Source organism: Streptomyces sp. NPDC044064 (assembly GCF_056434245.1).
Genome location: NZ_JBWKFN010000002.1, coordinates 113981 through 222027, shown reverse-complemented (window position 1 = coordinate 222027; position 108047 = coordinate 113981). Strand labels below are relative to the sequence as shown.

Below are 108047 nucleotides of genomic sequence, written 5' to 3'. Positions count from 1 at the left end.
CGCCCCCCCCCCCCCCCCCCCCCCCCCCCCCCCCCCCCCCCCCCCCCCCCCGCCCCCACCCCCCCCCCCCCCCCCCCCCCCCCCCCCCCCCCCCCCCGGTCCCCGGGCCGCCACGGCCGCCGGCGCCCACTGCACGGCGCAGGCGGCGAGGACGGCGGTGGCGGTGGTGAGGGCGGCTGCGCCCGGGCGGACACGGTGCGCTGAATGCGCCAAGCGTGACATTCTGTTCCCTTTTCTGGCGAGGTGTAGGGAAATGACCATTGGAGTATCGAAGGCCCGCGGACAGGCGGGCCACCTGAACTCCCCCAACCGGAGGCCACTCGTTCCCCGCACGGACGACAGGCGCCAGCCCCCCCGCCGTGCACCTCCAGAAGTCCCGAATCAGTGGTGTCGGGGTCGGGTCGGCCATGCCCACCTGGGTCAGGAGCAGCGTGAACGTGCCGGTGGCGGGGACGAGGTGGGCCGTGGTCCCGGTGCCGCCGACGCAGCCGTAGCGGCCGGGCACGGTCCCGTCGTCCACGTACCGGCGCACGGTGTCGTGCAGTGCGGTCATGGCCCTCGGACCTCCGGTCAGCCGTCGTCGTCCGTACGACTCCTGTCACCGCCGGAAGTCATCGCCCGTGCCGGCCGTCAGCGGGACGGCTGCCCGCTGCCCGCCGGGTCCACCGTCGCCTGATGGGCCTCGGCCAGATGCTCCTCCGCCTTCAGCCAGGGCAGGAACTGGACGCTCCTGCGCCAGCCGCAGGTGTCGCATCTGATCGTGCGCTGCACACCCGTGCGCCACACCCGGACCACGTGTTCCCTGCCGTGCTGGTCCCAGCGGCTCACCTTGCTCGTGCTGTTGTCCTGCGGCATGACGCCTCCCCGCGTCCGGCACACCTCGACGGCAGGAGTGTGCAGCAGGACCAACATCGACAGGGAGACGTTCGCGGCGAGTTGGCCAAGCCGTGTCCCGGCTCAGCCGACCGTGCGGGGCAGCCGCAGGCTGAGCAGACCGGTCAGGACGATCCCGGCCAGCTGCACCAGCAGGGTGATGACCAGCGCGTCCCGCATGCCCTGGTGTGGCACGAGGGTGAGGAAGAGGGTGCCGAGGGTGGCCACGCCCAGGGCGAGCGCGGACTGCTGGGTGGTCACCATCACACCGCTGCCGACACCCGCCCGGTCCGGCGGCATCTCGGACATCACGATCCGCATCAGGTTGGGAAGTTGGAGCGCCTGCCCGGTTCCGGCGACGGCCGCGCCCGGCAGCAGCGAGCCGAAGTCCAGGTGCGGCCAGTCGCGCCAGGCGGCCAGGACGATAAGCAGCACGCCCACGCCCTGCACGCCGGCGCCGACGGTGACCACCCGGGTGCCGAACCGGGCGATGAGACGCGGCCCGGCGAGCGAGACGAACAGGAACACCACGGCCATCGGCACGAGCGCGAGCCCCGCCTGCACCGGCCCGAGCCCGGCCCCCTGCTGCAGCGCCAGCGCGATCACGAACATGAACCCGCTGAACCCGATCGAGAACGGCAGCATCAGCACCAGCCCCCGCCGCAGCGACGCATGCGCGAACAGGCTCGGCGGCACCAGCGGCGTCCGCCCGCGCCGGTCCGCCCGCCGCTCCACCGCGTAGAACGCGGCCGCGGCGAGCGGGAACGCGGCCAACGACAGCCACGTCCACAGCGGCCAGCCCGTCGCCCGACCCTCGGTGAGCGGAGCCAGCAGCGTCAGCAGGGACACCGCGAGCAGGACGGTGCCGGGCCCGTCGACGGGCTCCGGGCGCTGTGACCGGGTCTCCGGTACGAACCGCACGGCCAGCACCAGCCCCAGCAGCACCACCGGCACATTGACGAGGAAGATCGACCGCCACCCGCTCCCGGCGATGTCCGCGGCGACCAGCACACCACCGAGGATCTGCCCCGCCACCATCGACAGCCCGGCCGTGGCGCCGTACAGACTCATGGCCCTGGCCCGCCGGCCGCCGCTCGTCGCGGCCTGGATGGTGGCGAGCACCTGCGGCAGCATGGCCGCCGCCGACGCGCCCTGCGCGACCCGCGCCGCGACCAGGCTCCAGGCCCCCGGGGCCAGCCCGCACGCCAGCGAGGTCAGCCCGAAGGCGGCCATACCGCCGAGGAACAGGCGCCGCCGCCCGAACAGGTCCCCGAGCCGCCCGCCGAGCACGAGCAGCACGGCGTACGCGACCCCGTACCCGGCCACGACCAGTTCGAGCACGGCCTCACCCGCGGCCAGATCGGCACCGATGGCGGGCAGGGCGACATTGACGATGAAGAAGTCGACCAGCGGCAGCGCCGCGGCCAGCAGAACGGTGAACAGTCCCGGCCCGCTCAGCACGGGGGATTGCGCCCGGGTACGGACGGCGGTGGTCGTGACGGTCTCTGTCATGCCTCCGAGCCTGCGCGCGGCCTCAGACTGGTACCAGAGTCTTCTTGTCCTGGTACAAGAACCACCTGGAAACAGTATCCGCGCGACGGCACCCTGGAGGTATGACCACGATGGCTCAGGAGACCGCCGCCCCGGTGACACGGGGTTCGGAGATCCGCCGGCACGAGCTCGCCGCCTTTCTGCGCAGCAGGCGCGAGCGCATCCCGCCCGAGCAGGTCGGGCTGCCCCGCGGCACCCGGCGCCGCACCCCCGGTCTGCGCCGGGAGGAGGTCGCCCAGCTCTCCGCGGTCGGCGTCACCTGGTACACCTGGCTGGAGCAGGCCCGCGACATCCAGGTCTCCGTGCAGGTACTGGACGCCCTGGCGCGCTCCCTGATGCTGGACGCCAGCGAGCGCGCCCACCTCTTCCAGCTGGCCGGCGCCACCGACCCGACCCCCGCCGCGAGCTGCCCCAGCGTCACCCCGGCCCTGCGCGAGGTGCTCCGCACCCTGGAGCCGATCCCGGCCTGCGTCCAGAACAGCCGCTACGACATCCTCGCCTACAACCGCACCTACGCCCGTCTCCTGGGCGACCTGGACGCGATCCCGCCCGAGGACCGCAACTGCATGCTCCTCGTGCACACCAACAGCGACTGGCGCGCGGCCATCGTGCACCTGGAGGACACCCAGCGCCTGATGGCCGCCCGGCTGCGCGCCGGCATGGCCGGCCATCTCGGCGAGCCCGCCTGGAAGATGCTCCTCAAACGCCTGAAGACGGTGTCACCCGAGTTCCGCGAGAACTGGGAGCGCTACGAGGTGGTGGGCACCCGCACCAAGACCAAGGAGTTCCTCAACCCGTACGTGGGCCTCCTGACCGTGGAACACACGGATCTGTGGCTCGGGCCGGAGGCAGGGGCCCGGATGGTGACGTACAGCCCGAAGAACGAGGAGACCCGCGAGCGCTTGGAGAAGCTGCACGAAATGGCAAAGGGGAGCGGACCCGGCTGAGAGCGCGGCGGGTCAGTCCCGGTCGAGGTCTCCGGGCGTGGGCGCGAGTGCCCAGTCGAGGGCGAGGTCGGCGACGTCCTCCCAGCCCTTCTCGCCGCAGGTGTAGTGGCTGCGGCCGGGGAACAGCTTGTATGCCGTGATCGCCCTGGAGCGCTTGGCGTTCTTCTCGTAGTTCTCGCGTTGCACGGCCGGCGGCAGGATGTGGTCGTTGCCGCCGGCGATGAACAGCAGCGGTGCCCGGCCGTCGTCGGCGAAGTCGTAGGTCGTCGCTGCGCGCGGGGTGAAGTTCGCGAAACCGCCCTGGAACAGCATTCGGCCCGAGACCGGGATGCTGTAGCGGTCATGGACGGCCTTTGATTCCTCGACGCTCAGGTTGTTCGTGAACGCGTAGTGGAAGTCCTTCTCGGTGATCGGCACGGCGCGGTTCCGGTTGGCCGGGTTGCGCAGGACCGGGAACGTGGCCTTGATCTCGCTGAACGGAAGCGTCAGCACGCCCTTCACGGCCGCCCCGTCGATGGACACGCCGGCCCTGCCGAAGCCGGCGTCGAGGAGGAGCTGCACGAAGGCCCCGCCGAACGAGTGCCCCATGATGACCGGCTTCGTGTCGAGCGCGGCGACGACCTCGGCCAGGTGGTCGAAGACCTCGCGCACGCCAAGCCCCGCCAGGGGCGACGGGTCCCTTCGGAGCGCCTCGACACCGGCCGTGCCCGGCTTGATCCCCGGGTAGCCGGGCGTGATCACCTTCAGGCCCCGCTGCTCGTAGCGGGTGACCCAGTGTTCCCAGGACAGCGGTGTCATCCACAGACCGTGGATGAGCACGACCGTGTCCGCAGCTGCTTCTCGTTCCATCTGTCCGATCCGAATCTCTGCGTACGGCGACTTGCCGGCACCACCGAGGCTATGGAGACGATCGGGAAAGCGACATGATCGATTCGCTGTCGTTCTGTGCTCAAACGCTCGCTGCCTACCCCTTCCGAGCCGCTCGCCAAGCTCTCGGAGCGGTGCCGTACTCGCGGACGAAGGCCCGGGAGAACGCCGCTTCGGAGGCGTATCCCACGGCCTTGCCGATCGATCCGACGGATTCGGACGTGGTCGCGAGCCGGTCGGCTGCGCGCGCGAGGCGCAGCCGGGCCAGATGGCGGCCGGGCGGCTCGCCGACCAGACGGACGAAACGCGCGGAGAACGCCGCGCGGGACAGCGAGGCGAGACCGGCCAGCTCCGCTACGGACCAGGGCTTCTCCGGATGCCGGTGGATCGCCCGTACGGCAGGCCCGAGCGGCCGGTCGAGCGCCGCGGTCAGCCAGCCCGGGTCGAGCGTTCCGTCGAGGGCCGACCAGGCACGCAGGGCATGGATGAACAGAAGGTCCAGGATCCTGGACACCATCACCTTCGACCCGGCGCTGGGGTCGGCGATCTCGGCCGCGAGGAGCTGCGCGACGAGGGGCATCCAGTCGAGCCCCGCCTCGGGGTCGCGGATGACGATGGCCGGCGGCAGCACCGCGAGCAGCGGCACGGCCTCCTTCTCCTCGACGAGGAACCTGCCGCTCAGCCAAGCCCCGCCATGGGCCGACCGGAGCCGGTGCGCGGTGCCCCTCGCAAGCAGTGCCAGGTCAGCGTGTTCGAGCCGGATCCGCTCTCCGCCGGTGATCTCCAGTTCGACCGGACCCTGCTCGACGACGTGGAGCATCCTGGCACCGGCTCGATGGCGTACGTCCTTCCCGCCTTCGGCGCGGACCGCACTCAGCTCTCCGCCCCGCAGGTGGATCAGCTCGAGCACGTCGGACAGCGCATCGACGGATGCGTCGAGCGGAGCGGCATGGTCTGCGAGCGGATCGGTCACGGTTCTTCGCCCTCACGTCTGACCTCGGTCGGTGGACCCTACCTCCGGTCGCACTCGCCGCCGGCCATCTGCCGCGGCCAGGGCCTGTTGCGAAAGTCCCGCCTGCCCCGCGACAGGCCCTAGGCCCGCTCCGAAGCCCCCACGACCTGCCGCACCTCGGCCGACTCCAGCATCTCGGCCGTACGCTCGGCGGTCCGCCGGGCCCACCGCCCGCTGCTGACCAGACCGAGCACCAGCACGGCCGCCCCGCACGCCGTCAGGATCCACCAGCCGGGCTGGGCCGCGGACACGAACATGTCCTTGTACGACGACGAGCCGACCCCCGCGGCGAGGACCGCGCCCACTATCGCCACGCCCAGCGTCTGCCCCAGCTGCCTGCTGGTGGAGGCGACGGCGGCCGCGACCCCCGCCTGAGCCCGGGGCATGCCGGACACCGCCGTGTTCGTGATCGGCGCGTTCACGAACCCGAACCCGATCCCGAACAGCACGTACCCGGCGAACAGCGTGGCATCGGAGGTCTCCGCCTCGAACGCGGCGAACAGCAGCCCGCTCGCGGTCATCGCGGCGCCGGCCACCAGCAACGGCAACCGCGGCCCGCGGCTGCCCACCAGCCGTCCGGACAGCGGTGCGCACAGGAACGTCGGCCCGGCCAGCGGCAGCATCCACAGACCCGCGTGCAGGGCGTCGAGGCCGCGCACGTTCTGCAGGTACAGCGTGGACAGGAACAGGAAGCCGCCCAGCGCGGCGAAGGCGCTGATCGCGATCACGGTGGCCCCGCTGAACGGAGCGGAGCGGAAGAAGCGCAGGTCGATGAGGGGTTCGGCGCGCCGTGGCTCGTACCAGAGCAGTGCCAGCAGCGCGGCCGAGGCCACCGCGGCGAACGGGAGGACCGTGCCGGGCCCGGAGTCCGGAGCCTCGATGATCGCGTACGTCAGCGAGCCGAACAGGGCGATCACCAGCACCTGGCCGACCGGGTCGGGGCGGCGGGCCCTGGGCGCGCGGGACTCGGGGACGAAGCGCAGGGTGAGCAGCAGGGCCGCGAGGCCGACCGGGAGGTTGACCCAGAAGATCGAGCGCCAGCCGACCGACTCCACCAGCAGACCGCCGGCGATGGGGCCGGCCGCCATGGAGATTCCGACCACGCCACCCCAGACGCCGATCGCGCGGGCGCGTTCGCGTGCGTCGGTGAAGGTGTTGGTGATGATCGACATGGCGACCGGGTTGAGCATCGAGCCGCCGACCGCCTGGACCATGCGGAAGGCGACCAGCAGCTCCAGGCTCGGCGCGAGCGAGCACAGCAGGGAGCCGATCGAGAAGACGACCAGGCCCGCCGTGAACACCTTCCGGCGGCCGATCCGGTCGGCCGTGGAGCCCGCGAGCATCAGCAGCGAGGCCAGCACCAGCGTGTAGGCGTCGATCGTCCACTGCAGACCGGAGGTGGGGGCGTCCAGGTCCCGCTGCAGCGACGGCAGCGCCACGTTCAGGACGGTGTTGTCGAGGCTCACGATCAGCAGGCTCATGCAGCAGATCGCGAGTACGAGCAGGCGTCGGCGGTGGCTGAGCTCGGGCATGGGTCTCATCGTACGCCGATTTCGATAGTGCGGTTAACTAATGAGTGGTACATGATCATTGCCGATACGCGACAATGGGGCAATGCCCACTTCCGAGTCCCCCTTGCAGATCGGCCCGCACGCCGTCGTGCCGCCCGTCGTGCTCGCCCCCATGGCGGGGATCACCAACGCGCCCTTCCGCACGCTGTGCCGGGAGTTCAGCGGTGGCAAGGGGCTGTTCGTCAGCGAGATGATCACGACCCGGGCGCTGGTCGAGCGCAACGAGAAGACCATGCAGCTGATCCACTTCGACGCGACCGAGACGCCGCGCTCGATCCAGCTGTACGGCGTCGACCCGGCGACCGTCGGCAAGGCCGTCCGCATGATCGCGGAGGAGGACCTCGCCGACCACATCGACCTGAACTTCGGCTGCCCGGTCCCCAAGGTGACGCGCAAGGGCGGCGGCTCGGCCCTCCCCTACAAGCGCAACCTGCTGCGCGCGATCCTGCGCGAGGCGGTCTCCGGCGCGGGCGACCTCCCGGTCACGATGAAGATGCGCAAGGGCATCGACGACGACCACATCACCTTCCTCGACGCCGGCCGCATCGCCGTCGAGGAGGGGGTCACGGCGATCGCGCTGCACGGCCGTACGGCTGCCCAGCACTACGGCGGCACGGCCGACTGGGACGCCATCGCCCGCCTGAAGGAGCACGTCCCGGAGATCCCGGTGCTCGGCAACGGCGACATCTGGTCGGCGCAGGACGCGCTGCGGATGGTGCGGGAGACCGGCTGCGACGGCGTGGTCGTCGGGCGGGGCTGCCTCGGCCGGCCGTGGCTGTTCGCGGACCTGGTGGCGGCCTTCGAGGGCCGTACGGAGAACATCGCGCGGCCGACGCTCCGCGAGGTGGCCGACATCATGGTCCGGCACGCCACCCTCCTCGGCGAGTGGATCGGCGACGAGTCGAAGGGCGTCGTCGACTTCCGCAAGCACGTGGCCTGGTACCTGAAGGGCTTCGCGGTCGGCTCCGAGATGCGCAAGCGTCTCGCGATCACGTCCTCGCTGGAGGAGCTGCGCGCGGGACTGGACGAGCTGGACCTCGACCAGCCCTGGCCGGCCGGCGCGGACGGCCCCCGTGGCCGCACGTCCGGCAACAACCGAGTGGTGCTGCCGGACGGCTGGCTGAAGGACCCGTACGACTGCGCGGGCATCAGCGAGGACGCGGAGCTGGACACCTCCGGAGGCTGACCCCGGGGGCCGGTCTCAGCCCTTCTTCGGATGCGGGGTCGAGCCGTATGCCGTCAGGAAGCGGTCGCGGAACGCGCTCATCTTCCAGACCGGGGCGCTGTGCGCGGGGCGCAGACCGTCCGTCCAGCCCCAGCCGGCGATCTTGTCCAGGACCTTCGGGTCCTTGGCCACGATCGAGACCGGCACGTCACGGCTGGCGTGGTTGCCGCTGACCCGGGCGATCGGCTGGTGGTCGCCGAGGAAGACGAGCACGGTGTCGTCGGAGCCGTAGCGCTCCAGCCACTGGGTCAGCGCGGTCACCGAGTACTGGACCGACTTGCCGTACTCCTCGCGGGACTTGGTGGTGTCGGCGATGACGTCCGCCGGCTTGTTGCCCGCCGCCTGGATGCCCTTGAAGATCGAGCCGTCACCCAGCTGGTCCCAGCCGACCATCTTCGGGATCGGCGCCCACGGCTGGTGGCTGGAGGTCAGGATGAGCAGCGACATCCGCGACTTGCCGGCGGCGGCCTTCTTGCTGTGCACCCGCTCCTGGTACTGCTGGAGCGCGTACTGGTCCGGCATGGTCGACCAGCTGAACTTCGGGCCCTTGTAGCCCAGCTGGAAGGCGTTGTAGACCTTGTCGAGGCCGTACCACTTCTGCTCCGGCCAGCCCTTCTGCACGCCCGGCATCACACCGACCGTGTCGAACGCGCCGGTCTTCTTGAAGGCGTCGGTGAGGCTCATGTGGTCGCTGGCCATGACGGTGCGGTAGCGCTGCTGGTTGCTGATCCACAGGCCCGACATGGTGGTGGAGTGGCCGAGCCAGCTGCTGCCGCCGTACGTCGCCGAGGTCAGCCAGCCGCTCTTGGCGTGGAAGCCGGCCTTGGCCAGGGCCTTGGTCCGCACGTCCAGCGTCTTGTCGACGCCGGGCGCCATGATCGGGTCCTCGATGGCGCTGCGGCCGTAGCTCTCGATGAACGTGAAGATCATGTCCTTGCCGCGCAGGTCGGGCACGAGCTGGGAGCCGGGGGTGTTGCCGAAGGCGTCCACCTTGGCCACCTTCTGGAACTCCGCCTCGTCCCGCAGGGTGTCCGCCACCCGGTGGGCCTGGATCTTCACACCGGCGGCGGTGCGGTCCGAGGCGATCGGCACGCCGGAGATCTGCAGGCCGAGCGAGGAGCAGGTGATCCAGACGACGCCCGCGACCAGCGTGCCGCGGGTCGCGGTGCCGGTGTGCCGGGCGAGCAGGTTGCTCAGCCGGACCGTGGACAGCGCCAGCAGCACGAACAGCAGCAGGATCACCGCGATCAGACCGGCGGTGGCGGCGAGCGTGGCCGTGCGGCCCAGCGAGTCCTCCAGGTACGACTGCGCGTCGCCGAGCAGGCTCCAGTCGAGGACGAGGTTGAAGCTGCGGCCGAGGTACTGGTTGAACCCCATGTCGAGCAGGTTCAGCACGGTCATCGCGGCGAGCGCGACCCCGGACACGGCGGCCAGCACGATCCGGGGCCGGCGCGGCAGAGCGAGCATCAGCGCGGCGCCGATGACGGCCTCTCCGGGTATCCGCAGGAACTTCTCGGGCCCGAGGTGGACCACGCTGTTGGGCATCACGAGCGCGGCGACGACGAGGAGCGTGGCCAGCACGTTGACGCTCACGGAGAGGACCTGGGCGCCGGTCGGGTGCGCCTCCCGCCAGCGCCGCGTCCGCGAGGACCAGAAGGCCCGGTTGCGGCGGGCCGGGCGGGGGGTGACTTCCTCGGCGGGCTGCTCGGGGGCGTCCTTCCGGGCGTCCTCACGGGATTCCTCGGCGGTTTCCGCGACGGTTCCCTCGTGCGCATCCGAACCCGGTTCCGCCAGGGCCGCCGCGGCGGGCTTCTCGGCGGCTTCCTCGGGCGCTTCCGTGGAGGTTTCGGGGGTGGCTTCAGCGGGCGCTGCCGCGCCGGTTTTCGTCGGGGTTGCCGCGGCGGGCTTCTCGGCGGCTTCCTCGGGCGCTTCCGTGGAGGTTTCCGGGGTGGCTTCAGCGGGCGCTGCCGCGCCGGTTTCCGTCAGGGGTTCCGCGGCGGGCTTCTCGGCGGCTTCCTCGGGCGCTTCCGTGGAGGTTTCCGGGGTGGCTCCAGCGGGCGCTGCCGCTGTGGGTTCCACCAGGGTTTCCGCTGGGGGTTCTTCGATGATCTGCCCGGTGGCTTCCCGGGGTGCTTCCCCGGGCGCTTCCTCGGCTATGGAGTCCGCGACCGCGGCTGCCGGTGCGGCCTCTTCACGGAGGTCTTCCGCGGCCTGCGTGGAGCCGGCGGCTTTCGCCGCCGGCGTTCGCTCCTCGTCCCGTTCGTCGTCCCGTTCGTCGAGGACAGCCTCGGCTCCCCCTGCCGTACTCGATGACTGGCGCGTGCTCGTGTGCTGAGGCAACCCGGAGGTCCTTCCGTGCGAGACCCGTGACGGAGTCGGCGGGCCACGCTGGGGAGGCTGGACAGGGCCGGCTGAACCCCGGCCCGCCTGGCCCGCCGTCATCCGGTACGGCCCGCCCGAGTCCGCTGTTCACGGCCCTCGGCAAACACCGGGCAAACGCCCGGTCAAAGTCCCTTCTCCCGCCGCGACTAGGCTCCGCCGACCGCCGTGAGCAGCGCGAGCGGCGCCGCCGCCGAACGGGATTCGCGGATGCACGCGTGCGGATAGGGGACGGGCTCGGGATGGGTGTCGCGGCCGTAGCCCGCCAGCACCTCGGGCAGCCGGTGTCCGGCGGCCGTCGCCGCGTCGACCAGGGCGTGCGCCACCGTACGGGCCTCGTCGTGCAGGCCGTAGCGGGCCAGGCCCAGCGTGATCAGCGCGTTGTCGTGCGGCCAGACCGAACCCCGGTGGTAGGAGAGCGGGTGGTACGCCTGCTGGCCGGAGGCGAGGGTGCGGACGCCCCAGCCGGAGAAGAAGTCCGGTTCCAGCAGCCGCCGGCCGACGACCTCGCCGTACTCCTTGTCCAGCAGCCCCGACCAGAGCAGATGCCCCGCGTCCGAGGCCAGCGCGTCGACCTGGTGGCCCTCCCCGTCCAGCGCGAGCGCAGGGAAGGAGCGCTCCTCCATCCAGAAGTCCCGCTGGAAGCGATCCCGGAGGTCGGCCGCCGCCTGCTCCAGCAGGGCGGCGTACGTCTCGTCGGCCCACACCGTGCGCGCCACCCACGCCGTGCGGCGCAGCGCGTCGTACGCGTAGCCCTGGGCGCCCGCCGCCATCACCGCTCCGCTGGGCCGGGTGCCGTCGGACCAGCAGATCGCGCCGGGGGAGTCCTTCCAGTTCTGGTTGGCGAGGCCGCCCTCGTCGGCGCGGTAGACGAGATAGCCGCGCGAGGTCAGCCCGCCGTGGTCCAGCATCCAGCCGATCGCCGCGCGGGCGTGCGGTTCGAGGCGGCGGGCCAGGACGGCGTCGCCGGTCTGTTCGACGTACGCCCCGAGCAGGATCAGGAACAGCGGGGTCGCGTCGACCGAGCCGTAGTACCGCCCGAACGGCACCTGCCCGAAGTGCGCCAGCTCGCCGTGCCGCACCTCGTGCACGATCTTGCCGGGCTGGGCGACCCGGGACACCGCGGTCCCGGTCGCCTGGGTGGCGGCCAGCGCGGGCAGGGTGGCCGCGGCCAGCTGAGGGCGGTACTGCAGGGCGAACAGGGCGGTGAGCAGGGCGTCCCGGCCGAGCAGGGTGAGGAACCAGGGGGCGCCCGCCGCCGGGACGCGCAGTTCCTCGCCGTCCGGCCCGGTCGCCGGGACCTGCAGCGCGGCCAGGTCGGACAGGCCCCGGGCGCAGGCCGCCGCCAGCTCCGGCCAGCCGGTCGGGAAGGCCACGCCCTCCACGAACCTCTCCTCCAGCGCGAGGACCTGCTCGTTCACGGAGGCGGGGGAGCGCGGCACGCGCAGGGCGCGCCTGTCGCCGTGCGGGCGGGCCATCACGCGCAGCACCAGCTCGGTGGTGCCGTGGGGTTCCAGTTCCAGGGTCCACACCAGGCGGCGCGCACCGGTCCCGGTCTCCTCGACGGCTTCGGGCGCGGGGTCGGCCGTGATGGTCGTACAGGACCGCCACTCGGCCCGGCGGTAGGCGAACTCGATGCCGTCGTCGAGGACGTGGCGGGAGCGTACGGCACCGGCCTTGACGTAGGTGCGGTGGTCGGCGCGCAGCTCGAACTGGTCGGTGAAGTCGGCGTCGGCGGTGATGGCGAGCCGGACGGTGGTGGGCGCGGGACGGTTGCTGGTCACTCGCAGGGACTCGACGAACGAACTGTCGCCGACGGCCTGTTCACGGAAGAGGGTGTGTGCGGGCGGCTCCTGCCGGCCGCCGCGCGGCACCAGCACGCACCGGGTCGTGTCGCCGTCCGTGACCGGCGTGAGCACCTCGGGCACCGCGCCGTCGACGGTGAGCTGCCAGCGGCTGAGGTGCCGGGCGTCCCGTACGAATAACCCGTCCGGGGAGCCGCCGCCCCGCACCCCGCTGATGTCGCCCCGGTCGCCCACGGCGGCGAACGTCGCCCCGTGCACGAGCAGATGATGCCGGTCCGTCATGCCCGGTCCCCTCCCTTGTCACTTCTGTCGAACGTGCCGGGGCCCGTGGGGGACACGTCGTGTCCCACGGGCCGGTGGAGCAGGTCGAGCGTGAGTGCGGCGGTCCAGCCGAAGCCGGTCGCGCCGCATGCCTCGCCGGTGTACGGGTCGACGTACTCGGCGAAGCCGGTGGCCCCGGCGAGGCTCAGCACCGCCTCCCGCAGCGCGTCGGCCCGCTCCCGCTCGCCGTGCGTGCGCAGCCCGCGCTCCAGCAGCCAGCTCGTGTTGAACCAGGCCGGGCCCCGCCAGTACCGGTGCGGGTCGAAGGCCTCACCGAGGAGGTCGTAGCTCGGCACCAGCCTGGTGTCGCTGCCGAGCCCGAAGTGCGGGCCGCCGAGCGTACGGACGAGAGCCGCGACCAGCTCGCGCGGAAGGCCGGGGAGGAGGAGCGGGACGAGGCCGGAGACGCTGCGCTCGGGAACCAGTCCGCCGCCCAGCAGGTCCCGGCACAGGAACATCCCGCCGGCCGGGTCCCACAGCCGTTCGGCCAGGGCCGCCGTCAGCCGTTCGGCGCGCGCGTGGCGGGCGGTGCCGGGCGCGCCCAGTTCCCCGGCGATCCGCGCCAGCGCGTGCTCGGAGGCGATGAGGAGGGCGTTGAACGCCGGGTCCTCGACGGCGAACCCGGCGTCCCCGTCGGCGTACCCGGCGTCCCGGTAGTCCGAGGCCAGCCGTACGTACCGCCCGTAGTCCAGATCCGTCGGCCGGTCCTCGGCGGCGCCGTGGTCGAGGTCGGCGCGCCGGAAGGAGCGGGCCGGGGCCGGGGTCACGCGGGCCAGCGGGGCGTCCCAGCAGGGGCTGTTGTCCATACCCTGTTCCCAGGGGTGCACGACCGACACCAGACCGCCCCCGCCCAGGTCCCGCCGGTGCAGCAGATACCGGTGCCAGGCGGCCAGCCGCGGATACACCCCAGCGAGGAAGCCGCGCGCCCGCGACAGACCGGGATCGGCGCAGTGCACCAGCCAGGCCGCCAGCGCGTGCACCGGTGGCTGCACGATGCCGGAGGTCTGTACGGTGCGCGGGGCGCCCGCAGCACGCCCCGCGGTCGAGGAGCGCCAGAAGTCGGGGCTCGGGAAGTACGCGTCGAGGGGCACGGAGGGGTTGAAGACGATGTGCGGGACGCGCCCGTCGCCCCACTGGGCCGCCAGCAGCGTCTCCAGCTCAGTCTGCGCCCGCAGCGGCGAGAGGTGCCTGAGGCCGATCGCGATGAACGCCGAGTCCCACGACCACTGGTGCGGATACAGGCTCCGGGAGGGCACGGTCGAGCTGCCCGTCCAGTTCGCCTCCAGCACCTCGGCCGCCCTGACGTGCAGGGATGTGTACGCGGTCGGCGGATCGTATGCGATCTCGCGCTCCGTGACACGGGCAGTGAGCTGGGCAGTGCGATCCACTCGGGGCTCCCCGAAGACATCCGGCCGACCGGGTTTGGTTGTGGCTACCGCAGGGTTACGTCTATTTAACACGCAAAACTCAATATGTAAGGCAAACTTGAGAAACACAAGGGGGTGTGCATGACCGGACGGCCCGGCAGAACCGGCAAGGCCACGAAGGGCAGCAGTCAGGCCAGCGCCGGCGATCTGCTCGAACTGGTGCGCAGCGGGCGAGCCGTGACCCGCGGCGCGCTCCAGCAGGCCACCGGACTCTCCCGTGCCACCGTCGGCCAGCGCCTCGACCGGCTGTTCCGGGCCGGCTGGCTGCGCGAGGGCGCCGGCGGCCCGGTCGACTCGCCGCTCGGCGGGCGCCCCTCGATCACCCTGGAGTTCGACGACGCCCACGCGGTCGTGCTCGCCGCCGACCTCGACACCCGGCACGCCCGGGCGGCCGTCCTCACCCTGACCGGCGAGATCCTCGCCGAACACTCCGGCACCCTGGTCGTCGAGGACGGACCCGAGGCCGTCCTGGGCGAACTCGGCCGCTGGTTCGGTGAGCTGCTGATCAAGACGGGGCACCGGGCGGAAGAGGTGTGCGGCATCGGGCTCGCGGTGCCCGGGCCGGTGGACAGCGAGACCGGCCGGGTGGTGCAGCCGCCGATCATGCCCGGCTGGGACGGCTACGACATACGGGGCCGTCTCTCCCGCGCCTTCACCGAGCACACCGGCGCCCCCGCGGTCCCGGTGCTGGTGGACAACGATGCCAACCTCATGGCCTTCGGCGAACAGCGCACCGGACACCCCGACTGCTCGGCGTTCGTGCTGGTCAAGGTGTCCACGGGTATCGGCGCCGGAGTCGTGGTCGACGGCTCGATCTTCCGGGGCGTCGACGGCGGGGCGGGCGACATCGGGCACATCCGGGTGGGCGCCGAGGCGCCGTGCCGGTGCGGTTCGTACGGCTGTCTCGCCGCCGTCGCCAGCGGCGGCGCCGTGGCCCGGCGGCTGGCCGAGTCCGGGGTGCCGGCCGCGTCCGGCTCGGACGTGCGGGACCTGCTGGCCGCCGGGCACCCGGAGGCGGCCGCGCTGGCCCGGGAGGCCGGGCGCCGGGTGGGGGACGTGCTGGCGACGGTCGTGACCCTGCTCAACCCCGGCGTCCTGATGATCGCCGGTGATCTGGCCGGAACCCCCTTCCTCACCGGCGTCCGGGAGCTGCTCTACCAGCGGGCGCTGCCCCGCTCCACCGCCCACCTGGACGTCGTGACGTCCCGGCTGGGTGAGCGGGCCGGGCTGCTGGGCGCCGGGGCGCTGGTCGTGGAGCATCTGTACGCGCCGGAGCGGGTGGAGGCGCGACTCCTCGCACTGGGCATGTGACGTGTGCGTTTCCATCTGTTTCCGGTCTCAGATGCCGTCCGCATGGTGAAATCCGGCCCGCTGTGGCAGCGTGATTCTCGCCACCCTTGATAAGGGTTGCGCTCAGATGAGCGGATCATGGGCGACTGCACTTCTCCAAGGGGTGGCACTCGGTGCCACCCCTTGATCGTTCATCGATCGAAATCAGATGTGCTGTAGGTGCGCTCACTTGAGCGGAAAAGCGGCCCTGCGGGCCTCGCTGTCTTCAAGAAGTGAAAACATCAGACGCGCTCAGCTTGTCAAGCTTTGACTTTCGATCCGCTGGCGGACGACTGGTTACAGGCCCATGACGCACAAGTGGACGTACCCAGACGCCTTCGATCTGGGTATGTTCCTCGCCGTCAGGGCAGCCACCGCGGCCTCAAGGAGTCGAGACCCGTGTCGGAAAACAAAGAACCCCACGTAGCGAAGTTCGTTTACGACTTCACCGAGGGCAACAAGGACCTCAAGGACCTCCTCGGCGGCAAGGGTGCCAACCTCGCCGAGATGACCAACCTGGGTCTTCCGGTCCCTCCCGGCTTCACCATCACCACGGAGGCCTGCAAGGTCTACCTGGAGAGCGGTGAGGAGCCCGCGGCACTGCGTGACGAGGTGAGTGCGCACCTCGACGCCCTCGAGCAGAACATGGGCAAGAAGCTCGGCCAGGCCGACGACCCGCTGCTGGTCTCCGTCCGCTCCGGCGCGAAGTTCTCCATGCCCGGCATGATGGACACCGTCCTGAACATCGGCCTCTCCGACAAGTCGGTCCAGGGCCTGGCCAAGCAGGCCGGCGACGACCGGTTCGCGTGGGACTCCTACCGCCGTCTCATCCAGATGTTCGGCAAGACCGTCCTCGGCGTCGACGGCGAGCTCTTCGAGGAGGCCCTCGAGGCGGCCAAGGCGGCCAAGAAGGTCACCGTGGACACGGACCTCGAAGCGGCCGACCTGAAGAAGCTGGTCACCAAGTTCAAGAAGATCGTCAAGACCGAGGCCGGCCGGGACTTCCCGCAGGACCCGCGCGAGCAGATGGACCTCGCCATCGAGGCGGTCTTCAACTCGTGGAACACCGACCGCGCCAAGCTCTACCGCCGCCAGGAGCGCATCCCCGGTGACCTGGGCACCGCGGTGAACGTCTGCTCCATGGTCTTCGGCAACCTCGGCCCCGACTCCGGCACCGGCGTCGCCTTCACCCGCGACCCCGCCTCGGGCCACCAGGGCGTCTACGGCGACTACCTCCAGAACGCCCAGGGCGAGGACGTGGTCGCGGGCATCCGCAACACGGTCCCGCTCGCGGAGCTGGAGTCGATCGACAAGAAGTCGTACGACCAGCTCATGCAGATCATGGAGACCCTGGAGAACCACTACAAGGATCTCTGCGACATCGAGTTCACCATCGAGCGCGGCCAGCTCTGGATGCTCCAGACCCGAGTCGGCAAGCGCACCGCCGGTGCCGCCTTCCGCATCGCCACCCAGCTGGTGGACCAGGGCCTGATCGACGAGACCGAGGCGCTGCAGCGCGTCACCGGCGCCCAGCTGGCGCAGCTGATGTTCCCGCGCTTCGACGAGGACGCGAAGGTCGAGCGGGTCGGCCGGGGCATCGCGGCCTCGCCGGGCGCAGCGGTCGGCAAGGCGGTCTTCGACTCGTACACCGCCGTGAAGTGGTCCCGCTCGGGCGAGAAGGTCATCCTGGTCCGCCGGGAGACCAACCCCGACGACCTCGACGGCATGATCGCGGCCGAGGGCATCCTGACCTCCCGCGGCGGCAAGACCTCCCACGCGGCCGTCGTCGCGCGCGGCATGGGCAAGACCTGTGTCTGCGGCGCCGAGGAGCTGGAGGTCGACACCAAGCGCCGCCGGATGACGGTCCCCGGCGGTCACGTCGTCGAGGAAGGCGACCTGATCTCCATCGACGGGTCGAGCGGCAAGGTGTACCTCGGTGAGGTCCCGGTGGTCCCGTCCCCCGTGGTGGAGTACTTCGAGGGCCGGATGCACCCGGGCGCCGACGACGCCGACGAGCTGGTCGAGGCCGTGCACCGCATGATGGCCTTCGCCGACCGCAAGCGCCGCCTGCGGGTGCGCGCCAACGCGGACAACGCCGAGGACGCGCTGCGCGCCCGTCGCTTCGGCGCGCAGGGCATCGGCCTGTGCCGTACCGAGCACATGTTCCTCGGCGAGCGCCGCGAGATGGTCGAGAAGCTGATCCTCGCGGACACCGAGGAGGTGCGCGAGGCCGCCCTGCGGGAGCTGCTACCCCTGCAGAAGAAGGACTTCGTCGAGCTGTTCGAGGCGATGGACGGCCTGCCCGTGACCATCCGCCTCCTCGACCCGCCGCTGCACGAGTTCCTGCCCGACATCACGGAGCTGTCGGTCCGCGTCGCCCTGGCCGAGTCCCGCCAGGAGCCGCACGAGAACGAGCTGCGGCTGCTCCAGGCGGTCCACCGCCTGCACGAGCAGAACCCGATGCTGGGCCTGCGCGGCGTCCGCCTCGGCCTGGTCATCCCCGGCCTGTTCACGATGCAGGTCCGCGCCATCGCCGAGGCCGCGGCCGCGCGCAAGAACGGCAAGGGTGACCCGCGCGCCGAGATCATGATCCCGCTCGTCGGCACGGTCCAGGAGCTGGAGATCGTCCGCGAGGAGGCGGACCAGGTCATCGCCGAGGTCGAGGCGGCCACCGGCACCCGGCTGAAGCTGGCGATCGGCACCATGATCGAGCTGCCGCGAGCGGCCCTCACGGCCGGCCAGATCGCGGAGGCGGCGGAGTTCTTCTCCTTCGGCACGAACGACCTGACCCAGACGGTGTGGGGCTTCAGCCGGGACGACGTGGAGGCCTCGTTCTTCACGGCCTACCTGGAGAAGGGCATCTTCGGCGTCAGCCCCTTCGAGACGATCGACAAGGACGGCGTCGGCTCCCTGGTGAAGGCGGCGGCGAAGGCGGGCCGCGAGACCCGTCCCGACCTGAAGCTCGGCGTCTGCGGCGAGCACGGCGGTGACCCCGAGTCGGTCCACTTCTTCCACGAGGTCGGCCTGGACTACGTCTCCTGCTCCCCGTTCCGCATCCCGGTCGCCCGCCTCGAAGCAGGCCGCGCGGCCACCCAGTCGGAGGGCAGCGACCACCGCTGACCCCTGCCGGAGGCCCGGCCCCTGAGCCCGGCCTCCCCCGACCCCGGAGCCGCCGTCGGTCCCCGACCCTCAGACCGATCGGCGGCGGCTCCGGCGCACGAGAAGGAGGGGCGCCACCCTGTGCGGGGGTGGCGCCCTTCCGTGCATCGTCTGCGGAGACGGTCAAGCTACGTCGCTGACCAGGCTAGATGGCGGTTGCTGGTGTTGGTTGCCGTTGATCCCGCGTGACGTCGTTGTGCCCTGGTTGTGCCCTCCAGGAGCCGGCCCGGTCCCGCCCGCCGACCGTCGGCAGCCGTGCCCTCATGGCCGTTGGCGGGCGCTGTTGGTCGCCCTCGGACAGCCGGGAAGGGCCCAGCCGGCGGGGCCGGCAGATTTACAGCGGGCTAAGTCCGCTATCTGTGACCTGCAGGTTTTCCTCTGCGTGCTGCTGTTGGGGGATGCCTGGGCGAATCGGCGTCTGTTCCAGGTTTGCTCTGTCGCCCGGTCACGGGCAAGGAAATCCACCACCACTACGGAGCCCGTGCGGCCCACGGCCGCGTGGCCGCATCAGGTAGTTGGGGTGGGCAAGACCCAGCTGGCCGTCGACCACGTTCGCACCGCCTGGCAGGCCGATGAACTGCACGTGCTGGTGTGGATCACCGCGAGCAACGCCACCGCGGCCGCCTCCGGGTGTACGCAGGCAGCCGTGGAGATCCTGGGCGCCGGCCCCGCGGACCCGGGAAGCGGCCGCGCGCGTTTTTGGCCTGACTGGAGCCCAAGGCGAACGCGACGCCGTGCCGGTGGCTGGTCGTCCTCGACGTCATCGCCGACCCGGCCGACCTGAACGGGCTGCAGCCGCCGGCCCGCACGGCCGGACCCTGGCACCGGCCCCGCGCCGTGCTGTTCCCGGTCACGAGCACGGGGGTGTGCGATGACGTGCAGGGGGACCCTGTCCAGACCGCTCATTCTCCGGCGACAACGAGGGTGTGCACACGGTCAGGGCGGCCGATTGACGTCCAGGACACCCCGGAACCGTCGTATTGGAAAACGGTCCCGTTAGCGCCCACTCTGTATACCGTGTCGTCGGTGACCGCGCACGAGATACTGAAGTCGCCTATGCGTTCCCAGTTGCCAGGGGAACCGCGATATCGGAATAGTCCATTCGATGCAAATGACGTGCCGATGAGCCCGAACCCTCCTGCAGTGAGAGTTTCGGTACCACCATGGGGGCTCCCTATGTCGGTCCAGGAAGTTCCGAAGCCGTCATATTGGAAGACCGTGTTGCCGTGAGGTTCCGTTCTGTACACAGTGTCGGATGAGACTGCGTACGCACCGCCCTTTTCCCCTATATGTTCCCATTTGTCTGGAGTTCCAGTATAGAGGAATGTGTGACCGTCGATAGAGTTCGGCATCTGAGCCATCAGCCCAAATCTGCCACCAATGAGGTCGAAGGAAGAATCACCGATCTTGCTCCACAGCGGACTTCCATCGTCTTCGAAGCCATCGAACTGGAGCACCGCACTTCCGTCGGCGGACCTTTTGTACACCGTGTCGTCGGTGACAGCGTACGACGCACCACTGCGACTCAGGAATTGCCAGTCGAACGGGCTGCCGTTGTAACTGAACTCCTGATCTGCTGTGGCTCCGTCAGCACTCCCGACGACTAGCCCCCACCCGCCTCCAAAAGTACCGGTGCTGGTGACCGGGCCTTGGATTTTAGTCCACGAGGTTCCAAATCCATCGTACCGGTAGACGGCGTTGACGCGACCTTGGTCGTCGATAGTTACCGCATTAATAGTAAGGGCCACGGATTCCTCCTGTGAGAATGAGCGGGACGGCCTGACGACGGCCCCGCAGGCGTGGGTGCATTTCGGCGGTCGTACCACTGAAGTTCTTCCGCCTCGGGAGGGGCACCTGACCTCCATCCCGTGCTACCAGTGGGCCGCATGCGGAGTGCTCCGGTCACGTCACGGGATCTCGGATCTTGACAACGAATCCGTGCTGTGGGTGACGAGCGCTGTTTCAGACGATCTGATCACCCGCGCACTCGACGAGGGGCACGCGCCCTGATCTTGGCCCACAGAAAACCAGCCATGGGATAGGGACGTTGGCCCAGAGATGGCCCGCGGCTCGGACGGTGGACACTCATGAGGCTGACGCCGGGGGGTCATCGCCCCGGGGGCATGGTTCCCGGCATTTGTCAGTGCTCGCTGGTCGCGATGTAGGTGCCGTGCCAGGTGTGGTCCCACACGGTGCCGGTGGAGGCGTTGACCGACAGCATGCCGTTGGTCTTCCCGGAGCGCACGGTGTGCAGGGTGTAGTAGCCCGGGAACGCCTCGGCCTCGCCGGCGGTCAGGCCGCTGCCCCGGTCGCGCAGCCACTGCTGAGCGCGGTCCTGGGCCTGCTCGCGGGAGATCCGGGGCTGGGTCTGGCCGCGGGGGTGCATGCCGTAGTCGGTGTTCCACATCATCGCCGGGCCGTACTCGATCCCGGTGTCACCGTCGGCCGGGTCGACGAGGATCTCGGTGGCCGGCTTGCCGGAGGGGGTCTCCAGTTCGGCGTAGAAGTTCTTCGAGAACTGCATGACCTCGCCGACGCGCAGGTTGAGCAAGCCGGCGAAGGCGTCGGCGTGCTGTCGGGCCTGGTCCATGGTCTTCACCGGGGTGCCGTTGCCGCGCTGCCAGTAGTGACCGCCCATCATGCCGGGACCCCACGAGCAGTCGTTGCCCATCATGCCCGGCCCCATGCCGGGCCCCCACGAATCCCAGTCGTCCCAGTTGTCGCCCGATGTGCCCGACCTCCAGCAATCGCTGCCGGAGAGGCTCGGCGCGGCGGCCGGGCGGAGGGAGGCGCCCCTGGAGGCGCTGTCGCCTGCCGCGCATCCGGCGGCCAGCGTGCCGGCCAGCGCGAGGGCCGCGAGCGCGGCAGCGGTCCGTCTGCTCGTACCAGGCATGATCATCACCCCTCCGGGCTGTCCCTGCCGCGACCGCCCGACCCGGCGGACGCGGGTCTGTTGCCTTCAGCCTCCCGCCAGGCGCGGGAACCGCCCAGGGGCCGTCCGGGCCCACCGGTGCACCGACCGGCCTACGCATGCAGCGAGATGGACGACATCGCCTCCGTCGGACCTGTGAGGCCCCACCGGGCCTACAGATCCGGCAGGGCGAGCTGTTCGGGCTGGAGGGCGAAGAGCCTGCCGGGACTGTGACGGTTGAACAATCTTCGGCACGTCTACGCCTCAGCGCTGATCAAGAACGGCCCGTCGGGGCGGCACCCTGTGTGCGGGTGGCGCGCCCCTCCGTGCATCATCTGCGGAGACGGTCAAGCTACTTCGCTGACCAGGCAGAATGGCGCTTGTTGGCGTTGGCTGTAAGCGCTCAGGGGTTGCACTGGGTTGCGTTCACGCCGGTTGCCGGGCGGGCGCAGGCGTCGATGCCGGGACCGCCGTCGTTGGTGTTGGTGCCGGGGCCGCCGTCGAGTGCGTCGTTGCCCGCCTGGCCCTGGAGCGCGTCGTTGCCGTTGCCGCCCTGGAGCACGTCGTTGCCGTCGCCGCCTTCGAGACGGTCGTCGCCGTCGCCTCCGGTCAGGACATCGCTGCCGTCCCCGCCGCAGAGCAGGTCGTTGCCGCCGCGGCCGTTGATGATGTCGCTCCCGCCCAGACCGAAGATCGCATCGGGTCCGGACGTGCCGTTGAGGACATCGGCACGGTCGGTGCCGGTGATGATGTTGTAGCCCTGTGGGTTGGCCGGTGTGACGGTCGCACACGAAGGCGGGGCCGTGGAGTAGGAGATGATCACCTGAGGATCGCTGCCGCTGGGCGCGGGCGCCGCGGTACGGGCGGTGGCCTGAGGGGTGACGAACGAAGAACCCGCACCGCCGCCTCCGAACCCGGCGCCGCCGCTACCGCCGCCGCCGCCGAAGTAGCCGCCACCGCCGCCACCGCCGCCTCCCGGAGCGCCGGCGCCGCCGGTGCCGAGCGTGCCCGGACCGGCTGTCGCTCCGCCGCCTCCGCCGCCTCCGGTGTTGCCGCCTCCGCCGCCCCCGCCGTCACCCGGCACGGAATCGGAACTCCCGCCGCCGCCTCCTCCTCCCGCGCCTCCGGCGACATTCGCCGCAGCGGTTCCACCGGCGCCGCCCGGAAAGCCCGGTGTGGCGTCGGCCGACGAGCCGCCGTCTCCTCCCTTGCCTCCAGCGGCACCGAACGCCCCTCCGCTCCCCCCGGTGACACCATTTGCGCCCCCGCTGTTGCCCGTGCCGCCTGCTCCGCCGGTACCGGCCGCGGTGCCACCGCCCCCGCCGCCACCGAGGCTCAGGCGTCCGCCTCCGCCGCCTCCACCGGCGACGACCAGGCGGGTATCGGGCGTGAGACCGGTGCTCATGGCAGCGGTACGGACATCGCTGGCGCCGCCGCCGCCAGGGCCACCGGGGGTGTTCCCGCCACCGTTGAAGCCGCCGGAGCCAACGGCCCCGTTGCCGCCGACTTCGACGTACAGCGTGCTGCTCGGGGTGACCGGAACCCCTGTCGCGGTCACTCGCGCTCCGCTCCCACCGGCACCGCTGTTGAACGTGGCGCCCGCGCCCCCGACCGCGGTCACCGAAACGGCACTGACCCCGGCAGGCACGGCGAACGTCTGCTCAGCGCCCGTGAAGTCGAACGTGCACGTCGTGGTGGTACCGGTGGTGGTGCAGGTGCCCTGCGCATGAGCGGCTCCGGCCACTGTCACCGGAGCCGCGCCGGCGGCACACAGCACACCGACCGCGACACCGAGGGTCCGTGCGCGACGGCCTTTCGAACCGGCGCAACCTCCGCGCACACGCGAGTACGCCCGGCCGGACCGGTCGATGCCGACTGGCAGCGAAAAGACCACAATCACTCCTAACGAGAAGAGGGCAAGAGGAGGCGTGGAAGAACCGTGAGTGAGATTTCCCGGGCCACGGTCGGTTGCTGACCGCTATGGCGCCAGATCCACCCAAAAGGCCTTGCCCCGATCCAGCCGACGGGCAGGCGGGTTCCCGTTCTGCGGGTGTCCGAGTCAGTCAGGCTTTCCGTCGGGAGGGCCGGATGACGGTGAAGTTCGCGTACGAGAACCTGGGGGCGCAGGACCTGCAACGGCGTGGCCTGCGTCCCGAGACGGCGCCCACGGCAGTGCTCCTCGTGGACATCGAAGCCGACCTGACCATCCTGGACGAGGACCGTGTGGTGCTGGCGGAGGAATTCTTCCCGGTGGCCGAGCTGGCGCGAGCCCTGGTGGGCTGGCTGCGGCGGCCGGCCGGTGAGCGCGGAGATTTCGAGTTCGACTCGATGTCCTACGCGGACGTGGGCGAGGTGCGGATCCTGGGAACTTCCGAGGGATGGCGGGTCGGCTCCGTCTCGGAGCCGGACTCCTGGACCTCACGCGTCGGCTGGGAGGTCCTCGGCGCGGAGATCGAACGGTTCGTGACCGCCGTCCGCAAGGACGTCGTGGCGCTGGGCGCCGAGCCCGGCCTGATCCCCGAACTCTGAGAAACGGCCCGCTCTGCGACACGGCCCGTCGGGGCGGCACCCTGTGCGGGGTGCCGCCCTCTGGTGTTTCTCGACGGCACTGTCAGATGGTGCCGTCGTTGTTGACCGGGCCGACCTGGAAGGTTCCGGAGCATATGGTCCAGCGCGCCGGGACGAGAACCGCGGTGTGCGACGCCGGCGGGTAGATCCGCAGGTAGGTGCCGGTGCGCAGACAGGGTCCGCCGACGGGGCCGTTGGTGGTGCGGATGACCGCGGCGGTGGAGTGGGCGGGCGAGACCGTCACCGTCGAGTAGGACGCGCCGGTGCGGGTGGCGGCGGGTCCGATCTGCCGGTGTGCGGTGTCCAGGGCGCTGACGCCCGGGTAGCCGCGCAGCGCGCACTTGGTGGTGCTGGTGTTGGTGAACTGGATGGTCCAGTAGAGAGAACCGGCCGCACCCTCCTTGCGGCCCATGGAGAGGTAGAGATCGCTCGCGGAACAGGTACGGACCCCGGCCGACGCCTGCGCCGCCGCCGAGGTCACGCCCCAGGCGGCCCCGCCGGCCGTGAGCCCGGCGAGCGCCGCGGTCAGCAGGGCGACCGTGCCGCGACGGGACAAGTGGTGAGAGAACAGAGACATGGCGAATCCTCCTCCATCGGGCGAATGGGTGAATGAAGGTCATGGTGTTGGATGCACCTTCGCCCGGAAAAGTTGTGCCGTTCACCGGGAAAAAGTCCGGCACGGCCGGTGCTCACCACCCCTCCACGCCGGACGCAAGACGCCGGTGCCACCACGGTTCTGTTCGTGGTGCCAGCGGGTCGGGGAGTGTGAGGCGCAGGTAGCGGTGGTCCAGGGGTGTCAGTGTGCGTTGCAGTTCGGCTCGTGCGCGGGGTGGCAGCAGGGGCAGGATGTCGGCCAGGGCGTCCCGGGCCTGGCGTACGTCGTCGAGGGCGCAGCCCGGGCAGGCGGCGCAGTAGGACTCGCGGGGGTAGCGAGGTCGGCGTCCTGGTGGGTGGAGAAACGTGCGGTAGCGCCGCAGGGCGGTTTCGGTCGCGCCGCGTGAGAACCAGCGGCCGGGGGAGAGGCGCTCTGCGCGGTGGATGGCGAGGCTGGTGCGGTCGGACAGACCGGGTATGCGGGCCGGAGGGGGCTCTTCCCAGATGCGGGGGCCCGGGGTGGTGCGGTGGGCGCCGCGCAGGGCGCCGGGCCGGTTACGCGGCATCGGCCTTTCGGGGTGCGGTCATGAACTCCATGATGCCTCAAGGGCCTTCGTGACGGCATGCCGGGTTTTTGCGGGTGGTTCGGGGCGGGGGTGTTGCCGCAGAGTGCCGCGGCCGGCGCACGGACTCCGGCGACTGCCGGGTGGAGGCGGCACGGCGTCGGGGCAACCGTGGTTCTCGCGCCTACGCTGGACCCCTCAGCCCAGGGCCGAGCTGTCGGTCCGTCCGACGAGTGCCGCCTGGAGGAGCCCCATGGGCTGGACCGCGCAGGACATCCCCGCCCAGACCGGCCGCCTGGCCGTCGTCACCGGCGCCAACAGCGGCCTCGGTTACGTCACCGCGCGGGAGCTGGCCCGCAAGGGAGCCCGGGTGGTGCTCGCGTGCCGGAGTGAGGCGCGCGGGCTTGACGCCGGGGAGCGGATCGTGGCGGAGGTGCCGGGAGCCGAGGTCGAGGTGGAGCGGCTGGACCTCGGGGACCTGGCGTCCGTGCGGGACTTCGCGGACCGGGTGCCGTACGAGCGGATCGACCTGCTCGTCAACAACGCGGGCGTGATGGCGCCGCCGTACGGGACGACCGCCGACGGGTTCGAGACGCAGTTCGGGGTCAATCACCTGGGGCACTTCGCCCTCACCGGGCTGCTGCTGCCCGCCCTGCTCGCCACCCCGGGCGCCCGCGTCGTGACCGTCTCCAGCATGATGCACGCCCTCGCCAACATCGACATCCACGACCTCAACAGCGAGCGCCGGTACCGGCGTTGGATCGCCTACGCCCGCTCCAAGACCGCAAACCTCCTGTTCACGCACGAGTTGTCGTGGCGGCTGACCAGGCACCACGCCGACCTCGTCGCGGTCACCGCCCATCCGGGGTACGCCGCCACCAACCTCCAGACCGCCGGGCCGCGCGCCGAGGGGCGCAGGGGTGCCGAGCGGGCCATGGAGATCGGCAACCGGATCCTCGCCCAGCCGGCGGAGGCGGGCGCGCTGCCCACGCTGTACGCGGCGACCGCGCCCGACGTACGACCTGACGCCTTCGTCGGGCCCTCGTTCGCGAATTGGCGGGGTGCGCCCGCGCCGTCCTGGCGTGCGCCCTGGACGCTCAACGACGAGGTGGCGAGCATGCTCTGGGACGCCTCGGTGCAGCTGACAGGCGTGGAATTCGGCGCTCTCAAGGTGTGACGCGCCGCCGCAACGCCCCCGTTCGTAATCCCGGCGCATGGTCGGTCGTTGGGCCGTGCAACGACGACCGATGTCAGGGGGCCCACGATGAGGAGCATCAGCCGCAGGACGCTGCTGGCGGCAGGCGCGGGCGCCGGACTGCTCACGGCGTGCGGGGCCGACAACGGGCGCGGGGGCGGCTCGGGTCCGGCGCTGTCGCAGTGGTACCACCAGTACGGCGAGGCCGGCACCCAGCAGGCCGTGCAACGGTACGCCGCGGCGTACGAGAAGGCCGACGTCGCCGTGCAGTGGCGGCCGGGCGACTACGACCAGCAGACCGCCGCCGCCCTGCTCACCGACTCCGGGCCGGACGTCTTCGAGGGCAGCCCCACGCTCGACCAGATCCAGGGCGGCCAGGTCGCCGACCTCACCGATCTCCTCGACGGCGTCGAGGACGACTTCAACCCGGCCGTCCTCACGCCCAAGACCCACGGCGGGAGGATCTGGGGCGTTCCCCAGGTCATCGACACACAGCTGCTCTACTACCGCAGGAGCCTGCTCGCGGACGCGGGAGTCGAGCCGCCCACCACCCTGGACGCCCTCGTCGACGCCGCGAGGAGACTCACCGGCAGGACGGTCAAGGGACTCTTCCTCGGCAACGACGGGGGAGCGGGGGCGCTCGGCGCAACCCCTCTGTACGCGGCGGGACTTAGGCTCGTCACCGACGACGGCAGGGCCGGCTTCGACGACCCCTCCGCCGCCCGCACCCTCGGCAAGCTCCGCCGGCTCTACGCCGACAGGTCCCTCCTCCTCGGCGCACCCGCCGACTGGTCCGACCCCTCCGCCTTCCTCCAGGGCCTGACCGCCATGCAGTGGTCCGGGCTGTGGGCGCTGCCCCAGGTGCGGAAGGCCTTCGGCGACGACTTCGGGGTGCTGCCCTTCCCGATGGACGGCGGCGCCGGCCGGCCCGCCGTTCCCGTCGGTGCGTACGGTGCCGTCGTCAGCGCGCGCAGCAGGCGGCAGGAGGCCGCCAAGGCGTACGTGAAGTGGCTGTGGGTCGAACGCACCGACTTCCAGGAGGACTTCGCCCTCTCCTACGGCTTCCACATCCCCGCCCGGCTCTCCCTCGCCAGGAAGGCCACCAGGCTGAAGTCGGGCGCGGCCGCGGACGCCGTCCGCTTCACCACCGAGCACGGCTACGCCCAGCCCCTGCTGTGGACCCCGGCCTGCCAGACCGCCTACCAGGACGCGCTCAGCCGGATCATCAAGGGCGGTGCCGGTCCGGAGAGCGAGCTGCGGGCCGTCGTACGGAAGGTGTCGGCCGAGCTCGACCGGGTGAAGAAGAACGCGAAGAAGGCGTCGTGAGCCGGCGCAACGGCCTGTGGTTCTGGGTCTTCGTCGGCCCCTTCGCCCTCGGCCTCGCCCTCTTCACTTACGTTCCGCTGCTCTGGAGCGTGGCGCTCAGCTTCTTCGACGCGCACAACACCGTCACGCCGACGCACTTCGTCGGGCTGGACAACTACACGGCGATGATGGGGGACGACGCGTTCGTCGACAGCCTGCGGACCTTCCTCGTCTTCACCGCGTTCATCGTGCCCGTCACGTACGTGTTCTCCCTCTCCCTCGCGCTGATGGTCAACCGGCTCACCCGCGCCCGGGCCTTCTTCCGGTCCGTGTTCTTCCTGCCCGCCGCGTGCAGTTATGTCGTCGCTGCGCTCGTATGGAAGATGTCCCTGTTCAACGGGGTGCGCTTCGGGCTCGCGAACACCGTGCTGGGGTGGTTCGGCGGTGATCCCGTCGCCTGGCTCTCCACCACCGAGCCGCCCTGGTACTGGCTGGTCGTCGTCACCGTACGACTGTGGCTGCAAGCCGGGTTCTACATGATCCTCTTCCTCGCCGGGCTGCAGCGGATCGACCCCGCGCTGTACGAGGCGGCCGCCGTGGACGGGGCCCGGCCGGGCTGGACCGTGCTGCGGCACATCACGCTGCCCCAGCTGCGGGCCACCTCGGTCGCGGTGCTGCTGCTGCTCGTCGTCAGCGCCTTCCAGGCCTTCGACGAGTTCTACAACCTGCTGTCCGACGCCAGGGGGTACCCGCCGTACGCCCGGCCGCCGCTGGTCTACCTCTACTACACCGCCCTCGGACAGGGGCAGAACCTCGGGCTCGGCAGCGCGGGGGCGGTGATCCTCGCGCTGGTCGTGGCCGTGGTCGCCGTGGGACAGGCGCGGTGGCTGCGGCTGGGGAGGACGGACGCCGATGGATGACGCCCTGGTGCGGGCCGGGCGGGCACTGCGGCTGGTGCTGCTGATCGCGCTCGCCCTGCTCTTCCTGATCCCCTTCTATCTGCTGGTCCGCAACGGCCTGTCGAGCGAGCAGGACATCACCTCGCCCGAATGGACCTTCCTTCCCGGGGAGTTGAGGTGGGGAAACGTCCGGGAGCTGTTCGACGACCCCTCTGTGCCCTTCGCCCGCTCCCTCCTCAACTCCGCGCTGATCGCCGTCGCGACCACGCTCGGCACCCTGCTCCTCGCCTCCCTCGCCGGCTACGGCCTCGCCCGTGTCCCGTACCGGCACGCGAGCAAGGTCTTCCACGCCGTCCTCGGCACCCTCCTGGTCCCGGCCGCCGTGACGTTCGTGCCGAGTTTCGTGCTGGTGTCCTCGCTGGGCTGGATCTCCACGCTCCGCGGACTGGTCGTCCCGACGCTGTTCTCGGCCTTCGCCTGCTTCGTCTTCCGGCAGTATTTCCTCGGTTTTCCCCGGGAGCTGGAGGACGCGGCACAGGTCGACGGGCTCGGGCACTGGCGCACGTACTGGCTGGTGGTCGTGCCGAACGCCCGGCCGGTGTTCGCCGCCGTCGGGACCATCGTCTTCCTCGGCGCGTGGAACTCGTTCCTGTGGCCGCTGGTCATCGGGCAGGACCAGAGTGCCTGGACCGTGCAGGTGGCGCTGTCCTCCTTCGCGACGTCCCAGGTGATCCGGCTGCACGAGCTGTTCGTGGCCGCCGCCGTGTCGATCCTGCCGCTGCTTGCGGTGTTCCTGTGCCTGCAGCGGTGGATCGTGGCAGGGGTCGAGCGGTCGGGGATCGACTAGGGCCCGTATGGTTCCGGGCATGCGTTGCTGGATATGCGGCTCGGACCGGCTGAGTCCGGTCGGCGAACTCGCCTCGGGCGAGCGGTGGGGCGAGCGCCTTCAGCTCAAGTTCCGCCGCCCGGGACTCCTGAGGCCCCGGCCGGTGTTCGACGCCGGGCTCGCCCGGGCCTGCCGGGACTGCGGAGCCCTGTTTCCGTTCCTCGACGAGTACGCCCGGCGGGATCTGGACGCGGTGGCCGACGAGCTGACCGATGTCGAGGGGGCCGGGGCGCACCACGACGGGGAGTCCGAGGGCTCCGGCCCGTGAACCCGCGTGCTCACAGTGAGCCGCCGCTGTCCACCACCAGGTCGGTGCCGACGACCGAGGCCGCGTCGTCGGAGGCCAGGTAGAGGACGGCGGCGGCGACCTCCTCGGTGGTGGAGATCCGGCCGAGCGGGAGGGTGGCCTTCGCGCGCTCGGTGCGGTCGGCGTCCGTCTCGCCGGCGCGCAGCGACATCGAGGTGGCGGTGGCGCCCGGGCTGACCACGTTGATGCGGACGCCGTCGCCGATGTGGTCCAGGGCGGCGCCCCGGCTGAGGGCGGTCACGGCGGCCTTGGTCGCCGAGTAGGCGGCGGCTCCGGCGGAGGTGGCGTGCAGGCCGAACGTGGAGGACACGTTCACGATCGCGCCGCCCGACGGCTGGGTGCGCATCCGGCGGATCTGGGCCTGCAGGGCCAGGTGGACGCCGGTGACGTTGGTCGCGAGCTGGGTGTGCCAGTCCTCCTCCGGCAGTTCGGCGAGAGGCTGCCCGCCCCGGAAGACGCCGGCGTTGTTGACGGCCACGTCCAGCGAGCCGAAGGACTCGACGGCGGCCCGGACCAGCGCCTCCGCGTCGCCGCACCGGGAGACGTCGGCGGTCACCGCGAGAGCCTTGCCGCCCTGCTCCTCGATCAGCCGGACGGTCTCGTCCAGGGGCTCCCGCCTGCGCCCGGCGACGACGACATGCGCCCCCTGCGCGGCGAAAGCGAGGGCGACGGCCCGTCCGATGCCGGAGCCGGCGCCTGTGACGAGGGCGGTCCTGCCGGTGAAACGGGTGGTGGTCATGATCTCCCCTTTTCTTGACCGATCGGTTCAGTTTGAGGACGGGAAAACGGCCCTCTCGAGGAGGGCGGTACATCAGTCCAGCAGGGTCAGCGCCTGCTCCGCCGCGTCCCGCACGCGGGCCGGGTCCGCGGACGCCTTGCCGACCACCCGCAGGCCCTGCATCAGCACCAGCAGTGTGCGGGACAGGGCGAGCGGGTCGCGGTCGGACGGCAGCTCGCCCTGGGCCCGGGCGCGGACCAGCGTGGTGTGCAGGACCGTCTCCAGGTGGTCCCAGTTGCGCTCCACGCGCCGGGCGGCGGCCGGATCGTGCGGGGCCAGCTCGGCCGCCGTGTTGGTGACCAGGCAGCCGCTGCGGCGCAGTTCCCCGTGGGCCGCCTCGTCCGCGTAGCGCCGTACGACCGCTCGGACGGCCGGCAGTGCCGGGCCCGGCTGGGACAGCTCGTGCACGATCCGCGCGAGTCCGGACTGCTCGTACCGGTCGAACGCCTTCAGGTACAGCTCGTGCTTGCTGCCGAACGTCGCGTACAGGCTCGCCCTGCCGATGCCCAGGTGCTCGACCAGGTCGCTCATCGACGTCGCCTCGTAGCCGCGCCGCCAGAACAGCTCGAGGGCCGACTGCAGTGCGGCGTCGGGGTCGAATTCCTTGGTCCTGGCCATGCACCGCAGCCTAGGCATTTCTGGAACGACCGGTCAAGTATTCTGGCCGCTACGACGTTCCTGCGGCGGCCCGGCCCCTGCAGAGGACCACGCGCAGGCGGTCCGGGAGTTCGGGGCCGTGGACGCGGTGGGTGCACAGGGGCAGTGGGCCGGTGCGGCCGTCGCGGCCGGCGGTCGTTCCCGGTGCCGTGTGGCCCGGTGCCGTGTGGCCCGGGGCCGGTTTCGTGGCGCGGCCGGGCAGGGCCTGGACGCGGCCGACGGCGTTGCCGAGCAGTTCCGTGAACCACAGGTGCCGGTCGGGGCCGGCCGCGATCTGGAAGGGAACCTTGTCCACGCCGTCCGCCACCGGGAACTCGGTGATCCGGCCGTCCGGTGTCACCCGGCCGACACCGCTGGACTGTTCGGCGAACCAGAGGTTGCCGTCGGGTCCTTGGGTGATGCCGTCCGGGCCGGCGTCGGCGGACGGCAGCGGGAACTTCGTGATGTGTCCCGCGTGGTCGATCCGCCCCACCGCGTCGGCACCGGGAGCGGTGAACCACATGGCGCCGGGGCCCGCGGTGATGTCGAAGGGGAAGTCGTAGTCGCCCAGTGGGAATTCGGTGACCCGGCCGTCCCTGCCGACCCGGCCGATACTGCCGCTGATCGTCTCGGTGAACCACACGGTGCCGTCCGGCCCGGCGGCGATGCGGTAGGGGTCGCTCTCCGGCGTCGGGATCGGGTACTCGGTCACGGTGCCGTCGGGCGCCCTCCGCCCGATCCTGTTGGTCCCGGATTCGGTGAACCACACCGCGCCGTCCGGGGCGCTGGTGATGCCGGTCGGGGCGCTGTTCGCGGTCGGCAGCGGGAACTCGGTCACCTGGCCCTTCGTGGTGATCCGGCCGATCTTGTTGCCGAAGACCTCGGTGAACCAAAGGGCGCCGTCGCGGCCCCGGGTGATGTCGAAGGGAAAGCTGTCCGGGGTCGGGACCGCGTAGTCGGTGACGGTGCCGCCGGTCGTGATGCGCCCGATCCTGGACACCCCCGACTCGGTGAACCACAGCGCCCCGTCCGCCCCCGCCGTGATGGCGGCGGGGAAGCTGTCGGCGGTGGTGGTGATCGGGTACTCCGTCACATCCCCCGTGTCGGCCCGGGCAGGGGCGGCCACCGCCGTGGCGCCGATCAGGCCGCTGACGAACGCCGTGATCAGCCGGGGCGTACGTCGTCGAGACCTCGGACGGTCGGGCATGGGGGCAACCCTTCTCCAGGAACACCGAATCCGGACATGCGGTCAGGAATCTGACTGTATGTCCGGATTCAGGCTAGAGTTCGCCTCCGGGCCGCACGAGTCGGCTGATCCAAGCGGCTGACGGACGGCGCTCTCAGGTGCTCCGCACAGCGCTCTCAGGTGCTCCGCGCAGCGCTCTCAGGTGCTCCGCACCTGGTAAGCCGTCACCCGCACCGACTCGTCGTCCAGACACTGCCCGGACTCCAGGTCGAAGCGCTGCTTGAGCAGCGGGGACGCCACGAACGGGCGGCCCCGGTGGGTGCCGGTCAGGCCGCGGGAGAGGACCGCCGCGCCGCCGAACGGGTCGCGGTTGTCGATGCCGTACAGCCGGCCGTCACGGTCGCGGAACAGGGCGACCTGGCGGCCGTCCGGCAGCAGCGCGGCCACGCCACGGCCGGGCAGCAGCCGGCTCAGGTCGCAGACCGTGAACCACGCGCCCTCCGGGGAATCCAGCCGGATCTGAACCTTCAGGTCGGTCGTCTCGGGTGCCAGGGTCATCGCTGGGCGCTTCCTTCCAGGGGGCGGTGGCCGATGGTCAGCAGCGGCAGGTCGGGCTTGATCTGGTCGCGCTCGGGCACGAAGCCGACGACCGGGTCGGGGGTGTCCGGCGCGTTGACGAAGGACACGAACCGCGCGAGCTTCTCGGGATCGTTGATGGTGGTCGCCCACTCGTCGGCGTAGTGGGCCACGTGGTCCGCCATCAGGGACTCCAGCTCCTCGCAGATGCCGAGGGAGTCCTCCACGACCACGTCGCGCACATGGTCCAGCCCCCCGGGGATCCGCTCCAGCCAGGTCGAGGTGCGCTCCAGCCGGTCGGCGGTGCGGATGTAGAACATCAGGAACCGGTCGATCAGACGGACCAGCTCGGCGTCCGACAGGTCCTGGGCCAGCAGGTCCGCGTGGCGCGGGGTGGCGCCGCCGTTGCCGCCGACGTACAGGTTCCAGCCGTTGGAGGTGGCGATCACGCCGAAGTCCTTCGACTGGGCCTCCGCGCACTCACGGGCGCAGCCGGAGACCGCCGACTTGAGCTTGTGCGGGGAGCGCAGGCCCCGGTAGCGCAGCTCCAGGTCGATCGCCATGCGGACCGAGTCCTGGACGCCGTAGCGGCACCAGGTCTGCCCGACACAGGACTTCACCGTGCGCAGCGCCTTGCCGTAGGCGTGGCCCGACTCGAAGCCGGCGTCCACCAGACGGGTCCAGATCAGCGGGAGCTGCTCGACCCGGGCGCCGAACATGTCGATCCGCTGACCGCCGGTGATCTTCGTGTAGAGGCCGAAGTCGCGGGCGATCTCACCGATCACGATCAGCCCCTCGGGGGTGATCTCACCGCCGGGGATGCGCGGGACGACCGAGTACGAGCCGTTCTTCTGCAGGTTGGCCAGGAAGTGGTCGTTGCTGTCCTGCAGGGCCGCCTGCTCCCCGTCCAGGACGTAGCCGCTCACGCCGATCGAGGGGGCGAGGGAGGCGATGACCGACCCCACCGCCGGCTTGCAGACCTCACAGCCGCCGCCGCCCCGGGCGTCCTCGCGGCCGTAGCGGTCGAGGAGGTCCTGGTAGGTGCTGATGCGCAGGGCGAGGACGATCTCGTACAGCTCCTCGCGGGTCTGGGAGAAGCAGCCGCACAGGCCCTTGTCGACCTCGACGCCGGAGGCCTCCAGTTCGGCGGTGACCAGCTGGCCGAGCACCTTGACGCAACTGCCGCAGCCCGTGCCGGCCTTGGTGCACTTCTTCACCTCGGGCACGGTCGTGCAGCTGTGCTCGGTGACCGCGCCGCGGATCGTGCCCTTGGAGACGTTGTGGCAGGAGCAGATGATGGCCTCGTCCGGCAGTGCGGACGGGCCGAGCTGGGCCCCCGAGCCCGCTCCGGCGGGCAGGACGAGCGACTCGGGGGAGATGGGCGGGACGGTGCCGGTCAGGGCGCGCAGGGTGCCGTAGGCGTCCGCGTCGCCGACCAGGATGCCGCCCAGCAGCGTGCCGTCCCGGCCGATGACCAGCTTCTTGTAGAGGCCTGCGCGGGAGTCGGAGTAGACGACGTCCAGGCAGTCCTCGGTGGTGCCGTGCGCGTCACCGAAGGAGGCCACGTCCACACCGAGCAGCTTCAGCTTGGTGGACAGGTCGGCGCCGGTGAACGTCGGCTGATCGGTCTCGTCGGCGGCGATGGTGGCCGCCGCGGTCTCCGCCTGCTCGTAGCCGGGCGCGACCAGGCCGTACACCCGGCCGTCCGCGGCCAGCGCGCACTCGCCGATCGCGAACACGTGCGGGTCGGAGACGGTACGGCACTGCTCGTCGACCGTGATGCCGCCGCGCTCGCCCACGGTCAGGCCGCAGTCGCGGGCCAGCTGGTCGCGGGGGCGGACACCGGCGCTGAACACCACCAGGTCGGTGGCCAGCTCGGAGCCGTCGGACAGCTTCATGCCGGTGACGACACCGGCTTCGTCGACCACGATCTCCTGGGTGCCCACGCCCGTGTGGACGGTCAGGCCCATGTCCTCGATGGTGCGCAGCAGAGCCGCGCCACCGCCCTCGTCGACCTGCACCGGCATCAGGCGCGGTGCGAACTCCACGATGTGGGAGGTGAGCCCGAGACCCTTCAGCGCGCCGGCCGCCTCGAGCCCCAGCAGACCGCCGCCCACCACGGCGCCCACCTGGGCCTTGGCCATCGCGTACGCCTCGATCGCGAGCAGGTCCTCGATCGTGCGGTAGACGAAGCAGCCCTCGGCGTCCTTGCCCGGGACCGGCGGCACGAAGGGGTAGGAGCCGGTGGCGAGTACGAGGGTGTCGTACTCGAAGACCTGGCCGGACCTCGCCGTGACCTTCCGCGCCGCGCGGTCGATCGTCTCCGCGGGGTCGCCGACGTACAGCTCGATGCCGTGCGTCTCGATGAACTCCATGTCGGTCATGGAGAGTTCCTCGGGTGTCCTGCCCGAGAAGTACGAGGTGAGGGCGACGCGGTCGTATGCGGGACGCGGTTCCTCGCACAGCACGACCACGCGGTGCGTGGCGGTCAGGCCGCGCTCGCCGAGTGCTTCGAGGAAGCGCTGGCCGACCATGCCGTGGCCGACGAGCACGATCGTGGGGGTGGCCCCCGGGGTGGCGGTCATTCAGGAGCCTCCATCGTTGGTGAGCAGGTGGAGCAGAGGGCCTTCGTCGGGGAGCGGCTCTGCTCCCTCCCAGGCGCGGGCGAGTGCGCCGACGGTGCCGAGTTCGCCGACGAGCACCCCGCCGACCAGGCGGTCGTCGCGGACGACGACCTTGCGGTAGGTGCCCCGGGTGGCGTCGGCCAGCTGCACGACGTCGTCGCCGGGGCGGGGCTCGGTCTCGCCGAACGCGGCGAGGTCGAAGGGGGAGTCGCGGCCGGTGAGGGTCAGCCGGGTCAGCGCGCGGGTGCCGGTGTACCGGGCGTGCGGGGCGCCCGCGAGCAGTTCGGCGAGCAGCTCGGCCTGTTCGAGGGCCGGGGCGGCGAGGCCGTAGACCGTGCCGTCGTGTTCGGCGCAGTCGCCGATGGCGTGGATGTGCGGGTCGGAGGTGCGCAGCTCGTCGTCGACGAGGACGCCCCTGCGGACGGCGAGGCCCGCCTGCTCCGCCAGACCGGCGCGCGGCCGCACCCCGCAGGCGAGGACCACGAGGTCGGCGTCGAGGGCGTACCCGTCGGCCATCTCCACCGAGCGGACCGCGCCGCCGACGCAGCGCACGTCCCGCACCCGGCACTCGGTGTGCACCTCGACGCCCAGGTCCAGCAGGTGCCGCAGCACCAGCCGGGAGGCGTTCGGGTCGAGCTGGCGTTCCATCAGCCGCTCGGCCTGCTGGGCGAGCACCACCTGCGCGCCGCGCACGGCCAGCGCGCGGGCCGCGGAGACCCCGAGCAGCCCGCCGCCGATGACGACCGCCCGCACGCCCGGGCGTACTGCCTTGGACAGGCCCAGGCAGTCGTCCATCGTGCGGAACGCGTGCACGCCCTCCGGAAGCTGGTGGTCGGCGGTGAACAGGCCGCGCAGCGGCGGCAGCACGGGGTTGGAGCCGGTGGCCAGCACCAGCGAGTCGTATGCGATCGACGAGCCGTCGGCGCAGTGCAGCTGCCGCGCGGTGCGGTCGATGCCGGTGACCCGGGTGCGCACCAGGCCGCCGGGGGCCGGGAGGGAGATCACCTCCGGGGCGTACCGGCCGGCCAGCACCTCGGCGAGCAGCACCCGGTTGTACGGCCGGTGCTCCTCGTCGCCGACGAGCAGCGCGGGCGTGCCCAGCTCGCCGAGCCGCCGGGCGAGCCGTACGCCCGCGAGGCCGGCGCCGATCACCACCACACGCGTATTCGAGGTCATGCAAAGGAGCGTGCGGCCCCGACGTTACCCGGCCGCATCACTCCTGTTTCCCGTGAGGAACGCTGCCCTCAGCGGGGGCGGACCGGCGGTGTGAGGGTCCCGTGCGCGCATCTCGGCGCGCTGTGAGGGTCAGCGGCTCCCCGTCAGATGGGCGAAGACCACCACGTTGCCCTGGTAGCCGGTGGCTCGCGAATAGGCGCCGCCACAGGTGATGACCCGCAGCTCGGGGCGCCTGGCCGCGCCGTACACCTTCTCGTCGGGGAAGTTGCGGGCCGCGTACACCTCCACCGCGTCCACGGTGAACACGGCGGTGCTGCCGTCCTCGCGGTCCACCTCGATGACGGCGCCCCGCTTCAGGCCGCCGAGGTTGTAGAAGACGGCGGGGCCCTCGGTGTTGTCGACGTGGCCCGCGACGATCGCGGTGCCCGTCTCGCCGGGCGTGGTGCCGGCCTCGTACCAGCCGGCGAGGTTCTTCTCCGCTGCGGGCGGTACGTCCAGGCTTCCGGCGCTGGTGAGCGCGAGGCCCATGAGCGGAGCGCTCACCCTGATCGCGGGGATGCGGATCCGGGTGGGCGGGGACGGATCGAGCGCGGGCGCCGTGAGCCGTTCCTCGCCCGGGTCGGGGCGGCCCTCGGCGGCCGTCGGCTGCGGGGGCGCGTGCGTCGCGGATCCCGTGCCGAGCAGCCACACCGCCGAGCCGAGGGCCACGACGGTGACCGCGGCTATCGCGGTGTCCCCGATCCTTCGCATACGAAACCCTCTCCCGGAGGCGAACCTCCCGCGAGGCGGGACTTGGGTGGTGTCCTGGAGGGGCCCCGTCAAAGGGACCCCCGTCCCCCTCCGGGCCACGAGGGGCATCGGACCCGGAGGGGGCGGGACTTGCGGTACCGGCGGACGGACAGCGGAGGGTGTCCGTCAGATCCCGTCGCCTCTCGCCCGGCGATGCAGGAGCCAGGTACCGCCCGCGGCGGCGACGGCCAGAGCCGCCACACCCGCCGTGGTATGCACGGGGTCGGTGCCGAGTGCGCCGCCGACCCCCGTCTTCACGCTTCCCCGCGGCTGCACCTGCTCGTGCGCCGCGCCCAACGCCACGACCAGGTCGCCCGTGACCTGCTTGGTGCCCTCCGCGCACTGCGCGACGATCTCGTACGTCCCCGGCTGCGCGCTCGGCGGCACCCGGAACTGTCCGATCGCCTCGCCCTCGTGCGTACTGGGCGCCAGCGTGAAGGTGCCGGCGCCGACCGCGCCCGCGTCACCGACCGCCGTGCCCCGGTCCCCGCAGGCCGCCGTGTTCACGGTGACCTGGCTGCCGGGCATGGTGGTGGACGGGTACACCTGCAGACTGCCGGTCTCGGCGTGGGCCGGTGCCGTGGCGAGTCCTGCCGCGGCGACGGCGAGCGCGGTACCGGTCAGCAGACGGGCGGTGCGTCGCATGGTGCTCCCCAGGGCTGGTCCGACTCGTTGATCCGACTCGTACAGGGGGCGCGGCCCCTGCCCTTTTGAGGAAAGTCGCACTCGGGCCCGGCCGCTTCCTGACGATGTGTCAGAAATGCGGTGAACGGGTGGCGCCCACGGCCCCCGCACGGCCTAGCCGGGATGGATTCCGGCAGGTCATGGAGGTGCACAAGAACAAGTATGAAAAGAACACAAATGGCTCTCCGCTCGAGTGTGAACGGGTGACCCGGCGACCGGTGCACTCCGCCCCACGGAGCGTCAGGCATGCCCAACCGCCCCCGGAGCGGGGGCATCTGACTCCGCGGGACTAGTGCGGCAGGCGCTGGGCCAGTCCGTCGAGGACGACGTCCAGGCCGTAGTCGAACTTGGCCTCGCGCTGCCGTGCGGGGTCGGTGGCGGCGGCATCGGTGGAGGCGTAGGAGGCGGCGAGGTTGCTGTGGTCGGCCGCGGCCTGCTGGGCGGCGGGCAGCAGGCGGGCGACGAACTCGGCCTCGGTCTGCCCCGAGCGGGCGACTGTGGTGAGCCAGGCGGCCTCGGTGGTGCTCATGCCGATCACGTACGCCAGCAGTGCGCTGATCGCTCCCTCGGGGTCGGGGAAGCCGGTCTCGACGAACAGGGCGGCGAGCCGTTCGTTGAGGGCCATCAGGTTGGGGCCCAGGTAGGCGAGTCCCGCCTGGCCCATGACCGTGGACAGCCAGGGGTGTCGCAGGGCGGTGGCGCGGAAGGCGTGCGCGGTCTCGGCGGCGGCCGCCCGCCAGTCGGGGCTGCCGGCGGGCGGGACCCGGATCTCGGCGGCGACCTCGTCCACGGCCAGCTCCATCAGCTCGTCCTTGGTGGCCACGTGCCGGTACAGGGAGGTCGCGCCGGCGTTCAGCCGGGCGCCGAGCTTGCGCATGCTGAGCGCCTCGATGCCGTCGGTGTCCAGCACGGCGATGGCCTCGCGGACGATCGCGTCCCGGCTGAGGGAGGGCTGGTCGGGCTCGCGCCGCGGCCGGGCCCAGACGGAGGGGATCGGGTTCGGCTCGGTCCTTGCGGCCATCGGTGGACTCCTCTGTGTGCGTACGTCGTTCGCATCAAGCGTACAGAGTTCAAGGGTTGCGCACACCGTTCCGGGCTGCGTACAGTGTTCGCATCGAACGGAACAGTGTTCGCAGCATCGGAACGCTGTACGCAGCACGGCGTACGGCGACACAAGGGGGAACTCCCATGGAAACCCGCAACCCACGTCGCTGGTGGATCCTCGTCGTGCTCTGCCTGAGCACGCTGGTCCTGGTGGTCGACAGCATGGCGCTCACCGTCGCGGTGCCCGCGATGACCGAGGACCTCGGCGCGAGCGCCCAGGCCGTCCAGTGGATCCTCGACTCCTACGTCCTGGTCTTCGCCGGCCTGCTGCTCACCTCCGGCAGCCTCGGTGACCGCTTCGGCCGCCGGAAGGTGATGCTGATCGGCCTGCTGCTGTTCGGCGCCGCCTCACTGGCCGGCACGTTCGCCGCCGACCCGGGCCAGGTGATCGCGGTACGCGTGGCGATGGGCGTCGGCGGGGCGCTGATCATGCCGTCCACCCTCTCCATCCTCATCACCGTCTTCGACGAGGAGGAGCGCGGCAGGGCGATGGCGGCGTGGGGTTCGGTGTCGATGCTCGGCCTGGTCGGCAGCCCGGTGCTGGGCGGTGTGCTGGTCGACCACTTCTCCTGGCACTCGATCTTCTTCCTCAACGTCCCCGTGGTCGCGCTGGCCGTCCTCGCCGGCGTGACCCTGATGCCGGAGTCGAAGGCGCCCTGGCAGAAGGCCGATCCGCTGGGTGCGGTGCTGTCCGCGGCCGGGATGACCGCGCTGGTCTGGTGGATCATCGAGATCCCGCAGTACGGTGCCTTCGGCGGCCGCTCGCTGGTCAGCCTGTCGGTCGCGGCCGGCGCGCTCGCCGCCTTCGTGGTCTGGGAGAACGTCACCGAGTCCCCGATGGTCCCGCTGGTCCTCTTCAAGCACCGCAACTTCACCGGTGGTTCGCTCTCCCTGGCCCTGGTCCAGATCGGCAACGGCGGCCTGCTGCTGGTCCTCACCCAGTACCTGCAGTTCGTCCTCGGCTACTCGGCCATCAAGGCGGGCCTGGCCTTCCTGCCGCTGGCCGTGACCGCGATCGTCGGCAACACCGTGGGTGTGAAGGTGGCCGCGAAGATCGGCAACCGCTTGGTGATCCTGACCGGCATGCTGACCATGGTGGCCTGCTTCGCCCTGCTGACCACGGTCGACGCGGGCTCCGGCTTCACCGTCCCGGCGATCGCCCTCGGCCTCCTCGGCCTCGGTGCCGGTGCGGCCATGCCGGCCGCGGTCGGCGCCCTGATGGGCACCATCCCGGCGGACAAGGCAGGCGTCGGCTCGGCCCTCAACGACACCGTCCAGCAGGCCGGTACCGCCCTCGGCATCGCGATCCTCGGCTCGCTGCTCTCCAGCGGCTACACCGACCGGATGCCCGCCGACGCACCCGCCAAGGCCCGCCAGTCCGTCGCCGGCGCCGTCGCCGCGGCCCACCCGGGCCTCCTCGGCGCCGCCCGCGAGGCCTTCACCTCGTCGATGTCCACCACCTTCGCGCTCAGCGCCCTCGGGGTTCTGGCGGCGGCGGTCCTGGCCACCGTGGTGATGCGGGACGCCGAGCCGGAGCAGGCCGTCGAATCCCCCTCCGGGGAGCAGGAGTTGGCGGCCTGACCGGAGCGCACACCAGAAGGCCGGTGCCCGGACGGGCACCGGCCTCGTGGTGTTCCAGGGCTCAGCTCACGTTGACCGCGCTCCAGGCCGCAGCCACCGCGTTGTACTCCGCACTCCCCGCGCCGTAGAGGTCCTTGGCCGCGCTGAGGGTGGCCGTGCGGGCGCCCTTGTAGTTCGTGGAGGACGTCATGTAGACCGTCAGCGCCCGGTACCAGATCTTGCCGACCTTGTCCCGGCCGATGCCGGTGACCGTCGAGCCGTTGTAGGTCGGCGAGTCGTAGCTGACCCCGTTGATGGTCTTCGCGCCGCTGCCCTCCGCGAGCAGGTACGCGAAGTGATTGGCGACGCCCGAGGAGTAGTGGACGTCGAGGTTCCCGACCGACGAGCTCCAGTAGTCGGCGGAGTTCCCGTCCTTGGACGGCTTGTCCATGAAGCGCAGGGCGGGCTTGCCGAAGCCGGGCTTCACGATCTTCTCGCCGATGAGGTAGTCACCGGGGTCGGACGGGTTGGCGGCGTACCACTCGACCATCGTGCCGAGGATGTCGGAGGTGGCCTCGTTGAGTCCGCCGGACTCGCCCGAGTAGGTCAGCCCAGCCGTCTTCGAGGTCACGCCGTGGGACATCTCGTGCCCGGCCACGTCCAGCGCGACCAGGGGCCCGAAGGTGCTGCCGTCACCGTCGCCGTACGTCATGCAGAAGCAGCTGTCGTCCCAGAACGCGTTGTTGTAGTTGTTGCCGTAGTGGACGCGGTTGTACGAGCCCTTGCCGTCGCCCGCGATGCCGTTGCGGCCCTGGACGTTCTTGTAGTAGTCCCAGGTCTCGTTGGTGCCGTACTGGGCGTCGACGGCGGCCGAGGAGCGGTCGGAGTTCACGCCCGTGCCCCAGTGGTTGTCGGCGTCCGTGAACAGGGTCGCGGGCGCCCGGCTGAAGCAGATGCCGAAGAAGCACAGGTCGGTCTTGTTCTCCGCGTCACCGGTGTAGGTGTTGCCGCGGGTCGGGTCCTTCAGCTGGTACGACGACCCGGACTGGGTCGTCTCCAGCGGCACGGTCCCGCCGTACAGCGACTTGCCGTCGCCGGTGGCCGTCTCGATGCTGTCCCAGGCGTCGATCTGGGCGCCGGTGCGGGCGTCGGTCAGCACGGTCCGGGCGACCGGGTTGCCGAGCGAGTCCTGGCCGACGGCGTTGGTGCGCCAGGCGAGCTTCGGCGCGCCGTGCAGGGCGTCGACGATCAGCTCGGGCTTGGCCTTCAGGTTCTTCAGCGCGTCACCGAGGTTGACGGCGCGCAGTGCGTTCACCGCGAGGTCGGCGGCCTTGGGGCCGGACACCCTGGGGACGATCGAGGACAGGGCGATCCGGCTCCGGGTCGCCCTGTCGGCGCTGCGGAAGGCGCCGCTCGGAGCGAGGTGGACCACGAAGTCGCCACCGAGTACCGGGAGTTGGTGGTAGGTGCGCTCGTAGCGGACGTGCTGGGTGCCGTTCCGGTCGACGATCACGTCCCGGACGCTGGTGTCCTGGGCGGAGGTCAGGCCCAGGCTCGCCGCGTGTGCCACGAGGGCCGAGGCCGCGTTCGCGACGGCTCCGGCGCGCGTCGGCCGGACGTCGGCGTGGGCGGCGGGGGAGAGCGCGGCGGCCAGCAGGGTCGCGGTGGTGGCGGCGACGCCGGCGGTGGCGAGACGACGGGCTCCTCGGACGTGCAGACGTATCCGACTCATCTGTCTCCTTGGGGGAGGCGCCTTCGAGGCGTGGGGGTGAGGCGTGGGGGTGGCGCTGAGTTCGACTGCGATTTAAGAGGCCATGACATGTCATGTCCATAGCGGCGTCATGGAGATGTGTGCGGAGTCGAAGGGGGTACAGAATCGTTTCCGTGATCACCCCGGACCCGCGAGACGCGCTCCCCTTCTTCGTCTACGGCACCCTTCGCCCCGGCGAGCCCAACCACGACCTGTTCCTGCGCGGCCGCACGCACACGGAGGAACCGGCGCGTCTCCCGGACGCGGTGCTCTACGACGGCCCCGGCTACCCCTACGCCGTCGAGGCCCCCGGGGAAGCGGTCAGCGGCGAGCTGGTCACCGCGCTCCCGGAGGCCTACGCCCGCCTGCTCGCGGAACTGGACCGGCTGGAGGAGTACGCCCCCGGCGACCCGCGCAACCTGTACGAGCGCGTCGCCCGGGACGTCGTACGCGCCGACGGCACGGCCGCCCGGGCCTGGGTCTACGTGGCCGCGCCGCGCATCGCCGCCCGGCTGCGGGCCCGGGGGCGGCTGATAGCGGGCGGGGACTGGCTCGCCCGCCGCTGACTCAGCCCAGCAGCCGCAGCCCCTCGGGCACGGCGATCCCGAACTCCTCCTCCACCACGCGCCGCGCCTCCGCCTCGTCGGCGAGCTTGCGCTCGGTCACCGTGCCGTCCGCCCGGGTCTCGACCAGCCGGTCGCCGTCGAGGGCGAGGTGCCGTTCGGGAGTCGTCCGCTGCAGATAGGGGCGGTGGGTGAAGGGGGAGCGCGGGTTGGTGCCGACGTGCCAGTTGAACACCTCGAAGTCGGGCGCGACGAACGGCTCCAGGGTGAACGCGTACTGGCTCACCCAGTCCCGCGCTTCCCGGTCGTACGTCTGCAGCGCCCACAGCTCCAGCGGCCCGCCGTGCGGCAGATGCACGAGCCGGTGCCGGCGCCCCGCACCCTCGAACTCCTCGCCGACGGTCAGCGGCACCGGCGCCAGCAGCGCCCCGGCCGCCCCGAACCCGACGTCCGCCAGATACGGCCGCGGCTCACCCGGCACCTCCACCCGCAGCGTCATGTGCGTACGCGGCCGGCTCTCGGGCTCCTCCGCACCGAGGACGACCCGGCCCGCCAGCCCGGTCACGCCGAAGCCGAGCGCCTCCAGGGCCAGCCTGAGCAAGGTGTTGTGCTCGTAGCAGTAGCCACCGCGCCGACCGCGGACGATCTTGGCCATCAGATCGCCCGGGGCGAGGGACGGGGCCTTGCCGGACAGCGGGTCCAGATTCTCGAAGGGCAGGGACAGCGCATGAGCCAGGTGCACGCCCCGCAGGGTCGGGAGATCGGCCCGCCTGCCCCCCTTCCATCCGATGCGCTCCAGGTAGGCGTCGAGGTCGAACTGCTCGGTGTCGGACATACCGCGAACCTACGCGAGCCGTACCCGCCGCCACCGCGTCCCGCGGACGGAACCGCACTACTCCGGTGGACCTAGGGCCTGCGTCACCCGGGCCTGACGGCCTCCACCCGCACCGCGCACGTCTTGAACTCCGGCATCCGCGAAGTCGGGTCCAGGGCCGGGTTGGTGAGGGTGTTGGCACGGCCCTCGCCCGGCCAGTGGAAGGGCATGAAGACGGTGTCCGGGCGGATGGCGGTGGTGATGCGGGCGGGTGCCACGGCCCGGCCGCGCCGGGAGACCACCGCCAGCGGATCGCCCTCGGCCGCCCCGAGCCGGGCCGCCAGACGCGGGTGCAGCTCCACGAACGGGCCGGGCGCGGCCGCGTTCAGCTCCGCGACCCGCCGCGTCTGCGCGCCCGACTGGTACTGCGACACCACCCGGCCGGTCGTCAGCAGCAGCGGATACTCCGCGTCCGGCTCCTCCGCACTCGCCCGGTGCGTCACGGGCACGAACCGCGCCCGGCCGTCCGCGGTGGCGAACCGGTCCAGGAAGAGACGCGGGGTCCCCGGATGCACGGAGGTCTCGGCGTCCTGGGCCGGATCGTCGGGGAGCGCGTCGAGCACCGCGTCCTCGCCGTCCTCGGCAGCCGTGTCCGGCACCGACGGACACGGCCAGAACACCCCGTTCTCCTCCGCCAGCCGCCGGTAGGTGATCCCCGAGTAGTCCGCCGGGCCGCCCGCGCTGGCCCGGCGCAGCTCCTCGAAGACCTCCTCGGGGTCGGTCGGGAAGCCCTTCTGCACGCCCAGCCGGCCGGCCAGCTCGTGCAGGACGTGCAGGTCGCTGCGGACCTCCGGCGGCGGGGCGACCGCCTGCCGGCGCAGCAGCACCCTGCCCTCCAGGCTGGTCGTCGTGCCCGTCTCCTCGGCCCACTGGGTGACCGGCAGCACGACGTCCGCCAGCTCCGCCGTCTCCGACAGCACGACGTCCGCCACGGCGAGGAAGTCCAGCGAACGCAGCCGCTCCTCGACATGGGCCGCCCGCGGCGCCGACACCACCGGGTTGGACCCCATCAGCAGCAGCGTGCGGATGTCCGTGCCGAGCGCGTCCAGCAGCTCGTACGCGCTGCGCCCCGGCCCGGGCAACGAGTCGGGGTCCACGCCCCACACCCCGGCCACGTGCCGCCGCGCCGCCGGGTCGTCCAGCTTGCGGTAGCCGGGCAACTGGTCCGCCTTCTGGCCGTGTTCCCGCCCGCCCTGCCCGTTGCCCTGCCCGGTCAGACAGCCGTACCCGGACAGCGGCCGGCCCGCGCGGCCGGTCGCCAGGCACAGGTTGATCCACGCGCCCACCGTGTCGGTCCCCTTGGCCTGCTGCTCCGGCCCGCGCGCCGTCAGCACCATCGCCGACTCCGGCTCGCAGAACAGCCTTACCGCCTCTCGCAGTTGTGGCACGGACACCCCCGTGATCCGCTCCACGTACTCCGGCCAGTGGGCCATCGCCGCCGCCCGGGCCTCCGCCCAGCCGGACGTGCGCTCCTGGATGTACGCCTCGTCCGTCCGGCCCTCCGCCACCACCAGGTGCAACAGGCCGAGCGCCAGCGCCAGATCCGTGCCCGGACGGGGCGCCAGGTGCAGGTCCGCCTGCTCGGCGGTCCGCGTGCGCCGCGGGTCCACGACGATCAGCGTGCCGCCGTTGTCCCGCAGCTCGCTGAAGAACCGCAGCGACGGCGGCATGGTCTCGGCGAGGTTGGAACCGACGAGGATCACGCACCCGGTCCTCGGGACGTCCTCCAGCGGGAACGGCAGCCCCCGGTCGAGACCGAACGCCTTCGTGCCGGCGGCCGCCGCCGACGACATGCAGAAGCGGCCGTTGTAGTCGATCTGCGATGTGCCCAGCACCACCCGCGCGAACTTGCCGAGCGTGTACGCCTTCTCGTTCGTCAGCCCGCCCCCGCCGAACACCCCCAGCGCGTCGGGGCCGTACCGCTCCCGCGCCGTGCCGAGCCGCTCCGCGATCAGGTCGAGCGCCGCCTCCCAGGAGGCGGGCACCAGCCGGCCGCCGGACCGCACGAGCGGCGAGGTCAGCCGCACCGCCGACGACAGCACCGCCGGAGCCGTACGCCCCTTGCCGCACAGCGCGCCCCGGTTCACCGGGAAGTCCGCGCGCTCGGTCACCTCGACGCCCCCCTGCGGCAGGGGCGTGATGTTCATCCCGCACTGCAGGGCGCAGTACGGGCAGTGGGTGGGCGTCGAGGTGGTCTCCATGGAGACCAGCGTGCTTCGGGCGTGTTACGTCCCGTGACGGCTCCCTGTTACACGGCCGGGAAGCCGGCCTCCCCGCCGGGTCGGGGGCGGCGTGAGGTGCCGGTTTCCGTTCCTACTGCCGGTTCAGGGAGCGGGTGACGCCCGCCGCGATCGTCGTCGCCAGCACCCAGCCGGTGGCGATCAGCAGATACGACAGCCACTGGTACCCGCTGCGCGGCGCGAACGCCCCTTCCTGGCCGAAGTCGATGATCGGCAGCAGCAGGTCGAGGGTGTAGAAGAGCGGGTTGAACGCGGGCGCCTCGGAGGGCTTGAGCGCGTGCGGATGGTGCAGGGCGAAGGCGAGCGTACCGGTGCACAGCAGCAACAGCAGCCAGCCCGCGGCCCGCATCGGGCGGAAACCGTAGCCGACGGCCGCGTCCTGGAGACAGCCCCACAGCCGGGCGTACGGTGGCAGGGTGCGGCGGTGGCGACGGAGCTTGGCCAGCTGGACGGTGCGCGCCGCGACGTCGTCGCCCACCGTGCGGTACGCCGTGGTCAGCTGCTCGTAGGGATGGGGAAGATAACCGTCCAGCTCGCGTTCCAGCAGCGGAAGACGCTGCTCGGCCGGGAGGTGCGGGGTCAGGACGCGGTAGCTGAGCCCGTCGGTCTGGACCTGCTGGGGCCACACCTCGGGCGGCACGTGCAACAGGTCGAGCTGGGCACGGCGCAGATTGACGGATCCCTCGATCGGCGCGGCCTCCCGCAGCCACAGCTCGCCGACGACACTGCTGCTGGCGCGCAGGGCCTGGCCGCCCGGGTTGGACAGACGGGCGTGGGCCAGGTTGAGCTGGCGAGGAATCCGGGCACCGCCCAGATTGACCCGGCCACGGGTCCGCAGCCGCATGGCGTGCAGGTCGGTGCCGACCGTCAGCACCTCGGCGTGCAACGCGGTTCTCCCGGGGGCGTTCAGCTCCGCGTCGTTGAGGTTCACCTGACCACGGACGACCGCCCCGTTCACGTGGACCGCGCCGTGCGCGACCAGCCCCGGGGCCCACACGTCCGTGCCCACCTCGGCGTGGTTGAGCTGGAGCACGGGCTCCTCGGGGACCTCGTCTGGCCTGCCGAGCCGCGCACCGTTGGCGAAGAACGCTCCGGACAGCTTCGCCCCCTGAAGCCGTACCGGCCCCGTGACACGGCAGCAGGTCATCCGCACGACCCCTTCGGCGCGCAGATTCCCGGCCGTCAGCCCTGGCAGCACCGAGTCGCTCAGGACCAGAGCGACGACCTGCGCCCCGTACAGATCGGGCGGCTCCTCGAAGTGGCAGAACCGCAGCCGGACGGGATGGCCGACGGTTCCGTACTTGAGGTCCAGCCGCCCCGTGATGCGCGCGCCCGCCACCTTGAGACCGGCTGTCCGCCCCTCCCGCACCGGCCCGTCCAGCAGGAGCTCCTGCAGCACCTCCGCCCGCAGCGTGCGCTCGGGGCCCCACGAGGCGCCCTGCGCGGGGTCCTCGTCGTCGCCCTGCCGGAAGTCGACCCCCTCGCCGAGCGGGAAGGCGTCCCGAACGCGCCGCTCGGCCGGCGTCAGGTCCGTGATCTCCATGCTCAGTCCCGCGCCCCCGCCAGCGCCCGCGTGACCCCGTGCTCCTGCGGTCCCAGGAACGTCGGATCCGGATGGAACACCGCGTCCAGCGCCGCCTTGCCCGCCGCGAACACCTCGCGCGTGCCCCCGTAGTACCAGGTCGCATCGTGCTTGGCGGCGACCCCGATCCCGTACGAGTCCACCCCCGCGGCCTCGCACAGTGCCACCGCCCGCCGGATGTGGAACCCCTGGCTGATCAGCACCGCCCGGTCCACCCCGAAGATCTTCCTGGCCCGCACACAGGAGTCCCAGGTGTCGAACCCCGCGTAGTCGCTGACGATCCGGTCGCCCGGCACCCCGTGCTTCTCGAGGTAGGCGCGCATGGCGTCCGGCTCGTCGTAGTCCTTGCGGCTGTTGTCCCCGGTCACCAGCACGACCTTGATCCGGCCCGCCCGGTACAGCTTCGCCGCCGCGTCCAGCCGGTGCGCGAGATACGGCGACGGCTCCCCGTCCCACAGCCCGGCCCCGAACACCACGGCGACGTCGGTGCGCGGCACGTCCGCCGTCGTCCGCAGCCGGTCCGCCGTCGACACGTACAGCCAGGTGGCCGGCAGCAGCGCCAGCACACACACGGCCATCACGGCCTGCACCAGCCGCCGCTGCCCCCGGCGCGTGCGTGGCAGCCGCGGTCGACGGATCTTCATAAGGTCTCCCGGTGATCGGTCCCCCAGGGATCGGTTCCGACCTTGGAGGACGCACGGGGCACGGATCCGGTTCGCCTCACATCGAGCATCCGTGCGAAGTGAACGCACGGAAAATACCCGTGACGGCCCGGCAACGGCGGCGCAACCTCCCGGGGCCAGGATCCTTCCATGACGGCGTCGAACCCTCCCCGCGACGAGCCCCGCATCCACCTCGACAGCACGGCGCACCTCATGAACAGCATCAGCAGCCAGCTCGTCGGCCGGCTCCGGCTCGTCCCGCCGATCGGCCGCCGCCGCCCGGCCCGGCCCGCCCTGGTCCTGGTCGCCCACGGCAGCCGTGACCCGCGCGCGCTCGACACCGTTCGGGCCCTGACGGACCAAGTACGCGGACTGCGCCCCGCACTTCCCGTCCACCTGGGCCACATCGAGCTGAACGAGCCCCTGCTCCCCGACACCCTCGCCGCCCTCGGCGACACCCCTGCCGTCCTCGTCCCGCTGCTTCTCGGCCGCGGCTACCACGTCAAGCAGGACATCCCCGAGATGGCCGCCGCCGCACCCGCCCGCACCCGGGTGGCCGCCCCCCTCGGCCCCCACCCGCTCCTCGTCGACGCCCTGCACACCCGTCTGACCGAGGCCGGCTGGCCCGCCACCATGGACGCCGCCACGCGCCGCTCGACCGCGGTGGTCCTCGCGGCGGCGGGCTCCCGCGACCCCGACTCGGCCACCGACACCCGCCGCACGGCCCGCCTCCTCGCCGACCGCCTCGGCGTCCCGGTGGTCCCCGCGTACGCCTCGGCGGCGACCCCCACGATCGGGACGGCCCTGCACGCCCTGGCTGCGAGGGGCCGTCACAGAGTGGCGATCGCCTCCTGCTTCACGGCCCCCGGCCGCTTCGCAGCCCAGTGCGCGGCCCAGGCCCCCTGGCTGGCCTCCGCCCCCCTCGGAGCCCAGGAGCCGATGGCCCGGCTGATCCTGCACCGCTACGACCAGAGCCTCACGGCATGGTCGGCGGAGGCTGCCTAGGGGAGCGGGTCGAGGCGAGCCCTGAGCAGGCAGAACTCATTGCCCTCGGGATCGGCCGGAACGTGCCAGGACTTCTCGCCGCTCTGGCCGATGTCGGCCGGGCGCGCCCCGGGCTTCAGCAGGCGTTCGAGTTCGGCGTCCTGATCGCGGTCGGTGGCGTTGACGTCGATGTGCAGCCGGGACTTCCCCTGCTCCGGCTCGCCCCTGCGGCTGAGGAAGATCGTCGGCTGCGGGCCGCCGAACCCTTCGCGCGGCCCGATCTCGATGCTGCCGTCCTCTTCGCGGCCGAGCACCACGAAGTCCAGGACCTCGCACCAGAACCGCGCCGGCACCTCGGGGTCGCGGCGACCGAGTACTCGGCGAGGCGATCAGGCGCGGTGGGTTTCGGGGCCGGACGAGCCCCGGGGGCGCGGGGAACCGCACGATCGGCCACCACGCAGCCGCACCCGCCGCACAACCCAACTCGGCCGACGAGTAGCCACCCGGCACCACCCATTTGTCACTGCCGACCCTTACTGTCGAATCATGGAAGGCACCGCACCCCTCGACAGCTACGACCCGACGTCCGTCGAACGCTGGGCCCCCGAACCCGACAAACGCCCAGGCCGGACCGCCTTCCAGCGCGACCGTGCCCGCATCCTCCACTCAGCGGCCCTGCGCCGCCTCGCGGGCAAGACCCAGGTGGTCACCCCGGGGACCCGCACCCAGGCATGGGACGCCAGCCCCCGCACCCGCCTCACCCACTCCCTGGAGTGCGCCCAGGTGGGCCGCGAGCTGGGCGCGGCCCTCGGCTGCGACCCCGACCTGGTGGAGGCGGCCTGCCTCTCGCACGACCTGGGCCACCCGCCCTTCGGCCACAACGGCGAGGTCGCGCTGAACGAATTCGCCGACGACTGCGGCGGTTTCGAGGGCAACGCCCAGTCCCTGAGGCTCCTCACCCGCATCGAGCCCAAGCGTTTCACCCCCGAAGGCTCCGTCGGCCTCAACCTCACCCGCGCCGCCCTGGACGCCGCCACCAAGTACCCCTGGCAGCGCGGCGACCACCCCACCGACCCGGCGTCCCCGAAGTTCGGCGTGTACGAGGACGACCGCCCGGTGTTCGACTGGGTCCGCAAGACCGCCCCCGGCACCCGCACCTGCTTCGAGGCCCAGGTCATGGACTGGTCGGACGACGTGGCCTACTCGGTCCACGACGTCGAGGACGGACTGCACGCGGGCCACATCGACCCCAACTGCCTGCACGCGGAGCCCGAGCGGCAGGCGGTGTTCGAGGTGGCCGTCGGCCGCTACGTCCCCGCGGACACCGACCCGGCGGAGCTGGCCGCCGCCCTCGACCGCCTCCAGGACGAGGAGTGGTGGCCGCACGGCTACGACGGCACCGCGGTCGCCCAGGCCCGCCTCAAGGACGCCACCAGTCAGCTCATCGGCCGGTTCTGCCTGGCCGCCGAGACCGCCACCCGCGCCGCGTACGGCACCGGCCGGCTCACCCGCTACGGCGCCGAACTCGTCGTACCCCGTGAGACCCGCATGGAGTGCGCGGTGCTGAAGGCGGTCGCCGACCGGTACGTCATGCAGCGCGCCGAGCAGGAGCGGCTCCGTGCCGACCAGCGGGTGGTCGTCGCCGAGCTGGCCGAAGCGATCACCGCCCGCGCGCCGGACGGTCTGGAGCCCCAGTTCCGGGCGCTGTTCGAGGAGGCACCCGACGACCACGCGCGCAAGCGGGTGATCGTCGACCAGATCGCCTCCCTCACCGACGCCTCCGCACGCTCTCTGCACGCCAGACTGACAGGGCATATGTGAGAGGAACGTGACCCGGGGTGGCCTGATCGGGGCACTCCCTCTTCCCGCATCACGCTGCGTGCGGGACGCTCGCATGTGGCGGCACCCTTACGAGGAGGCATCAAGTGGTCGACGCGGATCAGACATTCGTCATCGTCGGAGGCGGTCTCGCCGGTGCGAAGGCGGCCGAGACGCTCCGGGCGGAGGGCTTCAGCGGCCGGGTGATACTGATCTGCGACGAGCGTGACCACCCGTACGAGCGACCGCCCCTGTCCAAGGGCTTCCTGCTCGGCAAGAAGGAGCGCGACAGCGTCTTCGTGCACGAGCCGGCCTGGTACGCGCAGAACGACGTGGAGCTGCACCTCGGCCAGACCGTCGACCGGATCGACCGTGTCGCGAAGACCGTCCGCTTCGGCGACGACGGCACCCTTGTCCACTACGACAAGCTCCTGCTCGCCACCGGCGCGGAGCCCCGCCGCCTCGACATCCCCGGCACCGGCCTCGTGGGCGTCCACCATCTGCGCCGCCTCGCCCACGCCGAGCGGCTCAAGGGCGTCCTCCAGCGCCTCGGCCGGGACAACGGACACCTCGTGATCGCGGGCGCCGGCTGGATCGGCCTGGAGGTCGCGGCGGCGGCCCGCGAGTACGGCGCCGAGGTCACCGTCATCGAACCGCACCCGACCCCGCTGCACAGCGTGCTCGGCCCGGAGCTGGGCAACGTCTTCGCCGAGCTGCACCGCGAGCACGGCGTCCGCTTCCGCTTCGGCGTCCGGCTCACCGAGATCGTCGGCCAGGACGGCATGGTCCTCGCGGTGCGCACCGACGACGGCGAGGAGCACCCGGCGCACGCCGTCCTCGCGGCGATCGGCGCGGCGCCGCGGGCCGCGCTCGCGGAGTCGGCGGGGCTGGAGATCGCCGACCGGGCGCACGGCGGCGGTGTCGTCGTGGACGAGCGGCTGTGCACCTCCGACCCGGACATCCACGCGGCCGGGGACGTCGCCGCGTTCCCGCTGGCGCTCTTCGGCACCCGGATCCGGGTCGAGCACTGGGCCAACGCCCTCAACGGCGGTCCGGCCGCCGCCCGCGCCATGCTCGGCAGCGACGTCGTCTACGACCGGCTGCCCTACTTCTTCACCGACCAGTACGACCTCGGGATGGAGTACAGCGGCTGGGCGCCGCCGGGCTCCTACGACCAGGTCGTCATCCGGGGCGATGCGGGCAAGCGGGAGTTCATCGCGTTCTGGATCAAGGAGGGGCGCGTCCTGGCCGGGATGAACGTGAACGTGTGGGATGTCACGGAGCAGATCCAGAACCTGGTCCGCTCCCAGGCCCAGGTGAACACGGAGTCGCTGGCGGACCCGCACCTTCCGCTCGAAAGCCTCGTCTCATGAGTGTCGGTCCGCCCCCGTAGAATCACCTCGTGGCAGGACGGATCAACGACGAGGACGTGAAGGCGGTACGGGACGCGGTCCCGATCGACGCCGTGGTCTCCGAGTACCTCCAGCTGCGCAACGCCGGTGGCGGCAACCTCAAGGGGCTGTGCCCCTTCCACGACGAGAAGTCGCCGTCCTTCCAGGTCAGCCCGAGCAAGGGACTCTTCCACTGCTTCGGCTGCCAGGAGGGCGGCGACACCCTCACCTTCGTCATGAAGGTGGACCACCTCTCCTTCTCGGAGGCGGTCGAGCGCCTGGCCGCCCAGGCCGGCATCACGCTGCGCTACGAGGAGGGCGGGTACAACCCCGCCCACCAGCGCGGCGAGCGTATCCGCCTGGTCGAGGCACACAAGATCGCCGCCCAGTGGTACGCCGAGCAGCTCGCCACCAGCCCCGAGGCCGAGACCGGCCGGATCTTCCTCGCCGAGCGCGGCTTCGACCAGGCCGCCGCCGTCCACTTCGGCGTCGGCTACAGCCCCCAGGGCTGGGACCACCTCACCCGCTACCTGCGCGGCAAGGGCTTCACGGACAAGGAGCTGGTCCTCTCCGGACTGTCGCAGGAGGGCCGCCGCGGTCCCATCGACCGGTTCCGGGGCCGCCTGATGTGGCCCATCCGGGACATCGGCGGCGAGGTCGTCGGCTTCGGCGCCCGCAAGCTGTACGAGGCGGACAACGGCCCGAAGTACCTGAACACGCCCGATACGGCGATCTACAGGAAGTCCCAGGTCCTGTACGGCATCGACCTCGCCAAGCAGAACATCGCCAAGGCCAGCCGGGCCGTCGTCGTCGAGGGCTACACGGACGTCATGGCCTGCCATCTGGCCGGTGTGACGACGGCCATCGCCACCTGCGGTACGGCCTTCGGTGGCGACCACATCAAGATCCTCCGCCGGCTCCTGATGGACAACGGCTCGGCCCGGGTGATCTTCACCTTCGACGGCGACGCGGCCGGCCAGAAGGCGGCCCTGCGCGCTTTCGAGGACGACCAGAAGTTCGCCGCCGAGACCTACATCGCGATCGCGCCCGACGGCATGGACCCCTGCGAGCTGCGCCTGGCCAAGGGCGACGAGGCGGTCGCCGACCTGACCGAACCCCGTACCCCGCTCTTCGAGTTCGCGCTGCGCCAGATCGTGAGCCGCTACGACCTCGACACCCCGGCCGGCCGCGCGGCCGCCCTGGACGAGGCCGCGCCGATCGTGGCCCGCATCAAGAACAGCGGCGCCCAGCACGAGGTGGCCGTCGAACTCGCCGGCATGCTCGGCATCCTCGACACCCAGTTCGTGGTCAAGCGCGTGGCCCAGCTGGCCCGCTGGGCCCGCGAGCGCGGCGGCAAGGGGCCGGTCCCCTCGTCTCCGCAGCCGTACGAGACCGCCCCCCGGGCCGCTTCCGGGGGCCCCGCGCTCCAGCTCCGCAACCCCGTCTTCGCCACCGAGCGCGAACTTCTCAAGCTCGCCCTGCAGCGCCCGGAACTGGTCTCCCCGGCCTTCGACGCGTATGGCGTCGACGAGTTCACCGCCGCCCCGTACGCTGCCGTGCGCCAGGCCATCCTGGACGCGGGCGGCGCCGAGTACGGCATGCAGGACGCGCAGGAGTACCTGATGCGGGTCCGTGAGGTGGCCCCTGAGGACACGGTCCGCGCCATGGTCACCGAACTGGCCGTGGAAGCGATCATGCGCCGGGCGGTCGACGAGAACTACGCCGGTGAGCAACTCGTGACCGTACGCCGCCGTGCCGTGGAGCGCCGTGTCCAGGAGATCCAGATCACCGTCAGGCGGCTGGAGGCGGGGGGCGACCCGTCCCAGCTGGCCGCGGCACGGAACGAACTGTGGGTCCTGCAGCAGTACGACCAAGCCCTAAAGACGCGGGGCCCCGCCGCCCTCTGAGGCGTCCTCGAACGCCGGTGCCACCGCCCGCACCAGCCGCTCCGCGAACTCCTGCTCCCTTTCGGCGAACTGGGGGTACTCGGTGGCGAAGTGGTTCCACTCGACGTACCCCGCGGCCTGCCCCACGTCCGCCACGGTGACCTCCTTGCGGTGCCGGCCGGCCAGGGTCTCGCTGCCCGAGAGGTGGAAGACGCGCAGCAGCAGGTCGTAGGGGAGTGGGTGGCATTCGGCCAGGAGCACGGCGTCGTACAGGTCCTTGCCCTGCGGGTACGCGTCGTCGATCAGCCACATGAGCTTCCAGGCGAGCGACAGCGCGGGCGTGGCCGCGAGCAGGACCGGGCCGCCGGGCAACTGCGCCGGCTCGGGCGGTTCGGGCAGCTCCTCGCCGAAGACGAAGTCGAGCTGGACGTGCCCGCCGGGCAGGCCGGGCGCCGACCAGGGCAGCATCAGCCGGCGGCCGGGCACGCGGTCGTAGGTCCAGATGTCCTCGACAACCGCGCCCCGCGCGCAGAGGGACACCTCTTCCCCGTGCGCCACGGCGAACGCCTCCGCGGCGGCCGCGACGCCGTCGAACATCCGGGGCGTCGCCGCGTCATGGATGTGCCACGAGCGCGGTACGACGACGAAGTCCAGGTCACCGGGCTCCCGGGCGGCCTCGCCGAACCAGGCCTCCATCAGTACGCTGCCGCGCAGCACCAGCGCCTCGGCCCACTCGGAGTCCGAGATCGAGGCCAGCACGAGATGCAGCGCCTGCCGACGGGCCGCACGCCATGCCTCGCCGCGCGCCGGGTCGGTGAAGACGGGGTCGGTGGCCCGGTAGGCGTTCTGGTACTGCTTCAGGGCCGGCTCGAAGACAGGCCGCTGTGTCACTCCGTCGCCGGGCACCCGGGTCAGCGTCCGGGGCAGATCCTTCGCCTGCCGCGTCGCCTCGTCCAGCGGCTCGTGCGGGATCTCCTCGCTGCGGTATCCGAACTCCCGCCATGTTCCGCTCATCCGCGCACCCCCTGGGACACCGGCTCCTCGAGCCACCCCTCGTCCACCGACTCGTCACTGTCGTGGAGCACGAACTCCCGCTCCACGGACAGCACGTCGAACCCGTCCAGCTCCGCCAGCAGCCGCTCCAGCGCCCGCCCCGCGGTCCCGTCCGCCACGCCCCGGCAGCGCTGCGTCACGAACCGCTCGTGCCGTCCGCCCCGCTGCACCCGCCGGGCGTTCCACGACAGGTGGGCGCCGTGCGGGACGACCCGTGCGGTCAGTGCGCCGAGGTCGGTGTCCGCGTCCAGCAGCAGCTTCACGTGGTGCTCGAAATACTGTCCGGCGGACCGCCCGTCCCCACACGGCCCGGCCGGCACCTCCGGCGCCCACGGCACCGACTCGATCTTCACCCGGACCGGCACGAAACCGTCCGCCCGCAGCGCCGCCACGGTCCGCTCCGCCCGCACCGACTCCTCGGCGTACGACGTCGATCCGGCGAGGGTGAGCATCGGCTGCTGCCGCATCCGGCCGCGGGCCAGCACGATGTGCGTCAGCTTCAGCCCCGCGGCACCCGCCCAGACGCTCAGCCGCTCCGCCTCGGCGGGGGCCGCGCAGTCGACGGTCACATGGGTTTCGTACAGGACTCCGGACACCGGGAGATCGTCGCAGACCGGCCGGGGTGCGGCACCCGGGTTTCCGGCCCTGGTCACCAACCGGTCACGAGCCGGATGCAAAAAGTCACCGCAAGCCCCTCGTGGCGGAGATGTGTCTTCCCCCACACTGGGGGCGGTGCCCGAGTCCCCAGGGCCTGTCCAGGAGCGCAGGCCGTCGACTCTCCGCTCCCGAAGTACCGCTGCCGCACACCTTGAGCAGCGATCATCCTGGAGGTCGCCCCCGTGCAGACCCAGACCCTCAGCCAGACCGACAGCAGCACCAGCAGCACCGCCGACGAGTCGGACGCCGAGTCCGACGTCCTCGTGGCCGTGCCCCCGCAGGGTCGCGCCCTCGGACACCCGGAAGGCGGCCCCGAGCCCGCGGAACCGCCCGCCGAGGCGCTGCGTGAGGAACCGGACGAGCCCGAAGCGGCGGAGGAGGCCCCCGAGCCCGTCGAGGCCCCGCCCGCCGCCCGCGCCGACACCAGCGGGCCGTCCTCGGACCTGTTCCGGCAGTACCTGCGCGAGATCGGCCGCATCCCGCTGCTCACCGCGGCCGAGGAGGTCGAACTCGCCCGCCGGGTGGAGGCAGGGCTGTTCGCCGAGGAGAAGCTGGGCAGCGCTCCCGACCTGGACAGCCAGCTCGCGCTCGACCTGGACCGGCTCGTCGTCATGGGCCGGATGGCCAAGCGCCGCCTCATCGAGGCCAACCTGCGGCTCGTGGTCTCCGTCGCCAAGCGGTACGTCGGCCGCGGTCTGACCATGCTCGACCTGGTGCAGGAGGGCAACCTCGGGCTCATCCGGGCCGTGGAGAAGTTCGACTACGCCCGCGGCTACAAGTTCTCCACCTACGCCACCTGGTGGATCCGGCAGGCCATGTCCCGCGCCCTGGCCGACCAGGCCCGCACCATCCGTGTCCCCGTGCACGTGGTGGAGCTGATCAACCGGGTCGTCCGGGTCCAGCGCCGCATGCTCCAGGAACGCGGCTACGAGCCGGCACCGGAAGAGGTCGCCGCGCATCTGGACCTGCCCCCCGAGCGGGTCGGCGAGGTGCTGCGCCTGGCCCAGGAGCCGGTGTCCCTGCACGCCCCGGTCGGTGAGGAGGACGACGTCGCGCTCGGTGACCTCATCGAGGACGGCGACGCCACGAGCCCTGTCGAGTCGGCGGCGTTCCTGCTGCTCCGCGAGCACCTGGAGGCCGTGCTCTCCACCCTCGGCGAGCGGGAGCGCAAGGTCGTCCAGCTCCGCTACGGCCTGGCCGACGGCCGCCCGCGCACCCTGGAGGAGATAGGGCGCCTGTTCGGCGTGACCCGGGAACGGATTCGGCAGATCGAGTCGAAGACGCTGAACAAGCTCAGGGACCACGCCTTCGCGGACCAGCTGCGGGGATACCTGGACTGAGGGGGCCGCCCACCTGGCGTGAGCGACCCCCGGGGGTTCAGTCGACCTCGGCCACGGCCTGCGCGAACTGGGCCTTGTACAGCCGCGCGTACGCCCCGTCCGCCGCCAGCAGCTCCGTGTGGGAGCCCTGTTCGACGATCGAGCCGTTCTCCATCACCAGGATCGTGTCGGCGTCCCGGATGGTGGAGAGCCGGTGTGCGATGACGAACGAGGTCCGCCCGTGGGCGAGTTTGGCCATCGCCTTCTGGATCAGCACCTCGGTGCGGGTGTCGACGGAGCTGGTCGCCTCGTCCAGCACCAGGATCGTCGGGTCGGACAGGAACGCCCGCGCGATGGTGATGAGCTGCTTCTCACCGGCGCTGACCCCCGTGCCCTCGTCGTCGATCACGGTGTCGTACCCCTCGGGCAGGGTGCGGATGAAGCGGTCCGCGTGGGCCGCCCGCGCCGCCTCCTCGATCTCACCCCGGGTGACCTCGCGCGAGGCACCGTAGGCGATGTTGTCCGCGATGGTGCCGCCGAACAGCCAGGTGTCCTGCAGCACCATGCCGATCCCGGAGCGCAGTTCGTCCCGGGACATCTTCCGGATGTCCACGCCGTCCAGGGTGATCCGGCCGCCCGAGACGTCGTAGAACCGCATCAGCAGGTTGACCAGCGTGGTCTTGCCGGCCCCGGTCGGGCCGACGATCGCCACGGTCTGGCCGGGCTCCACCGTCAGCGACAGGTCCTCGATCAGCGGCTTCTCCGGGTCGTACCGGAAGGACGCGCCCTCCAGCGCCACCCGCCCGCGCAGTTCCGCCGGCCGCTCGCCCGGTACCGGATCCGCCTCCTGCTCCTCCGCGTCCAGGAGTTCGAAGATCCGCTCGGCCGAGGCGACACCCGACTGCACCAGGTTCGCCATCGACGCGACCTGCGTCAGCGGCATCGAGAACTGCCGCGAGTACTGGATGAAGGCCTGCACGTCACCGATGGACAGCGCGCCCGACGCGACCCTGAGGCCACCGACGACCGCCACCAGCACGTAGTTCAGGTTCGACACGAACATCATCAGCGGCTGCATCACACCGCTGTTGAACTGCGCCCTGAACCCGGCCTCGTACAGCGCCTCGTTCTGCTCGGCGAACTGCTTCGCCGACTCCTGCTGCCGCCCGAACACCTTCACCAGGGTGTGCCCGGTGTACATCTCCTCGACGTGCGCGTTCAGCTTGCCGGTGGTGCGCCACTGCTGCACGAAGTGCGGCTGCGACCGCTTGCCGATCCGGGTGGCGACCACGAACGACAGCGGCACCGTCACCAGTGCGACCAGCGCGAGGATCCAGGAGACCCAGAACATCATCGCCAGCACGCCGATGATGGTCAGCACCGAGTTGATCAGCTGCCCCATCGACTGCTGGAGCGTCTGCCCGATGTTGTCGATGTCGTTGGTGGCCCGCGAGAGAACCTCGCCGCGCTGGCGCTTGTCGAAGTACGACAGCGGCAGCCGGGACAGCTTCTTCTGCACGTCCTCGCGCATCCGGTACATCGTGCGGTTCACGGCCCGGTTGACCAGCCGGGTGGCGACCGCCATCAGCAGACCGGCGACCAGGAAGGTGCCCAGCGCGAGCAGCAGGACGTTTCCGACGGCATCGAAGTCGATGCCCTTGCCGGGGGTGAAGTCGGTGCTCTTCAGCATGTCCGCGATGGAGCCCTGGCCCCGCTCGCGCATCGACTGGAGCACCTGCTCCTTGGTGGCCCCGGCCGGCATCCGCCGGCCGATGATGCCGGCGAACACCAGGTCGGTGGCCCTGCCGAGGATCTTCGGGCCGATCACGCTCAGGGCGACGCTGACGACCACGCACAGCAGCAGGGCGTAGATCGTGACCCGTTCGGGCCTGAACCGGGCGACGAGCCGTTTGCCCGACCCCTTGAAGTCCATCGAGCGCTGGTCGGGGCCGCCCCCGGCCATCATGCGTCCCATGGGCCCGGCCATCAGGCAGCCTCCGCTTCCGTGAGCTGGGAGAGCACGATCTCCCGGTATGTCTCGTTGCCCGCCATCAGCTCGTGGTGCCGGCCGGTGCCGACCACCAGGCCCTCGTCCAGCACGACGATCCGGTCCGCGTCCCGGATGGTCGCCACACGCTGGGCGACGATGACGACGGTCGCCTCGGCGGTCTCCTGGGCGAGCGCCGAGCGCAGCGCCGCGTCCGTCGCGTAGTCGAGCGCGGAGAAGGAGTCGTCGAAGAGGTAGATCTCCGGGCGCTGCACGAGGGTGCGGGCGATGGCGAGGCGCTGGCGCTGACCGCCCGACACGTTGGTGCCGCCCTGCGCGATCGGCGCGCCCAGGCCGCCCTCCAGCTTCTGTACGAAGTCCTTGGCCTGCGCCACCTCCAGCGCGTGCCACAGTTCCTCGTCGGTGGCGTCCGGGTTGCCGTAGCGCAGGTTGGTCGCGACCGTCCCCGCGAACAGATACGGCTTCTGCGGCACGAGCCCGACGGTCCTCGCGAGCAGCGCCGGCTCGACCTGCTGGACGTCCACACCGTCCACCAGGACCTCGCCCTCGGTGGCGTCGAACAGCCGCGGGACCAGACCGAGCAGCGTCGACTTGCCGCTGCCGGTCGAGCCGATGACGGCGGTCGTCTCGCCCGGCCTGGCCACCAGCTCGATGGACTTCAGCACCGGCTCCTCGGCACCCGGATAGCGGAAGCCCGCGCCCCGGATCTCCAGATGCCCGTGCCGGCGCAGCTCGACGACCGGGGAGGTCGGCGGCACCACGCTCGAGTCGGTGTCCAGGACCTCCTGGATGCGCTCGGCGCACACCTCCGCGCGCGGCACCATCATGAACATGAAGGTGGCCATCATCACGGACATGACGATCTGCATCAGATAGGCGAGGAACGCGGTCAGGTCGCCGATCTGCATTTCGCCGCTGTCGATGCGGTGCGCGCCGAACCACACGACCGCGATCGACGACAGGTTCACCACCGTCATGACGATCGGGAACATCAGCGCGAGCATCCGGCCGGTGGCCAGCTGCATCTCGGTCAGGTCGCCGTTCGCCTTCCCGAACCGGCCCTGCTCGTACTCGTCCCGGACGAAGGCGCGGATCACCCGGTTGCCGGTGATCTGCTCGCGCAGCACCCGGTTCACCGTGTCCAGACGGACCTGCATGGCCCGGAACAGCGGCCGCAGCCGGCGCACGATCAGCGTCACGGAGATGCCGAGCACGGGCACGACGGCGACGAGCACCGCGGACAGCGGCACGTCCAGGCCGAGCGCCAGCACGATCCCGCCGACGCACATGATGGGCGCCGACACCATCAGCGTGAACGTCATCAGGGCCAGCATCTGGACCTGCTGCACGTCGTTGGTCGTACGGGTGATGAGTGAGGGCGCCCCGAAGTGACCCACCTCACGCGAGGAGAAGGACTGCACCCGGTCGAACACGGCGCCGCGCACGTCCCGGCCGAGGGCGGAGGCGGTGCGGGCGCCGTAGTACACGGCACCGATGTTGCAGACGACCTGGGCCAGCGAGATGCCGATCATCAGGGCGCCGAAGGACAGGATGTAACCCGTGTCCCCCTTCACGACGCCGTTGTCGATGATGTGGGCGTTGAGTGTGGGCAGGTAGAGGGTGGCGCAGGTCTGCAGGAACTGCAGCAGCACCAGAAGAACTATGGGTTTCCTGTAGGGCCTGAGGTAGGTCCGCAGAAGTCGTATGAGCACGCTACGTCTCTCGGAGTCGGCGGTGGAGGCTGGACGGTTGCCCCTGGCCCCTATCGTCGGACACTCCACCCGCGTTACCTCAACCGATTAACCCAACGGCGGTGCCCGTACAGCCTTGTGGGTTTGCGGCGCTATGGGCGAAATGCCCCGGGATGGGTCTGCTCCCGCACCGACACGAACTGCTGCCGCACGGCCTGACCCACAGCCAGTTGGTCGCCCGGCTCCAGAACCTGCGCGGCCGGCCCCGGCCAGCCCGGCGGGGTACGCGGGTCGAGTGTGCCCTGCGACACACCGAGCGCCCACGCGGCCTGCCGGGCCGCGCCGATCGCCGCGTAGTCCGCGGGCTGCGGTACGACGACCTGCGCGCCGAACAGCGAGGGCGCCGCGGCCTGCACGGCGGGCAGCTCGGCGGCCTGGCCCAGCAGGAAGACCCGCCGCACCTCCACGCCCCGCCCGCGCAGCACGTCCAGCGCGTCGGCCAGCCCGCACAGCATGCCCTCGAACGAGGCCCGCGCCAGATGCTCGGGTTTCATCGACTCGCGCCGCAGCCCGGCGAGCGTCCCGGCGGTGTGCGGCAGGCTCGGCGTCCGCTCACCCTCCAGGTACGGCAGGAACACCAGCCCGTGCGACCCCGGAGTCGACTTCATCGCCAGCTCGGACAGGCTCTCCAGGTCCGGCAGGCCGAGGAGTTCGGCGGTGCCGCGCAGGGTGCGCACGGCGTTCAGGGTGGTGACGACCGGCAGGTGCATGCCGGTGGCGTCGGCGAGGGACGTGATCATCCCGGTCTGGTCGGCGAGCGCCTCCGGATGCACGGCCATCACTGACCCGGAGGCCCCGAGCGACACGACCGCGTCGCCGAGCCCGATCCCGAGCCCGAACGCGGCGGCCATGGTCTCCCCGGTGCCGGCCGAGATCAGCAGCCCCTCCGGGGTCGTACCGGCCGCGTCCGCCGGGCCGATCACCTCGGGCAGCATCGCCTGGTGGCCGAGCGCCAGCTCGACCAGGTCGGGCCGGTAGCCGCCGGTGCCGGCGGACCAGTACCCGGTGCCGGAGGCTCCGCCGCGGTCGGTGGTCCGGCGCACGGGCCGCCCCAGCAGCTGCCACACCAGCCAGTCGTGCGCCTGCAGCAGGGCGGCGATCCGGTGCGCGTTCTCGGGTTCGTTCTTCGCGAGCCAGCGCAGCTTGGTCACCGGCTGCGCGGCCTGCGGCACACAGCCGACCGCCTGCGCCCAGGCCTCCCGGCCGCCGAGCGCGTCGATGAGGTCGGCCGCCGCGACCTGTGCCCGCTTGTCGCCGCCGACCAGCGCCGGACGCACGGTGTTGCCCTGTGCGTCCAGCGGGACCAGCGCGTTCTGCTGCGAGGAGACGCCGATGGCCTGCACGCCCTCCAGCAGGCCGCCTCCCGCGGCCTCGCCCAGGGACAGCAGCCAGGCCTGCGGATCCACGTCGCTGGGCCGCCCGCCCGGGCCTTCCGGTGCCTCCACCGGATGCGGGGCGTACCCCTGCCTGAGTACGGCGCCCGTGTCGGCGTCACAGACGACGATGCGCGTGAAATCGGGCGAGCTGTCCAACCCGGCGACTATCCCCATGTCCGAAATTCTGCCGCATCGGCGCGCTTGGTTTGGTCGTGGGCGCCGAGGGAGTTGCCGTCCCCGGCCGGGCGCGGGCGCGGCTACGTGTTGCTGGTGCCCCAGTCGTCCTCCGGGAAGCCGTTGGTGTTGCGCTCGCGGAGCGAGCGGACGCGTTGGGTCACCGACTCGGGGACGTGGTCCCCGACCTTGTGGGTGACCGTGTGGAAGGCCTTGCCCGCGTAGACGCGGCCCTGCTGGGCGGCGGTCTCCGCGGTGTTGCGCACGGCGGGGTTCTGCGCGATCTGACGAGCGGACTTCTTCAGCTGCTCGTAGCGCTCGCGCCCGGCCCTCGTGCCGAGTACGTAACCGAGGGCCAGTCCGGCGACGAACGTGAGCCGGTAGCGCATGGCTGCCACCCTTCCCTGGGGTAGGTCTGTGGTGCGGCGTCGGGACCGGGGGGAACCGATTGGCGGAGCACCCCCCTGCTTGCGCTAATGTATGTGTCGCAGCGAGCGACCGCCGCCTGGTGAACACCCAGGTAGGTACGTTCGATGCAACGAGGCGATCCTCCGTAGCTCAATTGGCAGAGCAGCCGGCTGTTAACCGGCAGGTTACTGGTTCGAGTCCAGTCGGGGGAGCTTCGGTCCTCCGTAGCTCAATTGGCAGAGCAGCCGGCTGTTAACCGGCAGGTTACTGGTTCGAGTCCAGTCGGGGGAGCACGCTGAACGAGGACCCTTCGGGGTCCTTTTTCATGCCCGCGGGAACCACGGCGCACGCGCCGAAGTCCTCAAGGTCAGGAAGCAGTGCAGAAGCCGACCATCCGAAGCAGGAGATCGTATGAGCGGCTATGCTGCGGCAGACGGCGCGCACACATGTACGCGACACGCCGCTATGGGGCGGTAGCTCAGCCGGTTAGAGCAGCGGACTCATAATCCGTCGGCCGTGGGTTCGAGTCCCACCCGCCCCACCAGGCGCTACACGCGCAGAAGCGTTTCTACCTGCACAAACGCGAGAACGAGGGTCGCCACTCCAGGGTGGCGACCCTCGTTCATTCGTTCAGACCAAGATCCAGTGGACGCTCAGTGGACGCGGGAGCGGCTCAGTGGACAGCAGGGCCCTCACGCCGCCTTCCGGCGCCCGTTACGAGGCCGGCGAGCGGCCCGGGACGCTGCTGGCGGGAGGCCCGTCGGCAACGCCCATCCGTCCACGCCGGGGGACTCGGAGCGTGCGATGGTGAAGCGCGTGAGCGAGAACGTGCCTCGCTGCTTCTCGGGGTAGCGGTCGTTGAAGTTCTCCACCCGCACCAGTTCCAGATCGTTGGCGGCGCAGTGATCGCGTATCCACTTCACGGCCGCGTTGGCGGCATCGTCCTGGCCCCGTCCGGTCAGGGTGATCATGCCGAGGAGGTCGGAGTCGGGTTGGGCCTGCGCTCCGACGGCCCAGACGTCGCCTGACTGCTTGGCGCCGTGGGCGAAGAAGACGGCGACGTCGTTCTGCCATGCCGCCTCGGGGATGGTCAGCGGCGAGCGCACCTCGAAGGCAACGTCGCGGGGGACGACGGCCATGACCGACTCGGCCTCGGCCCGCATCATCTCGGGCAGCACGCTGGTGTAGGTGTCGGAGGTGATCTGGCGGGAGGAGTGCCCCAGCTTCTCCTGGACCACCTTGATGTCGTGGCCTGCGAGCAGGGCGAGGGTGGCGGCGAGGTGGCGTAGGTCGTGCAGGCGGACCGGCGGCAGGCCGGACAGCTCCACCAGGCGGCTGAAGCGCCTCGATATCCAGTCGGGGTGCAGCCCAGCGCCGTTCTCGTGCGTCCATACACGGCCGCTCTCGACGTAGGCGTCCGCCCACTCTTGGCGTTGCTTTTCCTGCTTTGCGCGGAAGGCGGCCAGGTTGTCTCCGGACTCCAGGCTCAGGGACAGGGTGCGGACGCTGTCGGCCTTCGGTGCTTCTCCGTACAGCTCGTATGCCACCTCGACGATCTGTTGGGAGATGCGTAGCCACAGGGCATCGAGGCTGACCTCTGTCCAGGGCAGCGCGGCCATCTCGCCGCGGCGGGGGCCGAGGAAGATGAAGGTGTGCCACAGCTCGTAGAGCCAGTCGTCCATGACGAAGTCGAGGAACTCGCCGGTGAGCTGTGGGGTCCAGACCATGACCGGGCCGGGCTTCTCGCCGGTGCGCTTCCAGTGCTCGATGCGCTCGGGCGTCCAGACGAGGGGCTTCGGCCGGGTCACCGGCGGCAGCTCCACAAGCTGTGCCCAGTTCTTGGTGAAAGCCTGCTCGCGCTTGATCCCCCAGGACAGAGCCGAGCTGAGGGTGTCGTTGATGCGGTGCATGGTGGCGGCGGAGGTGATCTTCCGCAGCCCCTTCTTGCCCTCGCGGAGCGCAGCGTTGGCGTCGAGGAAGACTCGGCGGGTGGCGCGGCGCTCCTCCTTCTTGGCGTAGCCCGCGGTCCTCACCCAGGCTTGGTGGGCGTCGTCACGGTCCTTCTGGAGTTGATCGACGCGCAGGCGGTGAAGGATGCGCTCGGCGTTCTCCTTCTCGATCGCGTCGTACATCTTGTCGAGGTGGCGGACCTTGAGGTCGCGTCGCTTGATGTGACCGAGGTGGGGGAGCAAGTAGTTATTGATGTGCTCCTCATAGCCGTGCCGGGTGGTGCGGGCGAGGGACTTCTTCGCCTTGATCCACCGGAGGAAGAAGTCGCCGCACTTCTCGTCGGACAGCACATCGGTGCCGGCCACGGCGGCATCGTAGATCTCCTTCGCTTTCTTCTTGGCGTCGTCGAGCTTGGCGAAGCCGCCGCGGCGTACCCGCTGGCGGGTACCACCCTCGGCTGGTTCGAGCTCGAAGTAGAAGTTCCAGGTGCCGTGGCCCTTGCCCAACTTGGGGCACGTCGTGCCGATGGAGCCGATCTTGGGGTTGCCGTCGACATCAAGGACCGGCTTGCCCTCCTTGTCCTTGAGTGGTCCCTTGCACTGGCACCGCCGGTAGTAACTCGGCTCGGACATCCGGTCCCCTGCTGTCGGCTGTTGTTCGGCTCACGTCCAGTTCGTGGTGTCGTACGTTTCCGTACGTGTCTGGCGTGATCTCTTCCGATCTTGCTGGGGCTGTCGGACACTGCTGTAAAGTCGCTGATCAGTTGGCGCGGGGGAGACAGGCGACCAACAAGATGACTGCTCAGGAAGCAGGCGGACCGGCCGGAGCCATGCGGCTGGAAGAGCTACTTGCCCTTCCGGCCACGGTCAATGTCACAACAGCGGGACGTGCACTGGGCATTGGCCGCGACAAGGCGTACGAGCTGATCAGGACGGGCACGTTCCCCGTCCGGACGCTCCCTCTTGGGGGGACGGTCCGTGTTCCCACGGCCGAGCTGTGGAGGGTGCTCGGCGTTGAGCCACGTACGGAGGTGAGTCCATGATCATGAGATTTGCGCGATTCGAGGTGTTCGTTGCTCTATCAAGAGTGTGACCTATCTCGCTGGTAAATTAGTGGATGTAGGGGGTCGGGTAGAGGGGTCGAGATCATGCCAAGGCTCTACGGGTTTGAGGACATGGCGTACCGGCGCGTGCGCGAGGCGGAGGCGGAGGGCATTCGGGCCGCCGCCTCGCGGCGGCTGCTGAAACAGAGCTTTCCCGCGATCACGGAGTGGATGAGCGAGGAGGGCTACCGCACCACGTTGGGCAACAGGTTCAAGCCCGATGTCCTCGCCGGCGTGCTCCATCACCCAGCCATCGCCGGGTTGACGGAGGATGCAGCCGGAGAGCTAGTCGACAGCGGTAGCCCCCGGATCATCCCCGTTGAGGACTTCCTGGCCATCCGTGCGATGAAGCAGGCCGAGGGCGAAGGCAAGGAGAGGGCTGACCAGCGGGAGTACCTGCTCTCCGGTCCCATCAGCGTGTGCGGCCTGTGCGGCCATCCGCTCGGTACCTCGCCGTCGAATGCAGGGGCACGCGGGCACCGCTGTCAGCCGAGTTCACCTCAGCACCCGGGTGGCTGCGGCAAGGTCCGCATCAACGCCGACCTGTACGAGAAGTACGTCGGTGAGCAGGTTCTGGGCGAGCTCGCCAAGCCCGAAGTTGCGGAGCTGATCGGCGCTGCGCGCGAAGCCCTGCTCGCTAGGGCCGCCGTCCTGGACAAGGAAGTCGCGGCGGACCGGCGACGGCAGAAGAAGCTGGGTGCCGACTATGCCGCGAACTCGGGCATCTCGCTGGCCGCCTTCAAGGCGGCCGACAAGGAGTTGACGACCAAGATCAGGGAGAAGGCGACGCAAGCCCGCTTCCTGAAGCAGGTCAAGCACGTTCCCGTGGGAGACGTCCCTGACCTCGTGCGCTGGTGGAAGCACGCCCCGTTGAAGGCGAAGAAGGGCTTGGTCGTCCTGCTGCTGGAGCAGATCGCCGTGTACCCGGCCGCGTCCAGGGGCTCACGCACCGTGGACGCGGACCGCGTGGCCTTCACCTGGAGGCAATGGGACGCGGACATGCAGAAGCCGCGATCCGCCTAGACGTTGGCGCTGCTGCGTACGGACTCCGGGCGGCGGCTGTTGCTGAGCACAGCCATCGAGAGCCCGGCCGCCACGCTTCCGATGGACAGCCCTGCCAGCGCAGGGCTGATGATGTTGTCGAGGGTCAGCGGCCACGCGTGCCCCTGCTCATACGCGAGGATGTAGCCGCCTCGGCTCATGGCATACAGGACGCCGAACGTCGCTCCCGCCGCCGCTACAGCCAGGCCGACGGCTGCCGAGCGGCCTTGCCGCCATGCTGCGCAGGCGAGCTTCGAGGCGCGCGCCGCGACCTCGGCGGTGGCGGCAGCAAAGAAGCCCAGGTGGGTCAGCATGTAGATCCGGACGTCGTTGGACTGGGCGTACGAGGTCGACAGATCCAGGTCGAGCCTGGCCGGGTCCGTGCGGTGGAACTGCAAGATCAGCAGGCCGCAGACCGCGATGACGAAGGCGATGCGGCACGCGATGCTGACGTAATGGGGCAGCTCCCGGTACTCCCAGTCGATGACCATGATCTGGAGGCTCGCGCAGAAGATCACGACGGCTATGTCCGAGACCAGAGAGGACAGTTCGGGCGTCGTAGCCCTGTCTACGACGTCACCAACGGCGGGGATGGTCAGTACGGAGCCGACGAAGCTGCTGGCCAAGGCCACGACGTGGGCGCGGCGGGACACGCGGAACGCGCTGCGTCTGCGCTGGGCGACGGCTCGACTGAGGGCTACCGCCGTGCTCAGCAGGGTGACCACCGAGCACAGGCCGAATATCGGGCCGTCCACGTCAGCGTCCTTCCAAGTAATCCGCTGCCCGCTCAGCGGCGTCGTGCAGGCTTCGACGGCGTGGACGGCCCTCGCGGGGCTGGTCGACGCCGGGGGGAGGTGGGGGGATCGTCGGGACGTCCTCGGACAGTCCCTTGTGACGACGGAGCTCCCGGAGCCTTGAACTGATTTCAAGAATGTCCTGCACTTCAAGACCCTGCATTAAACGCAAGACCTCGCGCGCTTCGGGTCTCGACGCGAACACGGACAGCGCGGTCAGGTCGTCCCATTCGGTGCCCGGCAGCAGGAAGGCTGCCGGCGCGTCGAGGGCGTGGGCTACTGCTTCGAGGGTGGCTGCTGTGGGGTTGCAACTCGACCCGTTGAACAGGCTGTTGACCTGGCCGTGAGAGACAGAAGCGCCCGAACTTCCTTGGGTCGCACGGGAGATGTCCCGGGCACTGGGTGTGTAGCCGTCGGAGTCACGACGCAGCCTCAGCAAGGAGATGAGCTTCGCCTGAAGACTCAAGGGTCGCTCGGTGCCGTGGGTGTCCGCCATGTCCGTCATCTCTGGCCGTGTCGTATGCTCCGGCGAAGTGACCGGCCGGTAGCACCAGCAAACATAACACTACATCGCAGGTCGCAGGGGTTATAGGGTTTGTCGCACAGTTTCTCGACGGAGCGTCGGCCGGTGAGCGGGCATCGGTCGTACTCCCGTGTGCCCGCTGTCGGCGGGTGCTCCGAGGATTCGCATCAGGGCGGGCGGAGCGGCGCGCACGCCGTGCACGGGAGGAGCCGCATATCCATGTCCGAGGTTGACGAACGCCGGATAGCTGAGATCGCGAAGGGGGCTCCGCGGGTGCTGAGAGAGGCGTCGAGTCAGGCGGCGCAGGGTGAGGTTCGGAAAGTAGTCGAGGTCATGGCGCTCCTTGGGGGCCGGGAACGGGGTGGAGGTGCTGCCGAGGGTGAGCCCTGACGCCCGTGAGGGCTCGCGCCCTTGGCATTGAGATAGGTGACATTCTTGAGGGGCTGCTGTACGTTTTAGTCCGCCGGGTGGGTACAGCAGCCGCAGGAGCCCACACGGCAGCGCCGCGCATGCGGCGTCCTTCCCTGCTCCTCGCCGGGTGGTCGACCCCCCCGCGCCCCGCCCGGCGAGGAGTCGGCCGCCCGGTGCGGCCGTCGGGGTGTGACGGGAGCAAGCCCGCCGCGACCGCTCGGTCGTGGCGGGCTCTCTCGTATCCGCACTCGCGCGAGATGGAATTCAAAAGAGCGGAATTCCCCTTTCTGAATTCCTTTGAATAAAAATAGTTCTGAACTTGCTTTGGCGGTATTCGCCATTAAGATATAAGTGTAAGAACAAAGGGAAACACCCCAAACGGAATTCACGGAAGGCGCGGGAAAATGGCCGACAACAGCAAGGTCGCTTTCATCAGCATCAAGCTCGGCGAGATCGCCCCCAACCCCGACCAGCCTCGCAAGTTCTTCTCTCCGGAGGCGCTGGACGAACTGACCGGGAGCATCAAGGAGAACGGCCTCCTTCAGCCGGTGGTCGTCCGGCCGGTCGAGGGCGCGAAGGTCCCCTACATGCTGATCGCGGGCGAGCGGCGCTGGCGGGCCTGCCAGGCGGCCGGCTTGGAGGTCATCCCCGCGAAGGTCATCGAGGGCGCCACCGAGGAAGAGGCCTACGTCCTCAGCATCGCGGAGAACGTCAACCGCTCGGACATGACGATCATGGAGGAGGCCGGAGCGTATGCCGACCTCAAGGCGGCTGGCTGGACGCCCGCAAAGATCGCCAAGCAGTTCGGCAAGACCGAGACCCACATCACCTGGAGGCTCGGCCTGCTCACCCTGCGCCCCGAGGTGGCCGAGATGGTCGACAAGGGCTTGATCAAGAACAACCTTGCCTGGCACATCGCCCAGCTCAACCCGGCCAACCAGATGGTTGCCGCCTCGCGCTACGTGCGCGGTGACTTCGACTCCGAGGCCGAGGCGCAGCACTTCGCCAACGGCCTCAAGCTGATGGAGAAGCAGACCTCCCTGACCGGCGAGGAGCCGCCCACTGCAGAGGAGGAGGCCAAGCGCAAGGCGGCCAAGTCCAAGGCCAAGGATGGCCTCGGCAAGGCGGAAGAGGTCCTGATCCCGCTGCTGGAGGAGCTGGCGGAGAAGAAGCCGGAGGACCTGGCCGTCATCCTTGGGGACGACCTTGCCCGCCACCTGCGGGTCGTCGGCCGCCTGTACGCCAAGGTCCAGATGGTGCGCAACCTGCTGAGCAAAGCTCAGGGTGTCCAGCGCGCCATGACCGAGGAGTTCAATAAGGCGGCGGCTGAGGTTCAGCAGGAGGCGGCGGCTGCGAAGAAGGGTGAGGAGGGCAAGGTCGAGGCCGAGAAGCCGGAGGTCAAGGCGGCGGCCAAGCCGCAGCCCCCGGCGAAGAAGGCGGCGGCCAGGCACTCCGCGAAGCCTGCGGCGAAGACGGCCGCAAGCGCCAAGCCTGCGGCACGCCGGGCGCCCGCTAAGAAGGCCACCGAGGCGGCGAAGTAGAGCAGGTGGGGCGCGGCTGAGCCCGCGCCCCGCCTCTCCCCAGAGGGGCGTAGGGATGGGCGCGGCCGGAACCCCCGGCTGCGCCCACTTTCATTCGAATTCCCTTCCGTATTCCATGTTCGCGGAATTGCAAATGCCATAAGATATAAGCACGGAAAGGGAAATTTTCTCCGGGGTTGGGGATCTGGAAATGACGGAAAACGGGAAACTCTCTGTTGGCTTCCATCAGGTCAGGTCGGAGTACGTGGACTGGGGGTCTAAGTCGGCCCACCCTGCGATCCGTCAGATCACGGACCACCTCTCCTCCCTCATGGCGGAGGCGCGCGAGCTCGTACCTGGGCCTGCGTCGGAAGTGATCGAGGAAGTCGAGGAGACCACGGCGTCCGCGTACGCCAACGAGACCAACCGCGTCATCCGGTTCACGGCCAACTGTGCAGAAGGCCCGGTGGAGTTCGACCTCGTCGTTCAACTGGCAACTCGCACCCCCTTCGTCTACGCGCAGGAGTAAGAGACTGGCCCCGGGCCCGCGGGGACTCTCCCTGCGGGCCCGGCGCCCTCAGGACCCCCGCTCACAGGCAGGGGCGGGGCCGGCAATCCCCCGGCCACAGGCGCCACGCCCACGGCAGGGGTGATCAGCAGTAAGGAAGGAAGCAAGCGTGCTCACCCTGTTCACCAACCGGTTCCAGGCGTTCCAGCCCCCGCAAGGGGTGCCGGTGCGCATCACCCTCGGCGGCGTCCGGTTCAAGCTCCCCTACTCCCTCACCCATGCGGTGCGGGAGCTCGCGCCGCGTCGGGACTACCTCAACGCGTCCGAGCCCGAGTTCACGAAGGCATACCGTGGGGACCTCGACCAGCTCGGCCCTGAGCGGATCGCGGCGCGGCTCCGGCAGATCGCGGAGGCCGAGGGCGACCACCGCCTGGTGCTCCTCTGCTTCGAGGACTTGGCCAAGCCCGGCTTGTGGTGCCACCGAAGGACGTTCGCGGCATGGTGGAGGGACCGCACCGGGGATGAGGTGCGCGAGCTGTCTCCCATGGGGGACGACCACTACCAGCAGGGAACCTTGATGTGAGCGTCGGAACCGCTCCCTCAAGATAGGTGACATGATTCCAGGGGGCTGCGTGCTCCTTGTGTAAGTTCCAACGCAGCGCCCGGCCCGGCACCCGCCGAGGCCGGGCGTTGTCGTTCGTTGGGAGGCGAAGATGTTCCAGGGCACCATCCCAGGTCCCATGCGCTCGATCGTGCGCGAGACCGCCAGCCTGTGGCCGAGCGGCCCGGTGTACGTACCGTGCTGCGGGAACTTCACCATCGAACGGTCACTGGCCGGCATGGGGTTCGGCCTTCACTCCTCCGACGTGTCCATCTACACCAGCGTGGTCGGCCGTTGGCTTACCCGGCAACCGGTGGGCATCCAGCTCCGCGAAGAGAGCGCAGACGAACTCGGCTGGCTCGCGGACTCCTTGGACGACGGCGTTGGCACCGTGGCCACGCTCATGCTCGGCACGCGGTTCCTCGCCAGCGTCGGGCGCGAAGGGTTGTGGCACGAGCGGGTGGTGCGCTCCTACCGCGAGCAGTGGAAGGCCAAGCACGCGGAGACCGTGGAGCGGCTGTCCGGCTCGGACGTCGATCTGGCCTCGTACGAGGTGGAGGACGTGCGCTCCTGGCTCCAGAAGGTCCCCGGCGACGCTCCCGTGTGCTCTTTTCCTCCCTTCTACGGCGGCGGCTACGAGAAGCTGTACGAGCCGCTAGAAGCCCACTTCACCTGGGACGCGCCCCACTACGAGCCGCTGTCGGACGACGACGTGGTCAGCGTGCTCGGCGCGATCACGGACCGGCCGTACTGGCTGACGGCCTCCAACCACAGCGTGCCCGAGCTGCGCCCGTACCTGCGCGGCGTGATCAAGGCGACGCCGCGCGCCGCTCCCATCTACGTGTACGCCAGCGAGGCGCGCACGAGGATCGTCGCCCCGCGCCAGCCGATCGACCCGGTGAAGATCCCGCGCCTGCGCGAGGGCGAGGAACTGGTCGGCCCGCTCTCGCTCTCGCTGCTCAAGCCCGGCCAGTTCAACGCGCTGCGCTCCCGGTACCTCAACCCCAGGATCGCTCCGGGCGCGGCGAACCTGGCGGTCGCGGTGAGGGACGGCGGCGGGCGGCTGCTGGGCGTGTTCGCGATGGCCCCGAGCACGTTCACCCCGGACGAGGCGTACGTGCTCTCGGACTTCGCGGTTGCGCCGACCGACTACCCGAGGTTGTCGAAGCTGATCGTGATGGCGGCAATGAGCGCCGAGACGCAGTTGCTGTGCCAGCGGGCGTTCTCACGGCGCATTCGGCGGGTGGCGACGACGGCGTTCAGCAACAACCCGGTGTCGATGAAGTACCGCGGGCTGCTGCGGCTGAACAAGCGCAGCCCGTCGAACGAGGACGGCTGGAAGTACCAGCTCCAGTACCAGGGGGCGATCGGCCAGCACTCGTTGGCCGAGGCCCTTCAGGTGTGGGCGAAGCGGTGGGGCGCCCCGACGACGAAGACGGGAGTCTGATCATGGAGACCGAGTCCACTCGCCTTGCCCCGCCGCAGATGGTGCAGGGCGACCCGCGCACGCTGACGCTCCTCGACGTCAACGCGAGGTTCCTGCCACACGAGCAGTTTCGGCAGCTCGTGGGGAACATCGAGCGGGACGGGCATCTGACCTCGACGCCGCTGGTGTGGAACGACCGGGACACGGGGCGGCTGGTCGTTCTCTCCGGGAACCACCGCACGCTCGCCGCGATCGAGGCCGGCCTGCCGCAGATCTGGTGGATGCAGATAGACGAGCCGCTGGCTCGCCAGCGGCAGATCGCGCTTCAGCTCTCGCACAACGCGATTGCGGGTCAGGACGATCCGGCGATCCTGAAGGAGCTGTACGACGAGCTGGAGTCGGTGGAGTGGCGGCAGTACACGAGCCTGGACGACAAGACCCTTGACCTGCTGGAGAAAGTGGACGTCGCCTCCCTCGGGGAAGCGAACCTGGACTTCGCCAGCGTCCAGTTCATGTTCCTGCCCGCCGAGTTGGAGCGCGCCGAGACGGCGTTCGATGCGGCCCGCTCCACGGCAACGGCGGATCAGCGGTGGGTGGCTGGGTTGGAGCAGTACGAGCCGGTGCTCGATGCGCTGGAGTTTTCCCGGGCCGCGTACAAGATCGGCAACTCCGCTACGGCGCTCGGCGTGATCCTCGCCGTGTTCGAGCGGCACCTGGGAGAGCTGGCCGAGGGCTGGTTCGACGCAGCCACCGGGGAGCCGACGCGGACGGGGACGGCGCCGCTGGAGACGGTATTCGGCGTGCGGGACCTGCCGGTAGAGACCGCGGCCGTCGTACGGACTGCCATCGATCGGATGGTGCAGGACGGCACTGTGCCCGCTGACGAGCCGTGGAGGGCGCTGGAAGTCCTGGCCGCCCAGAACAACTAGAAGGCCGTCGGCCAGGAGGTGAGCGGTGGCCGAGGACACCGTGGAGTCCTGGGAGCGGCAGAGCGGGGAGTCGGTCCAGGCGTTCGAGGCGTTCGCCGTGTACCGCGATCTCGGCTCAGCGCGGAGTCTGACAAAGGCGGCACGCGAGTTGCATAAATCCCGCACGCTACTGGGCCGTTGGTCGCGCCAGTTCGCATGGGTGATGCGGGCTGTGGCCTACGACCGGGAGCAGGACCGTCAGTTCCTCGCGGAACAGATGCAGGCGCGACGCGATATCGCCCGCCGGCACGCGAAGTTGGCTCAGGCCGTACAGAGCAAGGCCGTCGCGCGGCTCCAGATGCTCGACCCGCGGGAGCTGTCGCCCTCGGAACTGCTGCGCTATGTCCAGGTCGCGGCGGAGATCGAGCGTCGGGCCGTGGGCGAGGCACCTGCGGTCGGGACGGTCGAGGGCCGGGACCAGGGCGCGGACGTGGCCGCACTGTCGGACGAGGACCGCCGGGCGCGGATGGATCAGCTCCGTCGTGAGCTGGAGCACCGGTTGTCGGAGGGCGCACAGTGAGCCGGGGCCGGGCCAAGCGGCGCCAGATCGAGGGGTTTGCCGACCCCTCGGTCATGACCGACGAGCAGCTGAGGGCCGAGGTCGCGGCGCTGGTGCGGGCCGATGAGCTGTCGGCGCGGCGGTGGGCGTGTGAGGTCCCCGATTGCGATGGGCTGCCCCATGCGGGGTGGCTGCATCACCACGCCCGAGCGGCGCAGCGTCGGCCACTGTGGCTGTGGACGGTGTGGATGCTGCTCACCGGCCGTGGCTGGGGCAAGTCACGGACGGCGGCGGAGGCAGTGCGGGAGTGGGCGCAGACGCCGGGCTTGCAGATCGCGGTGGTGGCGCGAAACGCGACGCTGGTGCGCGACATCTGCTTCGAGTCCCCGAAGTCGGGGCTGCTGTCGGTGTTCCCACCGCAGGAGGTAGCGAAGTACAACTCGTCGCTGGGCGAGACGACGCTCAGGCTGACGAACGGGACGACCATCAGGGGGTTCGGCGCGGAGACGCCGGACAACCTGCGTGGCTGGGCGTTCGACAAGGCCTGGCTGGACGAGTACGCGGCCTGGAACCGGATCACGGCCCAGGCGGTGTACGACATGCTGTGGTTCTGCCTGCGTGAGGCGGACACCCCGCAGGTCGTCATCTCCACGACGCCGAAGCCGCTCCCACACGTCAAGCGGCTGGTCGAGCGCGGACGTGCGCAGGAGGAGGCCCACCGGAAGGGCGGGACGCCGCCTCGGGTGGTGCTGACCCGCGGCCACATGCGGGAGAACGACGCGAACCTGTCGGCGGCGGCGCGTGAGGAGTTGGAGGAGGAGTATGCCGGCACCCGGCTGGGGCGGCAGGAGCTGTCGGGCGAGCTACTCGAGGACGTAGAGGGCGCGCTCTGGAAGGGCTGGATGCTGGAAGTCGAGGGCTTCCGGTCCCGGTCCGAGCATCTGCCGGACCTTCAGCGGGTCGTGGTGGCTGTGGACCCGGCGACCAAGAGCCATGAGGACGCGGACATGACGGCGTTCACGGTGGCGGGGCGCGGGTTCCCGGTGGACACGATGTTCGGGGACGACCGTCCCCGCGGGTATCTGTTGCACTGCGAGCAGGACCGGTACACGCCGACGCAGGCGATGAAGCGGGCCGCGACGCTGTATCACGAGCACCGTGCGGACTGCGTGGTCATCGAGGCGAACAACGGCGGCGACTACTTGCCTGCGCTGCTGGAGCAGGTGGACCCGACGGTGAACTGGCGGATCGTTCATGCCACGCGGGGGAAGAGGGCGCGGGCAGCTCCGGCGGCCCAGCTGTACGAGCAGGCGCGGGTGTCGCACGTTGGTCCGGCTCGGCGGTTCGCGCCGTTGGAGGAGCAGATGACGATGTTCGTAGGCCAGGGCGAGACGGAGGACTCCCCGGACTTGCTCGACAGCGCGGTGTGGGCATTGTGGGACCTGTTCCTCGACCCCACGATGCCGCCACCGCGTGGCGGCGATGACCGGCGTCTGAGCGGCCGAAGGTAGCTGGAGGGTGCTCACTCTCGAGGGTGGCCGAAGGTCGCGCGTAGGACATGTAGCGAACGCTGCCTGATGTCTGGGTCGGGGTGAGCGATGGCCAAGGTGATAGCCACCGAGAGGGCGGAACCGAGGACGGCGAGTGACGGTGCGAAGTCCATGCGAGGACGGTGGAGGCGGCCGGTGTGGCGCGGGAACCGGTTCTGGTGTCGCGGATGGTGCGCAACTCCCGGGCCACAGGTTGTTGTTGTCCGGGGCCGTACGAGCTTGCTACCCCGTTCGGCGCGCTCGCGTTGGCGGGCGGGTTACTGATGGGCGGTACGGCCCCGGACGAGCAGGATGTCACAGCGAGACGTCGGAGCATCGGAGCGATGACGTGAGCCAGATACCGGCATACGTGCCATGTCTGGCTCATGGGGTGAGAAGCGTGCGGGCTTCGGCGCCAGCCGTGACGTGCCCAGCGGTGCCGTGCAGAGCGAGCGGGATCGGCGACGGCGCTTAGGCTGTGGCGATGGCGCGGGGCCGACCTTCCTGGAGTGGATGTGGGCCTGCGCCAATTCGTGATCGATGCATGGTCGTGGCTGAACTACAAGCCCGTGATGGCGGAGGCGGGGCGTCCCGGCAGCCGCGCATTCCCCGAGCTGGCCAAGACGTGGGTGCCGCCGCACGAGTTGCGGCGGCTGGCCGCATACAAGGTGCTGGCGTCGTACGACAACAACCAGGCCGGACAGCTCGCGGCGACCGGTGGCGACGCGAGTGCGCTGGAGCGTCGGGAGTTGGGCGACGCGGCGAACCTGGTGGACACCGCTCTCGGCTACCTGCTGGGCTCGGAGCAGAAGGTCGCGGTGGAGGGGGCGGAGCACGCCGATGAGGCGACGCCGACGCCTGGTGCGGCGGAAGCCGTTGCGGTGCAGGACCGGCTCCGGAAGTGGGCGGACAAGGAGCTGCTGACGTTCCGTGTTCAGCAGGCGGAGCGGGCGGCGGTGCTCCTCGGGGACAGCGTGATGGTCCTGGCGTGGAACCCGGGGAAGCAGCGGCCGACGCTGCGGGTCTATGACCCGGGCTTCTTCTTTCCGCAGTGGGACGACGAGGATGACGACTTCCCCCGCAAGGTCCACCTGGCGTGGGAACTGCCGGCGGACGACGACGCCGGGCTGAAGGCTCGGGTACGTCGGGTGACGTACGAGCTCGGGCCGATTTCCGAGGGCGGCGAGGAGGAGGGCGACGGCTCAGCGAGGGCGCGCACCTATCCGTGGGAGCCGGGCCGTACGTCGAACGTGACGTGCTACCTCACGGACGCCGAGTGGCTGTTGGAGGACCTGAAGAACGGCGAGACGCTGGACCAGTTGCCGATGGGCAAGGCCGCGTTCCGGGTGCGGGGGGACGGCACGGAGCTGAACCGGCTGGACTTGATGATCGACTTCGTGCCGGTGGTGCATGTCGCGAACACGATCCCGGACGGCGGGGAGCACTGGGGCCGGTCGGTGCTCGCGCGGGTTCTGCAGGCGCTCGACGAGCTTGCGGCCACGGACTCGGACAGCTCGGCCGCGTCGGCGACGACGGGTACGCCGATCATCGGGCTCGCTGGCGCGCGGCTGCCGGTCGACCGGGCGACAGGCAGGCCGCAGGATCTTGAGGTGAGGGCGGGTGCGGTGTGGCAGCTCGGTGAGACGGGGCGGATGGATGCGCTGGACACGTCGCCGCAGTTGGCCGAGTTGCGGGCCCGGGTGGATCACCTACTGGAGCGGATCGCGGCCAACTCGCGGGTGACGGCCGCTGGGCTGGGCACGCTGGAGGCCACGGAGGTGCCGTCGGGGTACGCGCTGAAGTTGGCGTTGGGGCCGCTGGACGCGCTGATCGGCATGATGCGGCTCGCGCGGGAGCACAAGTACCGGCTGCTGTTCAAGATGGTGCAGCGGCTGTACCAGGCCGGGCAGGCGGAGGGCTGGGCGGCCGGGGAGACGCAGCCGGCGCGGCTGGCGTGGGCGCCGCACACGCCGACTGATCGGGGCGCAGTGCTGGAGGAGGTCGTCAAGGCGTTCGGGGCGGGCGTGCTGTCGCTGGAGACGGCGGTGACGATGCTGCTGGAGGCGGGGTACCCGATCAAGGACGCCTCGCAGGAGGTGGAGCGGATCAGGGCGAAGGCCCAGCAGGAGGCTGCCGTGCGGATGGCGGAGGCGGCGGCGCGTCGAGGGCGCGACGAGGGCGAGGAGGATCAGGAGGAGGGCGACGGTCCGGGTGCGGCCGGTACGCGGAAGGCGGTAGAGCGGGAGAGCGGGAGGGAGCCGGTGGGCTCGGGCCGGTGACACGGGCCCCGGGGTACGTGAGCCGGGGGCTACGACTCGGAGATCATTTACGGGACAACTCGGTAGCATTGGGGTATGCCCACGGGACCTTTGCACGACCGCGCCGTCAACAGCATCGTCAACGGTGAACTCACCCAGGAGATCTTCCCCTGCCGGTGCACGACCGGCGAGGATCACGTCGAGGGTCCGGACTCGGTTGACTACGAGGAGGAGCCTGAGGACTCCTCGTTCGCTGGAGCCGAGGACATTTGGCTCTCTAGCGGCATGGATGAGGACTACGACTTCCGCTAACGACCTTGGGAGCGGTGACGGTCGGCCCGTGACGTGAGAAGGGCCGTACGGGTTGGGCGAGTTGTGACGCTTGTCTGGACCCGTGCGGCCTGCTCCCATCCTGCCCTGTCCGGTATCCCCCGCGCACACGTCGGCGAGTTGCTCGAAGAACTCGCACCCAGTGGCAGGCCTCACGGGAGTCGCTCCCAAGGCCGTTAGCGCCAGACGCCGCGGGCGCGCATGAGCTCGATCTGGGGCTCGGTGACGTGTTCGCGGTACTCGGCGTGGTTGTACGGTAGTCGGTCGGCGTAGAGGTTGGCCGGGTAGATGGGCTGGTTGTAGAGGGTGGCGAACAGCTCGGTGCGCAGGTCCTTGGCCCAGTTCGTCCACACGGCGGTGGTGCGCTGGCGGCGGAGGGCGGGCAGGTCGATGGTGGCGGTGACGAATGTGGCGACGCCGCCGTGGTCGAGGTGGCCGACGGTGCGGCCGGTGTGGTCGGTGATGGTGGAGTGGCCGCCGAAGAAGTCGACGCGCTGCCCGTCGGCGCCGGTGTACGAGGCCGGGTTGGGGGCCAGTACGTACATGGTGTTGTCGAGCGCGCGGGCCCGGTTCTGGATGTCGTACGCGTCGGAGGCGACCCCGGGCAAAGGGTAGCTGGTGCGGTAGGCGATCTCGCAGCCGCCGAGGGCAAGGCCGCGAGCGTTCTCGGGGTAGGACGCCTCGTTGGCCATCATGACGCCGAGACGTCCGATGGCGGTGTCTGCGACCGGCCAGAACGCCTCGGGGCCGCGCCCGTAGAGCCGGGTCCACTGGTCGAGTACATCGTGGGGGCTGAGGCTGTGCTCCATGGGCGGGAGTGGGGCGAGCTTGTAGTGGCGGAGGACGATCTCGCCGTCCGGGTCGATGACGAAGGCGATGTTGAAGTACCGGTCGGGGAAGGCCGGGTGCAGGGCTTTGGCCTGCGCCATGATGTGGATGCCGAACTCGCGGGCCCAGCGGCCGAGTTCTTTGGTCTCTGCGCCGGGCAGGCTGATGGCGCAGGTGCGGGCGTAGGTGGCGTGGTCGAGGTCATGGATCTCGTCGGTGAAGCCCTGGAGTGCGCCTTCGGGCAGGACGACCAGCCGGACGGGGTGGTCGAGGCCGCCGAGGGCGACGGCGGTGCGGGTGAGGGCGTAAAGGTGGTCGAGGTTGGTGGTGATGTCGTCGCGCTGCTGGATCTCGGTGATTTCGGGGATGAGCCCGACGGCGGTGTACGGGTTGATGGTCATGGGTGTGGCCTCCTTGTCCGATCGCCATCCTGCGGTGGCGGTCGGACAGGACTCGTCGCCGTGTCGGCGCAGGTGGTTACACTGGCCGACAGCGCGGGGGCGCGCTCTGGAGGAGATGTATGGTCCGGCCCCTGCCGCCTCGCCGTCCTGTCGGCTTCCGCCGTGATGGGCGGCCGATCTACCCGATTCTTGGCGCCTCTTCGGAGGATGAGACGAACGACCAGCTGGACGATGGCACCGATGACGGCGGCCAGGAGCAACAGGTCAAGGTCACTCAGGACCGGTTGGGCAAGATGCTCACCCGAGAGAAGGCCCAGGGTGAACGGGCCGCGATCAAGCGACTGTTGTCCGCGCTCGGCTTCGACACCCCGAAGGCGCTGACGGAGTTCGTGACGACGCAGCGGGAGGCTGAGCAGGCCGCGCTGTCGGAGGTCGAGCGCCGGGAACAGGCCGCACAGGAGAGGGAGTTGCAGGCCGCGCGCAGGGAGGAGCTGGCCGCCGAGCGGGAGCGGGCCGCGCTTCGGCGGGCTGCGCTCGTGGCTCTTGGCGCGGAGGGCGATGACCTGGTGGACGCGGAGCGTCTGCTGGCCGTCGATGATGAGGTTGCCGACGAGGCCCAGGTCCAGGCCGCCGCCGAACAGCTCCGCACCCGGCGTCCCGAGCTGTTCGGCGAGGTGCGCACCCTGGTGCCGGCCGCCCCCGCGGGCGCACCGGCCGGGCGCGGCCCGACCCGCACGACCTCGGTGTCCAAGCCCGGTTCGGCCGGGCTGGAGATGGCCAAGCGCCGCGGTCTGATCCCCGAGTTCAGCGACACCGCCGCCCGGTAGTACCGGGCCTAGCCCTTTGGGGGACCACGCCCCCCAGAACTTCGTGGACGACATCGCCTCCGTGGGCGGTGTGCGGATTCTGACCGCAGCGTCCATGGAGACACGCACATGACCATTCAGCCCGTCTCGAAGTCCGAGTACACCACCGCCAACCGCGAGTGGCTGGCTTCCCTGCATGGCACCGATTCCGTCGACACGATCACCCTCGACCTGAACCTGTTCTGCGAGGGCACGCACTATGTGTGCGGCGACGGCTGCGACCCGTACGGCCGGGTGCTGTCCGGTGTCCCGGTCGGCAGGGTCGCGGAGTCCGGCCTGTACGGCCCGTACGATCCAGAGGCGCACTGTGGCCGTCAGATCCTGCGCGGCTTCGTGATCGCGGAGGCCCCGTTCGCGCCGGGCCAGACCCGCGTACCGGCCGCCCTGCTGTGGCACGGCGCGGTGAAGGCGTCGAAGGTGCCCGGCGGGATCGACGTGTCCCAGCTCGTGTGGCACCCGCGTGCCGCACAGATCCGCTTCGTCTGAGCGGGGGCTTGAGCTGTGACGATTCAGGACCTGCTCAAGGACGTCTCGGTCATGGACCTGACGGCGTTCGCCAGGGCGATCCCGTCCCCGAAGGACTTCCTCCTCACCCAGACGTTCTTCCCGACCGTGGAGATACGGGAGGTGAAGTGGCGTACGAAGGACTCCGGCCGGTACGTGAACGTCGCCAAGTACCGGGCGTTCAACGCCTCAGTGCCGTTCGCGACCCGTGAGGCGTGGCAGACGTCCCGCGAGGGCGCGCTGCCCGCGCTGGGCCAGAAGCTCGTCGTCTCCGAGCAGGAACAGATCCTGCTGGAGGCGTCGCACGGCTCGGACCAGGACCGGATGATCGAGCTGCTGTACGACGACGTGGAACGGCACGTCGAGGCCATCCGGTCCCGGCTGGAACTGGCCGCCGGCGACGTACTCGCGGACGGCCGGTTCACGCTGGAACAGGAGAACGGCCTGACGCTGGAGGTGGACTGGAACGTCCCCGCCGAGAACATGCCGGTTGCCCGGATACCGTGGTCCGACCCGGCCTCCGACCCGATCGCGGATGAGCTGCGATGGATTCAGCACCTGGACGACATCGGTGCTCCGGAGCCGGAGTTGGTGATCACCTCCCGGAAGGCGTTCAGCTACCTGGCGGCGAACAACGCCTACCGGGCGGCCTACTACGGCAGCGTGAACCCGTCGACCACCCCGACGGCGACGCTCACTCCGCAGCAGATCAACGTGGTGCGCGGCAACTACAGCCTGCCGCCGATCCAGTTCTACAAGGCCCAGGTGCGGGTGGACGGCAAGCCCCGCAAGGTGTTGCCCGAGAACCTGTGGATTCTCGTGCCGCCGGAGCGGGAGAAGTGGGCCCAGACCATGTACGGGGTGACCGCAGAGGCCCTGGTGCTGTCGCGCGGGTCGAACCCCGAGATCCTTCGCGAGGATGCCCCTGGCCTGATCATCACCCGGGGGGTCCAGGATGACCCCGTGCAGATCTGGACCAAGGGCGCCGCGGTCGGGATGCCCGTCATGCACACTCCGGACGCGCACATCGTGGCGAAGGTGCTGTGATGGCGGGCCGCGGGCGGCTGAAGGCCGCGGTCTATGTACAGGACCCGACCATGCGGGAGGAGCTGATCCTGCTGCCGGGGGACTGCCCGGAACCCGAGATGGCCGTGCTGATCACCAACCCGGACGCGTGGGAGGTGCCGCCGGGCGACTGCGACGAGCCGGACGAGGCTGTCTCGGTGGGGAAGGCGGAGCCGTCCGGGAGCAAGGACGACGGACAGGAGGAGACGGCCGGCGCGGGCGGGACGAGGAAGTCTCCGTCAAGGCGGGGCGGGGGCCGTTCGGCGTCCTCGTCGTCGTGACCATCTGGAGGCGGCCCGCCACCGGGAACAGCCCGGCGGCGGGCCGCACCGCGCGGAGGGAGTAGCGGGTGGACGAGTTCCAGCGGTCATGGTTGCTGGCGCAGCTCGGGCCGGACACCGACCCGGCCGACCTGGAGCGCCGGTTCTTCCGGCTGCGGTCGGTGCGCGCAGTTGCGCTGGAGGTGCTGGGCGAGCGGCGAGCGAAGCTCCTCGCGGACCCGCTGAAGGTCACCGTGGACGGGGTGGTGACCATGGACCTCCAGGAGAACTTGCGAGGGATCGAGCGGCATATCGAAGTTGTACGGCAGGTACCTGCGCCAGAGGACGAAGACCAAGCGAGCGAAGCTCTGGCAGTGGCTAGGCTCGTGCCGACCCGCCGCTACAGATAGCGCGTGGCCCGGGGCCACGTCGGCGAGCCACTGCAGCACTCCGTCTGTGCCTTCATTGACCGCCCGAAGGCCGCGGGAGCAGGTGCCCCCGCGGCCTGTCTCACGGTTCTACAGCCAAGGCCAGTGGGCCCAACTCGCCGCCCCGATTACCAGGGACGCAACTCCTGCACCTCCCACAATCGCGGGCGAGATGTACACCGCGAAGACGGTGTGGCCGCCGACCAGCAGTTGTACGTTTGCGCGCCGTACACGGGAGGACGTCGACGGTGGAGCCTCCGGGCCCCAGGCGTCGTCCGCGGGGCCATCCCCGGGTGACTGCTGGCTGGAACCTGTGCCATGGTGTGTACTCACCAGTTGTCCTTTCGCATGAGCACGGCCGCCGTCTCCCTGGCCGCCAAACCTGAAGAAGACGGTGCCACGCGACACTCGGTCCCCCCGGGTTCGAGAGGACACAAAAGGGCCCCACCAGACCTAGGCATGGTGGGGCCCTCATTGATGACGCGACCGTATCGAAGCGGCGGGCCGCAAGGCAAGTTGAGGAGATTGACAGGGGTCATGACGTCGTGTCAGTAAGCTGCCTTCCCCCGCTCGCAGATCTGGCCGTTGCGGACTCAGTTACCTCCAGCGTCCCTGCGTACCGACGATCTTCATGCAATCACGAGCGACTCGAGTAGCTCTGTTACGAGGCTGACTGCGCTGGAGTCCATGGCTTGAAGCCACCGCTCAGGCAGTCGCCTGCTTCCGGCGTCGAAGTAGGACCAGAACGGCGATCGCGGCCAGGGTCATCCACGCCTTGCCCAGAATCTGGCCGGGCAGGTACTCGAACGAGCCGAAGGCCAGCTTGAGGAAGAGGAGGCTGTCTGCGAGCAGGCCGACCGTGTTCGAGGCGAGCATCGCGATCAGTAGACCGCGTGTGCGAAGGGGTTCGTAGACGACGAAGTCCATGGTTTCGGCGACCGCGAAAGCCGCGGCCGAGGCCATGGCGAGTGTGGGGTCCGCGAGGAAGTAAGACAGCATTGTGCCGACGGCGATAGCCGCGAGGACAGCGCCGCGGCCGGCGGATTCACGCGCGAGGTCACGAAGGACCAGGGCAAGGCCGACCATATAGACCCCGGCGGGAGCAACACAGCCGAAGCCGACGGGGACTGCTCCGAAGTGGGTGACGGCGAGGTTGGCCGCGGGGATGGTGGCGACATAAGCGACGAGGGTCGCGATACCGGCAGGGGCGGGGACGTTCACGTTCTTCTTCCTGTCTCGATGATGTGGTCGTTGCGCCGATACCACGCCGCGGACGGACAGCGAGGCGAGCGCCCAGACAGTACAGCCCAGGCCACTGACACTGGTAACGGGCCCAGGCATCGAGACTCTGTCCGGGATTGAGTGCACTGCCGCGGGCATATGCACGTCAGGCGGCGCGAAGCCGCAGACCTCAGGGCAAGTCGGTGGCCCCAGCCTTGGACAGCTATCGCAGGTCAAGCGACGATTCCCCCCGACGGCTGTCAGAGGCCCGCTGAGTCAGGGAGCGCGCAGTGACATAGGCGTCGCTTCGGAGCAAGGCATCGTTTCGGTCGCATTTCGTAGCGCGGTACACTCCGACACGTCGGTCCGACATGACCGCTTCATTCCCATTAATGCCATGTGCCGATTCAGTCAGGAGGTGCCGAGGCAGCACTCTCGGTCCATTATCGAAACTTCATGCGAATTTCTGCGCTACTCCGTCGACTGTGTTGTCAGTGGGTGCGCCTAAGCTCGTGTCAGTTGTTAAATCAGCAGGTGGGGGGCGAGCAGAAGGATGTCTTCGGGCTTCGCGGTTGGGCACCTCGTCGAGTTCACGGGGGCCCCGGGCATCGGCCGGGTTGGTGCCATCGATGGGGACATGCTGCGCGTCGACTTCTTCGAATCAGTAGCCGAGGAAGTCGTCCACTCCCAGCATGTGCCGGCGAGGAACTGCTGGCGTGCCCGGCTCGAACCCGAAACGCGGGTCTACTGGCGCGAGCCGAGCACCGGAGACTGGCTCGCGGGTCGGGTCACCGGAGAACATCTCCCGGAATACTTCATCCAAGTCCCCAACAAGAAGTGGAACGAGCGGGCGAGCGAGGGCGACCTCCGAGTGCGCTGGGACCGTCCCATCCACGACCCCCTCCAAGTCCTCACGAGCGGCGGCAGCGAGTCAGGGTACTTTCGCGACGCTCGGCTTCCCTTCCTGCGCAATCTCGTGGCGCAACGCGCTGCCTGCGCGAACATGGCGGCGCTACTGTCCTCGGCTGCCGAGATCTTTCCGCACCAGGTCCGTGCTGCAATAACCGTGCTCTCCGATCCCGTGCAGCGTTACCTCATCTCCGATGAGGTCGGCCTGGGGAAGACCATCGAGGCGGGGTTCGTCATCCGCCAGACCCTTCTTGATGATCCGTGGGCTCGAATCACTGTCGTCGCCCCCGAACCGCTTCGGCGTCAGTGGGACAAGGAGCTCCGCAACAAATTCTTCATCGACGACTTTCCGTCAGCTCGGATCGTGATCACGTCTCACGAGACACCGGAGAAGTGGCCCCAGTACGACGACAGTGCCCTTGTCGTCGTGGACGAGGCACATGCGCTGGCCCAGGACGCCGACGAGAACGTCTCGCCCTACCGTGAACTGGCGGCCTTGGCGCACTCTGCCCCAAAGCTTCTGCTCCTGTCCGCGACCCCTGTGACTTCTCGCTACACGACTCATCTCGGACTGCTGCACCTGCTCGAACCCGACCTCTACCGGTGGGACGACCGCGAAGCTTTCGAGCACCGCTACGCCCTACGCGCGGAGTTGGCGGACAGCGTCTACGCCCTGGACGCCACCTTCACCTTCCTGCTGAGGTCGACGCTCGACGACATCCGGCGGCTCCTCCCTCATGATCCCCGATTTGAACACCTCGCAGAGCAGATCATCGAGTGCCTCACTGAAGACGATGACCTGCGTGACGGAGTGGAACCCGATGATCTCGCCCTGCACGTAGAGGAGTTGCGGGGGCACATCAGTGAGACGTACCGCCTGCATCGCCGGGTGATCCGACACCGGCGAGACCAGGTGGAGAAGCCAGAGGACGAAGCCGAGGAGAGTGAACCCTACGCGGTCCGCGGTCGGGAACTTTCGGACGTTCTCACCCTGCCCTCCACCTTCGACGCCGTCGAAACGGCCCTGGTGGCGTGGCGTACTGGCGTTTCGGATCACTTGCTCAACGCCGGCCTCGAAGACGAGGCCACCGCCTACGCCCGCATCCTCAGCGTCATCGCGTCCCGAGCGGGCGGTCCCTTCGACGACTTCGTCGGCGCACTGCGCTGGCGGGTACGCGGAGATGCCCAAGCGGCACAACGAGCCGGCCTCACTCCTCAAGAGCAAGCCACGCTCGCCGCACCCGCTCTCATCCCTGCAGAGATGGAAGCACTTCTCGAGCTTGAGAGGCACCTCGACGAAGCAGCGGACAACCAGCCGCTCAAGGCGACGGCCAACGCCCTCATCCCGACGCTGAATCGCGGTGGGCGCATCGTCGTCTTCTGCGGCCCGGGTGCACTGGCGCACCAACTCGCGACACGTCTACGAGGATTGTCCCGAAGCGCCTATGTTGCGGAGCACACCCGCCAAGTCGGCGCGGCGGCTTCTGAGGAAGCGGTCACAGAGTGGCGCAAGACACCGGGTACGTCCGTCCTTGTCGCCGATGACACCGCCGAAGACGGGCTAAATCTTCAGATGGCGAATGCCGTTGTGCACGTGCGCCTGCCGTGGAACCCCAACCAACTTGAACAACGCATCGGACGAGTAGACCGCTATCGCAGCGCCGAATCCGTCAGCCAACTCGATGCCGCCAGCCAATACGTGATCAGCGCAAGTGCCGAACACGAAGCCCTTGGCACAGCCTGGCTGAACCTGTTGCGCGACGGCTACAACATCTTCTCGCAGTCGGTGTCGACACTGCAGGACGCCATCGCGGAGGGCCTCGACGCTGTCTGGGCCGACGCCCTGCGAGATGGCCCCACTGGGCTCGCGTCCGCGCTGCAGCGTGTGCAGGATCAACTCCTCGAAGCACGCCAGCAGATCGAGAAGATGGACATGCTCGAGGCCATTTACCTCGATGCCGATGGCCGAGACGACATGGCAAAGACCCTCAGAGAGCTAGAACTGGACTGGACGGACATTCAACGCGCTGTCTTCCGGTACACAAGCGAAGGATCTGGCGGTATCAACGTCCGCCACTCCGAGCACACCATCGGCAAAACTGTCTTCGACCTCGTCGGGTCCCGGCCGCACGTCCCACCGCGTCTGTACATGGCGCAGGCCATGACGTTGGCTCCCGCCATGGCGCAGGGGACGTTCAACCGGTCAAGGGCCCTGCGCTCTCCAGGTACACGGGTGTTCCGCATCGGAAACCCGTTCATCGACATGCTCGCTGTCCTGAGCGCCATCGACGAGCGTGGCCAGGCAACCGCCTTCGAGCGCGTCGACTCCAGCCACACAGGGGACCCGGAACCCTACTTCGCCTTCGACTTCCTAGTAGAGGCTGACATCTCTACAGCAGCTGAGGGGGTGACCAACCCGGACGAGGTGAAGCGGGCCTTGCAGCGCCAGGCCGACCTTCTCCTTCCGCCGTTCACACGCAGGGTGTGGGTGCGGGCAGGAAGCACCGAGGCGCTGACGCTCTCTACGGCGCTCGAATGGCTGAACAGCCCTTACGATCACCGGAAGTGCCAGAACTTTAATAGTCAGCGGATTCGTCATCTTGTTGACATCTTCGGTGGCTGGTCAGAGTTCCAGCACGCCGCTGAAACCGCTGAGAAGGTCGCCCGCAACGACCTCTTCCGCGTGACCGACCTGAGAACACTGTGCGCCGAGGCCCAGCAAAGGGCTCGCCGACGACTTGCCGTGACCCGAGCCCAGGCAGAGGCCCGCAGGGCCGCCGGCCGCCTCCTGAACGACACCGAAAGCCAACTGGCAGACCTGAAAACCGTCGGGCTACTCATCGATAGTCTCACGCAGCCGAACGTACGACTCATATCTGCAACCTGCGTCGTCCGCAGCGGGCGAAGGGGGGCACAGGGTGGTGCGTGACAGTTGGATTGGGGCGCAGCAACTCTTCGACACCTGGCCGTTCATTGGCTCGGTGTCCGAGGACACGCAATACGACGGCACCCTGCGCCGTCTCAAGGACGCCCTCGACGGTCTGGCAGAACACAGGTCCTCATGGCGCGACGTGGCAGCACTGACGCGACAGATCCTTCTCGAAGCTCAGGCCCGTGGAAACACGTCTGGCCTCTCAGTCCCACTTGGCGCACCCTTGCCTACGCGGCTGCAGTGGGAACAGATGCACTGCCATACGCTCCCGGATGGCCGCCGCGTCCTGGTCACAGCCCGGCCATGGCACCCTGGCGCATCAGACCAGAAAGCTGAGGAAGCCGCTCAGTACGACTTGCAGCAGATCCACCTCGGAGAAAGTCTCCAACAGCACCTTCAGTTGGAGCCATGCCCTGCCGACCCCTTTTGGACGCGAGCCCTCGGTGACGACTACGCCCAGTACAAGTCGATCGGGCAGCGGCAAGCAGCTCGTGCAGTAGCACTCGCAGAGCCGGGCAGCACTGTGATCGCTTGTCTGCCGACCGGTCACGGCAAGACCGCCCTCGTACAGGCTCCCGCGCTGCTCGCAAGCAGCCGCACCGGCGTCACCCTGGTCGTCGTGCCGACTGTCGTGCTCGCATTGGACATGGAACGCCGTGCCCAAGAGTTGCTGAGCACGCGCGGGCGACGGAGCCCCACCGGCCGCTATGCCTACATCGGTGACCTGGACGAGAACCTCAAGCAACAAGTGCGAGACGACATCCGATTCGGCAGGCAGCGACTGGTATTCACGAACCCTGAATCGCTCGTATCTGGCCTCAAGTCTGCTCTCGAAGACGCCGCCGAGGCAGGTCACCTGCAGTACTTCGTCATCGACGAGGCGCATCTCGTCGAGCAATGGGGCGAGGGATTCCGGCCTGAGTTCCAAACCATGTCCGTGCACCGGCGCACCTGGTTGAGCGCAGCCCCGCCAGGACGTGCACCTGTCACGGTCTGCATGAGCGCAACGCTGACCGAACAGCAGGTGACCACTCTTGAGAAACTCTTCGCAGGCCCCAAGCCTGCTGAGATCGTTTGGGGCGCCCAATTGCGCCACGAGCCCAGCTACTACATCGACGCCTTCACCGACGAGGAAGAGCGCACTGAGGCAATCCTTCGTGCCATTGACCGTCTGCCGAGGCCTCTGGCTCTGTACGTAACCGAGCGGAAAGACGCCAGAGCATGGATTGACCGCCTGCGTGCAGCCGGCTTCGCACGAGTAGCCGATGTCGCCGGCTACTCAAGCCCGAACGAACGCCGACGGGCAGTGGAAGGCTGGGGCGGCCGATCCGCCTCGGGGCGTATCCCCACCCAATACGACATCGTCGTGGGAACCTCGGCCTTCGGCCTGGGCGTTGATCTACCCGACGTCCGCAGCGTGGTGCACGCGTGCCTGCCGGAAACCGTAGACCGCTACTACCAAGAGGTAGGACGGACGGGCCGGGACGGACGTCCGTCCGTGGCCTACCTGGCGTCGGCACCCCGAGACCAGCCCGTCGCCGAGGGCATCAATCGGCAAGCGATCATCGGGGCTGACAAGGCGTGGTCTAGGTGGCGATGGATGTGGACCGTCAGGGACAAGACGTACACGCGTCCGCGCCACTACCTCGTCGACCTCGACTCAATCCCGGACAACGTTCATGACACCTCGGAGGCCAACCGGGACTGGAACATCCGCACCCTGAACCTCATGCTGCGCGCAGGGCTCATTGGTCTCCACGTTCCTGAACCGCCCCAGCGGAACGATGGCGAAATGCGTGCCGCCTTTCAGGAACGCCTGGATCGGTTCTACGAGGTGGCATCCACACATGTCGACGTCACCCTCGAGGACACTCAAACCAATGATGAGGAGCACTTCCGGGCTAGGTTCGAAGCTGAGCGCCGGCGTTCAATTGCTGCTCAAAGAAACGCGCTTGCTGATCTCCGAACCCTGCTGCGGGGCGATCGATGCACAGGTGAGGTCCTCAGCACCTACTACCGCGTTCAGCAAGGCAGTGCCTCACTGCTGACGGGAGTGAACTGCCGTGGTTGCCCCAGTTGCAGATCGACAGGCATTCCCGGGGACAACGGCTTCTACAAGCTGGCAGGAGACCCTCATCCGCTGGTTCCAGCCCCAAGTCGGGCCAGTCGCGATCCCCTCCGGAACATGCGAGGCACCGCATCCTGCCTCAGCTTGTGGTGGGGAACCGATGCCGACCGCCGGGCCCGGTTGCCCCGACTGCTGGAGATGCTGGTCCTTCGCGGCCTGAAGGTCATCGGTGGGCCAGGAGTCACGTCACATGTAGCCGAAGCTCTCCAGGACGATGTGGCACCGCACCCGATTATCTGTGACACCGACGCGGATCTACTTCGCTTCTACGAGGGCCCCATCGTATGGGTGCTGGACGACGAGCGGTCGTCCATGGACATGGTGCTCAGATCACGACTTGGCTCGCCAGACGTGACTTACCTGATCCACCCACGAAACACGCCGGATCCGAGCCGTCCCGGCCTACCGTTCGTGACTCTTCATCCTCAAAGCTTCCCCCTCCAGAATGCGTTGGAGTCGTTCTGATGGCCCTGATCAACGTGGACGCCTCGCGCCCCGACCCCATGTGGGCAGTCGTCCGTCTACTGGCCCACTCGAAGAAGCCCGTGTCGCTCGACAGCGCACGTGCCCTTCTGAGTCCACCGACACTCGCATCGGGTGACAAGGATGCGTCGGAGATGTTCAACAAGGCCATCAAGACGCTCAGGGAACTCGGGCTACTCCACGTTCACGAGTCCACCAGCGAACTAGAGCTCGCTGGGCCCGCTACGGCTCTCGACGGCCGCGACTGGGATGCATTCTCCGCTGCACTGCGCACCGCTGTCCTGGCACCCGAACGCAACAGCGGTTTGGGGGACAACGACGAGCAAAGGGGATCACGCGACCTCACTCGAGCCCTGGCCTGGTTTCTCACTCTGGACCCTATGGATCCCCCGGTTGCCTGGGAGCAAGCACAGAAGCTCAGGAAGAACGCTTTCAAGCCGGAAGCTGGACCCGCCATCGTCAACGCTGAGCGTTGGCGGCCGTTCGGAGATTGGGCTCCCGCGCTGGGGCTCGCCGCCCGGCCCCTCATCTCCGGGGGAGGGAGCAGCCCACTGACTCCAGACTGCACCGCCGCCGTCAGGTATGTAATGCAGAGCCTGTGGGAGCCGGGCCAGCAGGTTAACGCCGTAACAGCCGTCCGAAGCGTCCGCGAGTACTTGCCGGTACTGCCCGGTGGCGAATACTCCAGGACTCTTCGTCTCGACAATCCCGGTGACCGTGTCGCAGGCCCTGCTCTTTCCTTCGCACTGCTCCGCGGCAGCGACGAGAAGTGGCTGCGCCTGGAGCTCGATTCCGATGCACCTTTGGTGCTGCAGGTAACCGACCCAGAGCAGCCCTCGAGCCCGCGCTACGTAAGCGACATCACGATGCAGGAGGTCCCAAGTGTCTAACTTCCGCGGAAAGGTTTGTTGGGACCCCGCGACGGCCGCCAACACCATCAGCGTCGAGGCGATCTCGCCTTCCCCCGCCGTCTTCCGGGCCACACATGCGCCCTTGCGGATCCAGCGAGCACGGCTCGATGGCCGTCAGCTTGTGCTCGAGGGGCAGCCGGTGGATGAACGGGCGGTCCTTCACGACTTCCTTAACCACGAATCCATCACCGGTGCACTGCTCATGCCCATCGTGGGCGAGTCTGGTTCTGGAAAGTCTCACCTCGTCAGATGGGTTCGTGAGCATCTTGAACTGGCCGACGACCGGGCTGAATCCCGTGAGGTAATCTATCTTGAGAAGCATAGGACGAGCCTCAAAGCAGTAGTGCAAAGCCTGATCGCAGAGGCTGACGGCGACGAACTGAAGCAGTTGAAGGCGGAGATCGACAAGTTCACTGCTGACATCGATGCATCAGTACTCGCTCGGCGACTCATCCATTCCCTTAACGAGACCCTCGTAGCCGAGACGGGGCGCGGCGTCTCAGGGCCGACGCGGCAACTTTTCGGCCCTCATGGCCTCGGAGCACTCCTTGACGATCCGCACGTCAGTGAATTCATGCTCCAGCCGGACAAGTTTGTTCCACAACTGGCGACTTACCTCCTGCGAGATCGCACCAAGGGAGACGGGGATCGCCCTCCGAAGTTCACTGTTCGTGACCTCCCGCTCGACATCACCGAGGTCAGCAAGGCGTCAGCCCTGGCCAAGAAGTGGGTACAGGTTCTCAGCTCCAAGGCAGAGCTTCAGGAGATCGCGATCGACCTTCTGAACGAGCACTTGGAAACTGCGATCAACCGCAGCTTCAACCTGGGCATGGGACGCCTGCTCGAAGCAATGACCCTTGTCCGTGAGGAGTATCACCGGCAGGGCAAAGAGATCATTCTTCTCATCGAGGACTTTGCCCTCATCCAGGGGGTACAGAAGGACCTGCTAGACGCCATTGTCGAAGCGGCCCACCGGGAAGGCTCCACACGGCTGGCCCCCATCCGCACTCTCATGGCCGTAACGACTGGTTACTTCCGTGACCTGCCGGAGACGGCCCTCACCCGTGTACGCGCAAACCTTGGCTACGCGTACGACCTGGATGTGCCGTTCAGCGAGGAGGACACCGGCGAAGAAGCCATCGCCGCGTTCGTGGGCCGCTACCTCAACGCAGCGCGCATCGGCAAGGATCAACTGGAACAAGTAGGCGGTGCGGAGCCGCCGAACGCATGCGACACGTGCCCCCTGCAGCCTCGTTGCCACGATGCGTTCGGAGCATCGGTCGACGGCTACGGGCTGTACCCGTTCAACAGGTCGGCCCTGACTCGCATGGTCCACTCGACCGCTTCGAAGGATGAGCCCTGGGCATTTGTCCCCCGAACCGTGCTGGGGAGTGTGGTACGGCCAATCCTCATCGAGCACGCTAGTTCCCTGCGGCGTGGGGAGTTTCCGGACTCGGCCTTCTCCGAGAGTTTCCCTACTGCTGATATCGACACGACCCTCGACACAGCTGTGCGCGAGTTCATCGATCTCAACGACTCTGTGGCCGGCGAACGACGCGAGCGGCTCCTTGAATTCTGGGGAGACGCGGCTGCGCAGGGAATCGAAATCGACTCCACGGTGATGGAGGCCTTCGCCCTCAACCCCTTGGCGGCCGGGACCCAGACTCTCCCGGAACAGCCGCGACCTGCGGCAGAGCCGTCCCGGCAGTCCAGTGCCTCGCCAGCCACTGCCAAGACAGAGGACAAAACCTATCCACTGTCGGTTCAGCGGAGCCTTCAGAACATCGAGGAGTGGGTGACACGCGGCGACGACCTCAAGCAGGATCACGCCCGAGCCATCCGTACAGTCATCGCTACTGCGGTAGCCGAGCGGTACCGCTGGAATACACCGCTCATGCAGGCGCAAGGCAACGTCAAGGAAAAGGGCTGGCCGAACAACGCGACCGTCGTCAGTATCGAAGGCTCTGCGGTCGCAGGCATCACAGGCGCTGATAGTGCACCGATCCAGTTCAAGCGGAGCGCGACGAACAGCAGGTTCTTCCAAAGCTTGATTCGTGCGCAGAACGGCTTGGACCAAGTGCGCGGCGAGGACGTCCGAAAGCTGGCGACCCTCGCTGAGCAGCACTCCGATGCGCTGGCATCCAGAGTTCAACGCAATCTGGAGGTTACAGACGACGACCTCGTGCTCGGCCTGCGGGCATCCGTTCTGGGAGCAGTTCTTGCGGGCCGTTGCTGGCCCGGCATGGGCATCGAAGGACTCCTGGCAGCAGCGGTTGACGACGGCGACACTTGGCAAGGTGTCGGCGGCATGCCAAGGCCGGAACGGTGGACAGTAGCCCTGAATCAGCACCGCTCGGCGCGCGGTGCCCTAGTGATGCGTATCCGTACCGGAGTCGGTATCTCGCAAGGCAGCAGGGGAGCCGTGGGCCTGATCGATGCTGCCCGGGCACTCCCGTTGCTGGAGAAGGCAACAGCCAGCTGGGTGTGGGAAACGCCGGCTGGCAACGTCCCAGAGTGGGTGAAGCCCGCTGTCAAACCGTTCGTGTCGTGGCCCGCACTGATCGACGGGCAGGTCGCGATGCTCAAGGGCTGGCTCAGCGACATCCGAATGCGGCAACCACGCGGTACCCCAGGAAATCACACTCTGGCCAGCATCAGAACTGCCGTAGACAGGGCAAGAGAAGTGAGTCTGTCGCTACCCGTCCAACGAGCGCGCGAACTCGATACGCTTCTTGAGCAGGCAAGTGCTGTGGATTGGTCCACGATCTCCGCCCTGGAGGACGAACTGGGCCGGTGTTTCGACGACGAGCGTCCTGAGGCGTCGCGCCAAGCTGCGCGCATCCGCACAGCCGCCCAGGACCGGGGGACTTCCATCGAGGTCATCCGGAACCTGTTGTGTATGGCTGACGAGTGGCTTGACGAGGCACTGAAGGGTGCCGAGATGCGAGCCAGTTCTTCGGCCGCAAAAAGTGCAGCCGATGGCGTGCAGGAACTCATCGCCGAATGGCGTTCTCTGGCAGTCGAAGGGACTGATCGCCAGTGACTCGGTTGTCTGTGTACGAGAAGGCAAAGCTGCTTGAAGATCACGCTTCACGCATCGCTGATGGCGAAGACTCTCAGCGGCAGGCCACCCGTGTATCAAGTCGGTTGATGGAACTCCGCTCTCAACTCAATCAATTGGCAGCCCAGTTGGCCCTTACCCAAGCTCTTCAGGCCCGTGGCGCGGGCCTCGACATCGACTTGTCCGGCATCGATGACGGAAGAGCCGGGTTTGAACGCAGCCTGGGGCCCAGCGGTCTGCCCTCCAACCCGGTGTTTAACACGGCGAAGAGGAAGACGCAGGCAGTAGCCGATCGACTTGCGGAAGAGAATCAAGCGGCTTGGTCTGCCTGGACAGGGAGACTCCTCGCAGACCTTCCTTTGGCGCGGATCTCGATGCTTGTAGAGCCCGGAGCCGAGAAGCAGGCATCCACACGGCACCTCGAACTGGAGCGCATTGCAAGGGGCAAGGCGTCCAAGGACGCCATCACCACATTCGCCACCACGTACGCCGGACTAGCCGAACTACTTCAAGATGCCCAGGATCCACCGGAAGCACTCGCCGAACTGCTGAATCGGCTACGCGAGAAATCTGGTCTCACGCTGCGCGACGTCACAGACGAAGAGATTGCGCTTATCCGTGAATGTGGGATGGATGCCCACATCAGCCTGAAGAGGAATGGTTCGTGAACCAGAGCACCGTGGCCCCGGCGTTCGCTAACGAACTGCTAAACCGGTTGGAAGGCCTCGAGTTGCCGCTCCTCATGTGGGGCATGACGGAAGGGGCACTGCCCGAGGAGGACGTCCTCGGCTGTATAGAGGAACTCCTCGACGCGTACCCGAATCCACCGGCGCTCTCGGCCCTCGAGGTCCTCCGCGAGATACAAGGCCGCGCTCTGCTCTTCAAAGTGCCGTGGCCGAGTGACGGATCAGTTCGATATCGCACCCGATTCGCAGAAGCACTCCGTTTGACCACCGGGCTGCGCCAACTCTTCCGACCTCGAGGCGACTGGGCCGACGACGCACCCAACGGCTGGTGGCGGCAGGGAAAGCGGCTTGTGGCCGACTACCGGCTGCACGTTCGCTACCGCCGCTACCCCGACCGAGACATCCCGGGCTCCCAGGCGCTCAAGGAGTTGCGCAGCCTTCCTGGCTGGGGTGATCTTCAGGACCGGGTTGCACACGAATATCTAGGTGGCAAGAACCTGGCTCGCTTTCAGCTGGAAGCGACTCAAGCCGTCTACTCCTCGCTCCATCGCCAAGATCGATCCAAAGGCATCATTGTCAGTGCCGGCACCGGTAGTGGTAAGACGCTTTCATTCTACCTGCCTGCCTTCGCAGCCATTGCCGAACACGCCAGCCGAGGCACGCAGAAGAGGGTCCACACCCTCGCTCTGTACCCGCGAAAAGAATTGCTGCGGGACCAGTTGCGCGATGCCATCATTAACGCTCGCCGTGTTCAAAGCGCGCTCATTAGCCAGGGGAAGAGGCCTTTGCGTCTCGGTGCGCTCTACGGTGACACCCCCAACCACTCCAACGACTGGCGGCTTCGGTCCGGACGAGGTTCTGGTCGTTGGACGCGTGTGACTGACGGCGTCGTGTGTCCGTTCCTTCCTTGTCCCATCCCGGAATGCGAAGACGGCGAGTTGGTTTGGTCCGATGAGGACCGCGCTCAAGGAGTGGAACGCCTCGTTTGCCGGAAGTGCAGAGATGAGATCCCGCACGGTCAACTCGCTTTGACTCGCGAGTCCTTGAAGAAGGACCCTCCGCACCTGTTGTTCACGACAACGGAGATGCTGAACAACTGCAGCGCCGATGGCTATCTGGATCGCCTCCTGGGCTGGCGCGGTGGCAACGCGCCGTCCCTGATGCTCCTCGACGAGGTGCACACCTACTCGGGAGTGCATGGGGCCCAGGTGGCCTATCTTCTGCGTAGATGGCGGGAAGCAGTACGCAAGCCGGTGACCTTCGTTGGGCTCAGCGCCACGCTGCGCGACGCCAACCAGTTCTTCGCACAGTTGGTGGGCCTGCGCGACAGTGACGTGGACCCCGTTGCCCCTGACGACGACGCCATGGTGCGAGAAGGCCGCGAGTATGCGCTTGCGCTGCGCGGCGACCCCGTCTCGGGAGCCAGTCTCTTGTCGACGTCGATCCAGACGGCGATGCTGTGGGGCCGTGTGCTCGACCGCGGTGAAGACGCCTTCCTCTACGGTTCGACTGGGTTCCTGTTCACCGATGCCCTGGACGTCACCAACCGCTTCTACAAGTACCTTCGTGACGCCGAGGGCGATCAGGACCACCGTGGACGCGTCAACCGCCGTGGGGATGTCCTTGCGGGGTTGCGGTCACGTGCGCGGCCAGAGCCCGGCCCTCGTTACCTCGAGGGACAGAACTGGGAGCTCGTGGAGCGGGTCGGTCACGAACTCGACCCAGATCTCCGCATGCACCCCTTGATCATCGGGCGGACGTCATCACAGGACGCGGGGGTCAACCGCAACGCGAACCTCACCATCGCCACGGCCTCCTTGGAGGTGGGCTTCAACGATCCGCGAGTTGGCCTTGTCCTCCAGCACAAGGCACCGCGGAATGCCGCTTCATTCATCCAGCGCCGAGGCCGCGCCGGCCGAGAGCGCGGGACTCGGCCTCTGACCATCGTGACCTTGTCGGACTACGGCCGCGATCGGCTCGCCTACCAGGGGTACGAGACACTCTTTGCCCCAGAGGTCGCCGCGACAAGTCTCCCTCTCAGGAACCGGTACGTCCTCAAGATCCAAGGAGCGCAGACTCTTCTTGACTGGGCCGGGCGCAGGATGCGTGCTCAGGGATTTGGGCGAGGGGACGTACGCAGGCTCTTGACGACTCCGGACGACCCGAAGATCTTGGCGGAGTATGAGAACGAGCGCCTCGGGCTGATCGACGTCCTGCATAGACTGCTGACCGATGAGCGTGTCCAGGACGAGTTTGCGCGACACCTCGTCAAAGCCCTCCAGATCAGGGTTGATGACGCACAGGCAGTGCTGTGGGAGCAGCCTCGGTCCCTCCTCCTGGCCGTCGTGCCCACGGCTCTTCGCCGGCTCCGCTCCCGTTGGGAGCCCCTGGTGAACGACCCTGGCATGACCAAGAAGGCCATGCTCCCCGAGTTCATCACCCGGACGCTGTTCGAACCGCTGAACCTTCCCGAGGTCGATCTGGAACTGCCCTTCGACGATGGGGATGGCTCCATCGAGCACATGCCGATCGGCAAGGCACTGACTGAGGCCGTACCGGGACGGGTCAGCCGCCGCTTCGGGTACCTGGACGATGCTCACCGCACCTGGCTTCCCCTGCCCGAAGACGGCGGCAGCGTCCTGAACCTGAGGCAGATCGTCACTGAGGGCAGACTAGAAGGAGCCTGGCGGCCTCACGGACACGGCGGCGCTCACTTCGAAGTCGTCCGCCCGTTGAGCCTGGTGCTTGAGCAGCCCGATGCCGACATCGTGGACCAATCCCACGGACGGCCGGAGTGGGGCACCCAGATCGTCGTGGAAGAAGACGCACCCCTCAGCGAGGGCATAGTGCCGAAGCCCTCCCCCTGGCAACACCGCATCGACACGGTCAGCTTTGCGACCCACGCGGCCGGCAACCCCGTACAAGTGCGTCGCATGACCTTCGGCGCTGAGTGCAATGTCCGCAGGGAACGGCAGAACAGCGAAACCTGCACTGTCCGCTACGAACTCCGCGGCCAGCCAGCCGCTCTCGGTTTTGCCCTGGGCGTCGACGCCATCCGCTTCGAACTCAGGCCGCTCAACCTCGACGATCCGGCAGTCAAGGAGTACCTCACCACTCCTCAGTGGCGCTCCCTGGCCTTCTCGCACGCAGTTCAGGAGGATGCGGCGCTGACCGAGCTCTCCGACAGCTTCCAGCGGGAGCGCCTGGCTCAGATCTATCTGACGGCGTTCGCACTGGCCGGACTCGATGGGAGCCGCACGAACGCTCAAGTACGTGCGCTGCTGAAGAACGGCGCCTGGACTCAGGATCTCTCCAAGGTCTTCCAGGTGCTTTACCGCGACTCCGACCTCTCCGAAGAGGAGGTCGACAGCGATCGCCTCGTGTCGGAGCTGACCAAGCTGGTCGCCCACGGCACGGTCATAGCTGCCCTGGACCAGGCAGCAGAGTTGCTGGTGGCCGAGGATATTTCAGCCGAGACCGGACCGCTTGCCCGGCGTACCTACCGTGACACGATGGCAGCTGCGATTCTCGCCGCTGCGCAACGTGCATGCCCGAACGCCCAAGACGGTGATCTCATCGTCGACGCCCTTGCTGGTGGAGAGGCCGACTCGCTCACCGAGGTGTGGCTAAGCGAAACGTCCGTGGGTGGTTTGGGGATCGTCGAGCAGTTGGTTGACTTCTACTCGAAGGATCCTCGGCAATTCTGGGGGCTTGTGACGAGCAGCCTGGCGCCGAGCGAATACGAGTACGTCGACGCCACGCTGACCCAGTTCCTCCGGCATGTCATCACCGAGCCCAACGACACAGCTGCCCAGGCCATGGCGACACTTCGCACTGGCAGTTCCGCCAAGGAAGCTGAGGACGCTCTGGAGGCCCTTCGCGAGGTTTGGGCGCGGCTCGACGGCCCCCCTCGGCATGCAGCCGTTGCCGCCTTGTCTACACGTCTCCTGCGCCCGGGCTCTGGGCCTGACACTGACGTCACTGCACTCGCCCTTGTTGACGCGTGGTCAGCGTTGGAGCACCGTCTCCAGGTTGAGGTCGACGCTCGAGTGATCGCATACGCCGTGGGATCCGGAAAACTCCAGTTGGTAGGCGCTCGGTCCCTGACCGCAGACCAGGTCTTCAGTCTTCTGTGGCCGCGTGGACACCAGGCCCGCACTCAAGACTTGAAGCACTACCAGCCGTATGCTGACGCCCCCGTTCTCGAGCGTCTGCTGGTCCAGGCCGCACACGATGACCGTCTACCGGTCATCGATGTGACCAAGCCCGACTGGGGCAACGTCTACCGGAGGCAGTTGACGGCAACCTCGGCTGTTGAACTCGTCTGCCCGGCAGGAGACGCAACGTTGATGGCACAGGCCTTGAAGCAGGTTCCGATCACGCCCATCGACCGAGATGTGCTGCGCGTCTACGGAGAAGTCTGCGGTGTGGTCCGCCACCAGAATGAGATTCAGGTCCGGGTCGAATTGCGGGAGGCAGCCCAGTGAAATCCCAGGAACGAACCATCCGCACGGGGCAGCACACTGCGATTCGGGTCGACTCCATGCTGTCCGCAGCCTTGATCGCCGAGTTCATCGCTCCCAGCGATCACCTATGGTTGGTGTCTGCGTGGATCACTGACGTCCAGGTACTCGATAATAGCCACGGTTCGTATGACGCACTTTTTGGCGACATCCCCCCGGCGGGGTGCCGACTTTCGGATGCTGTAGCACGGATTGCCCATGGCGGCGCCAAGGTGCATGTGGTGACACGCGAGGATCCCCACAACGAGGATTTTCTGCGCCGTCTCAGGAAGGCGGCCTCGGGAGGAAACCTCCACATTGTCCGGGACCCCGATATCCACGAGAAGACGCTCTGCGGCAACGACTGGATGCTAAGCGGATCAATGAACTTCACGATCCGAGGCATGGCCCGCAACGATGAGAAGATCACATACCAGGCAGGCAGCGACGCTGCTGCCCAAGCACGCATCGACCTGGCCGAACGGTGGGGGAACGGCGAATGAACCAGACCACGCCCTGGACCACTGACCGCATCCAGGCGTTCCTGCACGAGTTCTTCGGCAAGGGCAACGATGCGTGGCCCAACATGGACCCCAGCCACCCCTGGGCGGAGCGCACTGAGCCCTTCGTCAAGATCGCGCTGGACAACAACGACGCCCCCATCGTGCTCCCCCGTTGGGTCGCCGAGAACCAGGCCTACTCGATGTACGCCATCGCACGCGACTCTGCTGATGTGGGAAAGACAGCTGCACTCATCGAGGCATTTGCGGGTCCTACCTACATTCACTGCAACATGGAACGCGGCGGCCTACGCCCGGCTCGCCTCAACCGAGACGACCCTGTGGAACGCGCCATCATCGACCTGGTCGGCGAACGTTCTGCTTTCCGGCTAACGACCGGGGAGACCGGCACATACAGGCAGAACCTGACCGACGCTTTGCAACTGATGCAGCAGACTTACGTGAGCCGCCCTCCCAGACTCTGGCGCGTTGTCAAACCCATCGGGCGTCTCATCGCCGAGTTCGACGCTGCTCTCGCGGCGGGCAGTGAAGCGGCATCCCTTGATCTCCTGGAGCAACTTGCGGCCGCGGGCGGGCTTACCGCAACAAATCTGGCACACCTCAAGCTCAAGAGGCTAGACCGCCTTGGAGTGAGTACCAAGGTGCTGGAGTTCCCTGCGCTCCAAGACGTGGCCCGGCAAGATCCTCCCGCGCCCGTGAAGGCCGCGATCCTGAACGCCGTGTACACGGTCGCTCTTGAGGAGCCACTCGCAGTTCGGGATCTGGAAACGGCCAAGTCCAACCTCATCACCCACGGAAGGGCCGTCCCCGAGTTGCTCAGGGGCGATCCGCGGTCGTACGGCCCGCAGGCGATGACGGTGCTCTTGCTGGCTTGCGTCATCCTCAAGGATGCGGAGGCTGCACGCCAGGTCGTGACGGTTGTCGAGGATCACGACCAAACTCCCGAGATCTCCCCGCTGGTGTTGAACGAAGCCAACGCGCTCGTCGCCCAGGCTTCGGACGACCTCGATCCCTCCGCGCTCGCAGAGCCCGAGGAATCCGCAGACACCGTCGCTCCGATCAGTGATTGGCCCGACCTGTTCTCCGCGCTTGCCGAGGGCGACATCACGGCGAAGCAAGCTCTGGAGGAAGAACAGTGGAGTCTGTGGCCTACTCCAACGGAGCACGACGAGACCCTGGCCCAGTTCCTGGACGAGTTGAGCGACGGTGCTGCCAGAGAACTGTGGCGGGCTGTGGGCTCGTTCATCGACGCCGTGGGCTACGACGACCCTGCGCCCGCATGCGCCCACGCGTTCATCCGCAATGCGGTGCTGTTCAGCCGCTACAGTCCCGGTGACCTGGCAGCCCTACAGGCGCTAATGGACATCGCGCTCCGTGCTGCTCCCTCCGCCGAGCAGTACGCGGAGATCCTCAAGGACATCGGTTCGGACACGGAACGGTGGGTTGCTCCCGAACGCGCCTCGATCGTCTTGGACTTCGTCGACCGCTTGTTCCTCGCTGCCTGTCCTGATCCGGAAGCCCGCACAGGCCTGTGTTCCCAACTGCTCGGGCCTCTGTCAGCACACAGTCGCCGTCTCACTGAAGCGGACTTGGCCTTCGCGCGCCGGCTCTCTGAAGACCTCGGCATCGACTTCTCCTGGAATGCTCCTGCTGGCGAAGACGGTGAGGAGAGTTCGCCCGCGGAGTTCCCCGCGGCGACGCTGCTCCTCTATTCGCTGGATGAGGCGGTACTCAACCGATGCCAGGACGAGTTGAAGCGTCTCGCTCCGGCTGTGAAGGTCTTGACGGCCTACGACCACGTGGGTACCCCGCAGTTGCGGCAGAAGGCCCGTACCGCGAATGTGATCGTTCTGGCCACACGCTGCGCGAAGCACGCAGCAACCGGTTTCATTGACCAGAACAAGACGACGAAGCACGTCGGATACGCGAACGGGAGTGGCTCGGCCTCTCTTCTGCGTGCGGCCGTCGACACCCTTCGCACTGCTGCAGCGGCAGTCGCCTGATCGCCAGGTGGCCCGCCCAGGTCACTGGACGGGCCACCTTCGAGGAACGCCGTCAGGCACTTACCTCGTGACTAGGGCCTGCAGATAGCTGCTGAGCAGCCGTACATGGCTGGTGGTGTTCTGCAGGCTGTTCCATCGGTACTCCTGGCCATCTGAGAACTTCCACGTCCCGGAGGTCCAGGCCACGTGCTCTTCCAGCCCGCGCAAGGTGATGCGGACCTTGTCCCAGTCGACCTTGTCGAAGGGAACGTCTGCGGTGAGTCGGTCCATGACGAAACCCATGGCCTGGATGCCGACACCATGGGTCAACCTCGACTCTTTGGGAGGCTTGTCCCACGCGTCCTCGAAGAGATTCGCCACTGGCGTCCAGAAGGACAGCAGGTGCGCCAGCATTCGCTCTTCGTCCCCGGTGCCGTCCTCGGCGTTCCGGTATTGGTACAGGGCGCCCTCGTAAATGCTGTGCTCGAGCATCCTCAGAACGCTGTTGTCCTTGATATTGCCGTTAGGCGACGTGGGGCTGCTGATCCTTCCGCTGAAGGGACCGTCCCCCATGTTCAGAAGGACCATGATCTTCGCGGCGAGTTGACGGCGCGCGTACGAGCGCGGCAGCTGGCCGGTGGTCTCCGGCAGGAGTTCGTACACGAGGCCCTTGGGGAGCGGCTTGGTCGAGTTGACCAAGATGAACTGTGACCGCTGCTCTTCCTGGGAGGCAATGAAGCCCACGGCTGCGACGGGGAACTCTGCGACGTCTGCGTCCCTGATGGCTGCGCTGCGCTGCTGTCCATCCACGAGCCAGGCCGGCTTCTCTTCGTCAGCAAGTGACTCATCGACAGGGATGATCAGTTGGCCGGGGATGGAGTACTTCACGTCGCCACCGCGAACCGCCGGTTCGAACGTCACGCGCTCATCGAATGCGAGGACCACTGCGTTGGGAAGCATCGCCCCCTCTGACTCGAGGTAGCGGCGGATTGAACTGATGTGGCTGAGGACCTCGGGCCGCTGGTACCCCTGCAACCGCTTCTGGTCGTCGCGGCGGACGCGCGAGACAGAAGCAAAGTCGTGCAGTTTCTTGCCGTCGACAGCGAAGCAGTAGATCTCCTTGCTGCCTTGGAGCACCTTGAGCGCGGGAACCTTCAACACGTAGCGGTCGGCCACATCATCTCCTGTTTAAGTTACTTTGAGTATTATGCGTGGTTTTGGCGATTATGCGAGCGATAGCTTGCGCATCTTGGCTTCGAGTACCGTCATGTTATGGAATCCGCGGCGCTTGTTTCGCTCCGTTCCGCGGAAGATAACCATCTCGATCTTGTGCTCCCTGCATAGATCGCACGGGCAGTCCCGCCATGGCCGGTCGACGAGGGTGTCCTTGTACCTGTCGACCTTCTCAAGCTTCTTGGCATCGCCGAGAAGAGACTGATAGGCGCGCAGGGCATCCATGACCTCCTGCACTTCAATGCCCTTGTCCGCGTCATACAGGCGAAGCAATTTGAGGCATTCCCGCTCAGCCTTGACTGCTTCCGATTGTGACACCACTCCTGCCAGAATCAATCGCTTCAGAGTGAGGTTTCCATCGACTTGGGGAACCCTGATCGCCGTGTACGACCGGTCGGCGGTGTGATAGTTATTGCGTTCATCCATGAAGGCTTGCCGGAATGCTGACGTACTGTCGAAACTGCTGACGTGGTATTCAACGAAGCGTTCCATGCTGTCGACACGGGTGATTCCCAGAAGATGGAATTCAACGCCATCCTTGCGCACCTCGGAGATTCTCTCAAGGCAGGCGATGATCTCCGGCGTCTTCAGCGGAACCATGCCGCCCAGCGCGATCCTTTTGTATCCCATCTTCTGGAGTCTCGCGACGCTGTCCGCGTAACTATCTGGACTCCATCCCTGGGCCGCGCCCACTGGCTCCAGTTTTCTTTTCCCGTTAGTGAGCGACTTATTGCGGTCATTGACGGCCTTGATGAATTTCTCAGCCAACTCAAGCGAAATCTCGCGACGCTTCACCCATGCTGGATCGGCATCCTTTTCGGGAAGTTCAGGCTTGTACCCAAAGATTACATGGTCGATACTGATACCCGAGTGAAATCTGCACTCATAATAGAATTCGAGAACTGCATCAATGGTGTAGGGCGGGTACTCTTCATCGATATAGTTGAATGCCCCGCAGTCGCCGAGACTTCTCATCGTGTCGGGCAGCCCGAAAAAGTGACTCACTCCGTCTCGGTAGAGCCGATTTCGCTGAGGGGTGCTGTACTTTCCGGCCCCCTTAACCGACCCGTCCACGATGGCTTTGCTGACCAGTATCCCATCGTATGGTGCTGGCTTCACTGCCTGGTGGGCGTACAAGTCGTCCCTCTGTCGAACTCGATAGTCCGAGTATTCGTCTTTGAGGAAGTCGTACGTAGGACTGATCTGGTCTTGACTGTCAGGGAAGTAGAACTTCACGACGCGCTCATCCTCGACTGAAGGTAGATTCGGATCAAGAGGTTTGACAGGGTGCTGATATGGCGGGGCGTATTTTGCAACTCGTTCCAGGGAATGTTGAGTTCCGGCCAGCGCCCTTTGGTCCAGTGGCAGTAGGGCTTGACCAGTTCCAGTTCCGCCATGGCCTTGTCGTAAGCATCCTTTGATCCGATATCCGCACTCCCGAGCACACGGTCCATTATCCGGTCCATGAGGCGGCCCATTGATCGAATTCCCACGCCATGCATGAGGCGGCTTTTTGCCGGTGAGAGGCCCCAGGCCTCTGGGAAGGTATCTCTGACGGCTGTCCAGTAGACGACGAGGATGTCTCTCATCGCCGCGGTGTCGGTGGTTCCATTAGAAAGGTTCTTGTACGGAAAAAGGACACCGGAGGGAGCGAGTGATTCTTCGATGGCGGAGATGAGGCTGTTGTCCTTGACCACCGCTTCAAACTTTCTCTCGCCCACCGTTGACGCCTGCTTGATCAGTCCTTTGAACGGTGAATCGTTATCCAGGTTCAGGGCATTGACGAGCGTTGACGGGAGTTTCCGAGCAGACAGCCTGGTGGGCAGCTTGGTGTTGACCTCGGGCAGAAGCTCAGAAACCAGGTTGGTGGGAAGAGGTGACACGGTGTTGACGCGGAGGAACTGGTCGCGTTGGACCTCCAGGTCTTCAGCAACAAATCCTGCAACGGTGATTGGGAGCTTCGACCGCTTCGTGCGTGCAAGCGCAAGGCTTCGCTGCTGGCCGTCGACGATGAGGGCGGGCCGAGGGGCGTCGTCTGAATCTGGCAGCGGAATCTCAATGGTCCCGATCGTCGCCAAGCCATCGGTGCTGTTGGGTCCTCGGCTGCCCTTGAAGCGGATCGATGAGGGGAGGGCGAGGATGAGACCGTTCGGGAACAGGACGTTTTCGCTGTCCAGGTAGTCAAGGATCTGCTTGACGTGCTGCTTCTTCTCGGGTCGCTGGTAGCCGAGCAGTTTCCCAGCCTCGTCGCGGGAGATCCGTGCGACGTCAGCCACACGATCAACCTCTCCGGCCTCCAAGGCGAAGAGGTAGAGGGGGATGCTGGGGTTCTGCTCGATGCGCAGGGCCCTGCGACGAATGAGGTTCTCGGTCACAGCTCCCCCATGGTCTTGATGTATAGGTTGGCGAAGCGGCTCTGTTCACAGGCCCGACCCCCGTCGCGGAGTAGACGAAGGAGTCGTGTCCTCGAGATGCCGGGCTGGGACGCGGCTTGCTGCCGGATGAAGGCGACCACCTCGTCATCGGTCATCGGCTGGCGGTTGTGCTGCTCGGGCCTTGATTCACCCGCCGCCCACGTCTTCCAGGAGTCGCTGGTGGCCGATGACGTGAGTTGGCTGTTCTCGCAGTGCTGGAGCCATGACGCAGCCATGCGCACATTCAGGCTCGTCAGCGTTCCGCCGAGGGTGCGTCTCAGTCCTGCGTCGGCGGGGACTCGCTGGATGCCGGCGATCTCTTCCACACCGCCAAAGAGGAGGACTTCGCCTCCGACCTCGGCCAGGGCGAGAAGTTCCGCTTCCATGGCTTTTGCGTAGACCTCGGAGAGCACCATCAGGACGGGACTGCCCTTGCCGAGTTCCTGCAGCGTTGTCCGACCGGTTCCCTCTTGGAGGTGGCCCCACCACTGGGCGCTTCCTTCTGCGGTGGTGGCTACCGAGTCGGCGTGCCGGGTGCTGAAGGTCGCCGCGTACGAAGGGGCCGACGCGGATACTGGCTGAAGGCCGAGGCCGGCTGACGCCACCCAGAGGTCCGCTTTGAATCCGGCCTTGGAGGCCGCTTCACGAAGCCGCCGCGCCTGTGTCCAATGGTCGCCGCGGTAGAGCTCGGTGAGCGTGTGTGTCGGGGAGGCCTTGTTGACGCGCTGGTTCCAGAGAACCGCGCGCTCCTTCACGGTCCTCGCGGGGAGCGACCTCGCGTGCAGTTCGGCCTCTGGCACGGCAGCCTTACGGTCCGTGCAAGTGACGACCAGCGTTAGTTCCCTCACGCAGCCCCTACTCCCCGATGAGTATAACTAGAAGTTTGTTGTCGTTACTCTACCTGCCAGTTATCACGCTAGAGTGCAGCCGTACACACAGATCTAGGTAGGGAGCAAGGGCATGGCGGAGCGTCCCGCGATCGTTCTACTGAGTGGCGGCCTGGACTCGACGACCGTTCTGGCGATCGCCAAGGACCAGGGCTACACGCCGTACGCGCTGAGCTTCCGCTACGGGCAGCGGCACAGTGTCGAGCTTGAGGCTGCGACGCGCGTGGTTGCGGCGCAGGGGGTTGCCCGGCACGTCATCGCGGACATCGATCTGCGAGTTTTCGGCGGCTCCGCTCTCACGTCCGACATCGACGTGCCGAAGCACGAGTCCCTGGATCACGCCGGCAGTAACGACACCGACAGCAGCGTGCCGATCACCTACGTCCCTGCACGCAATACGATCTTCCTGTCCTTCGCTCTGGCGTACGCGGAGACGGTCGGGGCGAGCGACATCTTCACGGGCGTGACAGCAGTCGACTACAGCGGCTACCCGGACTGCCGCCCCGAGTACATGGAGGCCTACGAGCGCATGGCCAATCTGGCCACCCGCGCCGGGCTTGAGGGCACGCAGAAGCTCAAGCTCCACTCGCCGCTTATCTCCATGTCGAAGGCCGACATCGTCCGCGAGGGTCTGCGGCTCGGCGTGGACTACTCCCTGACGTCCTCTTGCTACGACCCGGACGAGCAGGGGCGAGCCTGCGGACACTGCGAGACCTGCCTGCTCCGCCTCAAAGGCTTCGCTGAGGCCGGCGTCATCGACCCCGTGCAGTACCAGGGCGCGTGAGAATGACCTACCTGGTCAAGGAGATCTTCTACACCCTGCAAGGTGAGGGGAGTCACGCAGGCCGTCCAGCCGTGTTCTGCCGCTTCTCCCGGTGCAACCTGTGGACGGGTCTGGAGAAAGATCGGCACCGTGCAATCTGCCAGTTCTGCGACACAGATTTCGTCGGAACTGACGGAGAAGGTGGCGGCCGTTTCCAGACCCCGGACGAACTCGCTCAAGCCGTCGAGCAGGCCTGGCCGTCATCGTCCAGGGAGCACCGCTTCGTCGTGTGCACCGGT

85 protein-coding genes, 3 tRNA genes and 2 pseudogenes (2 of these 90 running past the window's edge) are annotated in these 108047 nt (G+C 68.8%); 45 read left to right on the top strand and 45 right to left on the bottom strand.

Going from position 1 to position 108047, the window contains the following annotated elements:
* From AC07DS_RS04065 to AC07DS_RS04050, 4 genes and pseudogenes are all read right to left on the bottom strand, one after another.
* Nucleotides 1-222 carry the start of a PQQ-dependent sugar dehydrogenase gene (locus AC07DS_RS04065; RefSeq protein WP_479142471.1) on the bottom strand. The gene continues 1077 nt to the left of window position 1, outside the view, so the window shows 222 of its 1299 coding nt (coding positions 1-222); its start codon is at nt 220-222; its stop codon lies beyond the left edge, outside the window.
* A 130-nt stretch (nt 223-352) separates the two neighbouring features.
* Nucleotides 353-517: pseudogene (locus AC07DS_RS04060) on the bottom strand (serine hydrolase domain-containing protein); the annotation flags it as partial.
* Nucleotides 518-630: 113 nt separating this feature from the next.
* On the bottom strand, nt 631-855 hold the full coding sequence (locus AC07DS_RS04055) for a hypothetical protein (RefSeq protein WP_479142470.1): 225 nt from the start codon (nt 853-855) through the stop codon (nt 631-633).
* A 102-nt stretch (nt 856-957) separates the two neighbouring features.
* Nucleotides 958-2385, bottom strand: coding sequence for an MFS transporter (locus AC07DS_RS04050; protein ID WP_479142469.1), 1428 nt, complete (start codon nt 2383-2385; stop codon nt 958-960).
* Between the two features lie 101 nt (nt 2386-2486).
* Between AC07DS_RS04050 and AC07DS_RS04045 the strand changes: the two genes are divergently transcribed.
* Nucleotides 2487-3371 (top strand): helix-turn-helix transcriptional regulator, encoded by an 885-nt coding sequence (locus tag AC07DS_RS04045; protein WP_479142467.1) that lies wholly within the window; start codon nt 2487-2489, stop codon nt 3369-3371.
* A gap of 12 nt (nt 3372-3383) precedes the next feature.
* On the opposite strand, the gene AC07DS_RS04040 is transcribed toward AC07DS_RS04045, so the two are convergent.
* From AC07DS_RS04040 to AC07DS_RS04030, 3 genes are all read right to left on the bottom strand, one after another.
* Nucleotides 3384-4220: an alpha/beta hydrolase gene (locus tag AC07DS_RS04040; RefSeq protein WP_479142465.1), complete on the bottom strand. Its 837-nt coding sequence runs from the start codon at nt 4218-4220 to the stop codon at nt 3384-3386.
* Between the two features lie 115 nt (nt 4221-4335).
* Nucleotides 4336-5211 (bottom strand): cupin domain-containing protein, encoded by an 876-nt coding sequence (locus AC07DS_RS04035; protein ID WP_479142464.1) that lies wholly within the window; start codon nt 5209-5211, stop codon nt 4336-4338.
* Nucleotides 5212-5330: 119 nt separating this feature from the next.
* Nucleotides 5331-6782, bottom strand: a complete 1452-nt coding sequence (locus tag AC07DS_RS04030) for an MFS transporter (protein WP_479142463.1) — start codon at nt 6780-6782, stop codon at nt 5331-5333.
* Between the two features lie 82 nt (nt 6783-6864).
* Here AC07DS_RS04030 and dusB point away from each other — a divergent pair, with 82 nt between their 5' ends.
* Nucleotides 6865-8007: a tRNA dihydrouridine synthase DusB gene (gene dusB / locus AC07DS_RS04025; protein ID WP_479142461.1), complete on the top strand. Its 1143-nt coding sequence runs from the start codon at nt 6865-6867 to the stop codon at nt 8005-8007.
* A gap of 15 nt (nt 8008-8022) precedes the next feature.
* Here the strand turns inward: dusB and AC07DS_RS04020 are convergent, their stop codons facing one another.
* From AC07DS_RS04020 to AC07DS_RS04010, 3 genes are all read right to left on the bottom strand, one after another.
* Complete coding sequence (locus AC07DS_RS04020) at nt 8023-9639, bottom strand: sulfatase-like hydrolase/transferase (protein WP_479142890.1); 1617 nt, start codon at nt 9637-9639, stop codon at nt 8023-8025.
* 935 nt (nt 9640-10574) lie between these two features.
* Nucleotides 10575-12512, bottom strand: coding sequence for an amylo-alpha-1,6-glucosidase (locus tag AC07DS_RS04015; protein WP_479142459.1), 1938 nt, complete (start codon nt 12510-12512; stop codon nt 10575-10577).
* A complete protein-coding gene (locus AC07DS_RS04010; protein ID WP_479142458.1) occupies nt 12509-13939 on the bottom strand; it encodes an MGH1-like glycoside hydrolase domain-containing protein in 1431 nt (476 codons plus the stop codon). The genes AC07DS_RS04015 and AC07DS_RS04010 overlap by 4 nt, the downstream gene beginning before the upstream one ends.
* 120 nt (nt 13940-14059) lie before the next feature.
* Here AC07DS_RS04010 and AC07DS_RS04005 point away from each other — a divergent pair, with 120 nt between their 5' ends.
* Together AC07DS_RS04005 and ppdK are read left to right on the top strand one after the other, a co-directional pair.
* Complete coding sequence (locus AC07DS_RS04005; RefSeq protein WP_479142456.1) at nt 14060-15289, top strand: ROK family transcriptional regulator; 1230 nt, start codon at nt 14060-14062, stop codon at nt 15287-15289.
* Between the two features lie 417 nt (nt 15290-15706).
* Nucleotides 15707-18427, top strand: coding sequence for a pyruvate, phosphate dikinase (gene ppdK / locus AC07DS_RS04000; protein WP_479142455.1), 2721 nt, complete (start codon nt 15707-15709; stop codon nt 18425-18427).
* Between the two features lie 941 nt (nt 18428-19368).
* On the opposite strand, the gene AC07DS_RS03995 is transcribed toward ppdK, so the two are convergent.
* The 3 genes from AC07DS_RS03995 to AC07DS_RS03985 form a co-directional block, all read right to left on the bottom strand.
* Nucleotides 19369-20214: a hypothetical protein gene (locus AC07DS_RS03995; RefSeq protein ID WP_479142453.1), complete on the bottom strand. Its 846-nt coding sequence runs from the start codon at nt 20212-20214 to the stop codon at nt 19369-19371.
* A 392-nt stretch (nt 20215-20606) separates the two neighbouring features.
* Complete coding sequence (locus AC07DS_RS03990) at nt 20607-21359, bottom strand: hypothetical protein (RefSeq protein WP_479142451.1); 753 nt, start codon at nt 21357-21359, stop codon at nt 20607-20609.
* A 421-nt stretch (nt 21360-21780) separates the two neighbouring features.
* Nucleotides 21781-22461 carry a calcium-binding protein gene (locus AC07DS_RS03985; RefSeq protein ID WP_479142449.1) on the bottom strand — a complete coding sequence of 227 codons (681 nt, stop codon included), beginning with the start codon at nt 22459-22461 and terminating at the stop codon, nt 21781-21783.
* A 1004-nt stretch (nt 22462-23465) separates the two neighbouring features.
* On the opposite strand from AC07DS_RS03985, the gene AC07DS_RS03980 reads away from it, so the two are divergent.
* Entirely contained in the window at nt 23466-23906 is a 441-nt protein-coding gene (locus AC07DS_RS03980) for a DUF7878 domain-containing protein (RefSeq protein ID WP_479142448.1), read from the top strand.
* Nucleotides 23907-23988: 82 nt separating this feature from the next.
* Here AC07DS_RS03980 and AC07DS_RS03975 read toward each other — a convergent pair whose 3' ends face one another.
* Together AC07DS_RS03975 and AC07DS_RS03970 are read right to left on the bottom strand one after the other, a co-directional pair.
* A complete protein-coding gene (locus AC07DS_RS03975; RefSeq protein WP_479142446.1) occupies nt 23989-24522 on the bottom strand; it encodes a DUF4232 domain-containing protein in 534 nt (177 codons plus the stop codon).
* A gap of 112 nt (nt 24523-24634) precedes the next feature.
* On the bottom strand, nt 24635-25105 hold the full coding sequence (locus AC07DS_RS03970) for a hypothetical protein (protein ID WP_479142444.1): 471 nt from the start codon (nt 25103-25105) through the stop codon (nt 24635-24637).
* A 250-nt stretch (nt 25106-25355) separates the two neighbouring features.
* On the opposite strand from AC07DS_RS03970, the gene AC07DS_RS03965 reads away from it, so the two are divergent.
* From AC07DS_RS03965 to AC07DS_RS03945, 5 genes are all read left to right on the top strand, one after another.
* Nucleotides 25356-26279 carry an oxidoreductase gene (locus AC07DS_RS03965; protein ID WP_479142443.1) on the top strand — a complete coding sequence of 308 codons (924 nt, stop codon included), beginning with the start codon at nt 25356-25358 and terminating at the stop codon, nt 26277-26279.
* Between the two features lie 87 nt (nt 26280-26366).
* Nucleotides 26367-27623, top strand: coding sequence for an ABC transporter substrate-binding protein (locus AC07DS_RS03960; protein ID WP_479142441.1), 1257 nt, complete (start codon nt 26367-26369; stop codon nt 27621-27623).
* Entirely contained in the window at nt 27620-28522 is a 903-nt protein-coding gene (locus AC07DS_RS03955; RefSeq protein WP_479142440.1) for a carbohydrate ABC transporter permease, read from the top strand. The genes AC07DS_RS03960 and AC07DS_RS03955 overlap by 4 nt, the downstream gene beginning before the upstream one ends.
* Nucleotides 28515-29348, top strand: a complete 834-nt coding sequence (locus AC07DS_RS03950) for a carbohydrate ABC transporter permease (RefSeq protein ID WP_479142438.1) — start codon at nt 28515-28517, stop codon at nt 29346-29348. Before AC07DS_RS03955 ends, AC07DS_RS03950 begins: the two co-directional genes overlap by 8 nt.
* 19 nt (nt 29349-29367) lie before the next feature.
* Nucleotides 29368-29655 carry a hypothetical protein gene (locus tag AC07DS_RS03945; protein WP_479142436.1) on the top strand — a complete coding sequence of 96 codons (288 nt, stop codon included), beginning with the start codon at nt 29368-29370 and terminating at the stop codon, nt 29653-29655.
* 10 nt (nt 29656-29665) lie between these two features.
* On the opposite strand, the gene AC07DS_RS03940 is transcribed toward AC07DS_RS03945, so the two are convergent.
* The 9 genes from AC07DS_RS03940 to AC07DS_RS03900 all read right to left on the bottom strand — a co-directional run bounded on the left by AC07DS_RS03940 (nt 29666) and on the right by AC07DS_RS03900 (nt 39164).
* On the bottom strand, nt 29666-30433 hold the full coding sequence (locus AC07DS_RS03940; RefSeq protein WP_479142434.1) for an SDR family NAD(P)-dependent oxidoreductase: 768 nt from the start codon (nt 30431-30433) through the stop codon (nt 29666-29668).
* A 72-nt stretch (nt 30434-30505) separates the two neighbouring features.
* On the bottom strand, nt 30506-31090 hold the full coding sequence (locus AC07DS_RS03935; RefSeq protein ID WP_145883257.1) for a TetR/AcrR family transcriptional regulator: 585 nt from the start codon (nt 31088-31090) through the stop codon (nt 30506-30508).
* A gap of 49 nt (nt 31091-31139) precedes the next feature.
* Entirely contained in the window at nt 31140-32315 is a 1176-nt protein-coding gene (locus tag AC07DS_RS03930) for a Vgb family protein (RefSeq protein WP_479142433.1), read from the bottom strand.
* A 177-nt stretch (nt 32316-32492) separates the two neighbouring features.
* Nucleotides 32493-32852 carry a nitrite reductase small subunit NirD gene (nirD, locus tag AC07DS_RS03925; RefSeq protein WP_479142431.1) on the bottom strand — a complete coding sequence of 120 codons (360 nt, stop codon included), beginning with the start codon at nt 32850-32852 and terminating at the stop codon, nt 32493-32495.
* Nucleotides 32849-35455 (bottom strand): nitrite reductase large subunit NirB, encoded by a 2607-nt coding sequence (gene nirB, locus AC07DS_RS03920; protein ID WP_479142430.1) that lies wholly within the window; start codon nt 35453-35455, stop codon nt 32849-32851. Before nirB ends, nirD begins: the two co-directional genes overlap by 4 nt.
* Nucleotides 35456-36670, bottom strand: coding sequence for an NAD(P)/FAD-dependent oxidoreductase (locus AC07DS_RS03915; RefSeq protein WP_479142428.1), 1215 nt, complete (start codon nt 36668-36670; stop codon nt 35456-35458).
* 129 nt (nt 36671-36799) lie between these two features.
* Entirely contained in the window at nt 36800-37420 is a 621-nt protein-coding gene (locus AC07DS_RS03910; RefSeq protein WP_479142426.1) for a class F sortase, read from the bottom strand.
* A gap of 165 nt (nt 37421-37585) precedes the next feature.
* On the bottom strand, nt 37586-38104 hold the full coding sequence (locus AC07DS_RS03905; RefSeq protein WP_479142424.1) for a hypothetical protein: 519 nt from the start codon (nt 38102-38104) through the stop codon (nt 37586-37588).
* A gap of 328 nt (nt 38105-38432) precedes the next feature.
* Nucleotides 38433-39164 (bottom strand): TetR/AcrR family transcriptional regulator C-terminal domain-containing protein, encoded by a 732-nt coding sequence (locus AC07DS_RS03900; RefSeq protein WP_479142422.1) that lies wholly within the window; start codon nt 39162-39164, stop codon nt 38433-38435.
* 167 nt (nt 39165-39331) lie between these two features.
* On the opposite strand from AC07DS_RS03900, the gene AC07DS_RS03895 reads away from it, so the two are divergent.
* Nucleotides 39332-40828 (top strand): MFS transporter, encoded by a 1497-nt coding sequence (locus tag AC07DS_RS03895; RefSeq protein WP_479142420.1) that lies wholly within the window; start codon nt 39332-39334, stop codon nt 40826-40828.
* Between the two features lie 61 nt (nt 40829-40889).
* Here AC07DS_RS03895 and AC07DS_RS03890 read toward each other — a convergent pair whose 3' ends face one another.
* Nucleotides 40890-42539, bottom strand: coding sequence for a M4 family metallopeptidase (locus AC07DS_RS03890; RefSeq protein ID WP_479142418.1), 1650 nt, complete (start codon nt 42537-42539; stop codon nt 40890-40892).
* A gap of 152 nt (nt 42540-42691) precedes the next feature.
* Between AC07DS_RS03890 and AC07DS_RS03885 the strand changes: the two genes are divergently transcribed.
* Nucleotides 42692-43123, top strand: coding sequence for a gamma-glutamylcyclotransferase family protein (locus AC07DS_RS03885; protein WP_479142417.1), 432 nt, complete (start codon nt 42692-42694; stop codon nt 43121-43123).
* 1 nt (nt 43124) lies between these two features.
* On the opposite strand, the gene AC07DS_RS03880 is transcribed toward AC07DS_RS03885, so the two are convergent.
* From AC07DS_RS03880 to AC07DS_RS03865, 4 genes are all read right to left on the bottom strand, one after another.
* A complete protein-coding gene (locus tag AC07DS_RS03880) occupies nt 43125-43955 on the bottom strand; it encodes an arylamine N-acetyltransferase family protein (RefSeq protein ID WP_479142415.1) in 831 nt (276 codons plus the stop codon).
* An 83-nt stretch (nt 43956-44038) separates the two neighbouring features.
* Nucleotides 44039-46195 carry a molybdopterin oxidoreductase family protein gene (locus AC07DS_RS03875; protein WP_479142413.1) on the bottom strand — a complete coding sequence of 719 codons (2157 nt, stop codon included), beginning with the start codon at nt 46193-46195 and terminating at the stop codon, nt 44039-44041.
* A gap of 112 nt (nt 46196-46307) precedes the next feature.
* Complete coding sequence (locus tag AC07DS_RS03870) at nt 46308-47777, bottom strand: membrane-associated oxidoreductase (RefSeq protein WP_479142412.1); 1470 nt, start codon at nt 47775-47777, stop codon at nt 46308-46310.
* A 2-nt stretch (nt 47778-47779) separates the two neighbouring features.
* Nucleotides 47780-48460, bottom strand: a complete 681-nt coding sequence (locus AC07DS_RS03865; protein ID WP_479142411.1) for a SanA/YdcF family protein — start codon at nt 48458-48460, stop codon at nt 47780-47782.
* 168 nt (nt 48461-48628) lie between these two features.
* Here AC07DS_RS03865 and AC07DS_RS03860 point away from each other — a divergent pair, with 168 nt between their 5' ends.
* Nucleotides 48629-49483, top strand: coding sequence for a sirohydrochlorin chelatase (locus AC07DS_RS03860; RefSeq protein ID WP_479142409.1), 855 nt, complete (start codon nt 48629-48631; stop codon nt 49481-49483).
* On the opposite strand, the gene AC07DS_RS03855 is transcribed toward AC07DS_RS03860, so the two are convergent.
* Nucleotides 49480-49815: a VOC family protein gene (locus AC07DS_RS03855; protein WP_479142407.1), complete on the bottom strand. Its 336-nt coding sequence runs from the start codon at nt 49813-49815 to the stop codon at nt 49480-49482. The genes AC07DS_RS03860 and AC07DS_RS03855 overlap by 4 nt on opposite strands.
* 193 nt (nt 49816-50008) lie before the next feature.
* On the opposite strand from AC07DS_RS03855, the gene AC07DS_RS03850 reads away from it, so the two are divergent.
* The 3 genes from AC07DS_RS03850 to dnaG all read left to right on the top strand — a co-directional run bounded on the left by AC07DS_RS03850 (nt 50009) and on the right by dnaG (nt 54578).
* Nucleotides 50009-51283 carry a deoxyguanosinetriphosphate triphosphohydrolase gene (locus tag AC07DS_RS03850; RefSeq protein ID WP_479142405.1) on the top strand — a complete coding sequence of 425 codons (1275 nt, stop codon included), beginning with the start codon at nt 50009-50011 and terminating at the stop codon, nt 51281-51283.
* A gap of 104 nt (nt 51284-51387) precedes the next feature.
* Entirely contained in the window at nt 51388-52653 is a 1266-nt protein-coding gene (locus AC07DS_RS03845; RefSeq protein WP_479142403.1) for an NAD(P)/FAD-dependent oxidoreductase, read from the top strand.
* 29 nt (nt 52654-52682) lie between these two features.
* Complete coding sequence (gene dnaG, locus AC07DS_RS03840; protein ID WP_479142401.1) at nt 52683-54578, top strand: DNA primase; 1896 nt, start codon at nt 52683-52685, stop codon at nt 54576-54578.
* On the opposite strand, the gene AC07DS_RS03835 is transcribed toward dnaG, so the two are convergent.
* Nucleotides 54549-55571, bottom strand: coding sequence for a nucleotidyl transferase AbiEii/AbiGii toxin family protein (locus AC07DS_RS03835; RefSeq protein ID WP_479142400.1), 1023 nt, complete (start codon nt 55569-55571; stop codon nt 54549-54551). The genes dnaG and AC07DS_RS03835 overlap by 30 nt on opposite strands.
* A complete protein-coding gene (locus AC07DS_RS03830; RefSeq protein ID WP_479142399.1) occupies nt 55568-56206 on the bottom strand; it encodes a hypothetical protein in 639 nt (212 codons plus the stop codon). Before AC07DS_RS03830 ends, AC07DS_RS03835 begins: the two co-directional genes overlap by 4 nt.
* A 200-nt stretch (nt 56207-56406) precedes the next feature.
* On the opposite strand from AC07DS_RS03830, the pseudogene AC07DS_RS03825 reads away from it, so the two are divergent.
* Nucleotides 56407-57607, top strand: a pseudogene (locus tag AC07DS_RS03825) (RNA polymerase sigma factor).
* A gap of 37 nt (nt 57608-57644) precedes the next feature.
* On the opposite strand, the gene AC07DS_RS03820 reads toward AC07DS_RS03825, so the two are convergent.
* From AC07DS_RS03820 to AC07DS_RS03805, 4 genes are all read right to left on the bottom strand, one after another.
* Entirely contained in the window at nt 57645-59573 is a 1929-nt protein-coding gene (locus AC07DS_RS03820) for an ABC transporter ATP-binding protein (protein WP_479142397.1), read from the bottom strand.
* Nucleotides 59573-61306 (bottom strand): ABC transporter ATP-binding protein, encoded by a 1734-nt coding sequence (locus tag AC07DS_RS03815; RefSeq protein WP_479142395.1) that lies wholly within the window; start codon nt 61304-61306, stop codon nt 59573-59575. The genes AC07DS_RS03820 and AC07DS_RS03815 overlap by 1 nt, the downstream gene beginning before the upstream one ends.
* A 131-nt stretch (nt 61307-61437) precedes the next feature.
* Nucleotides 61438-62895 (bottom strand): xylulokinase, encoded by a 1458-nt coding sequence (locus AC07DS_RS03810; RefSeq protein WP_479142393.1) that lies wholly within the window; start codon nt 62893-62895, stop codon nt 61438-61440.
* A gap of 83 nt (nt 62896-62978) precedes the next feature.
* Nucleotides 62979-63284, bottom strand: coding sequence for a YtxH domain-containing protein (locus AC07DS_RS03805; RefSeq protein WP_145883282.1), 306 nt, complete (start codon nt 63282-63284; stop codon nt 62979-62981).
* 158 nt (nt 63285-63442) lie between these two features.
* On the opposite strand from AC07DS_RS03805, the gene AC07DS_RS03800 reads away from it, so the two are divergent.
* The 3 genes from AC07DS_RS03800 (at nt 63443) to AC07DS_RS03790 (ending at nt 63847) form a co-directional block, all read left to right on the top strand.
* Nucleotides 63443-63515 (top strand) — tRNA-Asn (locus AC07DS_RS03800).
* 6 nt (nt 63516-63521) lie between these two features.
* Nucleotides 63522-63594 (top strand) — tRNA-Asn (locus AC07DS_RS03795).
* 176 nt (nt 63595-63770) lie between these two features.
* Nucleotides 63771-63847, top strand: a tRNA-Ile gene (locus AC07DS_RS03790).
* A 148-nt stretch (nt 63848-63995) separates the two neighbouring features.
* On the opposite strand, the gene AC07DS_RS03785 is transcribed toward AC07DS_RS03790, so the two are convergent.
* Nucleotides 63996-65885 (bottom strand): tyrosine-type recombinase/integrase, encoded by a 1890-nt coding sequence (locus tag AC07DS_RS03785; protein WP_479142390.1) that lies wholly within the window; start codon nt 65883-65885, stop codon nt 63996-63998.
* A gap of 515 nt (nt 65886-66400) precedes the next feature.
* On the opposite strand from AC07DS_RS03785, the gene AC07DS_RS03780 reads away from it, so the two are divergent.
* Nucleotides 66401-67378, top strand: coding sequence for a recombinase family protein (locus AC07DS_RS03780; RefSeq protein ID WP_479142388.1), 978 nt, complete (start codon nt 66401-66403; stop codon nt 67376-67378).
* Here the strand turns inward: AC07DS_RS03780 and AC07DS_RS03775 are convergent.
* A complete protein-coding gene (locus AC07DS_RS03775; RefSeq protein WP_360841890.1) occupies nt 67375-68151 on the bottom strand; it encodes a hypothetical protein in 777 nt (258 codons plus the stop codon). The two genes, AC07DS_RS03780 and AC07DS_RS03775, sit on opposite strands and share 4 nt — an antisense overlap.
* A 1-nt stretch (nt 68152) precedes the next feature.
* The gene (locus AC07DS_RS03770; protein ID WP_479142385.1) at nt 68153-68686 is read right to left on the bottom strand and encodes a hypothetical protein; all 534 of its coding nucleotides are present in this window, start codon (nt 68684-68686) and stop codon (nt 68153-68155) included.
* Between the two features lie 842 nt (nt 68687-69528).
* Between AC07DS_RS03770 and AC07DS_RS03765 the strand changes: the two genes are divergently transcribed.
* From AC07DS_RS03765 to AC07DS_RS03725, 9 genes are all read left to right on the top strand, one after another.
* On the top strand, nt 69529-70665 hold the full coding sequence (locus AC07DS_RS03765) for a ParB/RepB/Spo0J family partition protein (RefSeq protein ID WP_479142383.1): 1137 nt from the start codon (nt 69529-69531) through the stop codon (nt 70663-70665).
* A gap of 244 nt (nt 70666-70909) precedes the next feature.
* A complete protein-coding gene (locus AC07DS_RS03760) occupies nt 70910-71173 on the top strand; it encodes a hypothetical protein (RefSeq protein ID WP_479142381.1) in 264 nt (87 codons plus the stop codon).
* Between the two features lie 148 nt (nt 71174-71321).
* Nucleotides 71322-71735, top strand: coding sequence for a DUF488 family protein (locus tag AC07DS_RS03755; RefSeq protein ID WP_479142379.1), 414 nt, complete (start codon nt 71322-71324; stop codon nt 71733-71735).
* 130 nt (nt 71736-71865) lie between these two features.
* Nucleotides 71866-73200 (top strand): putative antirestriction adenine methyltransferase, encoded by a 1335-nt coding sequence (locus AC07DS_RS03750; RefSeq protein ID WP_479142377.1) that lies wholly within the window; start codon nt 71866-71868, stop codon nt 73198-73200.
* Between the two features lie 2 nt (nt 73201-73202).
* Nucleotides 73203-74108, top strand: coding sequence for a ParB N-terminal domain-containing protein (locus AC07DS_RS03745; RefSeq protein WP_479142375.1), 906 nt, complete (start codon nt 73203-73205; stop codon nt 74106-74108).
* A gap of 25 nt (nt 74109-74133) precedes the next feature.
* Complete coding sequence (locus AC07DS_RS03740; RefSeq protein ID WP_479142373.1) at nt 74134-74667, top strand: hypothetical protein; 534 nt, start codon at nt 74134-74136, stop codon at nt 74665-74667.
* 53 nt (nt 74668-74720) lie between these two features.
* Nucleotides 74721-76157 (top strand): terminase large subunit domain-containing protein, encoded by a 1437-nt coding sequence (locus AC07DS_RS03735; protein ID WP_479142371.1) that lies wholly within the window; start codon nt 74721-74723, stop codon nt 76155-76157.
* Nucleotides 76158-76690: 533 nt separating this feature from the next.
* Complete coding sequence (locus AC07DS_RS03730; RefSeq protein WP_479142369.1) at nt 76691-78454, top strand: hypothetical protein; 1764 nt, start codon at nt 76691-76693, stop codon at nt 78452-78454.
* A gap of 75 nt (nt 78455-78529) precedes the next feature.
* Nucleotides 78530-78745, top strand: a complete 216-nt coding sequence (locus tag AC07DS_RS03725; protein ID WP_479142367.1) for a hypothetical protein — start codon at nt 78530-78532, stop codon at nt 78743-78745.
* 194 nt (nt 78746-78939) lie between these two features.
* Here AC07DS_RS03725 and AC07DS_RS03720 read toward each other — a convergent pair whose 3' ends face one another.
* Nucleotides 78940-79992 carry a nitrilase-related carbon-nitrogen hydrolase gene (locus AC07DS_RS03720; RefSeq protein ID WP_479142365.1) on the bottom strand — a complete coding sequence of 351 codons (1053 nt, stop codon included), beginning with the start codon at nt 79990-79992 and terminating at the stop codon, nt 78940-78942.
* Between the two features lie 293 nt (nt 79993-80285).
* On the opposite strand from AC07DS_RS03720, the gene AC07DS_RS03715 reads away from it, so the two are divergent.
* From AC07DS_RS03715 to AC07DS_RS03695, 5 genes are all read left to right on the top strand, one after another.
* Nucleotides 80286-80819 carry a hypothetical protein gene (locus tag AC07DS_RS03715; RefSeq protein ID WP_479142363.1) on the top strand — a complete coding sequence of 178 codons (534 nt, stop codon included), beginning with the start codon at nt 80286-80288 and terminating at the stop codon, nt 80817-80819.
* A gap of 108 nt (nt 80820-80927) precedes the next feature.
* A complete protein-coding gene (locus AC07DS_RS03710; RefSeq protein ID WP_306501640.1) occupies nt 80928-81344 on the top strand; it encodes a head decoration protein in 417 nt (138 codons plus the stop codon).
* Nucleotides 81345-81359: 15 nt separating this feature from the next.
* Nucleotides 81360-82409, top strand: coding sequence for a major capsid protein (locus tag AC07DS_RS03705; protein WP_479142360.1), 1050 nt, complete (start codon nt 81360-81362; stop codon nt 82407-82409).
* Entirely contained in the window at nt 82409-82708 is a 300-nt protein-coding gene (locus AC07DS_RS03700; protein ID WP_479142358.1) for a hypothetical protein, read from the top strand. Before AC07DS_RS03705 ends, AC07DS_RS03700 begins: the two co-directional genes overlap by 1 nt.
* Nucleotides 82709-82776: 68 nt before the next feature.
* On the top strand, nt 82777-83097 hold the full coding sequence (locus AC07DS_RS03695; protein ID WP_479142356.1) for a hypothetical protein: 321 nt from the start codon (nt 82777-82779) through the stop codon (nt 83095-83097).
* Between the two features lie 723 nt (nt 83098-83820).
* Here AC07DS_RS03695 and AC07DS_RS03690 read toward each other — a convergent pair.
* The gene (locus AC07DS_RS03690; RefSeq protein ID WP_479142354.1) at nt 83821-84336 is read right to left on the bottom strand and encodes a VUT family protein; all 516 of its coding nucleotides are present in this window, start codon (nt 84334-84336) and stop codon (nt 83821-83823) included.
* Nucleotides 84337-84889: 553 nt separating this feature from the next.
* Between AC07DS_RS03690 and dpdE the strand changes: the two genes are divergently transcribed.
* The 8 genes from dpdE to dpdD are packed head-to-tail and all read left to right on the top strand — an operon-like array spanning nt 84890 to nt 102472.
* Nucleotides 84890-88174 carry a protein DpdE gene (gene dpdE, locus AC07DS_RS03685; protein WP_479142352.1) on the top strand — a complete coding sequence of 1095 codons (3285 nt, stop codon included), beginning with the start codon at nt 84890-84892 and terminating at the stop codon, nt 88172-88174.
* The gene (dpdF, locus tag AC07DS_RS03680; protein ID WP_479142350.1) at nt 88164-90770 is read left to right on the top strand and encodes a protein DpdF; all 2607 of its coding nucleotides are present in this window, start codon (nt 88164-88166) and stop codon (nt 90768-90770) included. Before dpdE ends, dpdF begins: the two co-directional genes overlap by 11 nt.
* Nucleotides 90770-91678, top strand: coding sequence for a protein DpdG (gene dpdG / locus AC07DS_RS03675; protein WP_479142348.1), 909 nt, complete (start codon nt 90770-90772; stop codon nt 91676-91678). The genes dpdF and dpdG overlap by 1 nt, the downstream gene beginning before the upstream one ends.
* Complete coding sequence (dpdH, locus tag AC07DS_RS03670) at nt 91671-94742, top strand: protein DpdH (protein WP_479142345.1); 3072 nt, start codon at nt 91671-91673, stop codon at nt 94740-94742. Before dpdG ends, dpdH begins: the two co-directional genes overlap by 8 nt.
* A gap of 11 nt (nt 94743-94753) precedes the next feature.
* Entirely contained in the window at nt 94754-95428 is a 675-nt protein-coding gene (locus AC07DS_RS03665; RefSeq protein ID WP_479142343.1) for a hypothetical protein, read from the top strand.
* Entirely contained in the window at nt 95425-99933 is a 4509-nt protein-coding gene (dpdJ, locus tag AC07DS_RS03660; RefSeq protein WP_479142341.1) for a protein DpdJ, read from the top strand. The genes AC07DS_RS03665 and dpdJ overlap by 4 nt, the downstream gene beginning before the upstream one ends.
* Entirely contained in the window at nt 99930-100451 is a 522-nt protein-coding gene (gene dpdK, locus AC07DS_RS03655) for a phospholipase D-like domain-containing protein DpdK (RefSeq protein ID WP_479142339.1), read from the top strand. The genes dpdJ and dpdK overlap by 4 nt, the downstream gene beginning before the upstream one ends.
* Nucleotides 100448-102472 carry a protein DpdD gene (gene dpdD, locus AC07DS_RS03650; protein WP_479142337.1) on the top strand — a complete coding sequence of 675 codons (2025 nt, stop codon included), beginning with the start codon at nt 100448-100450 and terminating at the stop codon, nt 102470-102472. Before dpdK ends, dpdD begins: the two co-directional genes overlap by 4 nt.
* Nucleotides 102473-102532: 60 nt before the next feature.
* Here the strand turns inward: dpdD and dbpB (AC07DS_RS03645) are convergent, their stop codons facing one another.
* From dbpB (AC07DS_RS03645) to AC07DS_RS03630, 4 genes are read right to left on the bottom strand one after another with little or no spacing between them, the layout of a single operon-like run.
* A complete protein-coding gene (gene dbpB, locus AC07DS_RS03645; protein WP_479142334.1) occupies nt 102533-103627 on the bottom strand; it encodes a DGQHR domain-containing protein DpdB in 1095 nt (364 codons plus the stop codon).
* 48 nt (nt 103628-103675) lie between these two features.
* On the bottom strand, nt 103676-104920 hold the full coding sequence (gene dpdA / locus AC07DS_RS03640; RefSeq protein ID WP_479142332.1) for a tRNA-guanine transglycosylase DpdA: 1245 nt from the start codon (nt 104918-104920) through the stop codon (nt 103676-103678).
* Entirely contained in the window at nt 104917-106059 is a 1143-nt protein-coding gene (gene dbpB, locus AC07DS_RS03635; RefSeq protein ID WP_479142330.1) for a DGQHR domain-containing protein DpdB, read from the bottom strand. The genes dpdA and dbpB (AC07DS_RS03635) overlap by 4 nt, the downstream gene beginning before the upstream one ends.
* On the bottom strand, nt 106056-106853 hold the full coding sequence (locus AC07DS_RS03630) for a hypothetical protein (protein ID WP_479142328.1): 798 nt from the start codon (nt 106851-106853) through the stop codon (nt 106056-106058). Before AC07DS_RS03630 ends, dbpB (AC07DS_RS03635) begins: the two co-directional genes overlap by 4 nt.
* Nucleotides 106854-107058: 205 nt before the next feature.
* Between AC07DS_RS03630 and queC the strand changes: the two genes are divergently transcribed.
* Complete coding sequence (queC, locus tag AC07DS_RS03625) at nt 107059-107769, top strand: 7-cyano-7-deazaguanine synthase QueC (RefSeq protein ID WP_479142326.1); 711 nt, start codon at nt 107059-107061, stop codon at nt 107767-107769.
* Between the two features lie 2 nt (nt 107770-107771).
* Nucleotides 107772-108047 carry the 5' portion of a 7-carboxy-7-deazaguanine synthase gene (gene queE / locus AC07DS_RS03620; RefSeq protein WP_479142324.1) on the top strand. It continues 360 nt past the right edge of the window, so 276 of the gene's 636 nt are visible here — the first part of the coding sequence; it begins with the start codon at nt 107772-107774; the stop codon falls past the right edge of the window.

What these genes read in the sequence shown, in the direction of transcription:
- AC07DS_RS03765 (WP_479142383.1), top strand. Translation starts at nt 69,529, where the DNA reads ATGGCCGACAACAGCAAGGTCGCTTTCATCAGCATCAAGCTCGGCGAG.
- AC07DS_RS03820 (WP_479142397.1), bottom strand. Translation starts at nt 59,573, where the DNA reads ATGGCCGGGCCCATGGGACGCATGATGGCCGGGGGCGGCCCCGACCAG.
- AC07DS_RS03725 (WP_479142367.1), top strand. Translation starts at nt 78,530, where the DNA reads ATGCCCACGGGACCTTTGCACGACCGCGCCGTCAACAGCATCGTCAAC.
- AC07DS_RS03710 (WP_306501640.1), top strand. Translation starts at nt 80,928, where the DNA reads ATGACCATTCAGCCCGTCTCGAAGTCCGAGTACACCACCGCCAACCGC.
- dpdD (WP_479142337.1), top strand. Translation starts at nt 100,448, where the DNA reads ATGAACCAGACCACGCCCTGGACCACTGACCGCATCCAGGCGTTCCTG.
- AC07DS_RS03990 (WP_479142451.1), bottom strand. Translation starts at nt 21,359, where the DNA reads ATGCCTGGTACGAGCAGACGGACCGCTGCCGCGCTCGCGGCCCTCGCG.
- AC07DS_RS03890 (WP_479142418.1), bottom strand. Translation starts at nt 42,539, where the DNA reads ATGAGTCGGATACGTCTGCACGTCCGAGGAGCCCGTCGTCTCGCCACC.
- dpdE (WP_479142352.1), top strand. Translation starts at nt 84,890, where the DNA reads ATGTCTTCGGGCTTCGCGGTTGGGCACCTCGTCGAGTTCACGGGGGCC.
- AC07DS_RS03805 (WP_145883282.1), bottom strand. Translation starts at nt 63,284, where the DNA reads ATGCGCTACCGGCTCACGTTCGTCGCCGGACTGGCCCTCGGTTACGTA.
- AC07DS_RS03750 (WP_479142377.1), top strand. Translation starts at nt 71,866, where the DNA reads ATGTTCCAGGGCACCATCCCAGGTCCCATGCGCTCGATCGTGCGCGAG.
- AC07DS_RS03945 (WP_479142436.1), top strand. Translation starts at nt 29,368, where the DNA reads ATGCGTTGCTGGATATGCGGCTCGGACCGGCTGAGTCCGGTCGGCGAA.
- AC07DS_RS03900 (WP_479142422.1), bottom strand. Translation starts at nt 39,164, where the DNA reads ATGGCCGCAAGGACCGAGCCGAACCCGATCCCCTCCGTCTGGGCCCGG.
- AC07DS_RS04055 (WP_479142470.1), bottom strand. Translation starts at nt 855, where the DNA reads ATGCCGCAGGACAACAGCACGAGCAAGGTGAGCCGCTGGGACCAGCAC.
- AC07DS_RS03965 (WP_479142443.1), top strand. Translation starts at nt 25,356, where the DNA reads ATGGGCTGGACCGCGCAGGACATCCCCGCCCAGACCGGCCGCCTGGCC.
- AC07DS_RS03895 (WP_479142420.1), top strand. Translation starts at nt 39,332, where the DNA reads ATGGAAACCCGCAACCCACGTCGCTGGTGGATCCTCGTCGTGCTCTGC.
- AC07DS_RS03930 (WP_479142433.1), bottom strand. Translation starts at nt 32,315, where the DNA reads ATGCCCGACCGTCCGAGGTCTCGACGACGTACGCCCCGGCTGATCACG.
- queC (WP_479142326.1), top strand. Translation starts at nt 107,059, where the DNA reads ATGGCGGAGCGTCCCGCGATCGTTCTACTGAGTGGCGGCCTGGACTCG.
- dusB (WP_479142461.1), top strand. Translation starts at nt 6,865, where the DNA reads ATGCCCACTTCCGAGTCCCCCTTGCAGATCGGCCCGCACGCCGTCGTG.
- AC07DS_RS03720 (WP_479142365.1), bottom strand. Translation starts at nt 79,992, where the DNA reads ATGACCATCAACCCGTACACCGCCGTCGGGCTCATCCCCGAAATCACC.
- AC07DS_RS04045 (WP_479142467.1), top strand. Translation starts at nt 2,487, where the DNA reads ATGACCACGATGGCTCAGGAGACCGCCGCCCCGGTGACACGGGGTTCG.
- AC07DS_RS03980 (WP_479142448.1), top strand. Translation starts at nt 23,466, where the DNA reads ATGACGGTGAAGTTCGCGTACGAGAACCTGGGGGCGCAGGACCTGCAA.
- AC07DS_RS03865 (WP_479142411.1), bottom strand. Translation starts at nt 48,460, where the DNA reads ATGAAGATCCGTCGACCGCGGCTGCCACGCACGCGCCGGGGGCAGCGG.
- AC07DS_RS04015 (WP_479142459.1), bottom strand. Translation starts at nt 12,512, where the DNA reads ATGACGGACCGGCATCATCTGCTCGTGCACGGGGCGACGTTCGCCGCC.
- AC07DS_RS03970 (WP_479142444.1), bottom strand. Translation starts at nt 25,105, where the DNA reads ATGCCGCGTAACCGGCCCGGCGCCCTGCGCGGCGCCCACCGCACCACC.
- AC07DS_RS03935 (WP_145883257.1), bottom strand. Translation starts at nt 31,090, where the DNA reads ATGGCCAGGACCAAGGAATTCGACCCCGACGCCGCACTGCAGTCGGCC.
- AC07DS_RS04040 (WP_479142465.1), bottom strand. Translation starts at nt 4,220, where the DNA reads ATGGAACGAGAAGCAGCTGCGGACACGGTCGTGCTCATCCACGGTCTG.
- AC07DS_RS03810 (WP_479142393.1), bottom strand. Translation starts at nt 62,895, where the DNA reads ATGGGGATAGTCGCCGGGTTGGACAGCTCGCCCGATTTCACGCGCATC.
- AC07DS_RS03860 (WP_479142409.1), top strand. Translation starts at nt 48,629, where the DNA reads ATGACGGCGTCGAACCCTCCCCGCGACGAGCCCCGCATCCACCTCGAC.
- AC07DS_RS04005 (WP_479142456.1), top strand. Translation starts at nt 14,060, where the DNA reads ATGACCGGACGGCCCGGCAGAACCGGCAAGGCCACGAAGGGCAGCAGT.
- AC07DS_RS03850 (WP_479142405.1), top strand. Translation starts at nt 50,009, where the DNA reads ATGGAAGGCACCGCACCCCTCGACAGCTACGACCCGACGTCCGTCGAA.
- AC07DS_RS03785 (WP_479142390.1), bottom strand. Translation starts at nt 65,885, where the DNA reads ATGTCCGAGCCGAGTTACTACCGGCGGTGCCAGTGCAAGGGACCACTC.
- AC07DS_RS03910 (WP_479142426.1), bottom strand. Translation starts at nt 37,420, where the DNA reads ATGCGAAGGATCGGGGACACCGCGATAGCCGCGGTCACCGTCGTGGCC.
- AC07DS_RS03770 (WP_479142385.1), bottom strand. Translation starts at nt 68,686, where the DNA reads ATGGCGGACACCCACGGCACCGAGCGACCCTTGAGTCTTCAGGCGAAG.
- AC07DS_RS03780 (WP_479142388.1), top strand. Translation starts at nt 66,401, where the DNA reads ATGCCAAGGCTCTACGGGTTTGAGGACATGGCGTACCGGCGCGTGCGC.
- AC07DS_RS03880 (WP_479142415.1), bottom strand. Translation starts at nt 43,955, where the DNA reads ATGTCCGACACCGAGCAGTTCGACCTCGACGCCTACCTGGAGCGCATC.
- AC07DS_RS03715 (WP_479142363.1), top strand. Translation starts at nt 80,286, where the DNA reads ATGCTCACCCGAGAGAAGGCCCAGGGTGAACGGGCCGCGATCAAGCGA.
- AC07DS_RS03875 (WP_479142413.1), bottom strand. Translation starts at nt 46,195, where the DNA reads ATGGAGACCACCTCGACGCCCACCCACTGCCCGTACTGCGCCCTGCAG.
- nirB (WP_479142430.1), bottom strand. Translation starts at nt 35,455, where the DNA reads ATGACCGCCACCCCGGGGGCCACCCCCACGATCGTGCTCGTCGGCCAC.
- AC07DS_RS03835 (WP_479142400.1), bottom strand. Translation starts at nt 55,571, where the DNA reads ATGAGCGGAACATGGCGGGAGTTCGGATACCGCAGCGAGGAGATCCCG.
- nirD (WP_479142431.1), bottom strand. Translation starts at nt 32,852, where the DNA reads ATGACCCTGGCACCCGAGACGACCGACCTGAAGGTTCAGATCCGGCTG.
- AC07DS_RS03735 (WP_479142371.1), top strand. Translation starts at nt 74,721, where the DNA reads ATGACCGACGAGCAGCTGAGGGCCGAGGTCGCGGCGCTGGTGCGGGCC.
- AC07DS_RS03870 (WP_479142412.1), bottom strand. Translation starts at nt 47,777, where the DNA reads ATGGAGATCACGGACCTGACGCCGGCCGAGCGGCGCGTTCGGGACGCC.
- AC07DS_RS03915 (WP_479142428.1), bottom strand. Translation starts at nt 36,670, where the DNA reads ATGACCTCGAATACGCGTGTGGTGGTGATCGGCGCCGGCCTCGCGGGC.
- AC07DS_RS03940 (WP_479142434.1), bottom strand. Translation starts at nt 30,433, where the DNA reads ATGACCACCACCCGTTTCACCGGCAGGACCGCCCTCGTCACAGGCGCC.
- AC07DS_RS03950 (WP_479142438.1), top strand. Translation starts at nt 28,515, where the DNA reads ATGGATGACGCCCTGGTGCGGGCCGGGCGGGCACTGCGGCTGGTGCTG.
- dpdG (WP_479142348.1), top strand. Translation starts at nt 90,770, where the DNA reads ATGGCCCTGATCAACGTGGACGCCTCGCGCCCCGACCCCATGTGGGCA.
- AC07DS_RS04030 (WP_479142463.1), bottom strand. Translation starts at nt 6,782, where the DNA reads ATGCCCGAGCTCAGCCACCGCCGACGCCTGCTCGTACTCGCGATCTGC.
- AC07DS_RS03975 (WP_479142446.1), bottom strand. Translation starts at nt 24,522, where the DNA reads ATGTCTCTGTTCTCTCACCACTTGTCCCGTCGCGGCACGGTCGCCCTG.
- AC07DS_RS03960 (WP_479142441.1), top strand. Translation starts at nt 26,367, where the DNA reads ATGAGGAGCATCAGCCGCAGGACGCTGCTGGCGGCAGGCGCGGGCGCC.
- AC07DS_RS03700 (WP_479142358.1), top strand. Translation starts at nt 82,409, where the DNA reads ATGGCGGGCCGCGGGCGGCTGAAGGCCGCGGTCTATGTACAGGACCCG.
- AC07DS_RS03745 (WP_479142375.1), top strand. Translation starts at nt 73,203, where the DNA reads ATGGAGACCGAGTCCACTCGCCTTGCCCCGCCGCAGATGGTGCAGGGC.
- AC07DS_RS03905 (WP_479142424.1), bottom strand. Translation starts at nt 38,104, where the DNA reads ATGCGACGCACCGCCCGTCTGCTGACCGGTACCGCGCTCGCCGTCGCC.
- AC07DS_RS04050 (WP_479142469.1), bottom strand. Translation starts at nt 2,385, where the DNA reads ATGACAGAGACCGTCACGACCACCGCCGTCCGTACCCGGGCGCAATCC.